At 61.5% G+C, this 115,343-nt stretch carries 95 protein-coding genes and 2 pseudogenes (1 of these 97 running past the window's edge); 46 read left to right on the plus strand and 51 right to left on the minus strand.

The genetic code is table 11. The annotated features are described in order from the left end of the window. The 4 genes and pseudogenes from ACR52_RS29500 to ACR52_RS16105 form a co-directional block, all read left to right on the plus strand. The coding region (locus ACR52_RS29500) for an integrase core domain-containing protein (protein WP_152687634.1) at positions 1 to 138 on the plus strand (138 nt) is incomplete at its 5' end. Positions 139 to 174: 36 nt separating this feature from the next. Further along, positions 175 to 327 (plus strand): annotated as a pseudogene (locus tag ACR52_RS29505) (type VI secretion IcmF C-terminal domain-containing protein); the annotation flags it as partial. Next, the gene (locus ACR52_RS16100) at positions 324 to 1,055 is read left to right on the plus strand and encodes a PP2C family protein-serine/threonine phosphatase (protein WP_048726046.1); all 732 of its coding nucleotides are present in this window, start codon (positions 324 to 326) and stop codon (positions 1,053 to 1,055) included. The pseudogene ACR52_RS29505 and the gene ACR52_RS16100, both read left to right, overlap by 4 nt. Next, positions 1,052 to 1,887 (plus strand): annotated as a pseudogene (locus tag ACR52_RS16105) (serine/threonine-protein kinase). Before ACR52_RS16100 ends, ACR52_RS16105 begins: the two are co-directional and overlap by 4 nt. A gap of 7 nt (positions 1,888 to 1,894) precedes the next feature. On the opposite strand, the gene ACR52_RS16110 reads toward ACR52_RS16105, so the two are convergent. Together ACR52_RS16110 and ACR52_RS16115 are read right to left on the minus strand one after the other, a co-directional pair. Then, positions 1,895 to 2,224, minus strand: a complete 330-nt coding sequence (locus tag ACR52_RS16110) for a DUF6388 family protein (protein ID WP_048726049.1) — start codon at positions 2,222 to 2,224, stop codon at positions 1,895 to 1,897. A gap of 20 nt (positions 2,225 to 2,244) precedes the next feature. Then, complete coding sequence (locus ACR52_RS16115) at positions 2,245 to 2,511, minus strand: hypothetical protein (RefSeq protein WP_048726054.1); 267 nt, start codon at positions 2,509 to 2,511, stop codon at positions 2,245 to 2,247. Positions 2,512 to 2,809: 298 nt separating this feature from the next. Here ACR52_RS16115 and ACR52_RS16120 point away from each other — a divergent pair, with 298 nt between their 5' ends. Next, positions 2,810 to 4,885 carry a PTS sugar transporter subunit IIC/EAL domain-containing protein gene (locus ACR52_RS16120; protein WP_048726056.1) on the plus strand — a complete coding sequence of 692 codons (2,076 nt, stop codon included), beginning with the start codon at positions 2,810 to 2,812 and terminating at the stop codon, positions 4,883 to 4,885. Here the strand turns inward: ACR52_RS16120 and ACR52_RS16125 are convergent. Genes ACR52_RS16125 through ACR52_RS16135 form a run of 3 tightly spaced genes read right to left on the minus strand, consistent with a single transcriptional unit; the run spans position 4,882 to position 8,165 of the window. Beyond that, entirely contained in the window at positions 4,882 to 5,724 is an 843-nt protein-coding gene (locus tag ACR52_RS16125; RefSeq protein WP_048726059.1) for a metal-dependent hydrolase, read from the minus strand. The genes ACR52_RS16120 and ACR52_RS16125 overlap by 4 nt on opposite strands. Before the next feature lie 15 nt (positions 5,725 to 5,739). After that, the gene (locus ACR52_RS16130; protein WP_048726062.1) at positions 5,740 to 6,630 is read right to left on the minus strand and encodes an SDR family NAD(P)-dependent oxidoreductase; all 891 of its coding nucleotides are present in this window, start codon (positions 6,628 to 6,630) and stop codon (positions 5,740 to 5,742) included. Next, positions 6,627 to 8,165 (minus strand): flavin-containing monooxygenase, encoded by a 1,539-nt coding sequence (locus ACR52_RS16135; RefSeq protein WP_048726065.1) that lies wholly within the window; start codon positions 8,163 to 8,165, stop codon positions 6,627 to 6,629. Before ACR52_RS16135 ends, ACR52_RS16130 begins: the two co-directional genes overlap by 4 nt. Before the next feature lie 276 nt (positions 8,166 to 8,441). On the opposite strand from ACR52_RS16135, the gene ACR52_RS16140 reads away from it, so the two are divergent. The 10 genes from ACR52_RS16140 (at position 8,442) to ACR52_RS16185 (ending at position 22,126) form a co-directional block, all read left to right on the plus strand. Then, on the plus strand, positions 8,442 to 9,428 hold the full coding sequence (locus ACR52_RS16140; protein ID WP_048726068.1) for an alpha/beta fold hydrolase: 987 nt from the start codon (positions 8,442 to 8,444) through the stop codon (positions 9,426 to 9,428). 306 nt (positions 9,429 to 9,734) lie between these two features. Further along, positions 9,735 to 11,015, plus strand: a complete 1,281-nt coding sequence (locus tag ACR52_RS16145; RefSeq protein ID WP_048726073.1) for an alkane 1-monooxygenase — start codon at positions 9,735 to 9,737, stop codon at positions 11,013 to 11,015. Between the two features lie 134 nt (positions 11,016 to 11,149). Continuing rightward, entirely contained in the window at positions 11,150 to 11,644 is a 495-nt protein-coding gene (gene praA, locus ACR52_RS16150) for an alkane oxidation protein activator PraA (protein WP_048726076.1), read from the plus strand. Between the two features lie 136 nt (positions 11,645 to 11,780). Next, complete coding sequence (praB, locus tag ACR52_RS29510) at positions 11,781 to 12,293, plus strand: alkane oxidation protein activator PraB (protein ID WP_082143172.1); 513 nt, start codon at positions 11,781 to 11,783, stop codon at positions 12,291 to 12,293. A gap of 125 nt (positions 12,294 to 12,418) precedes the next feature. After that, positions 12,419 to 13,861, plus strand: coding sequence for an outer membrane protein transport protein (locus ACR52_RS16160; protein ID WP_048726080.1), 1,443 nt, complete (start codon positions 12,419 to 12,421; stop codon positions 13,859 to 13,861). Positions 13,862 to 14,158: 297 nt separating this feature from the next. Then, positions 14,159 to 16,687 carry an acyl-CoA dehydrogenase gene (locus ACR52_RS16165; RefSeq protein WP_048726083.1) on the plus strand — a complete coding sequence of 843 codons (2,529 nt, stop codon included), beginning with the start codon at positions 14,159 to 14,161 and terminating at the stop codon, positions 16,685 to 16,687. A gap of 157 nt (positions 16,688 to 16,844) precedes the next feature. Further along, on the plus strand, positions 16,845 to 18,188 hold the full coding sequence (locus ACR52_RS16170) for a 3-oxoacyl-ACP reductase (protein ID WP_048726086.1): 1,344 nt from the start codon (positions 16,845 to 16,847) through the stop codon (positions 18,186 to 18,188). A gap of 3 nt (positions 18,189 to 18,191) precedes the next feature. Beyond that, positions 18,192 to 19,100: a MaoC/PaaZ C-terminal domain-containing protein gene (locus tag ACR52_RS16175; protein WP_048726089.1), complete on the plus strand. Its 909-nt coding sequence runs from the start codon at positions 18,192 to 18,194 to the stop codon at positions 19,098 to 19,100. Further along, positions 19,093 to 20,391: an acetyl-CoA C-acetyltransferase gene (locus ACR52_RS16180; protein WP_048726092.1), complete on the plus strand. Its 1,299-nt coding sequence runs from the start codon at positions 19,093 to 19,095 to the stop codon at positions 20,389 to 20,391. Before ACR52_RS16175 ends, ACR52_RS16180 begins: the two co-directional genes overlap by 8 nt. A 31-nt stretch (positions 20,392 to 20,422) precedes the next feature. Then, the gene (locus ACR52_RS16185; protein ID WP_048726096.1) at positions 20,423 to 22,126 is read left to right on the plus strand and encodes an AMP-binding protein; all 1,704 of its coding nucleotides are present in this window, start codon (positions 20,423 to 20,425) and stop codon (positions 22,124 to 22,126) included. A 169-nt stretch (positions 22,127 to 22,295) separates the two neighbouring features. Here the strand turns inward: ACR52_RS16185 and ACR52_RS16190 are convergent, their stop codons facing one another. Continuing rightward, positions 22,296 to 23,411, minus strand: a complete 1,116-nt coding sequence (locus ACR52_RS16190) for a Gfo/Idh/MocA family protein (RefSeq protein WP_048726098.1) — start codon at positions 23,409 to 23,411, stop codon at positions 22,296 to 22,298. Positions 23,412 to 23,760: 349 nt separating this feature from the next. Here ACR52_RS16190 and ACR52_RS16195 point away from each other — a divergent pair, with 349 nt between their 5' ends. After that, on the plus strand, positions 23,761 to 24,801 hold the full coding sequence (locus ACR52_RS16195; protein WP_082143173.1) for a WD40/YVTN/BNR-like repeat-containing protein: 1,041 nt from the start codon (positions 23,761 to 23,763) through the stop codon (positions 24,799 to 24,801). Positions 24,802 to 24,816: 15 nt separating this feature from the next. After that, entirely contained in the window at positions 24,817 to 27,192 is a 2,376-nt protein-coding gene (locus ACR52_RS16200; protein ID WP_048726104.1) for an efflux RND transporter permease subunit, read from the plus strand. A gap of 39 nt (positions 27,193 to 27,231) precedes the next feature. On the opposite strand, the gene ACR52_RS16205 is transcribed toward ACR52_RS16200, so the two are convergent. Further along, positions 27,232 to 32,139, minus strand: coding sequence for a hypothetical protein (locus ACR52_RS16205; RefSeq protein ID WP_048726107.1), 4,908 nt, complete (start codon positions 32,137 to 32,139; stop codon positions 27,232 to 27,234). A gap of 141 nt (positions 32,140 to 32,280) precedes the next feature. On the opposite strand from ACR52_RS16205, the gene ACR52_RS16210 reads away from it, so the two are divergent. From ACR52_RS16210 to ACR52_RS16220, 3 genes are all read left to right on the plus strand, one after another. After that, positions 32,281 to 32,568, plus strand: a complete 288-nt coding sequence (locus tag ACR52_RS16210) for a DUF5629 family protein (protein WP_048726109.1) — start codon at positions 32,281 to 32,283, stop codon at positions 32,566 to 32,568. Next, positions 32,555 to 33,730 carry a lactonase family protein gene (locus ACR52_RS16215; protein ID WP_048726628.1) on the plus strand — a complete coding sequence of 392 codons (1,176 nt, stop codon included), beginning with the start codon at positions 32,555 to 32,557 and terminating at the stop codon, positions 33,728 to 33,730. The genes ACR52_RS16210 and ACR52_RS16215 overlap by 14 nt, the downstream gene beginning before the upstream one ends. A 156-nt stretch (positions 33,731 to 33,886) precedes the next feature. Then, positions 33,887 to 34,066: a hypothetical protein gene (locus tag ACR52_RS16220; protein ID WP_048726112.1), complete on the plus strand. Its 180-nt coding sequence runs from the start codon at positions 33,887 to 33,889 to the stop codon at positions 34,064 to 34,066. 315 nt (positions 34,067 to 34,381) lie between these two features. Here ACR52_RS16220 and ACR52_RS16225 read toward each other — a convergent pair whose 3' ends face one another. The 10 genes from ACR52_RS16225 to ACR52_RS16270 all read right to left on the minus strand — a co-directional run bounded on the left by ACR52_RS16225 (position 34,382) and on the right by ACR52_RS16270 (position 47,648). Further along, positions 34,382 to 34,978 (minus strand): glutathione S-transferase, encoded by a 597-nt coding sequence (locus ACR52_RS16225; protein WP_048726114.1) that lies wholly within the window; start codon positions 34,976 to 34,978, stop codon positions 34,382 to 34,384. Further along, positions 34,975 to 38,613, minus strand: coding sequence for an SbcC/MukB-like Walker B domain-containing protein (locus ACR52_RS16230; RefSeq protein ID WP_048726118.1), 3,639 nt, complete (start codon positions 38,611 to 38,613; stop codon positions 34,975 to 34,977). The genes ACR52_RS16225 and ACR52_RS16230 overlap by 4 nt, the downstream gene beginning before the upstream one ends. Beyond that, positions 38,610 to 39,851, minus strand: a complete 1,242-nt coding sequence (locus ACR52_RS16235; protein WP_048726121.1) for an exonuclease SbcCD subunit D C-terminal domain-containing protein — start codon at positions 39,849 to 39,851, stop codon at positions 38,610 to 38,612. The genes ACR52_RS16230 and ACR52_RS16235 overlap by 4 nt, the downstream gene beginning before the upstream one ends. A gap of 379 nt (positions 39,852 to 40,230) precedes the next feature. After that, on the minus strand, positions 40,231 to 41,871 hold the full coding sequence (locus tag ACR52_RS16240) for a BatD family protein (RefSeq protein ID WP_048726124.1): 1,641 nt from the start codon (positions 41,869 to 41,871) through the stop codon (positions 40,231 to 40,233). Then, a complete protein-coding gene (locus ACR52_RS16245) occupies positions 41,868 to 43,607 on the minus strand; it encodes a tetratricopeptide repeat protein (protein ID WP_048726126.1) in 1,740 nt (579 codons plus the stop codon). The genes ACR52_RS16240 and ACR52_RS16245 overlap by 4 nt, the downstream gene beginning before the upstream one ends. Then, positions 43,604 to 44,692, minus strand: a complete 1,089-nt coding sequence (locus ACR52_RS16250; protein ID WP_048726129.1) for a vWA domain-containing protein — start codon at positions 44,690 to 44,692, stop codon at positions 43,604 to 43,606. Before ACR52_RS16250 ends, ACR52_RS16245 begins: the two co-directional genes overlap by 4 nt. Beyond that, positions 44,685 to 45,179, minus strand: coding sequence for a DUF4381 domain-containing protein (locus ACR52_RS16255; protein WP_048726132.1), 495 nt, complete (start codon positions 45,177 to 45,179; stop codon positions 44,685 to 44,687). Before ACR52_RS16255 ends, ACR52_RS16250 begins: the two co-directional genes overlap by 8 nt. Then, on the minus strand, positions 45,176 to 46,108 hold the full coding sequence (locus tag ACR52_RS16260; protein ID WP_048726135.1) for a DUF58 domain-containing protein: 933 nt from the start codon (positions 46,106 to 46,108) through the stop codon (positions 45,176 to 45,178). Before ACR52_RS16260 ends, ACR52_RS16255 begins: the two co-directional genes overlap by 4 nt. Positions 46,109 to 46,113: 5 nt before the next feature. Further along, on the minus strand, positions 46,114 to 47,073 hold the full coding sequence (locus ACR52_RS16265; protein ID WP_003218556.1) for an AAA family ATPase: 960 nt from the start codon (positions 47,071 to 47,073) through the stop codon (positions 46,114 to 46,116). Positions 47,074 to 47,294: 221 nt separating this feature from the next. Further along, a complete protein-coding gene (locus ACR52_RS16270) occupies positions 47,295 to 47,648 on the minus strand; it encodes a hypothetical protein (protein WP_048726150.1) in 354 nt (117 codons plus the stop codon). Between the two features lie 479 nt (positions 47,649 to 48,127). Here ACR52_RS16270 and ACR52_RS16275 point away from each other — a divergent pair, with 479 nt between their 5' ends. Then, a complete protein-coding gene (locus ACR52_RS16275) occupies positions 48,128 to 52,996 on the plus strand; it encodes an NAD-glutamate dehydrogenase (RefSeq protein WP_048726151.1) in 4,869 nt (1,622 codons plus the stop codon). 131 nt (positions 52,997 to 53,127) lie between these two features. Here ACR52_RS16275 and ACR52_RS16280 read toward each other — a convergent pair whose 3' ends face one another. The 3 genes from ACR52_RS16280 to ACR52_RS16290 form a co-directional block, all read right to left on the minus strand. Next, on the minus strand, positions 53,128 to 53,823 hold the full coding sequence (locus tag ACR52_RS16280) for a GntR family transcriptional regulator (protein ID WP_048726153.1): 696 nt from the start codon (positions 53,821 to 53,823) through the stop codon (positions 53,128 to 53,130). 17 nt (positions 53,824 to 53,840) lie between these two features. Continuing rightward, complete coding sequence (locus tag ACR52_RS16285; protein ID WP_048726154.1) at positions 53,841 to 54,542, minus strand: FadR/GntR family transcriptional regulator; 702 nt, start codon at positions 54,540 to 54,542, stop codon at positions 53,841 to 53,843. 112 nt (positions 54,543 to 54,654) lie between these two features. Continuing rightward, the gene (locus tag ACR52_RS16290; protein WP_173439267.1) at positions 54,655 to 55,980 is read right to left on the minus strand and encodes a C4-dicarboxylate transporter DctA; all 1,326 of its coding nucleotides are present in this window, start codon (positions 55,978 to 55,980) and stop codon (positions 54,655 to 54,657) included. A gap of 217 nt (positions 55,981 to 56,197) precedes the next feature. Between ACR52_RS16290 and ACR52_RS16295 the strand changes: the two genes are divergently transcribed. Next, positions 56,198 to 56,833: a DNA-3-methyladenine glycosylase I gene (locus ACR52_RS16295; RefSeq protein WP_048726158.1), complete on the plus strand. Its 636-nt coding sequence runs from the start codon at positions 56,198 to 56,200 to the stop codon at positions 56,831 to 56,833. Between the two features lie 82 nt (positions 56,834 to 56,915). Here ACR52_RS16295 and ACR52_RS16300 read toward each other — a convergent pair whose 3' ends face one another. Together ACR52_RS16300 and pdxR are read right to left on the minus strand one after the other, a co-directional pair. Then, positions 56,916 to 57,317: a cupin domain-containing protein gene (locus ACR52_RS16300; protein WP_048726161.1), complete on the minus strand. Its 402-nt coding sequence runs from the start codon at positions 57,315 to 57,317 to the stop codon at positions 56,916 to 56,918. 84 nt (positions 57,318 to 57,401) lie between these two features. Next, positions 57,402 to 58,835, minus strand: coding sequence for a MocR-like pyridoxine biosynthesis transcription factor PdxR (gene pdxR, locus ACR52_RS16305; RefSeq protein WP_048726163.1), 1,434 nt, complete (start codon positions 58,833 to 58,835; stop codon positions 57,402 to 57,404). Positions 58,836 to 58,989: 154 nt separating this feature from the next. Between pdxR and ACR52_RS16310 the strand changes: the two genes are divergently transcribed. Beyond that, positions 58,990 to 59,433, plus strand: a complete 444-nt coding sequence (locus ACR52_RS16310; RefSeq protein ID WP_048726167.1) for a carboxymuconolactone decarboxylase family protein — start codon at positions 58,990 to 58,992, stop codon at positions 59,431 to 59,433. On the opposite strand, the gene ACR52_RS16315 is transcribed toward ACR52_RS16310, so the two are convergent. The 5 genes from ACR52_RS16315 to ACR52_RS16335 all read right to left on the minus strand — a co-directional run bounded on the left by ACR52_RS16315 (position 59,434) and on the right by ACR52_RS16335 (position 63,486). Beyond that, positions 59,434 to 60,201, minus strand: coding sequence for an SDR family oxidoreductase (locus tag ACR52_RS16315; RefSeq protein WP_048726169.1), 768 nt, complete (start codon positions 60,199 to 60,201; stop codon positions 59,434 to 59,436). Between the two features lie 22 nt (positions 60,202 to 60,223). Next, positions 60,224 to 61,291 (minus strand): phosphotransferase family protein, encoded by a 1,068-nt coding sequence (locus tag ACR52_RS16320; protein WP_048726172.1) that lies wholly within the window; start codon positions 61,289 to 61,291, stop codon positions 60,224 to 60,226. A gap of 129 nt (positions 61,292 to 61,420) precedes the next feature. Next, entirely contained in the window at positions 61,421 to 62,374 is a 954-nt protein-coding gene (locus ACR52_RS16325) for a 2-hydroxyacid dehydrogenase (protein ID WP_048726175.1), read from the minus strand. 94 nt (positions 62,375 to 62,468) lie between these two features. After that, on the minus strand, positions 62,469 to 62,915 hold the full coding sequence (locus ACR52_RS16330; protein WP_048726178.1) for a hypothetical protein: 447 nt from the start codon (positions 62,913 to 62,915) through the stop codon (positions 62,469 to 62,471). A 67-nt stretch (positions 62,916 to 62,982) separates the two neighbouring features. Further along, positions 62,983 to 63,486, minus strand: a complete 504-nt coding sequence (locus ACR52_RS16335; protein ID WP_048726180.1) for a DUF4822 domain-containing protein — start codon at positions 63,484 to 63,486, stop codon at positions 62,983 to 62,985. A gap of 592 nt (positions 63,487 to 64,078) precedes the next feature. Between ACR52_RS16335 and ACR52_RS16340 the strand changes: the two genes are divergently transcribed. Further along, a complete protein-coding gene (locus ACR52_RS16340; RefSeq protein ID WP_048726184.1) occupies positions 64,079 to 65,356 on the plus strand; it encodes a serine/threonine transporter in 1,278 nt (425 codons plus the stop codon). 144 nt (positions 65,357 to 65,500) lie between these two features. Continuing rightward, positions 65,501 to 67,153, plus strand: a complete 1,653-nt coding sequence (locus ACR52_RS16345) for a SulP family inorganic anion transporter (protein WP_048726632.1) — start codon at positions 65,501 to 65,503, stop codon at positions 67,151 to 67,153. A 51-nt stretch (positions 67,154 to 67,204) separates the two neighbouring features. Here the strand turns inward: ACR52_RS16345 and acnB are convergent, their stop codons facing one another. After that, entirely contained in the window at positions 67,205 to 69,805 is a 2,601-nt protein-coding gene (gene acnB / locus ACR52_RS16350; protein ID WP_048726186.1) for a bifunctional aconitate hydratase 2/2-methylisocitrate dehydratase, read from the minus strand. Between the two features lie 395 nt (positions 69,806 to 70,200). On the opposite strand from acnB, the gene ACR52_RS16355 reads away from it, so the two are divergent. Further along, positions 70,201 to 70,665 carry a DUF1289 domain-containing protein gene (locus ACR52_RS16355; RefSeq protein WP_048726189.1) on the plus strand — a complete coding sequence of 155 codons (465 nt, stop codon included), beginning with the start codon at positions 70,201 to 70,203 and terminating at the stop codon, positions 70,663 to 70,665. Between the two features lie 90 nt (positions 70,666 to 70,755). Here ACR52_RS16355 and ACR52_RS16360 read toward each other — a convergent pair whose 3' ends face one another. Further along, on the minus strand, positions 70,756 to 71,619 hold the full coding sequence (locus ACR52_RS16360; RefSeq protein ID WP_048726193.1) for a universal stress protein: 864 nt from the start codon (positions 71,617 to 71,619) through the stop codon (positions 70,756 to 70,758). Positions 71,620 to 71,769: 150 nt separating this feature from the next. Here ACR52_RS16360 and miaE point away from each other — a divergent pair, with 150 nt between their 5' ends. After that, positions 71,770 to 72,372 (plus strand): tRNA-(ms[2]io[6]A)-hydroxylase, encoded by a 603-nt coding sequence (gene miaE / locus ACR52_RS16365; protein WP_048726196.1) that lies wholly within the window; start codon positions 71,770 to 71,772, stop codon positions 72,370 to 72,372. Here the strand turns inward: miaE and ACR52_RS16370 are convergent. Further along, complete coding sequence (locus ACR52_RS16370) at positions 72,328 to 73,527, minus strand: MFS transporter (protein ID WP_048726199.1); 1,200 nt, start codon at positions 73,525 to 73,527, stop codon at positions 72,328 to 72,330. The genes miaE and ACR52_RS16370 overlap by 45 nt on opposite strands. A 158-nt stretch (positions 73,528 to 73,685) precedes the next feature. Here ACR52_RS16370 and ACR52_RS16375 point away from each other — a divergent pair, with 158 nt between their 5' ends. Next, positions 73,686 to 74,393, plus strand: a complete 708-nt coding sequence (locus tag ACR52_RS16375) for a winged helix-turn-helix domain-containing protein (RefSeq protein ID WP_048726203.1) — start codon at positions 73,686 to 73,688, stop codon at positions 74,391 to 74,393. Beyond that, positions 74,394 to 75,671 carry an ATP-binding protein gene (locus ACR52_RS16380; protein ID WP_048726206.1) on the plus strand — a complete coding sequence of 426 codons (1,278 nt, stop codon included), beginning with the start codon at positions 74,394 to 74,396 and terminating at the stop codon, positions 75,669 to 75,671. A gap of 42 nt (positions 75,672 to 75,713) precedes the next feature. On the opposite strand, the gene ACR52_RS16385 is transcribed toward ACR52_RS16380, so the two are convergent. From ACR52_RS16385 to ampC, 4 genes are all read right to left on the minus strand, one after another. Next, complete coding sequence (locus ACR52_RS16385; RefSeq protein ID WP_048726635.1) at positions 75,714 to 76,505, minus strand: MipA/OmpV family protein; 792 nt, start codon at positions 76,503 to 76,505, stop codon at positions 75,714 to 75,716. 18 nt (positions 76,506 to 76,523) lie between these two features. After that, on the minus strand, positions 76,524 to 78,347 hold the full coding sequence (locus ACR52_RS16390; RefSeq protein WP_048726210.1) for a serine hydrolase domain-containing protein: 1,824 nt from the start codon (positions 78,345 to 78,347) through the stop codon (positions 76,524 to 76,526). A gap of 110 nt (positions 78,348 to 78,457) precedes the next feature. Next, a complete protein-coding gene (locus ACR52_RS16395; RefSeq protein WP_048726212.1) occupies positions 78,458 to 78,946 on the minus strand; it encodes a GFA family protein in 489 nt (162 codons plus the stop codon). Positions 78,947 to 79,026: 80 nt separating this feature from the next. Beyond that, positions 79,027 to 80,181: a class C beta-lactamase gene (ampC, locus tag ACR52_RS16400; protein ID WP_048726215.1), complete on the minus strand. Its 1,155-nt coding sequence runs from the start codon at positions 80,179 to 80,181 to the stop codon at positions 79,027 to 79,029. A 131-nt stretch (positions 80,182 to 80,312) separates the two neighbouring features. On the opposite strand from ampC, the gene ACR52_RS16405 reads away from it, so the two are divergent. Continuing rightward, positions 80,313 to 81,188, plus strand: a complete 876-nt coding sequence (locus ACR52_RS16405; RefSeq protein WP_048726216.1) for a LysR family transcriptional regulator — start codon at positions 80,313 to 80,315, stop codon at positions 81,186 to 81,188. A 55-nt stretch (positions 81,189 to 81,243) separates the two neighbouring features. On the opposite strand, the gene yghX is transcribed toward ACR52_RS16405, so the two are convergent. Further along, positions 81,244 to 82,131, minus strand: coding sequence for a YghX family hydrolase (yghX, locus tag ACR52_RS16410; protein WP_048726218.1), 888 nt, complete (start codon positions 82,129 to 82,131; stop codon positions 81,244 to 81,246). Between the two features lie 224 nt (positions 82,132 to 82,355). On the opposite strand from yghX, the gene ACR52_RS16415 reads away from it, so the two are divergent. Then, the gene (locus ACR52_RS16415; RefSeq protein WP_048726221.1) at positions 82,356 to 82,910 is read left to right on the plus strand and encodes a YceI family protein; all 555 of its coding nucleotides are present in this window, start codon (positions 82,356 to 82,358) and stop codon (positions 82,908 to 82,910) included. Here ACR52_RS16415 and ACR52_RS16420 read toward each other — a convergent pair. Then, positions 82,907 to 83,797: a DMT family transporter gene (locus ACR52_RS16420; RefSeq protein WP_048726222.1), complete on the minus strand. Its 891-nt coding sequence runs from the start codon at positions 83,795 to 83,797 to the stop codon at positions 82,907 to 82,909. The genes ACR52_RS16415 and ACR52_RS16420 overlap by 4 nt on opposite strands. 90 nt (positions 83,798 to 83,887) lie before the next feature. On the opposite strand from ACR52_RS16420, the gene ACR52_RS16425 reads away from it, so the two are divergent. After that, positions 83,888 to 85,213 (plus strand): aminotransferase-like domain-containing protein, encoded by a 1,326-nt coding sequence (locus tag ACR52_RS16425; RefSeq protein ID WP_048726226.1) that lies wholly within the window; start codon positions 83,888 to 83,890, stop codon positions 85,211 to 85,213. Positions 85,214 to 85,241: 28 nt separating this feature from the next. On the opposite strand, the gene ACR52_RS16430 is transcribed toward ACR52_RS16425, so the two are convergent. Further along, positions 85,242 to 85,673: a nuclear transport factor 2 family protein gene (locus ACR52_RS16430; RefSeq protein ID WP_048726229.1), complete on the minus strand. Its 432-nt coding sequence runs from the start codon at positions 85,671 to 85,673 to the stop codon at positions 85,242 to 85,244. Between the two features lie 221 nt (positions 85,674 to 85,894). On the opposite strand from ACR52_RS16430, the gene ACR52_RS16435 reads away from it, so the two are divergent. The 4 genes from ACR52_RS16435 (at position 85,895) to ACR52_RS16450 (ending at position 88,521) form a co-directional block, all read left to right on the plus strand. After that, positions 85,895 to 86,989 carry an SMP-30/gluconolactonase/LRE family protein gene (locus ACR52_RS16435; RefSeq protein ID WP_048726639.1) on the plus strand — a complete coding sequence of 365 codons (1,095 nt, stop codon included), beginning with the start codon at positions 85,895 to 85,897 and terminating at the stop codon, positions 86,987 to 86,989. 101 nt (positions 86,990 to 87,090) lie between these two features. Continuing rightward, on the plus strand, positions 87,091 to 87,309 hold the full coding sequence (locus ACR52_RS16440; RefSeq protein WP_048726233.1) for a DUF6434 domain-containing protein: 219 nt from the start codon (positions 87,091 to 87,093) through the stop codon (positions 87,307 to 87,309). Continuing rightward, positions 87,306 to 87,776 carry a RidA family protein gene (locus tag ACR52_RS16445; RefSeq protein ID WP_048726235.1) on the plus strand — a complete coding sequence of 157 codons (471 nt, stop codon included), beginning with the start codon at positions 87,306 to 87,308 and terminating at the stop codon, positions 87,774 to 87,776. The genes ACR52_RS16440 and ACR52_RS16445 overlap by 4 nt, the downstream gene beginning before the upstream one ends. 7 nt (positions 87,777 to 87,783) lie before the next feature. After that, positions 87,784 to 88,521 carry a CPBP family intramembrane glutamic endopeptidase gene (locus ACR52_RS16450; RefSeq protein WP_048726238.1) on the plus strand — a complete coding sequence of 246 codons (738 nt, stop codon included), beginning with the start codon at positions 87,784 to 87,786 and terminating at the stop codon, positions 88,519 to 88,521. A 53-nt stretch (positions 88,522 to 88,574) separates the two neighbouring features. Here the strand turns inward: ACR52_RS16450 and ACR52_RS16455 are convergent, their stop codons facing one another. Both ACR52_RS16455 and ACR52_RS16460 read right to left on the minus strand, forming a co-directional pair. Continuing rightward, on the minus strand, positions 88,575 to 90,284 hold the full coding sequence (locus ACR52_RS16455; protein ID WP_161799304.1) for an amidase: 1,710 nt from the start codon (positions 90,282 to 90,284) through the stop codon (positions 88,575 to 88,577). A gap of 53 nt (positions 90,285 to 90,337) precedes the next feature. Next, positions 90,338 to 91,126 (minus strand): helix-turn-helix domain-containing protein, encoded by a 789-nt coding sequence (locus tag ACR52_RS16460; protein WP_048726244.1) that lies wholly within the window; start codon positions 91,124 to 91,126, stop codon positions 90,338 to 90,340. An 83-nt stretch (positions 91,127 to 91,209) separates the two neighbouring features. Here ACR52_RS16460 and ACR52_RS16465 point away from each other — a divergent pair, with 83 nt between their 5' ends. Beyond that, positions 91,210 to 91,515 (plus strand): DUF2834 domain-containing protein, encoded by a 306-nt coding sequence (locus ACR52_RS16465; RefSeq protein WP_048726247.1) that lies wholly within the window; start codon positions 91,210 to 91,212, stop codon positions 91,513 to 91,515. Then, the gene (locus ACR52_RS16470; RefSeq protein ID WP_048726250.1) at positions 91,508 to 91,930 is read left to right on the plus strand and encodes an MAPEG family protein; all 423 of its coding nucleotides are present in this window, start codon (positions 91,508 to 91,510) and stop codon (positions 91,928 to 91,930) included. Before ACR52_RS16465 ends, ACR52_RS16470 begins: the two co-directional genes overlap by 8 nt. Positions 91,931 to 92,134: 204 nt before the next feature. Here ACR52_RS16470 and ACR52_RS16475 read toward each other — a convergent pair whose 3' ends face one another. Next, complete coding sequence (locus tag ACR52_RS16475; RefSeq protein ID WP_048726253.1) at positions 92,135 to 93,346, minus strand: MFS transporter; 1,212 nt, start codon at positions 93,344 to 93,346, stop codon at positions 92,135 to 92,137. 102 nt (positions 93,347 to 93,448) lie between these two features. Here ACR52_RS16475 and ACR52_RS16480 point away from each other — a divergent pair, with 102 nt between their 5' ends. After that, entirely contained in the window at positions 93,449 to 94,270 is an 822-nt protein-coding gene (locus tag ACR52_RS16480; RefSeq protein WP_048726256.1) for an AraC family transcriptional regulator, read from the plus strand. Positions 94,271 to 94,299: 29 nt separating this feature from the next. Here the strand turns inward: ACR52_RS16480 and ACR52_RS16485 are convergent, their stop codons facing one another. The 3 genes from ACR52_RS16485 to proP form a co-directional block, all read right to left on the minus strand. Continuing rightward, complete coding sequence (locus ACR52_RS16485; protein WP_048726259.1) at positions 94,300 to 96,855, minus strand: bifunctional diguanylate cyclase/phosphodiesterase; 2,556 nt, start codon at positions 96,853 to 96,855, stop codon at positions 94,300 to 94,302. A gap of 105 nt (positions 96,856 to 96,960) precedes the next feature. Further along, entirely contained in the window at positions 96,961 to 97,467 is a 507-nt protein-coding gene (locus tag ACR52_RS16490; RefSeq protein ID WP_048726262.1) for a GAF domain-containing protein, read from the minus strand. Between the two features lie 52 nt (positions 97,468 to 97,519). Further along, complete coding sequence (gene proP, locus ACR52_RS16495; RefSeq protein ID WP_048726265.1) at positions 97,520 to 99,022, minus strand: glycine betaine/L-proline transporter ProP; 1,503 nt, start codon at positions 99,020 to 99,022, stop codon at positions 97,520 to 97,522. A gap of 155 nt (positions 99,023 to 99,177) precedes the next feature. On the opposite strand from proP, the gene ACR52_RS16500 reads away from it, so the two are divergent. Continuing rightward, entirely contained in the window at positions 99,178 to 99,708 is a 531-nt protein-coding gene (locus tag ACR52_RS16500) for a GNAT family N-acetyltransferase (protein ID WP_048726270.1), read from the plus strand. A 143-nt stretch (positions 99,709 to 99,851) separates the two neighbouring features. Then, a complete protein-coding gene (locus tag ACR52_RS16505) occupies positions 99,852 to 101,255 on the plus strand; it encodes an MFS transporter (RefSeq protein ID WP_048726273.1) in 1,404 nt (467 codons plus the stop codon). Here ACR52_RS16505 and ACR52_RS16510 read toward each other — a convergent pair. Continuing rightward, positions 101,242 to 102,237 carry a DMT family transporter gene (locus ACR52_RS16510; protein WP_048726276.1) on the minus strand — a complete coding sequence of 332 codons (996 nt, stop codon included), beginning with the start codon at positions 102,235 to 102,237 and terminating at the stop codon, positions 101,242 to 101,244. The two genes, ACR52_RS16505 and ACR52_RS16510, sit on opposite strands and share 14 nt — an antisense overlap. Before the next feature lie 92 nt (positions 102,238 to 102,329). Here ACR52_RS16510 and ACR52_RS16515 point away from each other — a divergent pair, with 92 nt between their 5' ends. After that, complete coding sequence (locus ACR52_RS16515; RefSeq protein ID WP_048726280.1) at positions 102,330 to 103,238, plus strand: LysR substrate-binding domain-containing protein; 909 nt, start codon at positions 102,330 to 102,332, stop codon at positions 103,236 to 103,238. A 9-nt stretch (positions 103,239 to 103,247) separates the two neighbouring features. Here ACR52_RS16515 and ACR52_RS29520 read toward each other — a convergent pair whose 3' ends face one another. After that, positions 103,248 to 103,445 carry an SDR family oxidoreductase gene (locus tag ACR52_RS29520; protein ID WP_269084179.1) on the minus strand — a complete coding sequence of 66 codons (198 nt, stop codon included), beginning with the start codon at positions 103,443 to 103,445 and terminating at the stop codon, positions 103,248 to 103,250. 141 nt (positions 103,446 to 103,586) lie between these two features. On the opposite strand from ACR52_RS29520, the gene ACR52_RS16525 reads away from it, so the two are divergent. The 3 genes from ACR52_RS16525 (at position 103,587) to ACR52_RS16535 (ending at position 105,624) form a co-directional block, all read left to right on the plus strand. Further along, positions 103,587 to 104,105: a sigma-70 family RNA polymerase sigma factor gene (locus ACR52_RS16525; RefSeq protein WP_048726286.1), complete on the plus strand. Its 519-nt coding sequence runs from the start codon at positions 103,587 to 103,589 to the stop codon at positions 104,103 to 104,105. Next, entirely contained in the window at positions 104,102 to 105,022 is a 921-nt protein-coding gene (locus ACR52_RS16530; RefSeq protein WP_048726289.1) for a FecR domain-containing protein, read from the plus strand. Before ACR52_RS16525 ends, ACR52_RS16530 begins: the two co-directional genes overlap by 4 nt. 386 nt (positions 105,023 to 105,408) lie before the next feature. Continuing rightward, a complete protein-coding gene (locus tag ACR52_RS16535; protein ID WP_003173733.1) occupies positions 105,409 to 105,624 on the plus strand; it encodes a TOBE domain-containing protein in 216 nt (71 codons plus the stop codon). Positions 105,625 to 105,786: 162 nt separating this feature from the next. On the opposite strand, the gene ACR52_RS16540 is transcribed toward ACR52_RS16535, so the two are convergent. From ACR52_RS16540 to ACR52_RS16550, 3 genes are all read right to left on the minus strand, one after another. Next, positions 105,787 to 109,548: a dermonecrotic toxin domain-containing protein gene (locus ACR52_RS16540; RefSeq protein ID WP_053221248.1), complete on the minus strand. Its 3,762-nt coding sequence runs from the start codon at positions 109,546 to 109,548 to the stop codon at positions 105,787 to 105,789. Continuing rightward, positions 109,545 to 110,009, minus strand: a complete 465-nt coding sequence (locus ACR52_RS16545; protein ID WP_048726311.1) for a hypothetical protein — start codon at positions 110,007 to 110,009, stop codon at positions 109,545 to 109,547. Before ACR52_RS16545 ends, ACR52_RS16540 begins: the two co-directional genes overlap by 4 nt. A 372-nt stretch (positions 110,010 to 110,381) precedes the next feature. Further along, complete coding sequence (locus ACR52_RS16550) at positions 110,382 to 111,527, minus strand: MalY/PatB family protein (protein WP_048726312.1); 1,146 nt, start codon at positions 111,525 to 111,527, stop codon at positions 110,382 to 110,384. A gap of 301 nt (positions 111,528 to 111,828) precedes the next feature. Between ACR52_RS16550 and ggt the strand changes: the two genes are divergently transcribed. Further along, positions 111,829 to 113,553, plus strand: a complete 1,725-nt coding sequence (gene ggt / locus ACR52_RS16555) for a gamma-glutamyltransferase (RefSeq protein WP_048726313.1) — start codon at positions 111,829 to 111,831, stop codon at positions 113,551 to 113,553. A gap of 30 nt (positions 113,554 to 113,583) precedes the next feature. On the opposite strand, the gene ACR52_RS16560 is transcribed toward ggt, so the two are convergent. The 3 genes from ACR52_RS16560 to ACR52_RS16570 all read right to left on the minus strand — a co-directional run. Next, positions 113,584 to 114,108, minus strand: coding sequence for an AAA family ATPase (locus tag ACR52_RS16560; protein ID WP_048726644.1), 525 nt, complete (start codon positions 114,106 to 114,108; stop codon positions 113,584 to 113,586). Beyond that, positions 114,105 to 114,668: a nicotinamide riboside transporter PnuC gene (gene pnuC, locus ACR52_RS16565; protein WP_048726315.1), complete on the minus strand. Its 564-nt coding sequence runs from the start codon at positions 114,666 to 114,668 to the stop codon at positions 114,105 to 114,107. Before pnuC ends, ACR52_RS16560 begins: the two co-directional genes overlap by 4 nt. Before the next feature lie 168 nt (positions 114,669 to 114,836). After that, positions 114,837 to 115,343, minus strand: partial view of a methyl-accepting chemotaxis protein gene (locus tag ACR52_RS16570; protein ID WP_048726318.1) — the 3' portion only. Its footprint extends 1,128 nt past the window's final position; 507 of the gene's 1,635 nt are visible here — the last part of the coding sequence; the start codon falls outside the window, past its right edge — the gene reads right to left on this strand; its stop codon occupies positions 114,837 to 114,839.

A 115,343-nucleotide genomic window follows, 5' to 3' on the forward strand; every position in this document is an offset into this window, starting at 1 on the left:
GAGTTTCTCTTGCACCGGCCCAAAGATGCGGCTGAAGCCGCGCGAATGGTGGATCAATCGGTGCAGATATATAACAGCGAGCGGCCACATCTATCGCTGAAATACAAAACGCCCGATGCGGTGCATCGGGCGTTTTGAGGCTGAAATGGGTGTAAACCTATTTCAGGACTAGACATGCAGAGCGAGCCAGCCAGCGGTCAGAATGCCCATTTACTCAAATCCGACCTCTCTGGTTTACGCGCCAATTACCTGCTGACCAGCAGGCGCACGCCCAGCCCGTTTCAGATGGCGGCCTGGCGGACTTTCCGGCTGCCGGAGCAACTGTGAGTCGCTCGCAGACCCGTTCGCGCAGTGCCGGACGCACGCAGCGCGGCACGGGCCGGTCGCGCAACGAGGATGCGTTCCTTGACTGCCCTCAGCGCGAGTGCTGGGTGGTGGCGGACGGAATGGGTGGGCATCGGGCCGGGGATGTGGCGAGCCAGTGGGTGATCAGCAGCCTCGCTTCATTGTCGGGGCAGGGCAGCCTCGACCAGCGGTTAGACGCCGTTCGTCGATGCCTGCAATCGCTCAATCAGCAGTTGCATCATCAGGCAAGGCGAGCCGCAGCCGACGTCGAAAGCACGATGGGCAGCACCGTGGTCATGTTGCTGCTGGAAGGCGGCCGTGCGGCCTGTGTGTGGGCAGGCGACAGCCGCTGCTATCTGTGGCGCGGGCAAAGCCTGTATCAACTGTCGCGGGATCACTCCTTGCTTCAGCGATTGATGGACGAGCAGCAGATGAGCCTGGAGTTGGCCCAGGCCCACCCTGATGCCAGGGCCTTGACGCGCGCTGTGGGCGCGCGCGAACCCTTGAACCTTGAAGTGCTGGAGCTCGGCACCCGTGCGGGAGACGTGTTTTTGCTGTGCAGTGATGGCTTGTACCAGGCACTCAGTCATCGTGAGCTGGGGAGTGCCTTGAGCATGGGCACGCCGCAACAGATGCTGGACCGGTTGTTTGCGACGGCCCTGCGCGGCGCGGCCCGGGACGACCTGACGGCCGTGGTGGTCCAGTCATGACGACGGCAGTGGGCGTCCCGGATCTACTCGCGGGGCGCTATCAGCTTGAGCGCGTGCTGGGCTCCGGCGGAATGGGCGTGGTCTACCGCGCCCGCGACCTGTTGCACGAGCAGTTTGGCGAGCCTTGTTCAAGCGTGGCGCTTAAGGTGTTGGGCGAAGGTTTTTCCGGGTGCCCGGATGCTCACGTGTTGCTGTACAGCGAATTTGCCCTCGCCCGCAGCCTGCGGCATGAGCGGGTGGTGCGCATGTTCGGGTTTGAGGTCGATGGCCCTCGCCGGATAGCGTTCTTCACCATGGAGTTGATGCATGGCATGACCCTGGACCGGTTCCTGGTGGAATCCCCTTACGGGATGCCCTGGCAGGCGTTGCAGCCCATGGCAGTGCAACTGCTGAGCGCAGTGGCATATGCCCATCACCAAGGCGTACTGCACGGCGATTTGAAACCGGGCAATGTGATGGTGGGCGAGGAGGGTGTGCGTTTGTTTGATTTTGGCCTGGGCCAGTCGCAGGTCGCCACGGGTTTGCCGAGCTTGAACCGCACCCGTTTCAGTGCCTGGACACCCGCTTATGCCGCGCCGGAGCTGTTGGCCGGTGCGGCGCTGTCGACGGCGGCCGATCTGTATGGGGTGGCGTGCGTGCTTTACGAGATGGCGAACGGAAACGCCTGGACGAGCGCCAACTCACTGAACGCCTCGCTCGGCCTCGGCAATTGCCCAGGCACTGCTGGCCGGCATTACGCACGGCATTGTCACCGGACCCGGAGCGGCGAACCCTTACCGTCAATGAGTTGCGTGAAGTGATGGATGGTTCGCGGCGTCGCTGGTTCTTTTAGCGCAGCCTCAGCCAGCCAAATCGTGCAATTGGCAGTATTCGTCCCAGCTCATCCCCGCCATCTGCGCGACTTCCTTGTGCACCTCGAGGCGCTGGGCTTCGAACGCTTCGGCAGACTCGGTCGTCAGTTTGAGGGTCAACTCCCAGGCAAACAGGCCATGGCGCTCGGCTTCGGCCTCGAAGGCCTCATGCAGGCGTTCAGCGCGGTACTCGGCGAGTGTTTCGCCCTTGGCCTGGGCCGCGAGCGGGTTCAAGGTGTCCAGCTCCTCGGCCAGCGCCTTATGCGCGCTCAAGAACCGGTCCAGAGCCTGTTGGTGGTTATCGCCGGGTTGGGACAAAGGCTTGCTCCTAGTGAGTGTCAGATACCGGTCCCCGTATCGTGGCGAGACTGGCGGCGCCGGGCGCGTTTGCGCAGGCGGCGGCTGATCGCGGCGTGTACCGGTTCAAGTATGAAAAATAGCAGATAGGCAATCAGCACCAGCGTCAGATCAACCCACGTCCCGCCAATCGGCCCTGAAAACTCTTCCACGATATCCTTGATCAGGAAGAGCAGGGTGACACCACACAACCACAACAACGCCTTGAGCAGCAGTGGGGGCATATTACTTGGCCGCTTGTCTTGCATTTCGAGCTTACCTCCTTGGTGCCTCGTTACTTCTCGGGCTGTGTTCCCTTGCCGGTCCAGCCGACAACGCTTCAGAAAGTCGCCGATAATACCTATTGAAGCAGCTTTAGGGACGGATCCTGATCAGAAAGTTCATTTATTTCAGGGAGAACACGTACCTGGGCGCGTGTAAGTCCCTGAAAGTTTGTCGCCGTCGCCGTATAAAGTCTTTCGCACCCGGTATCAGGAAGTGTAGCGTTGGCCGGTGTTTCCGGCCCTGCCTGACAGGGGCTCCGAGCGATGGACAGAGGGATGGGTCATGGCGCAAACGCTGTTCAAACTGTTCTTTACCCAGCGTCTGGCCGCACTCGCGAGTACCGAGTCGCTGCGTGCCATCCGCGAAGGCCTGCTGTGGATCCTGCCCTGCCTGCTGGTGTCGGCCGTCTTTCTGATCCTGTCCGAATGTGCCCGCGTGCTGGGTTTCGATCTGCAGGTGGTGACATTTCTGGCCGGGCTGCACAACCAGATCAGCTCGGTGATCCCACTCTTGGTCGCAGCCTCCATCGGTTACATGCTGGCGATCCAGTACCGGCTGCCGCAGCTACCCGTCGCGTTCCTGTGCCTGGCCCATGTGGTGGTGGCGACCTTTATCCTGCGTGATTACCCGCGCGCGTCGGCCACGTTCGTGCTGTTTATCGCCATTGCGTCGCCGCTGCTCAATGTGCCGGCAATTGCCTGGTTGCACCGTTATCGCTGGACCCGGCTGGTCAACGAAGACCTGGTGGGGCATAACCTCAGGGGCACCATCAATATGGTGGTGCCGGGCGCGATGACCGCATTGGCGCTGGTGGTGGTGCTGTCGCTGCTGTTGCAGATACCTTATGTGGCACAGCTCCAGGGGCCGCAGGTGCTCAGCACGCTGGAGTCGCCATACGGCAGCGGTTTGTTTGTGACCCTGATGAATTCGCTGCTGTGGTTTTTCGGAATCCACGGTGTCTACGCGATGCAGCCGCTGTTTGATGTGCTGGACCAGGCCGTGCTGCTGAACAATGCCGCGCTGGTGGCGGGTGAGCCGATCAAGTACGTGCTCAACAATGGCCTGTTGGGGTGTTTCGCTTTTATCGGCGGCTCGGGCGGCGCGCTGTGCCTGTTGCTGGCGATCCTGCTGTTTTCCCGCAGCCAATCCATGCGCCTGTTGGCGATGGCCAGTTTGCCGCTGTCGTTATTCAATGTCAGTGAAGTGCTGCTGTTTGGCTTGCCGATCATCCTCAACCCGCGCTTGTTTATTCCGTTCCTGCTGGTGCCGGCGTTCAACACCCTGGTGGCGCTGACGGTGGTGCAACTCGGTTGGGTGTCGCCGGCGGTGGTCAGCGTGCCGTTCACCGCGCCGGTGCTGCTCAATGCCTACCTGAGCACCCAGGGTGATATGGCGGCGGTGGTGCTCCAGATCGCGTTGCTGGGGATGGGCACGCTGGTGTACGCGCCGTATGTTCGGGCGATCCACCGCCAGGCCACCGAAGGCGGCACCGTGTACCTCAAGTCGCTGGACATGACCTTTCGCGGCCTCGAAGAAAAAGGCCGCCTGTTGGAGCTGGACCCGGTACTGGCGTCCCACAAGATCCTGGCACGCCAAGCCAACGAATTGAGCCGCATCCAGCAGATCAGCGACTATGAGTTCTACCTCGAATTCCAGCCCCAGGTCTCGACCCGCACCGGCCTGTGCACTGGTTGTGAAGCCTTGATGCGCGCACGCGATGCCCAGGGAGCCGTGCATTCACCCTGGGAGTTCCTGCAATGGCTGGCACAGGCGCGCCTGATGCCGGATGTGGATGTGTGGGTGGCGTCCCAGGCGGTACGCCAATATCAGAAGTGGCAAAAGATTGGTTTTGCCTTGCCGATGACGATCAATATTTCCAGCGCGACGTTGACGGACGCCGCCTACGGCGAACGCCTGGTGGAAATCCTCGCGCAGGCCCATGGCCAGGTGTCGGTGGAAATTACCGAAGACGCGTTGGTGAGCGATATTCAGGTCACGCGCCGGACCATCCAGAAACTGCAGGCGATTGGCGCCAAGGTCTATATCGATGACTTCGGCACCGGGTTTTCCGCATTGAGTTATCTGCACCAGTTTCCGGTGGATTTCATCAAGATCGACCGCAGTTTCGTGGTAGCCCAACACGAGCCCAAGGGTGCCCAGGTGCTGACCGGCATGCTGCGCTTCTGTGAGGCGCTTAACCTGGGTGTAGTGGTCGAAGGCGTGGAGACCGCCGAGCAGCTGGCCTTCCTGAACTCAGGTAATGAGCTGATTATCCAGGGCTGGTATTTCAGCAAGGCGCTGCCGGGCGATCAGTTGCAAGGCTTTGTGCGCGAGCGCGCCAGCCTGGCCGAAATCTAGGCCGATTCGTAGCCGCGCCGGGTCTGTTCGATCTCGTCGACCAACCCATCGATGCCCGCCAGGCGTGCGCGGTTGTCGTGGTCCCAGGGGTGAAAGCCGGGTTTGAAGTAATGCAGCCACGGCCGCAGCATTCGAGGGAACACGCCCCTGGGCCCGTACAGAAACTTGAGCATGCGCCAGAACCCTTTCACGTGGCCGCCAGCCTTGCGGTCGGCAACCAACAGGCGCAGGTGGAAATCCAGCACGACCAGCCAGAAGAACACCGTGGTGGTCAACATGGTCCCGGTGCGCAGCAGGTAGCGCTTGGGCCCCGGCTTGATCACGCTGTTCCACACATCAAACGCCACGGCCTTGTGTTCGGTTTCTTCGAGGGCGTGCCAGTACCACATCTGCTGGTAACCCTTGAGTGAATCGCCAAAACGCGACGGGTCGCTCAACAGGATCTCCGCGAGCATCGCGGTGTAATGCTCAAGGGCAATGGTCACCGCCAGGTTGAACGACGGCGGCAGGTGTTTTTTTTGCAGGTCAAGGATGAATTTCAGCCGGCGGTCCAGGGTGTGCGCTGGCAGCCCGGCCGCTTGCAGCAGGTCGTTGTAGGCCACATGTTCGCGGCTGTGCATGGCTTCCTGGCCGATAAAACCCTGGATCTCTTTCTTCAGTTCAGGGTCGTCGATGCGTGGGCGGTAATGGCGCACGCTGTCCATGAAAAACAGCTCGCCCTGGGGAAACAGCAGCGACAGCGCGTTGAAGAAATGCGTGATGAACGGGCCTTGTTCGTGCCAGTTCTTGATGCGCTCGGCCGGCAAGGCAAAATGGATATCGCGACGGATCGGCAGCATAGTCGATGCTCCTGTTCAGAGACGGGTTTCGTCGTTGGTTTCAAACACCGGCGTGCGGTGTTTGGGCGCCATGCGCTTGCTGGCGAAGACCACCAGCGCTTGATAAGCGGCCGGCAGGCAGCGGGCGAGCAGGTCGAGAAAATACGCATCGCGGCCGATCAGCACGCGGCGCTTGTTCTTGCGCACACCCTGCAGGATCACCTTGGCGGCCTGGTCGGCATCAGTGATGAACAGCTTTTCGAAGTTGGCTCGGGCCTGCTGTTCGCTGTGGATCAGAAAGCCGGTCATGTTCGCGTCGATACGGCTGCTGCGGCAGATATCGGTGCGGATACCACCCGGATGCACGCAGGTGGCGGAGACGCCGCAGCGTTGCAGGTCCAGTTCCTGGCGCAGGGATTCGGTAAACCCGCGCACGGCAAACTTGGTGGCGTTGTAGCCGCTCATGCCAGGCTGGGCGAACAGGCCGAACACGCTCGAGGTGTTGACCACATGCCCGTCGCCGCTGGCCTTGAGGTAGGGCAAGAAGGCCTTGGTGCCATGCACCACGCCCCAGAAGTTGATGCCGACGATCCACTCCAGGTCGGCATAGTCCACGCCCTCGACGGTACTCGACAGCGCCACCCCGGCATTGTTGAACACCAGGTTGACCTGCCCGTGGTCGGCCACACAACGCGCGGCCCAGTCCTCCATGGCCTGGCGGTCGGACACGTCCAGTACCTGGAGGGTGACCATTACAGGGGACAGCGTTGACGACTTGATCAGCGTCTGTGTCTGCTCAAGACCCAGGCTGTTCTTGTCTGCCAGCGCCAGGTGACAACCTTCCCGCGCCAGGGCCAACGCCAGGGCGCGGCCCATGCCGGACGCCGCGCCGGTGATCGCCGCCACGCGGCCGTTAAATGACTTCATGACAGGCTCCCTTCAGCACTGGAGTGGGGCGTTGGCATCGCGCGGGGCGTTGCGTTGACCGGCGCCATGCCGGCCACGTAATCCTTGAGTGCAAACTGCCGCGTGACCTGCTTGAAGCGCCAGGTCGAGCCGGGCCACAGGGTGGTGTTCTTGCCGGTACGCGGGTCGAGGTACCAGCTCTGGCAACCGCCGGTGTTCCAGATGGTGCGCTTGAGTTTGGTTTGAAGTTGCCGGTTGTAGGCCTGCTCCACGGCGGGTTTGACGTCGACTGTAGCGATGCGGTTGCGCTGCATGTGGCGCAGCCCGTCGAGGATGTAAGTGACCTGGGCTTCGATCATCAGAATCATCGAGTTATGCCCCAGGCCGGTGTTGGGCCCGACGATCAGGAACAGGTTCGGATAGCCCGGCACCGTGGTGCCTTTGTAGGCGTGCGCGCCATCGCGCCACGCGTCCATCAGGTCGACGCCATCACGGCCGATGATGCAGTCACGCGGCAATGGATCGGTGGCCTGGAAGCCGGTGCCGAAGATCAGGCAATCCGCCGGGTGCTTGATGCCGTCGGCGGTGATCACGCCGTCGGCTTCGATGCGCAGCACGTTGTCGGTTACCACTTCGACATTGCTGCGCGACAGCGCTGGGTAGTAGTCGTTGGAGATCAGCACGCGCTTGCAGCCGATGGTGTAGTCGGGCGTCAGGGTCTTGCGCAGGGAAGGGCGCGCCACTTGTTTGTGCAGGTGACGCAGGGCGATTTTTTGCACCATTTTCATCAGCCGTGGATGCAGGGCAAAGCCCACTACGCGGCCTTCCAGCGCCCAGTAAAAAGCGCCGCGCACCAGCCGTTGGGTGAAGGGCAGGTGCTTGAACAACCAGCGCTCGACAGGCGAAATCGGCCGGTCGGGCTTTGGCATGATCCACGGCGGGGTGCGTTGGAACAGGTCCAGATGCGCCACCTGCGGCGCGATCTGCGGCACGAACTGAATGGCACTGGCGCCGGTGCCGATCACCGCCACGCGTTTGCCTTTCAATGAGTAGTCGTGGTCCCACTGCTGGGAGTGGAAACGCTTGCCCTTGAAGCTCGCAAGCCCCGGAATGTCCGGCAGCGCCGGGCGCGACAGCCCACCCATACCCGACACCAGCACCCGCGCGCTGACCTGGCGGCCATCACTGAAGCTCAGTCGCCAGCGTTGCTGCTGCTCATCAAACACCGCACGTTGCAGGCCCATGCCGAAACGCAGATAGGGCGCCAGCTCGAAGCGCCGCGCGCAATGTTCCAGATAGGCGCGGATCTCCGCCTGCGGCGCGAACTGCCGTGTCCAGTCAGGGTTGGGTGCAAACGAAAACGAATAGACATGGGACTGCACGTCGCAGGCGCAACCGGGGTAATGGTTGTCGCGCCAGGTGCCGCCCAGGCTGTCGGCCTGCTCAGCAATAAAGAAGTCGGTGAGGCCGGCTTCCTTGAGTTTGATGGCCATGCACAGGCCGGCGAAACCTGAACCGATGATGGCAATGTCGATTGAATCACTGTGGGCATTCATAGGCTGTCCTTCGTGGGCATCGGATGTGCTCCTGTTTTTGTTTTGTCTTTTAGATAGAACACCATTGCAAAGAAAAATTGAATTAATTATTTTAAAAAAGATTTTAAATAATCTACCTGAAAATATCGCCTACGCTAGGACCTTGTTTCTTATGTACGACTTGTCCGACGGACGAGCACGGTATGCATCAAGGATAGGTCCAGGGTGTGGACGGTGGCTGAGGCCTTGATCAATTCCGGTCGGGTCGCCAGCAGCAGGGAAGCAGAGGACCGAGCTATGGCTGTTGAGTGGGTTATTGCTGCGGGTGTGTTTGTTGTTGTCTGTGGGTTGCTGTGGGCCTTCAGTGCCCGAATGACGCGGCGCATCGAGGCGGCTGTTCCAGGCAATGGGCGCTTTGTGGAGGTCGATGGCGAGCGCTTTCATTATGTTGAAGAGGGCAAGGGCCCGCCGCTGGTGATGATTCACGGGCTGATGGGCAGCAGTCGCAACCTGACGTATGCCTTGTCCGGCCAGTTGCGTGAGCACTTTCGGGTGATCACCGTTGACCGTCCGGGGTCGGGCTATTCCACGCGGCAAACAGGCACTGCCGCAGACCTGCCGGCCCAGGCCAGGCAAATCGCCGCTTTTATCAAGACGCTGGACCTGGATAAACCGCTGGTACTCGGGCATTCCCTCGGCGGTGCAATTGCCCTGGCGCTGGCCCTCGATCATCCGCACGCGGTATCCGGGCTGATCCTGGTGGCGCCGTTGACTCACCCCCAACGCGTGTTGCCGCTGGTGTTCCTGTCGTTGGCGGTACGCCCGGCGTGGCTGCGTCGATGGCTGTCACACACCCTGACCATGCCCATCGGCCTGCTGACCAAAGGTTCAGTGGTGAAGGGCGTATTCGCGCCCGATGCCGCTCCGCCGGACTTCGCCACGCGCGGCGGCGGGTTGCTCGGCATGCGCCCCGACAATTTCTACGCCGCCTCTACCGAGATCAACCAGGTTAACGACCACCTGCCGAACATGGTCAAGCGCTACCCGCAACTGACCCTGCCGATCGGGTTGATCTATGGCGCGCGCGACAAGGTGCTGGATTTTCAAAAACACGGCCAGGCCCTGGCCAGCAAGGTGCCGGGGCTAAAGCTGCAGCTGGTTGAGGGGCGCGGCCATATGTTGCCGATCACCGCGACAGAGCGCGTGGTGGCGGTGGTTGAGCAGGTAGCCAAGCGCGTGCGGCCAACGCAAAGCGCCACGCTGTTTGCCCTGGCGAGCAAATAAGAGTGCCATCCGGATCGCGGTTCCACGGCGTTGACGCCTGTCCTAGACACCTGACCAAACGGCTGAGAAAGAGACTGCCCGGTCACGTTAAAAAGGGTTCAAGAATTTAGTTGACGACCTAACGATTCCGCGCTATTTATTTAAAAAAATATTTCAATGTTTGTTTTGAAATGATTTTTGAAATGCCTAAGAGCGAATAAAAATGAAAAATACGCCTTTTATCGCATGGTTGATTTCCCGGAGCATTCAGCGCTCCTCGAACCTGTTTTCCGCTGCCCTGCCAACGCGCTTCGTCCGGAGGCTGCCATGAATCAGACCTTGGCAGCGCCGCACGTCTGGACCGATGCCAAGCGTCACCTGTGGTGGCTCGGCATCATGCCCCTGGCAACCCCGTTGCTCTCCGGCGCCCTGGCCATTACCACCGGCGTACAGCAACTGTGGTGGGTCGGCGTACTGGTGATCTTCGGCCTGATCCCATTGATCGACGGCCTGTTGGGTGAAGACGTCAGCAACCCGCCTGAATCCGCCGTCAGCGACCTCGAATCCCAACGCTACTACCGCTGGATTGTTTACACCGGCGTGCTGTTCGTCATCTCGTCCGTAGTGATTACCGGCTGGCTGGTCGCCGGCGGCATTGACTGGATCATCAATGGCGGCTTGCTCCACGCTACCGCCACGCTGGACCCGTCAAGCTGGCTGGCGAAGACCGCGGCCTTTATCACTGCGCGCACCGAGCTTCACGGCGAGATCAGTTGGTTTACCTACCTGGGCATGGCGATGTCCACCGGCGCTGCCACCGGCATCGCCATCAACACCGCTCATGAGTTGGGCCACAAGCCCAGGCCGCTGGAAGTGTTCCTGGCCAAGGTCACCCTAGCGCCCACGTTCTACGGGCACTTCTACACCGAACACAACCGTGGCCATCACGTACGTGTCGCCACGCCGGAAGACCCGGCCAGCTCGCGCCTGGGTGAGAGTTTCTGGGCGTTCCTGCCGCGCTCGGTGTGGTTCAGCGCACATTCGGCCTGGAACCTGGAGCGCGAACGCCTGTGCAAACTCGGCCTGCCGGCCTGGCACTGGAAGAACGCCGTGCTCAGCGCCTGGATGTACAGCGTGCTGTTGTGGGGGGCGATGATCGCCTGGTTGGGTGCGGCAGTGATTCCGTTCCTGATCATCCAGGGCATCTACGGGTTCTCGTTGCTGGAAGTGGTGAACTACGTCGAGCACTACGGCCTTAAACGCCAGAAGTTGCCCAACGGGCGTTATGAACGTTGCTCGCCGCGGCACTCCTGGAACAGTAATCGGATTGTCACCAATATCTTTCTGTTTCAGTTGCAGCGGCACTCCGATCACCATGCCAACCCCACGCGCAGTTATCAGTCGTTGCGTCACTTTGATGAGTCGCCGCAACTTCCCTACGGTTACGCGAGCATGATTGTCTGGGCATATGTGCCGTACTTGTGGCGACGGCGGATGGACCATCGAGTCCTTAATCATTATGCCGGGGATCTCACCCTGACCAATCTTCAACCGTCACAACGTTTGAAGTATCTGGAAAAGTACAGCCCTACCGCCAAGCCGTTCTAATGTGAAATAAAAATCAGGTTTGCCGACTCGTGGTTTGTCTATCGCGCAGGTTTTTATCGCTCCGAGTTTGCCGATCACGTTGCAAGAAAGTTGTTTGACCCAACAAAAATAATGAGAAGGGAAGGACGTCCACCATGCAAGCACCTGCCAGGTTCACCACGCATATCGTATTGGCCGCACTGGGGCTGATCGCCTATCACCAGGCCCAGGCCGCCCGTATCGAGCCGGCCGGCAGTGCCTTCACTGCCCAGGGCCCCATCAGTTTTTCCAAGGGCGCGCTGATCAGCGCCGACTGCACCATCAGGGTGGCCGGCAAGGTCGCGGCCGATGGCGCGTCGGTGAATGTCGACACCGTTGAGTTCGACGGCGGGCTTAAATGCAGCCGCGTCGAAGCCATCAACTTGCCCTGGATTTTAGTTGCCAAAGATACCAAGAGCGGCTCGATGTCGAAGATCAGCGTGGATGTTCACGCCTTCGGCCTGGGCGGCAAGTGCGGTCCATCTACAGCGGATGGCACTTGGGATAACGCCACCGGCAAGTTGGAAGCCACCAATGTACCGATTGGCGAAGACTGCAAGATCAAGGCGGTGTCGATCAAGATGCCGCCCACCTTCAAAGTGGTTGAATAAGCCCACCCGAATAATGTTGTAGCGGTAGATGAATTGAAATTTGGCTGGAAAGGGAAGTTCTGCAGTTTCACCGTGACCTCTCGTTCATGGCCATTACCCCTGGCGAATGACTCGCCATAACATGTGAGGAAAAACAATGAAAAGCTTGAAAACCCTCTTTTGTGTAACTTCGTTCGCTCTTTGCTTTGGCACTGCCTCGATGGCCAACGCGGCTTCGATTACGCCGAACGGCAGCTTTACCACCAATGCCGGCACGATTGTCGTTACGTCGCCATCCTCCTTTGGGCAGCCCGTGACATGCGGCATCACCTTCGGCGGCACTGTGACAGCGGGCGTGGCAACCATTACTTCGGCCAAACTTACCGGCGGTGGTCTCTGCGGTTTGCCCACCCTGAAGAATATTCCGTCTCCAGGTTGGGTTCTGACCGCCACCAGTTTTAACGCCACTACGGGTTTGGGTGCCGGCACCGTTACCAACGTGGGTTGGACTGTCGCTTTCCCTGCATCCAACTGCGGTGCGGGTTCAATCAACGTGGTTTGGAACCAGGCTACGCACACGCTGAGCACGCCTTCCAGCCAGTCACTCTCGGGCAGCTGCGCGGTTCAGTCGCTGTCGGTTGTGGCACCTTCCCTGAGCTTGGCGCCTTAAGACTACGGGCGGTTAGAACAAAGGGCTGATCACCCGTGAAGGCAGGCGCCTCATCAGAGGCGCCTGTTGAGCTTGGGAAAACAGGTCTATCGACTGCGGTGCATAAGAACAATAAGGAGTGGGGCATGAATAATAAGAAACAGCAGGCGCACGCGTTCCTCGGCCTGGTATTACTGGGAGGGCTGATAGTGACGGCGGGCCCGGTCCAGGCAGGAGGATTCATGACACCGACGACAAACGCCGCGGGTTGGGGGCGAGCGTTCGGTGGCGGTTCGATGTTCAAGAATGACCCGTCATCGGCTTACAACAACCCGGCCGCCATGGCATTTGTCGACAAGACTATTTCGCAGTTCACCGTCAACTACGCCAACATTGATATCAAGTACAAAGGCTCGGCGTATGACTACGCAGGCAACCCTTCATCCGTCACGGTGGCCGACCCCAACACGGGTGCAACGACTTCCACACCGCGTACCGGTGATGGCGGGCAGGGTGGGTTCGAGGCGTGGGTGCCTACCGGGTTCATGGTCATGCCGATTAACGATCGACTCGCTTTTGGTTTGAGCCAAGTGGTGCCTATGGGCGCACGAACCACCTGGGATCAGGACTGGAAGGGGCGTGACTTTGCAGTTGATACGCGGATTGAAACAGTGGGGCTGACGGGTTCGCTGTCGTTCAAGGTCAACGATGAGTTTTCCGTAGGCCTGGGCACCATCCTCCAACACACCAAGGGCTTCGTCAGTCAAAACGTCGATCTCTACGCCGCCGCCGCGCAATCGCCGGACTTTGGCATGATCCCGTTTCCTGCGGGCCAAGGCTCCGCGTTGATGCGTGTCAAAGTCGACAATACGTCCCTGGGCTGGTTTGGCGGCATCGCCTGGAAACCTACACCTCAAGACACACTGGGCCTGAACTACCACGCCAAGATCAAGAACAAGCTGGAGGGCAAATACAACATCTACGCCGACCCGACGTCTGAAGGGTTGATGACCATCCCGGTGGTTGATGGCAAGACCCTTGTCGAGCTGGCCTATCCTGGCCTCAAGCTCTACCCGGGCGGCGCCAATGCGTCCACTCAACTGGACGTTCCGGCCAACGCATCGTTTGACTGGGTACACCAGTTCTCGGACCGCCTGACGCTGGGCGCGAGTGTCACCTGGACCCAATGGTCGTCGTTCAAAGCGCTGACCTTGAAATCCGACGGCAATACCATCGTGTCGATTCCGTACAACTATAAGAATGCCTGGCAGTACTCGTTCGGTGGGGACTACAAGTTGACCGATGACCTGACCTTGCGCACAGGCGTTTCCTTCGACCAGACGCCCACCCGCAACTCTACCCGTGACCCGCGTATTCCGGATGGCGATCGTACATTCGCGTCCCTGGGCTTTGGCTACAACATCCGCGCCATTCCAGGCTTGAGCATCGACGGGGCCTATTCGCGGCAGTTTGTAGAAACCGTCAAGCTGAAGACCAAGAACGTGGACCGTCTGGGTGCGGCTAGCCTTGACGGTAAATCAGAAGCTAAAGGGGAGGTAGTCAGCCTGACGGCGACCTATGCCTTCTGATCCTCCGTGTTTTGTACAGAGCGCAATGCCTGTGAAAGTCCGTAGCTAGCGCATCTTGCTGCGGTGCTTTCGCAAGGCCTGCTTTAACGGGTTGCCCACGCGACCCGTTTAGCCTCCTTAATCATTGCTGATCCCGGCTGACATGCTCAGCCCTGAATGTTTTGTCCAAGCATTAAATAAAAATTTCAAAACAAAATTTGAATTTAGCTTTCCAAGTTTGTAGTGTGGTTTTACGCCGCAGTTCATTTCGACCTGCCCACGCGTTTGCCGTGCCCTGAATCGAGTAGAGGTATCCCCATGGTTATCTGGTTATTGGCGGGTTTCGCAGCAGCGATTGCCCTGGCGTATCGACAAGCCGCTGCTGCCCTGTGGCTGGGCGCTGGCCTGGTCTGGCTGGCAGCGGGTTACCTGTTCAGCGTGGTGGCCGGTTTGGGTGCCACCGTCGCGGCGTTGCTGGTGGTGGCGCCCGCGTTGCTGATGACGATCAAACCGCTGCGTCGCACCTTGTTGACCAGCAAGGCCCTCGGCCTGTTTCGTACGATCATGCCGGCGATGTCCGACACCGAGCGTGCGGCCATCGAGTCTGGCACCGTGTGGTGGGACGCCGAGTTGTTCAGCGGCAAGCCCGACTGGCAGCGCCTGCTGCAAGCCGCACCGGCCAGCCTGAGCGCCGAAGAACAAGCCTTCCTCGACAACGAAGTCGAAACCCTGTGCGACATCGCCAACGACTGGGAAACCACCCAAGTCTGGCAAGACATGTCCCCCGAAGGCTGGCAGTACACCAAGGACGCCGGCTTCCTCGGCATGATCATTCCCAAGCAGTACGGCGGCAAAGGCTTCTCTCACTATGCGCATTCGCAAGTGGTGATGAAGCTGTCGACCCGCTGCTCGGCGGCCGCGATTTCGGTGATGGTGCCCAACTCCCTGGGCCCGGCCGAACTGCTGCTGCACTACGGCACCGATGCCCAGCGCAATTACTACCTGCCGCGCCTGGCCCGTGGCGAAGACATCCCGTGCTTTGCGCTGACCAGCCCGTATGCAGGCTCGGATGCCGGCGCGATCCCCGACCTGGGCATCGTCTGCAAAGGCCTGCACGAAGGCGAGCAAGTGCTGGGCTTCAAAGTCACGTGGGACAAGCGCTACATCACCCTCGGCCCGATTGCCACGGTGCTGGGCCTGGCGTTTCGCGCCGAGGACCCGGACGGCCTGCTCGGCGCGCCCGGTTCGCTGGGCATCACCTGCGCGCTGATCCCCACGTCCCACCCCGGCGTCAACAGCGGCCGTCGCCACTGGCCACTTAATGCCGTGTTCCAGAACGGTCCTACTACCGGCAAGAATGTGTTCATTCCCCTGGAATGGGTGATCGGTGGCCGTGAGCAAGTGGGCAACGGCTGGCGCATGTTGATGGAATGCCTGGCGGCCGGCCGGGCGATTTCCCTGCCTTCGGCCAACGTGGGCCTGGGCAAGGTCGCTGTACGTGGCACTACCGCCTATGCGGCCATGCGCAAACAGTTCGGCCTGCCCATCGGCAAGTTCGAGGGTGTGCAGGCGCCGTTGGCCCGTATGGCCGGGCATTTGTATGCCTGCGATGCGGTGCGCAAGGTCTCGGTGGCGTCGCTGGATGCGGGTGAAAAACCCTCGGTGATCTCAGCCATCGCCAAGTACCACGTCACCGAGCGCGCGCGGATGATCGTCAACGACGGCATGGACATCGTCGCGGGCAAAGGCATCTGCATGGGCCCCAACAACTTCCTGGCCCGCGCCTACCAGCAAAGCCCCATCGCGATCACGGTGGAAGGCGCGAACATCATGACGCGCTGCCTGATCATCTTTGGCCAGGGCCTCATCCGCTGCCATCCCTATGTATTCCGCGAGATGGAAGCGGCGCACAACCCGGACCGGCGCAAAGCGCTGGAGGCCTTCGACAGCGCCATGTTCGGCCACATGAGTTTTGTACTGGCCAATACCGTGCGTGCGGCGGTGCATTCGCTGACAGGCGGGCGCTTGATTTCCGCACCGGCCAAGACCGACCCGGCGCTGGCGCCCTATTACCGACAGGCCAATCGGCTGTCGGTGGTGCTGGCATTGATCTCGGATGTTTCCATGGGCGTGCTGGGCGGTGCCCTCAAGCGCAAGGAAAGTATCACCGGGCGCCTGGGGGATATTCTGTCGCAGCTGTACATCCTGTCCTGCGTGCTCAAGCGCTTCGAGGACGATGGCCGGCCCCAGGCGGATTTGCCGTTGGTGCACTGGTCGGCCCAGGACGCGTTGCTGCGCGCCCATGAAGCGCTTGCCGAAGTGCTCGATAACTATCCCTCCAAAGCCGCTGCGATGGTGGTGCGTGGCCTGAGTTTCCCGTTTGGCATTCCGTTGCGTAAACCGTCGGATCGCCTGCTGGCCCAGGTGGCGGATGTCGTACAGACCCCTGGCGAAACCCGCGACCGCTTGCTGGCTAATTCCTACATCCCACGTCCGGAAATCGACAAGCTGGCCTACGGTGAACTCGGCTTCCGCCTGTTGCCGCAAGTGGAGTTGATCGAGGCCCGGCTCAAGTCCGCCGTCAAGCAAGGCGTGCTCGAACCGATGCCGATCTCCGCCACCGCCTTCACCGGCTGGCGCGTCAAGGCACGGGCGCTGGACCTGATCAGCGACGAAGAAGACACGCTGCTCGCGCGTTATGTGGAGTACGCCGACCACGGCATCCAGGTCGACGACTTCCCGCAGGACTTCGGTTTGCTGGAGGCGTTGCAACAGCGTCAGCAGGCGCTGGCCAAGCCGACTGCAAAGCGCCGCACTGCGCAAGGTGAGAACGCTTCGGTTAATTGAGTGGCACTGAATGAACACGGTCAGTGTGGGAGCTGGCTTGCCTGCGATGCAGACGCCTCGGTAAGTCAGTTAAACCGAGGTGAGGCCATCGCAGGCAAGCCAGCTCCCACATTGATCGGGTTTTCATGCCCAAACGATGTTGTGAGTGGATCTATCTATGAGTGACAGCTACCTTTCGTTCGTTAACTCTCCCTGGGGCCGCCGCCTGGCCCAGGCCGTCGGCTTGCCGCAACCCTTGCCGCTGCAACGCCATCGCAGCGGCCAGCAAGGCCTGGTCAACCCGGTGATCATTGCCGGGGCAGGGCGCCTGGCCGCGCAGGTGCAACGCATTTTCAGCGCCACCGACACCGTTGCCGCCAGCCCAGCGACCCTCAAGGCACCCTCGACGGTCAAGGTGCAAGGCGCGGTGTTTGACGCCAGCGCTGTGGCCGATCTGCAGCAACTGGACGAGCTATACGTGTTCTTCCACGCCAATGCCAAACGCATTGGCCAGCACGGCCGCGTGGTGGTGCTCGGCACGGCGCCCGAACATTGCCAGGACTTGCCCCAGGCCATTGCCCAGCGTGCCCTTGAAGGCCTGGTGCGGTCGCTGGCCAAGGAGCTGCGCCGGGCGATCACCGTGCAATTGCTCTACGTGGCGCCGGGTGCTGAAGACGCGCTGGACAGCAGCCTGCGCTTCTTCCTGTCGCGCCGTTCGGCCTATGTGTCGGGGCAGGTGGTGCGGCTGGAGAAACCGGTGGACGGCCAGGTGGCGGTCAATTGGGATAAACCCTTCGCCGGCCAGCGAGCCCTGGTCACCGGCGCTTCCCGTGGCATCGGCCTGGCGATTGCCCAGGTACTGGCGCGGGACGGTGCGCATGTGGTGTGCGTGGACGTGCCCCAGGCCCAGGAAACGCTGCAGCAAGTGGCAACCAGCGTGGACGGTTCGGCGTTGCCGCTGGACATCACCGCAGCAGACGCCGCCGGACTGTTGCTGGCCCATGTCAGCCAGTACGGCGCCTTTGATGTGGTGGTGCACAACGCCGGTATCACCCGCGACAAGACCATCGCCAAGATGACCGAAGAGGCCTGGCGCAGTGTGCTGGCGGTCAACCTGCAGGCGCCGTTGCAGCTCAGCAGCGCGCTGCTCGACAGCCAGGGTTTGAACCCCGGCGGGCGCATCGTCTGTGTGTCGTCGATTTCCGGCATCGCCGGCAACCTCGGGCAAAGCAACTACGCCACGTCCAAGGCGGGGGTGATTGGCCTCGTGCAAGGTCTGGCCCCGCAGGCGGCGGCGCAGCAGGTCACGGTCAATGCGGTGGCGCCGGGTTTCATCGAAACCCAAATGACCGCGAAGATCCCGCTGATGATCCGCGAAGCGGGGCGACGCATGAATTCCCTGTCGCAAGGTGGCCAGCCGATCGACGTGGCCGAGACCATCGCCTGGCTGGCCCATCCGGCGTCCGGCGGGGTCAACGGACAAGTCGTCCGGGTGTGCGGCCAAAGTCTGCTGGGAGCCTGAACCATGGACTACGTTACGCAGATCATCGACCCGCCACCCTCACGCACCCGGTTGTTGCTGGACGGCGTGCGCGCCTTGCGCAAACCCAAGCTCGACGGCGCGCCGCCGTTGCCCGGCGAACGCCTGGTACGCGCCGCCGTGGAGCTGTCGCCCGGCGGCATCGCCGCTTACGGCCGCGCCTGTGGCTTTCGCCCTGAACAGGGCGTGCCGCTGTCCTATCCCCATGTGCTGGCGTTCCCCTTGCACTTGATGCTGCTGACCCGGCCGAGCTTTCCGTACCCGGCCAGCGGGATGGTGCACCTGGCCAATCGCATTCGTCAGCACCAGCGCTTGCAGGCGGGTCAGGCGCTGCGCCTTGAAGTGTTTTGCGAGCGCTGGGTTGCCCATCCCAAGGGGCAGGCGTTGAGCATCGCCACTCGGGCCTACAGCGCGGGCACGCTGGTGTGGGAAAGCGACAGCCTGTACCTGCGCCGCGATGTAAAAAACCCCGTCGGCGAGCCGTGGAATGACGTGCTGGCGTTGCAGGAAGAAGGTGTGTTGCGCACCCAACGCTGGGTGTTGCCGGTCGATCTGGGCCGCCGGTTCGCCAAGGTCTCGGGGGATTTCAACCCGATTCACACCTCGGTGATCGGCGCCAGGCTGTTTGGCTTTCGCCGCGCTATCGCCCATGGCATGTGGACCCTGGGCCGTGCATTGGCTGCTCAGCAACCGCCCGGTGGCCTGGACCAGGCCGAAGCCCATTGCGACTTCAAACTACCGATCTTCCTGCCCGGTCAGGTTGCCCTGTGGAATCGCCCAGTGACCGGCCCGCGCCGTGAATTTGAAGTGCGCAATTTCGCTGGCGACAAACCCCACATGCGTGGGCTATTGCTTTGGAATGAAAAGCCTGCAAAGAGAGCCTGGAATGAGTGACTACAGCTTCAACCCGGCCCCGACCCGCCGCGTGGCGATTATCGGCGGCAACCGTATTCCGTTTGCCCGCTCCAATACGGTGTACGCCCACGACAGCAACCAGGATTTGCTGGTCGCCGCCTTGCAAGGCCTGGTCGACCGCTACAACCTGCACGGCCAGCGCCTCGGTGAGTTTGCCGCGGGTGCGGTGATCAAGCATTCGCGGGATTTCAACCTGGCGCGCGAATCCCTGTTGTCAACGACCTTGTCCCCGGAGACGCCGGCCTACGACCTGCAACAAGCCTGCGGCACCGGCCTGGAAGCGGCGTTGCTGGTGGCGAATAAAATTGCCCTGGGCCAGATCGAAGTGGGCATTGCCGGCGGTGCCGACACCACCTCCGACGCCCCCATCGGCATCAACGAATCCCTGCGCCATACGTTGCTGGCGGCCAACCGCGCCAAGGGCATGGGCGACAAGCTGAAGACGTTGCTGAAACTGCGGCCCTCGATGTTTTTCAAGCCCCTGCTGCCACGCAATGGCGAACCGCGCACGGGCCTGTCGATGGGCGAACACTGCGAGGAAATGGCCAAACGCTGGCAGATCAAACGCCTGGCCCAGGACGCGTTGACCCTCACCAGCCACCAGCGTCTGGACGCCGCCTATAAGCGTGGCTTCTTCGACGACCTGATCAGCCCCCACCGCGGCCTGGCCCGTGACAACAACCTGCGCGCGGACGCGAGCCTGGAAAAGCTCGCAGGCCTGTCCCCGGCCTACGATCGACAAAACGGCACGCTCACGGCCGGCAACTCCACGCCCCTTACCGATGGCGCTTCGGTGGTGTTGCTCGCCAGTGAGGAATGGGCCACCGCAAACGGCTGGCCGGTGCTGGCTTACCTGCGTACGGGCGAGACGGCGGCGGTGAACTTTGTCGACGGCACCGAAGGCCTGCTGATGGCCCCGGCCTATGCCGTGCCGCGCATGCTCCAGCGTGAAGGCCTGGGTTTTGCCGACTTCGATTTCTTCGAGATCCACGAAGCCTTCGCCGCCCAGGTGCTGTGCACGCTCAAGGCCTGGGAAGACGCCGATTATTGCCGCGAGCGGCTAGGCCTGGACGCACCGCTGGGCACCATCGACCGCGCCAGGATGAACGTCAATGGCGGCTCCCTCGGCTGCGGTCACCCGTTTGCCGCAACGGGTGGCCGGCAACTGGCGGCGCTGGCCAAGGCCATCCATGAAAACGGTGGTGGTCGCGGCTTGATCTCGATCTGCGCGGCGGGCGGGCTGGGCATTACCGCCATCGTCGAAAAGTAGCGCTATCAAAAACAACAATAAGGAGACTGCCATGAACGCTGTAAGCCAGGAACAAACCGAACGGATCTGGTTGAACGCTTACCTGCCCGGCGTCCCGGCGGACATTGATGCCGGCATCGAGGACTACCCGTCGTTGCGCGAAGTGTTCCTGGAACACCTGGAAAAATTCCGCGAGCGGGTAGCCTACGTCAGCATCGGCACCGAAATGACCTACGCCGATTGGCAAGTCCAAGGCGTCGCGTTCGCCGCCTGGCTGCAAGGCCAGGGCGTGAAGAAGGGTGACCGTGTGGCGCTGATGATGCCCAACTGCCTGCAATACCCAATCTGCCTTTTGGGCACGATCCTGGCCGGTGCGGTGGTGGTCAACGTCAACCCGCTGTACACCTCCCATGAACTCAAGCACCTGCTCAAGGACAGCGGCGCCGAAACGGTGGTGATTTTCGAAAACTTCGCCCACACCCTGGAAAAAGTCATCGACGGCAGCAGCGTCAAGCGCGTGGTCATCGCGGCCATCGGCGACCTGCTCGGCACCTTCAAGGGCGCGGCAATGAACTTCATCCTGCGCCGCGTGCAAAAGCAGGTGCCGGCCTTCAAGCTGCGTGGCGCGGTGCGTTTCAACCAGGTGCTGAAACAGGGGCGGGCGCTGAACCACTTGCCGGTGGCCATGCACCTCGACGACCTGGCCTTCCTGCAATACACCGGCGGTACCACGGGTGACGCCAAGGGCGTGATGCTCAGCCACCGCAATATCATCGCCAACCTGCTGCAGGCCAAGGCCTGGGTCGGTGATCAACTGGACCAGCACAAGCAGGAAACCAACGTCACCTTGCTGCCGCTTTACCACATCTTTTCCCTGACGGTGAACTGCCTGATGTTCATGTGCCTGGGTGGGCGCAACATCCTGATCGCCGACCCACGGGACGTGAAACGCGTGCAGATGATCCTGCGTAAGGAGCGCTTCAACGGCATTGCCGGGGTCAACACGCTGTTCAACGGCTTGCTGGAAAACAAGGCGTTCTGCGCGCGGGACTTCTCCGACCTGCGCATGGTGATCGCTGGCGGCATGGCCACGCACACGGCGGTGGCCAAGCGCTGGAAGGACGTCACCGGGCTGCCGATCATCGAAGGTTACGGCCTGACCGAATGCTCGCCGGTGGTGAGCATCAGCCCTATCGATATTTCACGCATGCGCGAGATGGAATTCACCGGCAGCATCGGCGTGCCGTTGCCGTCGACCTGGGTGCGTTTTATTCGCGAAGACGGTGAATTGGCCGATATCGGCGAACAGGGCGAACTGCAAGTGCGCGGTCCGCAAGTGATGCAGGGCTACTGGAAACGCCCCAAGGAAACTGCCGAGGTGCTGGATGTTGAGGGCTGGCTGTCCACGGGTGATATCGGGGTGATGGACGCGCGCGGCTATATCCGCCTGGTGGACCGCAAGAAGGACATGATCCTGGTCTCGGGCTTCAACGTGTACCCCAATGAAATCGAAGACGTGGTGGCGTTGCACCCCGGCGTGGCAGAAGTGGCGGCGATTGGTGTGGAAGATGCGGTGACCGGCGAGAAGGTCAAGATCATCGTGGTGCGCAAGGACCCGAACCTGACCCAGGAACAGCTCCTTGCCCACTGCCGTGAATACCTGACGGGGTACAAGGTGCCGAAGTATGTGGAGTTCCGCACTACCGAGTTGCCCAAGACCACCGTGGGCAAAGTATTGCGCCGGGCGTTGCGCTAAAACGATCGTTCCCGCGCTCTGCGTCGCCAGTGCATGATCGTTCCCACGCTCTGCGTGGGAATGCCGCCTGGGACGCTCCGCGTCCCGCCAGCCACCCTAAATCCGGAGTCCTGCGCACGGGTGACGCGGAGCGTCACGGGATGCATTCCCACGCTGAGCGTGGGAACGATCAGGCCGCGTTTACATTGACCCATCGCTCTTCCCGGGCGGCCTGGCGAATCGCGGTTGCCAGCCGCTCAACTTCCCACGCCGCCTCAAAGTCAGTGCCGTTCGCGCCTTGGCCTGCGACGGCCATGATCAACTCCTGCACCTCCAGCGTCTTCAACTCGTTGTACCCCAGTTGGTGGCCAGCCGCCGGGCTGAACGCGGCATAGCCGGGCAGGGCGGGGCCGGCCAGCAAACGCTGGAAACCGTCCTGGCCGGCACGGCACAGGCGCAGTTCATTCAAACGTTCCTGATCGAACGCCAGCGTGCCTTGGGTCCCGCTGATCTCAAAACTCAGGTGGTTTTTGTAGCCGTGCTTGAGCCAACTGCTGCTCACCGTGCCGCGCGCGCCATTGGCGAAACGCAGCAGCGCATGCACCTGGTCATCCACCGCGATGGATTTCATCGCTTTGCTGCTGTGTACGGCTGGGCGCTGGCCGTGGACGGTCTGCGTGTCGGCACACACGCTGACCACATCGCCGACTAGGTAACGCGCCATCGACAGCAGGTGGCTGCCCAGGTCCGCCAACGCGCCGCCGGCGTGTTCCACTTCACAGCGCCATGACCAGGGTGAAGCCGGGTCGGCCATGAAGTCTTCGCTGAACTCGCCCTGGAAGCTGATGATGTCTCCCAGGTCGCCCTTGGCGATCAACTCGCGCGCGAGGCCGATCATCGGGTTGTGTTGATAGTTGTACCCCACGCGGGTCACTACGCCTGCTGCACTCGCGGCGCGGCGCATGGCGTCGGCCTGTTCCAGGCTGACCGCCAGGGGTTTTTCGCAGTACACCGACTTGCCTGCAGCAATGGCGGCCATGGCCATTGGGTAATGCAGATGGTTGGGTGTGGTGATGGCCACGACATCGACGTTGGGGTCGTTGATCAAGGCCTGCCAGTCGCCATGGGCCTGGGCAAAACCCCAGGCTGTGGCGCAACGCTGGGCGCGCTCGGTGTCTGCATCGGCCAGTGCGGCCAGCTTGAGGCGTACCGGCAGTTCAAATACCGCGCGGGCGTTGTTGAACGCCAGGGCATGGGCGCGCCCCATGAAGCCTGTGCCAATCAAGCCGATTCCGAGTTCACGCATCGCCGTGGTCCTTTGGATTATTGTTTTCAGGATGCCTATTAATGGAATAAAAATTCCCAATATTCAAGATATGGAATAATAAATTCATATTCCGGCGTTGATCGTTCCCACGCAGACATGGGAACGATCAACAGGGAGGGCGCATCATTGCGGTTGATGGGGCTATATTCAGGGCATGGCCAAACGCCGCCAGTTAACAAAAGATAACGTAGCGCCGATTGTCAGGCGATTCGAAAGCCCGATAGGATGGCCCTGCTTCCTTCAGGCGCTCTAGATTGCAGGTTTCAGAGCCCGGGAAGGCGGACCTAACAATAATAAATGGGGAGAAAGGTCTATGAGTGAGCCTGTCATGGGTTGGGTTGTTTGCCGCCCACGCGCCGCACGCAGGGTTGCGTTGCTGGCCACAGCGCTCTCGCTGTTTGGGGCCGTCGTGTTATCGACCGCCGTCCAGGCCGCCAGCGATACCACCGCCCCAGCGGTGTTTGCCATTGAATCGCCCAAGGCCGCCAAAGGCCTGATGATTGACGTCGTCCACGCAGGCAAGCGCCTGGTGGCGGTCGGTGATCGCGGGCACATCCTCTATTCCGATGACCAGGGCAGCACCTGGACCCAAGCCAAGGTGCCTACCCGGCAATTGCTTACGGCGGTGTTTTTCACCGACGACAAGCAGGGCTGGGCGGTCGGGCATGACGCGCAGATTCTCGCCAGCACTGACGGCGGCGCTACCTGGGCCGTGCAATATCAAGACCTCAAGCGCGAAGCGCCGTTGCTCGATATCTGGTTCAAGGACGCCAGCCACGGCTTGGCCGTGGGCGCCTACGGTGCGCTGATTGAAACCACCGACGGCGGCAAAACCTGGGAGGACGTCAGTGACCGCCTCGACAACGAAGACCAATTCCACCTCAACGCTATCGCCCGGATCAAGGACGCCGGCCTGTTTATCGTCGGCGAGCAGGGCAGCATGTTCCGCTCCAGCGACGATGGCCAGACCTGGGAAAAGCTCGAAGGCCCCTACGAGGGCTCGTTGTTTGGCGTGATCAGTACCGCCCAACCGCAAACCCTGCTGGCCTACGGTTTGCGCGGCAACCTCTATCGCTCCACGGATTTCGGCAGCACCTGGGAACAGGTTGAGTTGAATGCCGCGCGCGGCGCACTGGAATTCGGCCTGTCAGGCGCGACCTTGCTTGATGACGGCGCGCTGGTGGTGGTCGGCAACGGCGGCAGCGTGGTGGTCAGCCACGACGATGGCCTGACCTTCAGCGTATTCAATCGCCCGGACCGTATTTCACTGTCGGCAGTCACGGCGGCAGGCAATGGCAACTTGATTCTGGTCGGGCAGGGTGGTGTTCGTGTCGCCAAGCCAACCGGCGCCGAACTCGAAAAACAATAAGAAGGCGGGGAAAGAATGAGCAGTCATCACAACGATAAAGCGACCTTTCTTGAGCGCCTGATCTTTAACAACCGCCCGGCAGTGATCGTCATCTGCCTGCTGGTGAGTATTTTCCTGTTCTGGCAGGCGACGTTGATTCGCCCGTCCACCAGCTTTGAAAAGATGATCCCCCTCAAGCACCCCTTCATCGAAAAGATGATGGAACACCGTAACGATCTGGCGAACCTTGGCAACACGGTGCGTATCTCGGTGGAGGCCAAGGACGGCGACATCTTTACAAAGGAGTACATGGAGACCCTGCGTCAGATCAACGACGAGGTGTTCTACATCTCCGGCGTCGACCGCTCGGGCCTCAAGTCGCTGTGGAGCCCCAGCGTGCGCTGGACCGAAGTGACCGAAGAGGGCTTTGCCGGCGGTGAAGTGATCCCGCAGAGCTACAACGGCTCGCCGCAAAGCCTCGATCAGTTGCGCAACAACGTACTCAAGTCCGGCCAGGTCGGGCGCCTGGTGGCCAACGATTTCAAGTCGAGCATCGTCGACATCCCGCTGCTGGAGGCCTACCCGGACCCGCAGGACCAAGGCAAATTGCTCGCCCTGGATTACCAGAAGTTCTCCCACGAGCTTGAAGACAAGATCCGCACCAAGTTCCAGGAACAGAACCCCAACGTACAGATCCATATCGTCGGTTTTGCCAAGAAAGTCGGTGACCTGATCGATGGCCTGATCATGGTGGTGCTGTTCTTTGGCGTCGCCTTCGTCATCACGCTGGTTCTCTTGCTGTGGTTCACCAACTGCTTGCGCAGCACCATCGCAGTGTTGAGCACGACGCTGGTGGCGGTGGTTTGGCAACTCGGTTTGATGCACTTCTTCGGCTTCGGACTGGATCCGTATTCGATGCTGGTGCCGTTCCTGATCTTCGCCATCGGTATTTCCCACGGCGTGCAGAAAATCAACGGTATCGCCCTGCAATCCAGTGAGGCGGACAACGCTCTGACGGCCGCACGGCGGACCTTCCGGCAATTGTTCCTGCCGGGGATGATCGCGATTCTGGCGGATGCGGTGGGTTTCATCACGCTGCTGATCATTGATATCGGTGTGATCCGCGAACTGGCCATCGGCGCGTCCATCGGCGTGGCGGTGATCGTGTTTACCAACCTGATCCTGCTGCCGGTGGCGATTTCCTATGCCGGCATCAGCGCACGCGCCATCGCCAGGAGCAAGAAAGACGCGAACCGCGAACATCCGTTCTGGCGCCTGCTGTCGAATTTTGCCAGCCCGAAAGTCGCGCCGATCTCCATCGCGCTGGCGCTTGTCGCTTTCGGTGGCGGCCTCTGGTACAGCCAGAACCTCAAGATCGGCGACCTCGACCAAGGCGCGCCGGAATTGCGCCCGGACTCGCGTTACAACAAGGACAACAACTTCATCATCAGCAACTACTCCACCAGCTCCGACGTGCTGGTGGTGATGGTCAAGACCAAGGCCGAAGGCTGCTCGCGTTATGAAGCGATGGCGCCCATCGACCAGTTGATGTGGAAGATGCAGAACACCGAGGGCGTGCAGTCGGCGATCTCGCTGGTGACCGTGTCCAAGCAGATGATCAAGGGCATGAACGAGGGCAACCTGAAATGGGAAACCCTGTCACGCAACCCGGACGTGCTGAACAACTCCATCGCCCGCGCCGATGGCTTGTACAACAACAATTGCTCCCTGGCGCCGGTGCTGGTGTTCCTCAACGACCACAAGGCCGAAACCCTCGACCGCGCGGTGCATGCGGTGCAGGACTTCGCCAGGGAGAACAACAAGGACGGCCTGGAATTCATTCTCGCCGCCGGTAACGCCGGGATCGAGGCCGCCACCAACGAGGTGATCAAGGAGTCGGAGCTGATCATCCTGATCCTGGTCTACCTCTGCGTGGCCACCATGTGCATGATCACCTTCCGCTCCTGGGCCGCGACCTTGTGCATCGTGCTGCCGCTGGTGCTGACTTCAGTGCTGGGCAACGCGCTGATGGCGTTCATGGGCATCGGCGTCAAGGTCGCGACCTTGCCGGTGGTGGCGTTGGGCGTGGGGATTGGCGTGGACTACGGCATCTACATCTACAGCCGCCTGGAAAGCTTTCTGCGTGCCGGCCTGCCGTTGCAAGAGGCGTACTACCAGACCCTGAAATCCACCGGTAAAGCCGTGCTGTTCACCGGCCTGTGCCTGGCAATCGGCGTGTGCACCTGGATCTTCTCGGCGATCAAGTTCCAGGCCGACATGGGCCTGATGCTGACCTTCATGCTCCTGTGGAACATGTTCGGCGCACTTTGGCTGCTGCCGGCGCTGGCACGGTTCCTGATAAAACCCGAGAAACTGGCGGGGCAGAAGGGCAATTCGTTGTTTGCCCACTGAGCCGTGAGGTGAGGGCGTTCCTGCCCTCACCTCCGGGTTTCATTGGTTTGCGCGCGGCGCCCGTGTGATCGCGAGGAAAATCTGATCCACGGGTGGCGTGATCAGTACGTAAAGAATCCGCGTGAGCGGCTCGGCGCCGGGCTCCGTTTGGTTACGCAAGTAGGCCTGGACGTGTTGCTTGAGCAAATCCTTTTGCGTGTATTTGCGTTGTTCAGGCAGTTTCAGGTGCGCTCTGGTGTAGCGCTCGGGCGGTGCGTCGGCGGCGGCGTAATGAAAGTGTGCATACCACAACACCACCGGCGGTTTTTGAGCCTTGTCGTACACGGCGTATTCGGTGAAGTAGTCTCCGCTGAGGGTCGGGCGCTGCGGGTCTGCCAGGCTCGTCAGGTTGATATCAATTTGTTTGTGCTCCCACAGGTAATTGAGGCTTTCCTGCGTCGGCCATTGACGCTTGTACGCATCACTGCAGACGCGCGCGGCCAGCCGGCCGATGTCCCGGGCCTGCGCCAGGTATTCATCGATCAGGTCCTGGGATGCTGCCTTGTCGAGATGATCGCGCTTGATTTCATCGGCCAGTGCCGTGAACTCCTTGGCGTGACGGGTCAGCAATTGGTCCCAGTCATCCGGATTGACCTGTTGGCGGGTCAGCGGCGAGTCGAGCTTTTTCTGGTCGGCCGTTATCACCTGTTCAATGCCTTTGCGCTGCCCGATCAACGCCCGACCGAAACCTCTGAGTGTCGCCAGTGATCGGCCCTGGGGCTCGGGTTGCGGCGGGGTGGCGGGCTCGTGGGCAGTGGTTGCCCAACCATCTTTTTGCTGGGTGAAAGAGGCAATGGTTTCGCCGGTTAACGTATCGGTGATGGTGAAATGTTCTTCGTTGCTCTGTGCATCCGCCGGTTTGAGTTCGCCGATCAGGTATTGCTTTTTACGGGTCTTGAACACGCGTTTGGCCGGGTCCCTGGGCCGTAGCGTTTTTGACAGGGGCAGCTCGACGTCCAGCGCTTCCTGTTTGCGCACCACCGATTCCAGCTCGCCTTGCGCCAGCGCCTGGGCGTAGGCGAGGCCGTCAAGCAGGCGCTCGGCCTCCGGGCGCAGGCGGCCAGGGTTGAGCGCCTTGAGGGCGCGAATGGCCTCCTCATAGAGGCGGTACTGCTTGAGGACCGTCTCATAGACATCACGTTGCTCGGCAAGCGGGTATTCGGCGCCGCTGCGCACTTCAATGTGAGACAGCAGCACTTCGCTCAACTCGGCCTGCTCGAGGCGTTTGATATACAGCTCTTCTTGTGGCGGCAGGGCCGTATCGGGCAGCCTCACGCTGGCGGCGTCGAGATAGTTCAGCGCATTGAGCTTCAGGTTGTCGGAGAAAAAGTGCTGCGGGCGCTGAATTTGCGTCAACAGATCCTGACGGACCAACCGGCCCTCCAACGAGTCCTGTTCCAGTTGTTCAAGGGTGGTTTCCATGGCGACGGACACTTCGGCCATGTGCTGGCGAATGTTCGCCGATTCAATGGCATTGCTGATGTATTCGTTGTAGACCGAAACGTCTCCCAGCACGTTATTGATAAACATCCGGTGCGCCATCTCGGACATCGGTTCGCCCGCGGAGGAAAAGCGCATGGCGTTCAAGCGGTCCAATAAAAAGCTGTGGATGAGCAGTTGCTGATCCCAGATGGTCTTGAGGATTTTTTCCCGGTCACGCACATGCACGCCGGCCTTGCCGACCTTTTCCAGCGCCTGGCCGAGCTGGACCATTTCGAGCCGCGGGCCCAGAGACTCGGCAAATTGAACCTCCAGGGTTTGCAGCAGAATTTGAAACTCGGTGCGCCGTTCCTGATGTTTCTGCGCTTCCCTCAACTGCCGCACCTCCAGGGCCGGTCGTTGTATATCAGTGGCTTGCTGCAGCACATTGCGCACTAGATGTAAGGTTTTTAGCTGGTTTTTCAGGTCCGTGTAGGCGGCTGCCACCCTATCGATGGACGCCATGACCGGCGCCATCAAATAGGTCACTTCTACATTGAGTGCTTGTGCGCGTTCGAGTGCTTGCTGGGCTTTGCGCTGGTTATCTTCGCGCAAGGCCGCCACGCGCTTGGGGCCGCCCCCCAATAGTTTGAGCCCACGGTCCAGTGTCCAATGACCGTTGCCATCGGTTTTAAGCTTAATGCCGGGGTGGTCCGGTTTCTGTGGGTGAATGAGAAATACATCGCCAAAACCCGCAACGATACTGACCCTGAACAGCAGGCTGCCAATCGAGGCGTGCCACAGGTTGTTGATGCGGTATAAGCCTGTGTGGGGCCCGATTTTGATTGGCTCCGGCGCAGGCACAGGCCAGGGGGTGTTGAGCGCCCGCAGTTTCTGCAGGAGCCTTGCCGAGGCGTTGTCGCCGGCGAGGGAGTGATCAAAATCCAGCAGGGTACGGCCACCGCCCGGCGGTTCGGACGGCAGGCCGACAATGCCCCGTTCAACCCTGGCCGTTGGGCTCGCTGCGTGGCCGGGTAGCGGGCGTCTGAAAGGGCTGCGTGTGAGGGCCGATTCATCGCGCGCGGGAATGTTGGCGGGCGCGGTCAGTGATCCCTGGTGCACCAGCAGCATGCCGATATTGAGCAGCAGGTCGACCCACGCCAGCTCCTTCGCCGTGGGGTCGTCGCTCTCCAGCGCCGGCAGGTCCTGCGTGAGGCCTTGGGTCAGTTGAATCAGCCAGCCCGCAGCGGCCAGGGGCCCGCGTACCGCGATCAACAACGTGTTGAACCCCAACTGCATCCCTTCCAGAATCAGCGCCCAACGGCTTTCTGTATTGGAGGTCGATTCGCGCTCGGCCTGGTCAAGCAGTTGGCGGGTTTCACAGCCAAACAGATACTCCATGAGACTGCCATTGTTGAGCGCCTGAAGGACCTCGTCGCTGCTTTCATCGCCGGCCTTTGCCAGCTCGGCAGGTTTGGGCACGTCGGGCAGTATGTCGAACTCCGAACCCATGCCGACACGGACGTAGTGAGGCTGGGTAAAGCCGCCGTTGCTGTAGATCGCCCTGGCCGTGTCCGCCAGCCAGGTCAGCACGCTGTCTTGCAAGGCGCCGGGTTGCACAATCGCCGCCAACAGGCGCTCGCGGCTGGCAAATTCGAGCACCGAGTCGCGATAGGCCGGACGATAAAGCACGTGCGGCCCGCGCTGGGTGTCGAGGGGTTCGATGATGAACATGTTTTGCACCACATCCGCCGTGGCGCCGGGCTTGCGCACAAAAGCCAGCGGGCGGATGACGATCTCGTCGCCGTCGACCCGCCGCTCCAGCGGGGCCGGGGCCAGCAGCGCATTCACGCAACGAAAACCGCGCGGCGTGAAGCCCGCTTCGCCTTTGATCGTGTGCTCCAGCGCCTGGGTTTTGAGGTGGACGGGCCGTTGTTGCTGGAACAGCTGTTGGCGTTTTTGCGCGGCCTCGGTGTCGCTCATCAGTTCCTCGCGCAGGTAGTAGGGGTAGTTTTTGCCGATGTCGACATGCTGGACCAATTGCAGCAGGTAGTCGGGCGTCAACCACGTTTCAATCTCAAGGCCCTGGCGATGGTTCAGTGTCATGCGGCCTTTGGGTCTGCCCGAGAGGTTTTTCAGCGCCAGGTCGACCAAGCTCATGGGGACCGGTTCGACATACCCACCTTCAAGGCTGCCCACCGGGACGTGAAAGGTCAGCACCAAGTCGTCAGCGTTGTAACCGGCCGACAGTGCGGCGGCGTCGCAGGTGCGCTGGCCGCGCAGGGCTGCAGTGCGGTCCAGGCACAGTTGGTGGTTCAAGTGCTGGGTGGCGTAGCTGCGCAGCGTTTCCAGGCCGTCGAAGTCCGCGTCGCCGAGGGTTTGGCGGCGGATACCGGCTTGCTCCAGCAGGCTTTGGCGGTAGGCCATGCGGTCGGCGGCGCCGGCGTGTTGCAGCCAGTCGGGCAGGGCGGCCTGGAGGGGCGACAGGGTTGTAAGGCGCGGGCCGGGCAAGCCGGTGAATGCATTGGCCGGGTTTGTGGTTGCGGCAAACAGCTGCTCCAGTGCCGGGACGCTGGATCTGGCGGGGAGTTGAATGGCGGCGAGGTCATCCAGTTGCTGGTTCAATATGAGCGCGGCCTGTACCTCGAAAATATCGCCATCGGGCTCGTACTGCTGCCAGGTAATCCGGTCGGCGGTGTAACGTTGCTGCATACGCTCGCCCCAGGCCACACCGAAGGCATCGAGGTCAGGGTATGACTCAATCTCGCCGGACAGACGACACAGCACGACCTGCTCGCGGTTGACCACCAGCACGTCGTTGGCTTGCAACGTGAGTCGGCTGCCTGCGCGATCCAGATGTGTCTCCAGGGTGTAAGCATGGACCGCATTTTCGGGCCAGGGGCGTGCGGTGCGCGTTGCTCGATCAGGATAGCGATTGAGTGTGCTGAGGGTTTTCAGCGGCTGGGCGCCGCTGCCGGCCTGGCGAACAGCCGAGTCCAGCTGTGCACCTTGCAGCACCCTGGCCAGCCACTTCCAGCGACTGCCGCCGGCGTCGCTGTCCTGGCCCCAATAGGCTGACAACGCCTCTTGAAAGCCAATAAACAGCAGCAACGGCAATTCCCGGATAACCTCCTCAATGACCTGCAGGTCATAGCCGCGCTGCCCATTGACTGGGTAGCTGAGCCGGGTGCCATCGGCGCTGCTCAGGTAGCACTCCAGGCCGTAGCGTGAGGATAAATCCGGGAAGCTGCCATCGGCCATATGGCTCAGTGCTACCTCCAGCAAGGGAGACAACGCGCGGCCGCCACCTTCACGGGGCCGTGCGAGTCGAAGGTCGTCGAGGGGGGACGTCAGGGGCGGGTATTTTTCGGTGAGGTTGCGGGCCAGCATCTGCGCGGTGACTGAGCGCAACGTCGGGCGGGTCAGGAACTGGGCTTGAACCGCTTGTCGGGTCAGGTGAGCAGGGGGTGTCGTGTTCGGGTCTGGCATGGGTAATCCTTTACGTTGAATAAAGACGTGCTCATCCACGGTAATGCGCTGCGCTGCGGTGATGCGGTAGCCCGTTAGGGTTTTAGGCCCTGGCGGCAAACTGGCCTATGATTAGCGCTTTGAACCTGACGAAAGACTGTGATGACTGATAATTTGCTGACCGTCCTTGAAGCCAGCGACATGCTTGAAATCAATGGGCTGCACACCTTCGACTTCGTGCTCAACGAAGAGAAGCTGCTGATCATCGCCTTGGACGGGCGTGCCGAAAAACGCTGGACGTTCACCTTGGAGCAGGTAGGCGCTGCCGCCTTCGATGAAACCTTGCAAAGCTGGACCCTTACCGGTGATTCGGGCGAGCACCGCCTGGTCTGCATGAGCGGCGTCACCGGCAACAATAACGACGAGGATGAAGCCGATGATGATGCGTAAATTCTGGCCCCTGCTGATGGCCGGCAGTGTCGGTGCGATGTCGGTGCAAGCCGCGCCGGCCGACACTTATGAACTGCTGGTGGGCAGCTACACCGCCGGCAGCAGCGAAGGGATTTACCGCCTTCAGTTCGACAGCCGCACCGGCCAGTTCCAGGGCAAACCGGTATTGGCCGCCAAGACCGCCAACCCCTCGTGGCTGACGGTCTCCAAAGACCAGAAGTACCTGTTTGTGGTCAACGAGAACGGCCCGGGCCAGACAGACTCGGTCGGCCGCGTCAGCAGCTACAGCATCGCCCCGCAGAATCATCAACTGACCCTGATCAACCAGGTGCAGAGCCTGGGCAATGAGCCGACCCATTCCAGCGTCGCCGGTGACGGGCGATACCTGTTCGTCGCCAACTATTCGGTATTGGAAGATCCGGGCGGCAGCCTGGCGATTCTGCCGGTGGATGCCACGGGCAAGCTGTCGGCGCCGGTGCAGTTGAGCGGGCACCCAGCCAGTCGCGTGAACCCTGAGCGCCAGGCTTCCAACCATGTGCACTCGGTGGTGTCGTCGCCGGATGGCAAGTATGTGTTTGTGCAGGACTTGGGGGCGGACAAGATTTTTGCCTACCACTACGACCCCAAGGCCAACCACGAGCTGCCATTGACGCCGGCCACCCCTGCTTCTGTTCAACTGCCGCCGGGCAGTGGCCCGCGTCATTTGTTGTTCAGTGCTGACGGCAAGCATGCCTGGCTGACCACCGAGATGAGCGCCCAGGTCGCGGTGTTCGATTACAACGACGGCAAGCTCAGCCAAACCCAGTTGGTGGAGTACGCCGCTGGCCAACCGGTGTCCGACAAGGCTGGCGCCGCGTTGCATGCTTCAAGCGATGGCAAGTTCCTGTATGTGAGCAATCGTGGCACGGCCAACCAGTTGCTGGTGTTCAGCATCGACCCGGCCACCGCGCACCTCAAGGAACTACAGCGCCGTTCCGTGGAAGGCGACCACCCGCGTGAGTTCAGCCTGGACCCGAGTGGCAAGTTCCTGCTGATTGCCAACCAGAAAAGCAATGAAATCGTGGTGGTTGAACGCGACCCCAAGACCGGCCTGCTGGGTAAAACCGTGCAGAAATTGCCGATCGATGCCCCCAGCGACCTCAAGTTCCTGGTGCGTCAATAAGCCACAGGCCCCGCATGGCGGGGCCTGAGTCTTTGTATTAATTCTATTAATAGCGGCTACTGTTTCAAAGCATTTCTAAGGTTCTACCCTCGGGCGTAAGTTTGGTTCCAAGGCCTTCCCAGGCCACTCAACCAAACGAACACAAGGGTTACCGACATGAACTTCAATCTCTTCTCGATCATCGCCGCTTCCGCTGTCTCCGCCACTGTTGCCTTGCCAGCGGCCGCCAGCGTGGACGTCTCCGGCAAAAAATCCAGCACCAGCGCCTACACCCAGAAATACCTGCAACAAAGTGCCAACTTCTACGCCGCCCTGGATCACAAAATCCAGCAATAAGCGTTGATTGACCCTGCACTCAAGCAAATGCCAAACCCATTTTGGTGAGCGGGCTTGTTGTGGTGAACCGGGCTGTCGTGGCGAGCGGGCTTTCTGTGGCGAGCGGTGCTGTTGTGGCGAGCGGGCTTGCCCCGCGTTGGGCTGCGAAGCAGCCCCAAGACCAGGCGCTGCGGTATGCCAGATAGTTCATGGTTGTTCTTTTTGGGGCTGCTTCGCAGCCCAACGCGGGGCAAGCCCGCTCGCCACAGAAAGCCCGTTCACCACAGAAAGCCTGCTTTCCACAATAAGCGGGCCAGCCACAGGGAAAGCGATTAGCTATGAGGCCTTCGCCATTACGCCGATAAACAGCGGCGATTGCAGAAACGCTTCCAGCCAGCGCTGCAATTCCCGGTAAGGCGTACCGGCAAACCATTCCCGATCGACATGCGCGAACTGCCGCACAAACGGCGCCACGGCCATGTCCGCCAGGCTCGGGTGATCGGCCAGTAAATACGCGCGATCTGCCAGCAACGCCTCCAGCTTCTGCAAAAACGCCTCGCCCTCGGCCCGATAGTGTTCCATCGGTTGTTCGGGGTAGCGTTCGGCATACTTGTATCGATTCAAGTGATACTTGAACCCCAGATCATTCTCGTCAATCAGCGCCAGTACCGCAGGGTCGCCCTGAAGCAACCAGCCATCCGGATCGTGCTGCGCCAACGCCCATTGCATGATTGCCAGGCTTTCATCGATCACCTGGCCGTCCTCCACTAAAACCGGCACCGTGCCCTTTGGCGACAACGCCAGCATCTCGGCCGGCTTGGCCTTGAGGCTGACTTCGACGATGCGCACCGGCACGCCTGAATAACGCAAGGCCAGTCGCGCGCGCATCGCGTACGGGCAGCGCCGGAACGAGTACAGCAATGCCTCGCTCACTTGACCTCCAGCGTGCTCAAACCATTGCCCTGACGCTTGACCTGGATTTGCACCGGGATGCGCTCGTGCATTTCCTGTACGTGGGAGATCACCGCTACCTTGCGGCCCTGGGCCTGCAAACCGTCAAGGGCATCCATTGCCAGTTGCAGCGATTCCGGGTCGAGGCTGCCGAAGCCCTCATCGATAAACAGCGACTCGATCTTCAAGGTGCTGGACGCCATCGACGCCAGGCCCAGCGCCAGTGCGAGGGACACCAGGAAAGTCTCACCGCCGGACAACGAATGCACCGAACGCAGTTCGTCGCCCATTTCGGTGTCCATCACCAACAGCCCGAGCATGCTGCCACCGCGCTTGAGGCGGTAGCGGCGCACCAATTGGCGCAGTTGCACGTTGGCATGGTGCACCAGCAGGTCGAGGTTGTAGGCCTGGGCGATCTTGCGGAAGGTGTCGCCGGTGGCCGAGCCGATCAGCGCGTTCAGGCGTGCCCAGCGCTGCCATTCTTCATAGGCCTTGGCGATCTGTTCGTCCAGGGCGTGGTTCGCATCCTGGCGGCGCTGGTCTTCGGCTTGGCGCGCGCGCAGTTCGGCGCACTGTTTCTCGCCCTCGGCCAATTGCTGATTGAGTGCGGCCAGGGTGCTGTCGAGCTGTTCGGCGTCCAGGTTGCCGTTGTGCAGTGCCTGGTGCTCGGCGAGGCGTTGTTCGCGCTCTTGCAGCAGGACCCTGGCTTGCTCGACGGCTTTTTCACTGTGCTGCAACTGCTGGCGCAGTTGGCTGATGTGGGCGTCGTCGAAGGCCAGCAGGCGGCTGAGCCCGTCGTCGTCCAGTTCAGGGTGCAGAGCGCGCCATTCGTTGATACGCAGGTCGAGCGCTTGCTGTTCGGTGTGCAGCGCCTGTTGGCGTTCCTGTTGCGCCTTGAGGTCGGCGGCCAGTTGGATCAAGGCATTACGGATCTCTTGCGCTTGTTGATTCGCGTCGACCTCGCTCTGGCGTGACTGCGCGACCGCTTGATCGAGGTGCTGCTGCCAGTGCTCGGCGCTGGCGTGATCGCCCAACAGTGCGTCGAGTTTTTCCTGGGCAGCCTGTTGCTGCGTGGCCAGTTCGGTGACGTGCTGGAGCAAGGCGTCGAGCTGTTGCTGGCGATGCTGCTGATGGGTGTGTGCTTTCTCGATGGCCTGCTGGCGTTCCTGCTGCTCGGCCAGTTCATCGCGCTGGTGGCCCAGTTGTTCGAGGCGCTGGCTGACTTGCTGGTCCAGCAGCATGAACGTCGCCGCCGGTTCGCTGCGCAAACCGTCCAGGGTCTCGGCGGGCAGCAGGCTGGCGAAGGCGTTGAGTTCTTCGTCGAGGCGTTCGCGGTCGTTGGACAGCTCGCGTTGCTGGTCCACCAGCAACTGACGGGTTTGCTGGCTGGCGTCCTGGGCGGCTTGCAGTTGTTGCTGCAAGCGCCCGGCGTTCTGTTGCAGGTTGAGCAGCGCGCCCTGGCGGTGTTCGTCCTGGGTGATGTTCTGCGTGAGCTGAGTGAGTTGCTGGGCCAGCCAGGCGCTGCGCTTGGCCGCGTCCTGATTGAACAGCGAGGCCGACAACGGGTGCGCGGCCAGGCTGGGGGCCAGGCCCTGTTGCTGGGTCGCCAGTTGCTCCTGCTGTTGCAGGAACTCCTTTTGCTGGGCGATCAAACCGCCGACTTCGCCACGTAGCTCGGTGAGTTTTTCCTTGAGGGTGTCGACGGCTTTCTGTGCTGTGGCCTCTTCGTTTTCGTCGTGGCGACCGAGGCTTTGCAACAGCGCTTCGGGCTGGTGATACGGGTGCTCGTGGCTGCCGCACACCGGGCAAGGCTGGTCATCCTGCAACTGCTCGCGCAATTCCTCAACGCTGGCGCTGCGGGCCAGGCGCTGGCGCTCCAGCAGTTGTTTGGTCACCGTCAGTGTTTGCTCGGCCACGGTCAGTTCGGCTTTGGTTTGCAGGCCGGTCTGGTTCAGTTGATCGCGTTGCTGCGCGGCGTCTGCGAGTTTTTGCGTCAGCGCGGTGACCTTTTGATCCAGCTGCTGCTGGCTGTCCCACAGGCGCGTGAGGTCTTCGAAGGCGCGCTGTTGCTTGCGGTTTTCCTGCAGCAGGCTGGCCAGCAACTGGATCTGTTCGGCCACTGCATGCGGTTCGGCGCCGGCCTCCTGGTAGAGCAGGTCCAACGCTTCGCGCTGTTGCGCGAATTGCTCGGCGGCGGCGGTGGCACGCTCTTCGAGCTGCGGCAGTTCGGCCTGGCCCTTTTTCAGGCGATTGCCGATCAGCATCAGCTGTTGCAGACGGTCACGGTAGGCGCCCCAGGCGTCGGTCAGCGGCGCGAGGGCGACGCTGCGTTCCAGCTCGGCGGCCAGGCGCTGCAGGCGCTCGGCGACGTGAGTGTGTTTGTCCTGCAAACCTTTGAGCAAGGCCTGGCCTTGGGCGCACGCGGTGTCGTGTTGCTGTTTGTCCTCGGTGCGCTTGGCCAGCGCCTTGGTCAGGTGCGCGAGGGTGTTCTGTTCTTCGAAGGCCTGGCGCAGCAGTGGCACGGCGTCAGTCTGGACTTTCAGGGCTTCGACGAGTGCGGAGTGGGCGGATGTCTGCTGTTGTTGCGCCTGCTCCTGGCGAGTGCTCAACGCCGCTTGTTGCTCGATATGCTGCTGAATCTGCGCGGCCAATGGCGACAGCACGGTGTGGAGTTCAACCTGGCGTGCGAAGTGATGACGCTGCGGCGCCAACTGGTCCAGTCGACTCAAATCCTGGCGTTGCTGGCCTTGGCCTTCCCACTGTTGCTGGTCCCGTTGCAACTGCTCGACGGCACTGAGCTGGCGCTCCTGCCATTCGCGCAGCTCCTTGAGCCAGGTGTGCTGCAACTCCAGCTGTTTGAGCTGGGCTTGTTGCGTCTTGAGCTGTTGCTGGGCTGCCGTCAGCTGTTGATCCAGTTCGGCGCGGGCTTCCGGGGCCAGGGGCACCACGCCGGTGGCCTGGTCTTGCAGGTGTTTGTGGGCGTCCTTGGCGTCCTTGGCCTTGTCGAACGCGCGACGGCCGAGCTGGGTGTAGAGCGCGGTGTCGGTGAGTTTTTCGAGCAGTTCGCTGCGCTCGTTGTCGTTGGCCTTGAGGAAGGCACTGAACTCGCTTTGCGCCAGCAACACGGCGCGGGTGAACTGCTCGAAATTCAGGCCCAGGGCCAGTTCCAACTGGGTCTTGTACTCGGTTTTCTGGCTGGCCAGGAGTTGGTCGCTGTCCAGGTCGATCAGGCTTTGCCGACTGTTCTGCAACTTGCCGCCGGCCTTGTCGCGGGCCCGGTTGGCTTCCCAGCGCGCCCGGTAACGACGCCCGCTGACACCGACGAAATCCACTTCGGCATAACCGCCGCCGGTGCCGCGTCGCAGCAACGTGCGCGGGTCGCCGATGGATATATCACTGTCTGCATCCTGCATCTTGGCCTGGCCGGTATCGCCCAGCCGTGGCACGGCGCCAAACAATGCCAGGCACAGCGCATCGAGCAGGGTACTTTTACCGGCGCCGGTTGGGCCGGTGATCGCGAAGAGCCCGGCGCTGGCCAGGGGCTCGGCGGTAAAGTCGATTTCGAACGGGCCGGCCAGGGAGGCGAGGTTTTTCAGGCGAATGGCGAGGATCTTCATGGCTGTTCATCCTGGTGTTGCACTTCATGGAGCAGCACCGCGAAATCCTTCAAGGTCTGTTCATCCACTTCGCTGCCGTAGCTGTCCTGCCAGGCGCGGCTGAACAGCTCCTGGGGCGTGAGTTGGTCGAGTTCGATCAAGCGTTCTTCGTCACTCGCTTCGCTGCCGCGTTTGCCGGCGTACTCGGCGGCGATGCGCACCAGGCGCACGGCTTTGCCTTGCAGGGCGGTTTCGATTTGCTGGCGCAGGTCGGGTTGCGGTTCGTCGAGGCGCACGCGCACTTCCAGCCACGGCTGGCGCTGGGTTTCGGCGAGCAGGTCGATGTCCGGCAAGTCCGCCAAAGCCTTGAGGATATCGGCCAGGGGCGCGGCCTCCAGGCGTTGCAGGTTGACCGAACGGGGGATCAGCCGCGACTCGACGCTGACCAGGCGTTGACCCTGAAAGGTCACATCGAGAATCTGATGCTTGTAGCCGATCTCGGAAAACGACAAGGGGATTGGCGAGCCACTGTAGCGAATCCTTTCCTCGCCATTCACGCGCTGCGGCTTGTGCAAATGGCCGAGGGCCACATAACTCACGCTGGCATCGAACAAACTGGCGGGCAGCGCCTCGGCATTACCGATGATCAGGCTGCGCTCGGAGTCTTCCGACACCGAGCCACCGGCCATGTGCGCATGGCTGATGGCAATCAGCGCCTGGCCTTTTTTGCGTTTGGCATTGGCGGCGGCGATCAACCACTCATGCACCTGGCCGATACCGCGCAGGTAATCATCGCCCAAGTGTGTGCCGGTGACTTCCGCCGGGCGCAAAAACGGCAGCGCCAGGCACCAGGCGGCGATCTTGCCTTTGGCGTCGGGCAGCGGGATCAGCAAACGCTCGGCATCCAGTTGGCCGTCATCCAGCCACAGCACGCGGCCCAAGGCATGCGTGCGCAAACGGCGCATCAACGGCGCCGGCAATTCGATACGCGAGCCGGAGTCGTGGTTGCCGGCGATCATTACAATCGTGAGTTTCGGGTTTTGTTCGTGGGCGCTGATGATGAAGTCATACAGCCGCTCCTGGGCCTTGAGCGGCGGGTTGACCGTGTCGAAGATATCGCCCGCGATCAGCAGCGCATCCGGCTGCTCGGCGTTTAATTGGCCCAGCAGCCACTCGAGAAAACAGGCGTGTTCGAAATCGCGTTCCTGGCCATGCAGGTTTTGCCCAAGGTGCCAGTCGGAAGTGTGAAACAGACGCAAGGCGAACTCCGTGGAGAAATAGGAGATGAATGGCCGCCGTAAACAGAGAAGGGCGGTGAAAAGGAGGGGAGTTTACCCGTAAATGTGAACACGATGGCCCTGGCGACGAAGGGCAAATCTGCATCACACAGCGCACGATTGTGGCGAACGAGCGTGTTGTGGCGAGCGGGCTTGCCCCGTGTTGGGCTGCGAAGCGGCCCCAGTACGGCAAACGCATTAGCGTGGCTGCAGTTTTAGGGCCGCTTCGCGCCCCAACGCGGGGCAAGCCCGCTCGCCACAAGAAGCCCGCTCGCCACAAGAAGCTCGCTTGCCACAAGAAGCCCGCTTGCCACAACAAGTCCGTTCCCTACAGAAGGCCCGCGGGCCATGGAAAAACGGGTTATTTGGGGTAGAGCGGCGGCAAGCTGGTGGTATCGGTCGCCGGGTCCAGCTCGCGCTCGGCCATCGGGATGGCTTTCACCGCGCGCCACAGTTCTTCACCCAGCCAATACTGGCCGCTTTCGCTGTACAGCGCGCCGTTGAGACCATCCAGCGCATCCGACAGCGGTACAAACCGCGCCGCCATGTCGGCCAGGGTTTCCGGCTGCTGGCGGGCCCAGGCGTCGAGGGCCTGGCGCGTGGCATGGGGGTCGTTGGCCTGGGTGGCGCGTTTGAGGTCATCGAGCAGTGTGCGGGGGCTCGGGCCGGTTTGGGCGGCGCGCAGCACTGCCGGTTGCCAGCGCGCACGCCACCACAGACCGAAGCCCAGCAGGGTGGTGCAGGCCAGGATCAACGTGCTCAGTTGCCACAACCACAGGCGGCTGTCGTCGGGCGCGGTGATGACGGTCGGCGTGGCGGGCGTGTCCACCACCAGGCTCGGGTTGTTCGCCACTTGCAGGGTGCGCGCGGGCAGGGTGGTGCGTTCCAGGTGGTCTTCGTGGGTGTTCCACCACACCACTTCCACCGCTGGCAATTCCAGCGCGCCCATACGGTTGGGCACCAGCGCTTCGCGGTCTTCACGGCTGCCGATCAGGCCGCGGTCATTGTTGTGGTTGCCCAGCACCGGCTGGTCCGGGTAGCGGCGCAGGCCGCTGATGTCGGTGCTGGGCAGGGCCGGCAGTTGCGCGCTGGAGAGGCCCTCGGCCTTGACGATGAGGCTGCGGGTCAGCGAATCGCCGACTTGCACGTGGTCGGGCTCGGGGCTCCATTTTTCGCTCAAGGTCAGGCTGCGCGCCGGCAACCAGGGTGTGTCGGCGGGATACAGTTCGGGCTTGGGTTTGACCGTCAGTTGCAGGGGCGCCGAGCTGACGTGAATCAGTTTGCCCGGCTTGGTGCCCTGCAGTGTGTTCTCCTGCGGCGGGCGCGATTCCACCAGCGTCGCGCTGAAGGTCTGCGCCGTAATTGCCAGGGTGCCGCTGTGCTGCGGGTAGATCGCATAGCGGGTTTCGATCACGCCGTGGCGAATGCTATTGATGACTTTTTCATAGGTGCGCGACTCGCCCAGTTGCTCGACGCGCGCATCGGGGATCTGCAACGGCGTGAGGCTGCTGTCGTCGTACAGCGACACCGAGTGATACACGCGCACGATCAACAGGGCCTGGGCCTGTACGTAAATGCTGTTCTGATCGAGGTTCGCTTCGACAAACACCGGGGCCAGTTCGGCGTTGGTGTTCTGGCGGGTGGTTTCCACCACCTGCAGGGTGATCGGCTGGGTCGTGTATTCCCCCACTTGCAGCGGCGGGATCACGACGTCGCCGTTTTCCTTGGGCAACAGGGTGATGATCCAGCGTGTGGTCGCATGGTTGTCGCCGCCCAGGGTGGTGAGCTGGTTAAGCTGGCGCGTGCCGCTGACTTCGAACTGCGCATCGAGGGGCGACAGATCGGGTTTGCCGAACTGCGTGACGTCGCTGGACTCCACCGTCAGCTCTACCGTTTCCCCGGAATTGAGGCGGTTGCGGTCGACGCTGGCCACCAGGTTTGCCGCCTGGGCGTGGCCTGCCGACAACGCGAGCAGAAGCAGAAGGGTGGTGCGGCGGCTCATCGAGTCTTGTCCTGATGCTGTTGCTGTTCGTACCAGAATTTGCGGCGCAGCAGTTCGCCGGGGTTGTCCGGGATCTCCCGCAGCCATTGTTCCAGGGCCTGGCGATGTTCGCCGTCAAGGCTGGCATCGGCGGGGCGCAAGGGCGGGGTGGTGGTTTGCTCATCCCCCAGCTCGCTGCCTGGCACTTCGTTGCCACCGGCTTTTGGCGTGGCGCCGGTTTGGGTATCGCCGGTGCCGGCTTCGCCCTGGCCTTGAGCGGTCTCCTCGCCACCTGTGGCACTTTGCCCGCTGTCGCCCGGTTGCGCAGTTTGGCCGGGTTGGGTGGTTTCGTCATCCTCGTTTTTTGCAGGCTCGGTCGGCTCGGGTTGCGCCTGTTGTTCCATCAGGCTTTCCACCAGCGCCTTGTTTTTCAGGGCGGGTTGCAAATCGGGCTGGGCCTCCAGGGCCTGCTCGTAGGCATCAATCGCGGCTTCCAACTCGCCGGACCGGGCCAGCGCATTGCCGCGATTGTAGTGGGAATAGGCGTCACTGCCCTCGGCAAAACGCTTGATGGCCTCGGCATAGTTGCCAGCCTCGTACAGCGCCACGCCTTGCCATTGCGAGTCTTCAAAGTGCTCGGCGGCCTCGGCGGGGCGCTTTTTCTTCAACAGGTACTGGCCTTGCTGGTCGGGGCGCAGCCACAGGTCCTGGAGTTCGAAGGCATAGCTGGGTTGCGGCGCGCCCAACAGCAACAGCGGCAGGCAGAACAGCCAGCCACGGCGCCCGGCGCAGGCCGCCAGCAGCAGCAGCGGCAGGAGCAGCCAGTAACCCTGGTCGGCCCAGGTGTCGAGTTGCAGCCGCTGGCCGTCGTTGCGCAGGGCTTGCGGCGGGTCGAGTACACCGAGTTGGCGCAGGTCCTTGTCGTCCAGGCGCGCGGCTCGGTAGCGGCCGCCCATCTCGCTGGCGAAGGCCTTGAGCGTCGGGCTGTCGAGGCGCGGCACCAGGATCGCACCCTGTTCATCCTTGAGGAATTCACCGCTTTCCTGGGTTACCGGCGTGCCGTCGCGGCTGCCGATGCCGAGGATCGACAAGCTCGGCGCCTGGTTACTTTGCAGCAGCAGCCGAATGCCCTGGCGCTCCTGCTTGGACAGCGATGAGCCAATCAGCAGCAGGCGCCCTTGGCCAAGGCCGCCGTGCTGGAGCAGGCTCAGGGCTTTTTCCACGGCCAGGTCCGCGCGATGGCCAGGCTGTGGCATCAGCGAGGGGCGCAGGGCTTCGAGCAGGTTGCGGCTGGTGGCCAGGTCGTCCGACAGCGGCACCAGGGTGTGGGCGCTGCCGGCATACACGACGATGGCAGTCTGCGCATCGGTGCGCGCCTGCAGCAAATCGTAAAGCTTGCGGCGTGCCTGTTCGAGGCGGTTGGGCGGGCTGTCAGTGGCGAGCATTTCCGGGGTGAGTTCCAGCAGCACCACCAGTGGGTCGGAAGGCTTCTGGCTGGTTTGTTCAACCCGTTGCCAGCTGGGGCCGAGCAGCGCCAGCACCGCCAACAGCCAGGCGATCCCGAGGATCACCCACGGCGATTTGCTTTCGCGGCCGTTGCCACCGCTGAGCAGCACGGCATGGAACGCCGGTGGCAGGATCATCTGCCAGCGCCCGGCGCGCTTTTGCCGGTGCCACAGTTGCCACAGCAACCAGCCGAGCAGCGGTAGCAGCAACAGCCACCAGGGACGGAACCAGTGCGGCCACAGGTCGATCATCGACGCCTCCGCAAACGCAGGCGTTTGAGGCGCTGGCGCCATTCAGGGTGCTGTTGCAGAAAACGCCCTCGCGTCGAGAGCTTGTTGAATAGCCGCTGCAGGGCGTTATCCGGCCAGCGCTCCTGAATTACCAGCAATACGCTAAGGATCAGCGCCAACGCCAGGGGCCCGCTGTACAGCGCCTGGGCCGGGCGGGCCTGGGTGGGTTGTTGTTCGACCGGCTCCAGTTGATCGATGGTTTCCTTGATCGCCTGCAATTCTTCGGCGTCCCGTGCACGGAAGTAGCGCCCACCGGTGGTGTCGGCAATTGCCTTGAGCGCGGGCTCATCGAGGTCCAGGCTCGGGTTGACGCCAAGGATGCCCAGCGAACCGGTTTGCTCGGGGTCTGCGCCGATGCCGATCGGGTAGATCTTCACGCCTTCTTCAGCAGCCAGGCGCGCGGCGGTCAGCGGGTCGATCTGGCCGCCATTGTTGGCACCGTCGGTGACCAGGATCAGCACGCGACTCTGCGCCGGGCGCTGGCGCAGGCGTTTCAAGGCAAGGCCGATGGCGTCGCCAATCGCGGTGTTCTTGCCGGCGATGCCGATGCGCGCTTCGTCGAGCCAGGTGCGCACGGTGCGCCGGTCGAAGGTCAGCGGCGCTTGCAGGTAGGCCTGGCTGCCGAACAGGATCAGGCCGACGCGGTCGCCTTCGCGCCCCTCAAGAAAGTCGCCGAGCAGGTGTTTGACCAAGGTCAGGCGGCTGACGTCTTCGTCCTGCCAGTGCATGTCGGGGAAATCCATGGAGCCGGACACGTCTACCGCCACCAGCAAATCGCGGCCACTGGCGGCAATCGGCAGCGGCTCGCCGAGCCATTCCGGGCGGGCGGCGGCGGTCAACAGCAGCCACCACAGCACCACGAACGGCGCTTGCTGACGCCAGCCGGGCAGATTGACCCGTGCGCGACGCCGGGCCAGGCCTTCGAGGTCGCTGAGGTAGCTGACTTTCAATGCCGGCTCGCCGCTGTCGGCGACCGGCAGGATGAGCCGCATCAGCCAGGGCAATGGCAACAGGGTGAAGATCCACGGCCAGGCGAACTCAAACATGTTTGCGAATCCAGGTGTCGACGGCTTGGGTCAGGCCGGCGATGGCCTTGTCGTCGAGTTTGCATTCGGGTTTGTACGCGCCCTCCACCAGTACCATCCAGCGCGTGAGGCCAGCGGCGGGGCAACGGTTATCGAGGAACGCCAGCCATTTGCGACCGTTGAGGGTGTGGCTCTGACTATAAGGGTAGTCGTTGCGGCACAGACGTTTGAGCAAGCCGTTGAGTTGTTGCAGCCAGGCGCCGGCCGGTGCGCCGTCGTAGGGTTTGGGCATCAGCGCGAGCTCCGCCAGGGCGGCGATGCGCAGCGGGTCCAGCGGTTGTTCTGCGCGGGCTATCGGGCGGCGGGTGGGCAGGAAACGGCGCAAGGACCATACGCCCCAACCCAGCAACGGAATCACCAGCAGCAACAGCCACCAGCCCGGCGCGGGTGGCCAGAACCCGATGGCGGGTGGGGCGATCAGCGGTTGCAGTTGGTCGAGGCTGCTCATTGCTTTTTAACCGGGCGTTGCGGGTTGAGGTATTCGCGCAGTTGCTCGACCATTTCGCTTTGGGTGCTCAAGGGCATCAGCAGTACCCGCAGCTTCTGTGCGAGCAGTTCCCAGCGGGCAATGCGCGCTTCGGCCTGGGCCTTGTAGGCCTGGCGCAAATCGAAGTTCAGCGTGTCCAGTTCCAGTTGCGCGCCTCTTTCTGCGAAACGCAGCAGCCCGGCAGCGGGAAGGGCGTGGTCCAACGGATCGGAGATGGGCAGCATCAGCAAGTCGCAATGGCGCGACAGCAGGCTCAGTTGTTGCTCGGCGCCTTCGGTGAGGGCGCGTTCATCACAGATCACAATCACCAGGCTGCCAGGGCGCAAGACTTCGCGAGCACGGCGCAGGGCCATGCCCAGGGCATCGGCTTCGGGTCGGCTTTCGGTGTTCAGGCTCTGGTTGACGCGCACCAGGCGGTTGAGCAGTTGCAGCAGGCTTTGCTTGCTGCGCCGGGGTTTGATTTCGTAGTGCTCGTTGTCGCCGAACACCAGCCCGCCGACCCGGTCGTTATGCCCCAGTGCCGACCAGCCAATCAGGGCAGCTGCCTGCGCGGCCATCACCGACTTGAACATCTGCCCCGAGCCAAAAAACAGCCGGCAGCTTTGCTCCACCATGATGAAAATCGGGCGCTCGCGCTCTTCGTGGAACAGCTTGGTGTGCGGCTCCTGGGTACGGGCGGTGACGCGCCAGTCGATGGTGCGCACATCGTCGCCAGCCTGGTACACGCGCACCTGGTCGAAGTCGACGCCGCGCCCGCGCAGCTTGGAATGGTGCAGGCCGATCAACGGGCTGCGCTGGCTCGGCGTGGAGAACAGCTGAATTTCGCGCACGCGATGGCGCATCTCGATCAGCTCGCTGAGCGTGACGCGGATTCCATCGCTTGCGTTCATCGATTTCAAGCGACGGCAACGACGTCGAGAATGCGTTGCACCACGCGGTCCTGATCAATGCCGGCGGCTTCGGCCTCAAACGACAGAATGATGCGATGGCGCAGCACGTCGAACAGCACCGCCTGGATATCTTCCGGGCTGACAAAATCGCGACCGGCCAGCCAGGCGTGGGCGCGGGCGCAGCGGTCGAGGGCGATGGAGCCGCGCGGGCTGGCGCCGTAGGCAATCCACTCGGCCATCTCCGGATCGAATTTGGCCGGGGTGCGCGTGGCCATGACCAGTTGCACCAGGTATTCCTCCACTGCATCGGCCATGTACAGGCCGAGGATTTCCTTGCGCGCGGCGAAGATCGCCTGCTGGCTGACGCGGCGCTCAGGCTTGGTTTCGCCATTGAGCGCTTCGCCACGCGCCTGTTGCAGGATGCGCCGCTCCACGGCGGCGTCCGGGAAACCGATCTTGACGTGCATCAGGAAGCGGTCGAGCTGGGCTTCAGGCAGCGGGTACGTGCCTTCCTGCTCGATGGGGTTCTGCGTGGCCATCACCAAAAACAGCGGTGACAGCTCGTAAGTACTGCGGCCCACACTGACCTGGCGCTCGGCCATGGCTTCGAGCAGGGCCGATTGCACCTTGGCCGGGGCGCGGTTGATTTCGTCGGCCAGCACCAGGTTGTGGAAGATCGGGCCTTGCTGGAACACGAAGCTGCCGGTTTCCGGACGATAGATTTCGGTGCCGGTGATGTCGGCGGGCAGCAGGTCGGGCGTGAACTGGATGCGATGGAACTGCGCTTCGATGCCCTCGGCCAACTCTTTGATGGCCTTGGTCTTGGCCAGGCCCGGGGCGCCTTCCACCAGCATATGGCCGTCGGCAAGCAGGGCGATGAGCAAGCGCTCGATGAGTTTTTCCTGGCCGAGAATCTGCGTAGAAAGAAAGGTTCGCAGCGCAAGCAGCGCTTCACGATGTTCCATCGATGACGGTTCCTGGAGAGGTGAGACTGAACGTCATGTGACAAACGTCGGCCTGGGGCGCCTACTTTAATGCATGGCAGGGGGTAGCGACTAACGGCGTAACGGGTATTTTTGGCAAAACTTGTAGGAAAACTGTGTTTGTGCCGAGCGCGGGTTGTTGTGGCAAGCCCGCTCGCCACAACCACAAGAAGCCCGCTCGCCATAACAGGTGCGTTCGCCTGCTAGGTTCGAGTAAAAGTGCCCGTGCCCTTGAGAATGTTCTGCAAGGTCTCTTCCACCTCGGCCAGGTCCGACGCGGCGGTGGCGTGGGTGATCTGCAGGTGATCCTTGCCGCCTAATGCATCGGCATCGCCGGCGGCGAGTTCGATCGACAAGGTCGTGGCAGTCAGGGTGACCTTTAATCCGTCCAGCGTCGACGGCTCGTAATCCCAGGTGAGCTCCACCTCATCTTCATCCGGGTAGCGCGACAGCATGAACATCTCGCCGTTTTTGCCGTGACAGCAGAGCATGGCCATGTTGTCTTCTTCTTCGTCGCACGGGGTGACCATCAGCGCGTCGGTTTTCATTTGCAGCATGGGAAAATCCTGTCTGGGGAGGGCGATGCAGGGCAATTGTGCCATTGCGGCGAATTTTGTGCTGCATGCTGTGTCAGACGCTGTGCATGACCTGACAGGCGATATCGGTCATTTCCGGTACTCGATGCGTTAAAAATAGCCGGTTTTTCTGCCGGAAATTGCGGGTTGTCCAAGTCGCAACCCCAACCCTGCGTACCGATGACCGAATATGTCGCAGCGTCGCAAGCAGCCGTCTTCCTACACTCGTTAAGCTGCGCAACGGATGCGCACGTACCAGGCGCCTGACCTGCCCGTCGTACCGTCACCCGGCATGCTGCGCATCTTATGGAAGTTGTATGTGACCTGACTGTCTTGTCCAGCTTCACCCACCTGTCACCCTGATTCGTTTATGGTTGTTGACGAACAGAGCTGACGGTCTCCCCGCAAGGGGATAACACGCGACGCTTCCATCAATAACAAGCCCAAGCGGAGTACCACAGATGGCGTTCTTCACCGCAGCCAGCAAGGCCGACTTCCAGCATCAACTGCAAGCGGCACTGGCGCAGCACATCAGTGAACAGGCACTGCCACAAGTGGCGCTGTTCGCTGAACAATTCTTCGGCATCATTTCCCTGGACGAGCTGACCCAGCGTCGCCTTTCCGACCTGGCCGGTTGCACCCTGTCTGCCTGGCGCCTGCTTGAGCGCTTTGACCACACCCAACCGCAAGTGCGGGTCTACAACCCCGATTACGAACGTCATGGCTGGCAGTCGACCCACACAGCGGTCGAAGTGCTGCACCACGACCTGCCATTCCTGGTCGACTCGGTACGCACCGAGCTGAACCGCCGTGGCTACAGCATCCACACCCTGCAAACCACCGTGCTCAGCGTGCGTCGTGGCAAGAAGGGCGAGCTGCTGGAGATCCTGCCCAAAGGCACCCAGGGCGACGATATTCTGCAAGAATCGTTGATGTACCTGGAAATCGACCGCTGCGCCAACGCCGCCGAACTCAATGTCCTGAGCAAGGAACTTGAGCAAGTGCTGGGCGAAGTGCGCTTTGCGGTCGCCGATTTTGAGCCGATGAAAGCCAAGGTCCAGGAGCTGCTGGCCGGTATCGACGCCAGCCAGTTCGGCATCGACGGCGAAGAAAAAGCCGAGATCAAGAACTTCCTGGAATGGCTGGTGGGCAACCACTTCACCTTCCTCGGCTACGAAGAATTCGTGGTACGTGACGAGGCGGACGGCGGTCATATCGAATATGACGCCAACTCCTTCCTCGGCCTGACCAAGCTGCTGCGCGCCGGCCTCACCGCCGACGACCTGCGCATCGAAGACTACGCCGTGTCCTATCTGCGTGAACCGACCGTGCTGTCGTTCGCCAAGGCTGCGCACCCAAGCCGCGTACACCGCCCGGCCTACCCGGACTACGTGTCGATCCGTGAGATCGACGCCAACGGCAAGGTCATCAAGGAGTGCCGCTTCATGGGCCTCTACACCTCGTCGGTGTATGGCGAAAGCGTGCGGGTGATCCCTTACATCCGTCGCAAGGTCGCGGAGATCGAGCGCCGCTCGGGCTTCCAGGCCAAGGCTCACCTGGGCAAGGAACTGGCCCAGGTGGTCGAAGTGCTGCCCCGTGACGACCTGTTCCAGACGCCGGTCGACGAGCTGTTCAGCACCGTGATGTCGATCGTGCAGATCCAGGAACGCAACAAGATCCGCGTGTTCCTGCGCAAAGACCCGTACGGTCGTTTCTGCTACTGCCTGGCCTATGTGCCACGCGACATTTATTCCACCGAAGTGCGCCAGAAGATCCAGCAAGTGCTGATGGATCGCCTGAAAGCCTCGGACTGCGAGTTCTGGACCTTCTTCTCCGAGTCCGTGCTGGCACGTGTGCAGCTGATTCTGCGGGTCGACCCGAAGAACCGCCTGGACATCGACACGCTGCAACTGGAAAAAGAAGTGGTGCAGGCTTGCCGCAGCTGGCAGGACGACTACTCCAACCTCGTCGTCGAAAGCTTCGGCGAAGCCCACGGCACCAACGTGCTGGCGGACTTCCCGAAAGGCTTCCCGGCCGGCTACCGTGAGCGTTTTGCCGCGCATTCGGCCGTGGTCGACATGCAACACTTGCTCAGCCTCACCGAAGCCAACCCGTTGGTGATGAGCTTCTATCAGCCGCTGGGCCAGGTCTCCGGCCAGCGTGAGCTGCATTGCAAGCTCTACCACGCCGATACTCCGCTGGCGTTGTCCGACGTGCTGCCGATCCTGGAAAACCTCGGCCTGCGCGTGCTGGGCGAGTTCCCGTACCGCCTGCGCCGTGTCAATGGCCGCGAGTTCTGGATCCATGATTTTGCGTTCATCGCCGCCGAAGGCGTGAACCTGGATATCCAGCAGCTCAACGACACCCTGCAGGACGCGTTCGTGCACATCGTCCACGGCGATGCCGAGAACGATGCGTTCAACCGCCTGGTACTCACCGCCGGCCTGCCATGGCGCGACGTTGCATTGCTGCGTGCCTATGCCCGTTACATGAAGCAAATCCGCCTGGGCTTCGACCTGGGCTACATCGCCAGCACCCTGAACAACCACACCGACATCGCTCGCGAATTGACCCGGTTGTTCAAGACTCGCTTTTACCTGGCGCGCAAGCTCACCGCCGACGACCTGGAAGACAAGCAGCAACGTCTGGAACAAGCGATCGTCACTGCCCTGGACGACGTCCAGGTGCTCAACGAAGACCGCATCCTGCGTCGCTACCTGGACCTGATCAAGGCCACCCTGCGCACCAACTTCTACCAGGCCGACGCCAACGGCCAGAACAAGTCGTACTTCAGCTTCAAGTTCGACCCGCGTGCCATTCCCGAACTGCCGAAGCCGGTGCCGAAGTTCGAAATCTTCGTCTACTCGCCGCGCGTCGAAGGCGTGCACCTGCGCTTTGGTAACGTTGCGCGGGGTGGCCTGCGCTGGTCCGACCGTGAAGAAGACTTCCGTACCGAAGTGCTTGGCCTGGTAAAAGCCCAGCAGGTTAAGAACTCGGTGATCGTGCCGGTAGGCGCCAAGGGCGGGTTCCTGCCGCGTCGCCTGCCATTGGGCGGCACCCGGGACGAGATCGCGGCCGAGGGCATCGCCTGCTACCGCATCTTCATTTCCGGCCTGTTGGACATTACCGACAACCTGAAAGACGGCGCCCTGGTGCCACCGGCCAACGTCGTGCGTCATGACGACGATGACCCGTACCTGGTAGTGGCCGCGGACAAGGGCACTGCGACCTTCTCCGACATCGCCAACGGCATCGCCATCGACTACGGCTTCTGGCTGGGCGACGCGTTCGCTTCCGGCGGTTCGGCGGGTTACGACCACAAGAAGATGGGTATCACCGCCAAGGGCGCGTGGGTTGGCGTACAGCGTCACTTCCGCGAGCGCGGCATCAACGTGCAGGAAGACAGCATCACGGTGGTGGGCGTCGGCGATATGGCCGGTGACGTGTTCGGTAACGGCCTGTTGATGTCCGACAAGCTGCAACTGGTCGCGGCCTTCAACCACCTGCATATCTTCATCGATCCAAACCCGAACCCGGCGACCGGCTTCGTCGAGCGCCAGCGCATGTTCGAGCTGCCACGTTCGGCCTGGACCGACTACGACACCAGCATCATGTCCGAAGGCGGCGGTATCTTCTCGCGCAGCGCGAAGAGCATTGCCATCTCGGCACAGATGAAAGAACGCTTCGACATCCAGGCCGACAAGCTGACCCCGACCGAACTGCTGAACGCCTTGCTCAAGGCGCCGGTAGACCTGTTGTGGAACGGCGGTATCGGTACCTATGTCAAGGCCAGCACTGAAAGCCATGCCGATGTGGGCGACAAGGCCAACGACGCGCTGCGCGTCAACGGCAATGAGCTGCGCTGCAAGGTGGTGGGCGAGGGCGGTAACCTCGGCATGACCCAGCTGGGTCGTGTGGAGTTCGGCCTTAATGGCGGCGGTTCCAACACCGACTTCATCGACAACGCCGGTGGTGTGGACTGCTCCGACCACGAAGTGAACATCAAGATCCTGCTCAACGAAGTGGTGCAGGCCGGTGACATGACCGACAAGCAACGCAACCAGTTGCTGGCGAGCATGACCGACGAAGTCGGCAGCCTGGTGTTGGGCAACAACTACAAGCAGACCCAGGCCCTGTCCCTGGCCGCGCGCCGTGCCTACGAGCGTGCTGCCGAGTACAAGCGCCTGATGAGCGACCTGGAAGGCCGTGGCAAGCTGGACCGCGCCATCGAGTACCTGCCGACCGAGGAGCAGCTCACCGAGCGCGCCTCCACCGGCAAGGGCTTGACCCGTCCGGAGCTGTCGGTGTTGATCTCCTACAGCAAGATCGACCTCAAGGAAGCCCTGCTCAAGTCGCAGGTGCCGGATGACGAGTACCTGACCCGTGACATGGAGACCGCGTTCCCGCCGAGCCTGGTCGCCAAGTTCGGCGAGGCCATGCGTCGCCACCGTCTGAAGCGCGAGATCGTCAGCACCCAGATTGCCAACGACCTGGTCAACCACATGGGCATCACCTTCGTTCAACGACTCAAAGAGTCGACCGGCATGAGCCCGGCGAACGTGGCTGGCGCTTATGTGATCGTGCGTGACATCTTCCATCTCCCGCACTGGTTCCGCCAGATCGAAGCCCTGGACCACCAGGTCTCCGCTGACGTGCAACTGCAGCTGATGGACGAGCTAATGCGCCTGGGTCGCCGCGCCACGCGCTGGTTCCTGCGCAGCCGTCGCAACGAGCAGGACGCGGGGCGTGACACTGCGCACTTCGGTCCGCATCTGGCAGCGTTGGGCCTCAAGCTCGACGAACTGCTGGAAGGCCCGACCCGCGAAGGCTGGCAGAACCGTTACCAGGCCTACACCGAAGCCGGCGTACCGGAGTTGTTGGCGCGCATGGTTGCAGGCACGACTCACCTGTACACCTTGCTGCCGATCATCGAAGCCGCCGACGTGACCGGGCATGACGCCGCCGAAGTGGCCAAGGCTTACTTCGCCGTCGGCAGCGCCCTGGACTTGCCGTGGTACCTGCAGCAGATCAGTGATCTGCCGGTTGCCAACAACTGGCAGGCCCAGGCTCGTGAAGCCTTCCGCGACGACGTGGACTGGCAGCAACGGGCGATCACCATCTCGGTACTGCAAATGGCCGACGCGCCAGAAGACATGGAAGCCCGCGTGGCCCTGTGGCTTGAGCAGCACCAGGACATGGCTGATCGCTGGCGCGCAATGATGGTAGAAATTCGTGCTGCGGTGGGCACGGACTACGCCATGTATGCGGTGGCTAACCGTGAGCTGCTGGACCTGGCGTTGAGTGGTCAGTCGGTGCTGCAACCGGTTTGATCAGGCGCTGAAAACAAAATGTGGGAGGGGGCTTGCTCCCGATAGCGGTATGTCAGTCATGTAGATGTTGACTGACACTCCGCTATCGGGAGCAAGCCCCCTCCCACATTGTGATCTCCATTTACTTGAGATCAGTGATGCTTCAGCAGCTTGCTTTCCAGATGATCCAGATGTTGGGTCATCAGCGCTATCGCGACGGTCGAGTTCCTTTGCTCCACCGCATCGACAATCGCCACATGCTCCTGCCACGCGCAATACGTGCAGGCTTGCGCTTCATATTGCGCGATGATCAGCGATGTCAACGGCACCAGGCTGTTTAGGAACTGCGCCAACGGCGCATTACCTGCCATCGCCGCCAGTTGCAGATGAAACTCCCCAGAAAGCCGAATCGCCGGCCCGCGCTGATCGCGCTCAATACAGTCACGTTCGCGTGCAATCAGCTCGCGCAACTGGCGTATCTGCGCGGACGTTGCCTGGGCGCAGGCCAGTTGCACCACGGTCATTTCTGTCATCCGCCGGGCTTCCAGAATCTGCCGCGTCTGCTGCGCGTCCGGCGCAGCGACTTGAGCGCGCTGGTTAGGACGCAGGATGATCACCTGCTGATGGGACAGCTTTGCCAATACGCGGCGAATCACGCTACGGCTCACGCCAAACGTTTCGCCCAGGCTCTCTTCGGTAAAGCGGCTGGCCGGGGCGATGCGCTGTTCGAGGATGGCATCGAACAGCCGTGGGTAGATGTCATCCACTGAGGGCTTTTTGCCTGCCACGAGGCGCATGGCGGGCAGGGCGGTGGTGACGGGTGCGCGTTGCAGGGCTTGGGCGGTCATGGCCGGTCTCCAAAAAATCAGCTGCCCAGATGGTCGTCCGGGATGTTCAAGCGAATGCCCATGCGCAGGCCTTCCTGAAGGATATGCCGACGCATCTCGGCACTGGCCAGGGCGCTGTTTTTGTTGCGGATGGCGCGCACGACGGCGTCGTTCTCCTTGAGGCGTTCGGCCATGTGTTCCGGAGAATTACGCAGCACCTGGGCGCTTTGCTTGAGGGCGTTGCTGGTCTGTTGCACGACGTTCTGGAAGATCGGATTGGAGGTGAGGGCGAACAGTTCTTCGTGGAAGCCGATATAGGCGTTCATGCCCGCTTCGGCGTCACCGGCGTCGAGGGCTTCGCGCATGTCCATCAGGGTCAGGCGCAATTGGCCGACTTCCTTGCTGCTGATCGACTGGGCCACCAGGCCGACGATGAAGGGCTCCAGGGTGTAGCGCAGTTGCAGGATGTCTTCGAGGCTCGCAGCGGCCACGGCGTCGTTGGATTGTGGTTCGCTGATATCGGTTTCCAGCACCACCACGCCTTTGCCGGGCATGGAACGCACCAGGCCAAGGGTTTCGAGCACGATCACGGCTTCGCGCAGGCTGGGGCGGCTGATACCCATCTGTTCGGCCAGTTCACGCTGGCCGGGCAGCATTTCGCCGCGTCGCCACTGGCCACGCGCCAGGGCGGCGCGCAGTTTTTCTACGACTGAATTGACGACGGTTGAGGTGCTGATCACTTCAATGTCTCCTTGATGTTGCAAACACATTAATTGAACCGGCGACGTTTCAATGTGGGAGGGTGCAAGTCGAATCGTCGCACCGCCCCTCCCACATTGGTCTGTATCGCTTTCAGAATTCCTGATGCGCCGGTGATACCGGCTTCTTGGCCTGGAAGGCATAACCTTGCTGGCCGTCGAGCACCTTGTTCGCGCGTTGGATGTCGATGTCTTTTTCCCAGCGGGCGATGGCCACGGTGGCGACGCAGTTGCCGATCAGGTTGGTCAGCGCGCGGCCGATGCCCATGAACCAGTCCACCGCCAACACCAGCACCAGGCCGACCACCGGAATCGCCGGGATGGCCGTCAGTGTCGCCGCCAGAATCACCAGCGCCGACCCCGGAATCCCGTGGGCGCCCTTGGACGTAATCAGCGACACCAGCAGGATGGTCAGCAGGTCGGTCATCGACAGCGGTGTGCCGGTGGCATTGGCGATGAATACGATGGCCAGGGTCAGGTAGATCGAGAAACCGTCGAGGTTGAACGAGTATCCGGTCGGAATCACCAGGCCCACGGTGGAGCTACCGATGCCCAGGTGCTCCAGTTTACGCATGATCTGCGGCAGCACGGCGTCGGAGGAGGCGGTGCCCATCACGATCAGCAATTCTTCACGCAGGTACTTGAGCAGCGGCAGCATGCGCAGGCCCGACAGGCGCATCACCAGGCCGAGGATCAAGGAGACGAAGGCGAAGCAGGTCAGGTAGAACAGGCCCACCAGGCTGCCCAGGTGTTGCAGCGAGTCCAGGCCATAGGTGCTGGTGGTGAAGGCGATCGCACCAAACACACCGATGGGCGCCAGACGCACGATCATGCCCATGATGCGGAAGATCACATGGCTCAGCTCGTTGATCAGCCGCGAGATGCCCGACGCCGCTTCGCCCACCAGGTTTAACGCACTGCCGAACAACACCGAGAACAGCAGTACCTGCAACACGTTGTTGTCGGCAAAGGCGCCAATTACGGAGTTGGGGATCAGTTCCATCAGGAACTGGCTGGTGCCCTTGATGTGCTGGCCCTTGTCGGCCAGTTCATTGAGGCCGGCGGAGGAGAGCTGTTCCAGGTGGATATTGGCGCCGGTGCCGATGCCGGTGCTGAAGGCCATGATCAGGCCGATCACCAGGGCGACGGTGGTCAGCACTTCAAAATAGATCACCGACTTGAGGCCGATGCGTCCGACTTTCTTCAAGTCGCCGGCGCCGGAAATACCGCTGACCACCACGCAGAATACGATCAGGCCAATCAGCATCTTGATCAGCTTGATAAAGCCGTCACCCAGGGGTTTGAGTTGCGAGGAAAATTCGGGAAGGGCCAGGCCGCAGGCGATGCCGAGCATCAGGCCAATCACGACTTGCAGGAAAATCGAACGCGAGCACCATCTGAGCATGGGAGGGATCTCTATTCGGTGCCCTGGTGGTTCCAGGGCTTAATTGTTGTGGTCATACCGGTAAGTCCAGTGCGCGGCCAGTCTACGCTGGGTATTTTTCAATTCACAAGTAAATAATCGCTGGTTTACCGGTCCCGGTCTGACCAGTTGGTCGGCAAGGGCGATGCTTGAGCGGTTGGCGGGGTGGAAAATTTTTCGCTTATCATCCGCGGCTCGGCACATGAGGTGATGGATGGATAAACCAGGACTGACAACGGACCCAGCAGGGGTGACCTATTGCACCTGGCGCAATGCTGCGCCGGAGTACCCGCGTTACCACGACCACGAGTGGGGCGTGCCGGTGGCGGATGATATCCAGCTGTACGAGAAGATTTGCCTGGAGGGATTTCAGGCAGGCATGGCGTGGATCACCATTTTGCGCAAACGCGAGCAGTTTCGGGCGGCGTTTGAGGGGTTTGATTTTCGTCGGGTGGCGCAGTATGGCGAGGCGGATATCGAGCGATTGATGAATGATCCAGGCATTGTGCGCAATCGGGCGAAGATCGTCTCCACGATCAACAATGCGCGCAAGGCGTGCGAGTTGGTGGATGAGATCGGGTCGTTGGGGCAATGGCTATGGGCGTTCGAGCCTGGGCCTGAAGAGCGTCCGTCGGTGGTGGACATGGCTTACTGGACGGCTAATCCCACGTCACCGGCTTCGGTACGGTTGTCGAAGGCCTTGAAGAAACGCGGTTGGACCTATGTCGGCCCGACCACGATGTACGCACTGATGCAGGCAATGGGCATGGTCAATGACCACCTCGAAGGCTGCGCCTGCCGCCAGCAGATTGAAGACCTGCGTCGCCATTTCAAACGCCCCACGGCCTAATGCCGATCCGACAAGCGCCCTCGCCACAGGTTACTTCCCGCTCTTTCTATTTCTTAACTGATCGCAGGCCAGCGGTGTGTGGCTATTGTTTCAGTGGGGTGAGCACTTCGGCCTTGTCATCCAGCACCATCACCACCAGCAACTTGGCCGGCTTGGTCTGGCTGGCATTGCTCGACTCGAAGTGCCGCGAGCCGGCCGGCTCATAGAATGACTGGCCGGCCTTGTAGGTTATCGCCTTTTCATCGTTGACCCGCGAAGTGATCTCACCCTCCAGCACATACGCCACGGCGGTGCCGGTGTGGCTGTGGGGCACGGTGGCTTGGCCCGGCGCGTAATCCACGGTCAGCATGATGGTTTTCTTGCCTGGCACGTTGGACAAGGCGTGCTCTTGCAGCACCTTGATCGACTCCTGGTTGTACACAGGTGTGTGGGCGAAGGCACTGAGCGAGGCGAGCATCAGGGTGGTGGCGAATAGTCGTTTCATGAGGTGATTTCCGCGTGGTTCGAGACCTCTTCACCCTACGCCCGGGGTCGTGATCGACCAATGACCAATCCGCCGGAAAATCCGCTAGCCAATCTGCTGGAGAATATCGCGCACCTTGTCCAGCGCCGGGTCGATGTCCAGCGTCTCGATGGCCCCGAAGCCGATGATCAAGCCCGGACGTACCGGCGTGTCGTGGAAGAACACATCCAAGGGGTACAACCCCACCTCTACCTGGCGCGCCAGCTGTATCAGCAGCGGGATATTCATCGGCACCTTGCACAGCGCCGCCATATGGAACCCGGCCACCGTCGGCACGGCTTCGAACCACGGCGACAAGTCCCCCGCCAGGCGCTGCAGGATGCGCTCGCGGCGCCCGGCGTACACCGTGTGGCAGCGGCGAATATGCTTGAGCAAATAGCCTTCGCTGATGAACTTGGCCAGCGCCCATTGCGCCAGGGTAGAACTGTGCTGGTCGGTCAATTGTTTGGCCTTGAGCACCGCGCCATAGATGGCCGGTGGCAGTACCGCATAGCCCAGGCGCAATTCGGGCAGCAGGGTTTTCGAGAAGGTCCCGACGTAGGTGACCACGCCGCGCGTGTCCATGCTTTGCAGGGAGTCGGTGGGGCGGCCTTCGTAGCGGAATTCGCTGTCGTAGTCGTCTTCGATAATGATCGCCCCCAGCTCGAACGCGCGCGCCAGCAGGGCTTCGCGGCGCGGCATGCTCATGGGCATGCCGAGAGGGAACTGGTGGGATGGTGTCACGTAGATTAGCCGTGTGCCGTCGGGGATGTTATCGACCTGGATGCCGTGCTCGTCGACGGGCACGCTCGCAACGCTGGCGCCCATCGCCACGCACAACTGGCGCGCCGGGCTGTAGCCGGGGTCTTCCATGGCCACGATGCTGCCCGGTTCCAGCACCACGCGGGCGATGAGATCGAGGGCCTGCTGCGCGCCGTTGGTGACGACGATGTCACTGTCGCGGCATTTGACCCCACGGGAGAACGCGATATGCCCGGCGATGGCATTGCGCAGTGCCGGCAGGCCTTCTGGCTGGCTGTAGAAACCACTGTTCTGCGCGATGCGCCGCAGGGCGTCCTGGGTACAGCGCCGCCATTCGTCCTGGGGGAATTGGTGGCGGCTGGTGGCGCCACCGATAAATTCGTAGCGCAGGGTGCTGTCGCGCGTGGGGTGGCGCATCGGCGATGGCAGCGCCTGCCAGGTCGCCAGGTTGGCGGCACACGCCAGGTCGGTGGCGGTTTGCAGGCGTTCGGTCTGCGGTGTACGTGCGTTGACGAAGGTGCCACGGCCGGTCTTGCCGACCAGCAAGCCTTCGTAGGTCAGGGTGGCATAGGTGTCGGACACGGTCTTGCGCGAGACGCCCAGTTGCTCGGCCAGCAGGCGGCTGGGTGGCAGTTGCGCACCGGCGGCCAGGCGCCCGCAGCCAATCGCTTCGCGCAACTGCTGGTACAGCTGTTCGGCCAGATCCTTACGGCCGTTGATCACAACGTGCAGTTCCATGTTTCATCCCGAGGCATTCGATCTGCGCCAAGACTACTCGCTCGTGGCGCGCGCTCAAAATGGTCTCTGCGTAAACCGGCGGATTGGCTATAGGGCTTATGGCCCGTGGGTTTTAGGCTGGATCATGATTACATCCGCCGCCTGAGAGCCGCCCATGGAACCTCGTCTGGATTACTACACCGCGTCACCACAAGCGCTCAAAGGCATGTTGATGCTGGAGGCGACCACCTTTGGCCTGTCCATCGAAAATCCGTTGCTGGAACTGATCAAGATCCGCGTTTCGCAACTCAACCACTGCGGCTTCTGTACCGACATGCATTCGATGGCGGCACGGCAGCGCGGGGAGTCGGAGCGGCGGTTGTTCGCGCTGTGTGTGTGGCGTGATGCGCCATTTTTTACTGCGCGGGAGAAAGCCGCGTTGGCCTGGAGCGAGTCGGTGGCGGCGCTACCGACTTCAACGGTTTCGGATGAGCTTTTCGCGGCAACGCGTGTGGAATTCAGCGAGCAGGAACTGGTGGACCTGACCATGGCGGTCTCCAGCATCAGTGGCTGGAACCGCCTGGCAGTGAGTTTTCGGCAGCAACCGCCGAATGCTTGATCAGGACAGGAAACCACCGTCCACGTTCAGCGACACACCGGTGGTGTAGGTCGACGCATCACTGGCCAAATACAGCACCGCACCGGCCATCTCGCTCGGGTCCGCCACACGCTTGAGCGGAATCTGCGCCAGGGCCATTTTCAGGATCGCATCGTTTTTCACCAGCGCCGAGGCGAACTTGGTGTCGGTCAGGCCCGGCAGCAGGGCGTTGCAGCGGATGCCGAACGCGGCGCACTCCTTGGCGAACACCTTGGTCATGTTGATCACGGCGGCCTTGGTCACCGAGTAGATGCCCTGGAACACGCCCGGCGAGATGCCATTGATCGACGCCACGTTAATGATGCTGCCGCCACCGTTGTCGCGCATCAGCTTGCCGGCTTCCACCGACATGAAGAAGTAGCCGCGAATGTTCACGTCCACGGTCTTCTGGAAAGCGCCGAGGTCGGTGTCCAGTACGTTGCAGAACTGCGGGTTGGTCGCGGCGTTGTTGACCAGGATATCCAGGCGACCAAACTGTTCACGAATGCTGGCAAATACCTGAGTGATCTGCTCCATTTCGCCGATATGGCAGGCAATCGCAGTGGCCTTGCCGCCGTCGGCGATGATCGCGTCCGCTACATGCTGGCAGCCTTCGAGCTTGCGGCTGGAAACGATCACATGGGCGCCTTGCTGGGCCAGCAACTTGGCGATGGCCTCACCGATGCCACGGCTGGCGCCGGAGACAAAAGCGATCTTGCCGTCGAGGTCGAACAGGTTGGTCTTGGACATGGGGATTCCTTGTTGTATGCAATCAGAGCGCGGATTTGCCGATGACATTCAGGCTCATCTGCTCCAGCAGCTTGTTCATGTGGATGAACTGCGCAAAGCGTTTGTCCTGGGTCTGGCCGTGGAAAAAGCGGTAGTAGATCTGCTGCACGATGCCGGCCAGGCGGAACAGGCCGTAGGTGTAGTAGAAGTCGAAATTATCGACCTGGATGCCGGAGCGTTCGGCGTAGTAATCGACGAACTCGCGGCGCGTGAGCATGCCAGGGGCGTTGCTCGGTTGGCGGCGCATCAGTTGCACCGGCGCCGGGTCAGCCGCTTCGATCCAGTAGGCGAGGGTGTTGCCCAGGTCCATCAGCGGGTCGCCGAGGGTGGTGAGTTCCCAGTCCAGCACGCCGATGATCTGCATCGGGTTGTGCGGGTCGAGGATCACGTTGTCGAAGCGGTAGTCGTTGTGCACGATGCTCGACGTCGGGTGGTCGGCGGGCATTTTGTCGTTGAGCCACGCGCGCACTTTTTCCCAGCGGGGTGCGTCCGGGGTCAGGGCTTTTTCATAGCGGTCGCTCCAGCCACGGATCTGGCGCGCCACGTAGCCTTCGGGCTTGCCCAGGTCGGCCAGGCCGCAGGCGGCGTAATCCACCTGGTGTAGCTCAACGAATTTGTCGATAAAGCTTTTGCACAAGGCTTCGGTCTTGGTGGCGTCCAGGCCCAGTTCGGGCGGCAGGTCGGAGCGCAGGATGATGCCGTTGACGCGCTCCATCACATAGAACTCGGCGCCGATCACCGATTCATCGGTGCAGTGCACGTAGGCCTTGGGGCAATACGGGAAGCCGTCTTTGAGCTGGTTGAGAATGCGGAATTCGCGGCCCATGTCATGGGCGGATTTGGCTTTGTGGCCAAAGGGCGGGCGGCGCAGTACGAATTCCTGCTCGGGGTATTCCAGCAGGTAAGTCAGGTTGGACGCGCCGCCGGGGAATTGGCTGATTGTCACAGGGCCGCTCAAACCCGGAATATGGGCCTTGAGGTAGGGATCGATCAGGCTGGCATCAAGTTCTTCGCCTGGGCGAATCTGGGTCGATTGGTCGTTAAGCGCCATGCTTATCCCTTCTGCTTATTCTAAAGGCCTCGGACTATTTCCTAATCTAATGCGCACAACCGCCCAGCGACAAGGTCGGGGCGGCTTAATAGGTTAGCGTGTTGGATGATGATCAGCGTGCCTGATCGGTCATTTTTCGGGCGGGGGCAAGGCGACCGGCGTGAGCACCGGCCGGCCGGCGAAGTACTCCACCAGGTTATCGGCCACCCGTTGCACGGTGTCATGGGCGGCTTCCGGCGACAGGCCGGCCACGTGCGAGGTGAGCACGGTGTTGCTCAGACGCTTGAGGGCATCGGGCACCGCTGGCTCATCGTCGAACACATCCAGCGCCGCGCCGCCGATACGGCGCTGCTCAAGGGCGGCGACCAGGTCGGCGGTTACCACTACGCTGCCACGGCCGATGTTCACCAGGTAACCGTTCGGGCCGAGGGCGTCGAGGGTGTGGCGATCGATCAAGTGACGGGTGCTGGCGCCACCGGGTGTGGCCAGGATCAGGAAGTCGGAGGTGCGCGCCAGTTCAACCGCGGTTGAGCAGTAGGTGTAGTCCACGTCATCGCGCGGCTGGCGGTTGTGGTAACTCACTTGCATGCCGAAGCCCAGGGCGGCGCGCTTGGCGATCTCCAGGCCCACGGCGCCCATCCCGAGAATGCCCAGTTGCTTGCCGCCCAGGGAAGGGCGCATCACCTTGGGCCATTCGCTGCGTCGCACCGCCGCGTCCGTCTGGGGGATGCCGCGGACCAGCGAGAGCAGCAGCGCCATGGCGTGGTCGGCCACTGACGGGGCGTTCACCCCCGCGCCGTTGGTCACCACGATCCCGCGATTGCTCGCCGCCTGCAGGTCGACATGCTCGTAGCCGGCGCCGATCACGCAGATGATTTCCAGCAACGGCAGGGCGGCGATTTCCTCGGCATACAACCCTAGCGGGCCACGGGTCAGCACGGCCTTGATCTGCCCGCCATGGGCCTTGATGGCCTGGGCGCGTTCGTCGGGCGTCGGCGCCAGGATCACATGAAAGTCATTGCTCTCGATGATTTGCAGGTATTCGTTGATGGTTTCAACCAGGACCAGAACGGTGATGGGCATGTGGCTGCTCTTCCTGAGGGATTGATGCCCGGATTATGCGGTATTTCGTATAGCCCAAGCGTCTCGATGTGTTCGAGACGCTGTGCAGCTTGAATTACTGGGCTGTTGCAGCCTGGCGCGCCTTGGTTTGCTCGGCTTTTGCTATGGGCATGAAGTCGTAGGTTGGGAAAAATTCCGTCTGGTAAACACCCCAGGCGGTGTTTTCAATCGCGAGGTTAACTTCTGCGAGGCGTGAGGCTGGCAGGCGCAGGACGATGACCTGCCCGATGCCCATGGTGATATTCCAGCTGACGACTTCCACTCCGGCAGGAGGAAACACTTTATGGAATTCCTGCTTGGCCAGTTGTGCCTTCAACTCACCCAAGGGGCGAGACTGATCGTGTTTGAGGAACACGGTTAACATGACTGCGTTTTCGGGTGTGGCGGCGGTATTTTTCGTGATAGAGGTTGCGTTTGTCTGAGCGATAACTGTGCCTGGTAACAGGGTCGCCGCCAGCAGTGCAGGTATCAACAGTAACTTGAGTGGGTTGCGTAGATTCATCTCGAAGTGCCTTGGTTGTTATTGATTATTTTAGGGAGGCTTGGTAGTTGCACGAATTTATGTTGTTTCACTGGTCCGACATTACAGTTTTCATGGGCCCCTTATACGGTGCGTGCACAACATAAATTCGAACAGGTGGGTTAGTGGTCACCATGTCGCGAGGCACTTCTCTAGAGTAGGTGAATTCGCTGTTGTCCAACTTTTCCAATCTTCTGACAATGGTTCTATTAGGGCCTATGTCGGGTACCAGAATGTGAGTCTTTTTGTCGCCGGTGACCAGGAAATAACCCCCGCCGCCATTTGCATGTTTTGAAAGTCCGGTATCGTTGTAAAAGAATTCATAGCGATTGCGCTTTGGGTCCCACATCGATAGGCCCACCACGCCGGGGTAGTTTGCTTTGACGTCTGTGTCCGGTTCACCCTCGATATAGACCTTGGTGGTCAGCCACTGTGGAGAAGAGGCCAGTGCCTCAACGTCGGGCTCGGTCTTCACTTGTTTCGCGAAACTGTCGGAGGCGTTTAATACGCCCGCAAGAAGCAGGCCGGTAAAAACAATAGTGACTCTTCGCATTGTCGAACTCCTGGGATTTTAAGTAAGAGAGTCGTGTTTTTTTGCAATCGGTACGCAGGGGATATTAGGTTGGGAGTGAGCGGTCGCTCAATGGCTATGTATGTTTTTGTAATACTTTGGCGGGGTTGTAGTGAAAATATAATTTAGATACAGATGGTGTCCGGTTTTATTGTCGGAGCCTTCTGAATGTTTAGTTATATCGAGCAGCGCCGAGGCATTCATCCGATAGGCTGCTGCCTTTAGCCGCACGTGCCGGGGGCAGAGCGACGACCATCATGGCGTAGTGCGCCATGGCTGCCTGGCGATCACCTTTGGGTGTGCCCGCACTCAAGAGCAGCAGTGATGCCTCAAGGCCTTGTATGAAAGTCTGTTGCAATGGGCTGTCGCTGGCCTCGTGACCTAAAGCTCCCGCAGGCCCCGAAAACCGTCGCTTACGGCCATCCCTGTGCGCCTGTGCCGCATAACCGTTCCTCAGCTAAGTCTTTGCTTATTCAAGAGAATCCCGGACAATCGCGCCCCTGTTACCGTCGGGGCGCTGCCTGTCAGGTTTTTCTGACTCGTTCCGGCTGTGAAAATGCGGAGATCCGACCGGATGAATGATCAGGCCAATAGCGTCGACGAACGCTATGCAACGACACCTGCAACCCTCTCAAGCTGGAGCCGCCAGGACACTACCTGGATGCTCGGCCTGTTCGGCACCGCCATTGGCGCCGGTACCTTGTTCTTGCCGATCAACGCGGGCCTGGGCGGCTTCTGGCCACTGGTGATCCTCGCGCTGCTGGCCTTCCCGATGACGTTCTTTGCCCACCGTGGCCTGACCCGTTTCGTACTGTCCGGCCGCGAAGGCTCCGACATCACCGACGTGGTCGAAGAGCACTTCGGTATCAAGGCTGGCGCCTTGATCACCTTGTTGTACTTCTTCGCGATCTTCCCGATCCTGCTGATCTACAGCGTGGCGCTGACCAACACCGTCGGCAGCTTCATGGAGCACCAGCTGCATATCATGCCGCCACCACGGGCGCTCCTGTCGCTGGTGTTGATTCTCGGCCTGTTGGCGGTGGTGCGTTGCGGCGAGCAAGTGATCGTCAAGGCCATGAGCCTGATGGTGTATCCGTTTATCGTCGCCTTGCTGTTCCTCGCGGTGTACCTGATCCCGCACTGGAACGGCGGCATCCTCAGCACCGTCAGCGTAGTCCCGACACCCTCGGCCTTGCTGAGCACCCTGTGGCTGGCGATTCCGGTGATGGTGTTCTCGTTCAATCATTCGCCGATCATCTCGGCCTTTGCGGTGGACCAGAGGCGTCAGTACGGCGCACACGCCGATGAGCGCAGCTCGCAGATCCTGTCCCGCGCGCATCTGTTGATGGTGGTGATGGTGCTGTTCTTCGTGTTCAGCTGCGTGCTGACCCTATCGCCGGCCCAGCTGGCCGAAGCGAAAGCGCAGAACCTGTCGATCCTGTCCTACCTGGCCAACCACTTCGACAACCCGACCATCGCCTTCGCAGCGCCGTTGATTGCGTTCGTGGCGATTGCCAAGTCGTTCCTCGGCCACTACATAGGCGCCAGTGAAGGCCTCAAGGGCCTGGTGCTCAAGACGGGCCGCCGCCCGGCCGCCAAGAACCTGGACCGCATGACCGCAGCCTTCATGCTGGTGGTGTGCTGGATCGTTGCCACGCTCAACCCAAGCATCCTCCGTATGATCGAGACTCTGGGAGGGCCGATCATTGCATCGATCCTGTTCCTGATGCCGATGTACGCGATCCGCAAGGTGCCGGCCATGGCCAAGTACCGTGGGCAGGCGTCCAACGTGTTCGTCACGGCGGTTGGCCTGGTGGCGATTACGGCGTTGATTTACTCGCTGTTGTCCTGACGCCGGGTTGCATCGACCAAGGCCGATTCGCGCACACCGCGAATCGGCTTTTTTTTGCGTGCGCGAAACGTGACGCGGCTCAACCGCCGCAAGGCAATGGGCGCTAAGCTGACGCACGTTATTTGCCAGCATGGGTTGGGCCGATTGAAAACTGAAACCGATACGCCCGTTGCTGCGCCGCCCAATCGTACCCAGGACCTGCTCGCCGGGTTATCCATTGCCGGTCTGCTGCTGCCGGAGGCCGTTGCCTATTCGAGCATTGCCGCGCTCCCGCCCCAGGCCGGGGTGATTGCCTTGTTTGCCGGGCTGGTGTGCTACGGCCTGTTTGGCACCAGCCGCTTTGCGATTGTCTCGGCCACGTCGTCTTCGGCGGCTGTATTGGCGGCGGCAACAGCCAGCCTGGCGGGGGATGACCCGGCGCTGCGGCTGCCCCTGGCGTTCGGGCTGGTGTTGATCACCGGAGTGTTCTTCCTGTTGGCGGGCGTGTTCAAACTCGGCGGCGTCACCTCGTTTATCGCCAAGCCAGTATTGCGCGGATTTGCCTTCGGCCTGGCGCTGACCATTATCCTCAAGCAATTGGCCAGTGTGGTGGGTGTGCACCTGACCGATAGCAACCTGATCCGCTTTTTGCCGCAGCTGCTGGAGCAACTGCCACACTGGAACTGGCCGGCTGCCGTGGTGGCCGGGACCGCATTGCTAGTGTTGTGGCTATGCGCACGCATCCCGCGCCTGCCTGGTGGGCTGGTGGTCGTGGTACTCGGCATTGCTGCCGGCCAGTTCCTGGACCTGCAGGCCCAAGGTGTGGCGCTGATCGGTTTGATCGATCTGCGTCTGGAGCTCGGCCACTTCCCGGTGTTGCCCTTCGCCGACTGGCTGCGCCTGGGGGAATTGGCGTTTGCGCTGGTGATGATCCTGTACGCGGAGTCCTACGGCTCCATCAGTTCGTTCGCCCTCAAACATGGCGACCGGGTCTCCTCCAACCGGGATTTGCTCGCGCTCGGCGCAGCCAACCTGGTATCCGGGCTGTTTCATGGGATGCCGGCAGGGGCCGGGTATTCGGCGACGTCGGCCAACGAGGCGGCCGGCGCTTATTCGCGATTCGCGGGGATCGTCGCGGCGCTGGTGATACTGGTGATTGTGTTGACGGTGCTGCCCTATGTCGCACTCACGCCGGAGCCGGTGCTGGCGGCGGTGGTCATCTATGCGCTGGGGCGGGGTTTGAGCCTGCAGCCGCTGGGGCGTTACTTCCAGTGGCGGCGTGACCGTTTACTGGTGGTGTGTGCGGTGGCAGCTGTACTGGTGCTCGGTGTACTGGATGGCTTGCTGCTGGCGGTCGGGATCAGCGTGGTATTGATGCTGCGCCAGATGTCGTCAGCGGACATCCAGGTGCTTGGGCGCCTGGGTGACAGCCATGACTTCGTGGACCGTCAACACCATGCCGATGCGCAGGCCGTTCCGGGCGTATTGATCGTACGCCCCAGCGAAGCGCTGTTTTTCGCGAATGCCGAGCGCATCCTGGGGGAGGCCCTGCGACTTATGCGCCAGTCACCTGTGCAGGCGGTGGTGCTGAGCATGGAAGAGTCCCCCGACCTCGATGGCACCAGCATCGAAGCACTGGCAGCCTTTTTTGCCCAAGTGCAAGGGGAGGGCAAACAACTGGTGCTGGCCCGGGTGCGACACGAGGCCCATGTGGTCTTGCAGACACTGCCCGAGGCGCAGGCACCGCAGGTGTTGCTCAGCGGCTTGAGTGTCGACGGCGCAGTGCAACTGGCGTTGCAGGCCAATACCCAGGCATAAAAAAACGCCGCGCATCTTGCGATACGCGGCGTTTTCTACATCAACACACCCTTAGGCTTGAAGCACCGGGATGTTGGCGTTTGCAGCGCTTTCACGGAACTCGGCGATCTGGTCAAAACTCAGGTAGCGATACACATCGCTGGCCATGGTGTTGATCTGTGCCGCGTACTGCATGTACTCCTCGACGGTCGGCAGGCGACCCAGGATCGAAGCTACCGACGCCAGCTCGGCCGAAGCCAGGTAGACGTTGGCACCATCGCCCAGACGGTTCGGGAAGTTACGGGTCGACGTCGACACAACGGTCGAGTTCGGCTCTACACGTGCCTGGTTACCCATGCACAGCGAGCAGCCCGGCATTTCCATGCGCGCGCCAGCTTTGCCGTAGATGCCGTAGTAGCCTTCTTCGGTCAGTTGGTGAGCGTCCATCTTGGTCGGCGGCGACAGCCACAGACGGGTTGGCAGCTGACCCTTGACTTGATCCAGCAACTTACCGGCAGCGCGGAAGTGACCGATGTTGGTCATGCACGAACCGATGAACACTTCGTCGATCTTCTCGCCAGCAACGCTGGACAGCAGACGGGCGTCGTCCGGGTCGTTTGGCGCGCAGAGCACAGGCTCTTTGATCTCGGCCAGGTCGATCTCGATGATTTCGGCGTATTCCGCGTCGGCATCGGCCACCATCAGCTCCGGGTTCGCGACCCAGGCTTCCATCGCTTGGGCGCGACGTTCCAGGGTACGAGCATCGCCGTAGCCTTCGCCGATCATCCAGCGCAGCAGGGTGATGTTGGAGTTCAGGTACTCGGTGATGGACTCTTTCGACAGCTTGATGGTGCAACCGGCAGCCGAACGTTCAGCCGAGGCGTCGGACAGCTCGAAGGCTTGTTCGATGCTCAGGTTGTCCAGGCCTTCGATTTCCAGGATGCGGCCGGAGAAGGCGTTCTTCTTGCCTTTCTTCTCTACGGTCAGCAGGCCAGCCTGGATCGCGTAGTAAGGAATGGCGTGAACCAGGTCACGCAGGGTGATGCCCGGTTGCATTTCGCCTTTGAAGCGCACCAGGATCGATTCCGGCATGTCCAGTGGCATAACGCCAGTGGCTGCGGCGAACGCTACCAGGCCAGAACCGGCCGGGAACGAGATGCCCATCGGGAAACGGGTGTGGGAGTCGCCACCGGTGCCGACAGTGTCCGGCAGCAGCATGCGGTTCAGCCAGCTGTGGATGATGCCGTCGCCCGGACGCAGCGAAACGCCGCCACGGGTCATGATGAAGTCAGGCAGGGTGTGGTGGGTGGTCACGTCGATCGGCTTTGGATAGGCCGCGGTGTGGCAGAAGGACTGCATCACCAGATCGGTCGAGAAGCCCAGGCACGCCAGGTCTTTCAGTTCGTCACGGGTCATCGGACCGGTGGTGTCCTGGGAACCCACGGTGGTCATCTTCGGCTCGCAGTACGTACCTGGGCGAACGCCCTCTACGCCGCAGGCCTTGCCGACCATTTTCTGGGCCAGGGTGTAGCCCTTGTCGCTTTCAGCCGGAGCTTCCGGCAGCTTGAACAGGGTCGAAGCAGGCAGGCCCAGCTCTGCGCGCGCCTTCTCGGTCAGGCCGCGGCCAATGATCAGCGGGATACGGCCGCCGGCACGGACTTCGTCCAACAGCACCGGGGTCTTCATTTCGAAGGTGGTCAGGACTTCATCGGTGCCGTGTTTGCAGACTTTGCCAGCATGAGGGTACAGGTCGATCACGTCGCCCATGTTCATGTTGGTCACGTCGAATTCGATCGGCAGTGCGCCAGCATCTTCCATGGTGTTGTAGAAGATCGGAGCGATCTTGCTGCCGAAGCAGAAGCCGCCAGCGCGCTTGTTCGGCACGTTAGGCACGTCGTCGCCGAAGAACCACAGGACCGAGTTGGTAGCGGATTTACGCGACGAACCGGTACCGACCACGTCACCGACGTAGGCGATCGGGAAGCCTTGGCCGCGCATCTCTTCGATCTGTTTCATCGGGCCGGTCTTGCCTTGCTCGTCCGGTACGATGCCTTCGCGTGCCATTTTCAGCATGGCCAGGGCGTGCAGCGGGATGTCAGGGCGGGACCAGGCGTCCGGTGCAGGGGACAGGTCGTCGGTGTTGGTTTCGCCGGTGACCTTGAACACGCGCAGGCTGATCTTGTCGGCCAGGGTAGGGCGGTTCTTGAACCACTCGCCGTCAGCCCAGGACTGGATCACGGCCTTGGCGTGCTCGTTGCCGTTCTTGGCTTTTTCGGCCACGTCGTGGAACGCGTCGAACATCAGCAGGGTGTGCTTGAGTTGGGCGGCCGCGACAGGCGCCAGTGCGGCGTCGTCCAGCAGCTCGACCAAAGTCACGATGTTGTAGCCGCCTTGCATGGTGCCAAGCAGTTCAACAGCGCGTTTCTTGTCGATCAGGGGAGAAGTGGCTTCGCCCTTGGCCAGGGCAGACAGGAAACCAGCCTTGACGTAGGCAGCTTCGTCAACGCCTGGTGGAATGCGGTTGGTGATCAGGTCAACGAGGAATTCTTCTTCGCCAGCCGGAGGATTTTTCAGCAGCTCGACCAGGCCTGCGGTTTGTTCGGCGTTAAGCGGCTGGGGAACAATACCCAGGGCTGCACGCTCTTCGATATGTTTGCGGTAGGCTTCAAGCACAGTTATTACCCTCATCAGTGGTCCCACGGGACGCTCATCCAGAAATGAACGGCACGCATGCGCTCGGGGGCTTTTTGGGCCGCAAAGCCAGCGCTGCCGGCATTCCTCACAGAAGCTGTTTTCAAAGTTTTACGCCTGCAGAACGATGCTGATGAGGGTTAGCGCAGGTTCTGACCTACCGGGTCAAACCCGCGCAAACACCGTTCTGAAGGAACGACTGTGCTCGTGACGCTTTGAAAACAGCTTCCAGCGGATTATTGGCGCCTTACAAGGCCGGGTGATTCTACGGCAAAAAAATTCTAAAGGTAAGTTGCCTAACCAAGTTTGCTGGGTGATCAACCTTAGACAAAGGGCTAACATGGCGCACTGTTTCGCTGATTTGCGTGTTGTTGCCCATGTCCAACCAAACCATCAAAACCCCCTGCGTCGGCCTTTGCTCCACGGTTTACGGCGATCTCGTGTGCCGTGGCTGCAAGCGCTTCCACCACGAAGTAATCCTGTGGAATGGCTACAACGAAGAAGAAAAGCGTGCGGTATGGCTCAGGCTTGAGCAACTGTTGGTGCAGGTCATGGCCGGCAAACTGGAGGTTTTCGACCCCAAGACCCTGCGCGGGCAACTGGAGCAACGCAAGATTCGCTTCGTGCCGCACCAGTCCGAGTACTGCTGGGCCTACCAGTTGATCGCCCGTGGCGCGCGGGTGATCTCCAATCTGGAGGCCTATGGCATGGTGCTGATGCCGGAATTTCGCGACTGGGCGCTGCCGGAACTGCGCGATGCCATCGACCGCGAGTTTTTCATCCTGTCCGAGGCGCATTACCAGCGTTATATCGCGCCCGGTTTCCTGAAGGATGCGCTGTAGGAGCCCGGCTTGCCGGCGATGGGGGCCTTGAACGTAGCGCAATCACACAGGCCGCCATCGCCGGCAAGCCAGGCTCCTGCAGGGTGGGTGTCAGGGCTTGGTGGCCAGTTCTTGCAGGTGATCCATCAATTCCTGCGGCTTGAGCACCAGCACATCACTGTCCACCGCATCCAACACCACTTCCGCGGTATTGCCGATCAAGGCACCGGAAATACCGGTGCGCGCCACGGTGCCGATAATTGTGACCGCCGCTTGCCATTTATGCGCCGCATGGGGGATCAGCACATCCGCCGGGCCTTCTTCGATATGCAGGTGCGTGTCGTCGATATCAAATTCGGCCTGGAATGCCTTGCACTGCTCGCGATAGCGCGCCTCGATGGTTTCCTTGAGTTGAAACACCGGGTCGGCTGACGACAGCATGGGGGATGGGTGCGCACTGATAACGTGCAGTTGCGCCTTGGCCAGGCTGGCGATGTCGAAACCATGGTCGATGATCGAGTTGTGCAGCGCGCGGTGCTCGCTATCGGTATTGCCCACATCAATGGCCGCCAGGATTACCCCGCCAGCCCACGGCTTGGCCGTCTTGACCAGCAACACCGGGGTCGGGCAGTAGCGCATCAGTTTCCAGTCCGCCGGCGTCAGCAGGGCTTTTTTCAGCGGGCTGTCGGGGTAGTGCTGCTTGATCACCAAACCACAGCCCTCGGCCTGCTGCACCGCGATGATGGTTTCATGCAGGCTGTCATTCCACGCCTGCTCGGTGGTGACACTGTAGCCATCTTCCTGCAAACCCGACTTGAGCAGGCTCAGCATCGCCGAATGCTCATGCTTCTTGTCGCAGACCAGCAAATGCAAGTGCGCGCCAGTGACGCCAGCAATTAGCTTGGCGCGCTTGAGGGACAGGCTTTCCGAATGTTCGGGCTCAATGACCACCAGGATGCTGCGAATGGCTTGCATGATCGGGATCTCCAGAAAGGGCGGGCGTGGAACAACTATAGTTGCTGCCCGCCAGACGTCATGTTGATGCACATCAAGGCCGGTGGCTGGTGGTCTGCGGCGCGGTCGGTATAATCGGCGCCCTTTTGTGATCCTTTGCCCGTGAGCCCGATGAACCTGCCCGAAATCCACGAATTCCTCGGCTGCCGCACCCCCGACGCCTGGGTCCAGGCCGCACTGGCCGATCAGGACACTCTGCTGATCGACCACAAGAACTGCGAATTCAAAGCCGCCAGCACCGCCCTGAGCCTGATCGCCAAGTACCACGCCCACGTTGACCTGATCAGCATGATGTCGCGCCTGGCCCGGGAAGAGCTGGTGCACCACGAACAAGTCATGCGCCTGATCAAAAAGCGCAAGGTCGAGCTGCGCCAGCTGCACGCCGGGCGCTATGCGTCGGGTTTGCGCAAGGTGGTGCGCAGCCATGAGCCGGTCAAGCTGGTGGATACACTGGTGGTCGGTGCTTTTATCGAAGCACGCAGTTGTGAACGTTTCGAAGCGCTGGTGCCGCATTTGGACGAAGAACTCGGCAAGTTCTACTTTGGCCTGCTCAAAAGCGAGGCGCGGCACTTCCAGGGTTACTTGAAGCTGGCGTACCAGTACGGTGACGCCAAGGACATCGCCCAGGTGATCGAGCGGGTGAGGGCGGCCGAGCAGGAACTGATCGAATCACCCGACATCGAGTTCCGCTTTCACAGTGGCGTGCCAGCCTGAGGCGACAGCCACGCCGATCAGCGCGGTGATCCCGGCCAACAGCAGGATCACCGTTTGCGTGCCCAACGGCGCGGCAAGCACGGCAATTAACAGGCCCGCCAACGGCTGCGCCAGGTTATTGAGCAACGTGATCACGCCCACCGTCTTGCCGAAATCCTTTACAGGAATCACGCGCTGACGGGTGCTGCGCAGGTACACGTTGAACATCTTGTCGAAACCGGTGACCAGCAGGAAGCCTATGGTGTAGGCCCACAGGCCAGGGCTGATTGCCATGATCAGCGCCCCCAGCGCAATCATCGAATATGACAGCCCGCCCATGACCCTCAGCGGCAGCGTCGCACGCGCCAGATAGAACAGAATCACGATGGTGACCCCTGCACCGGCGGCCTGCAGCACGGCATAGGCATCCTTGCCGGCGGCGAATTGCCCGGTGACCAGCGCCGCTGACGTGGCCAGCGTCACGCCGATGATCAGGTTTACACCGACCGCCAGGGTGATGATTCGCTTCAGTTCCACCAGATTGCCGATATGCCTGAATGCGATACGCAACGGTTGCAGCCAAATATCCCGATGCTGCTCATGACGCTCCAGATTCGCGCTGGTGTTGCGCTGCCAGATCAGCATCGCCAGGTCCGCCAGCACAAACAGCCCGGCAACCCCCAGCACCACCCAATGCCACGGCCAGACCTCCAGCATCAACGCGGCTACCAGCGGGCCCAGCACCAGGCCGCTCTGGTCGGCGATCTGCGAATAGGACAACGTCTTGGCATAGGTGTACTGCTTGAACACATGCGGCATCACCACTTCGCGCGCCATGATGCCCTGGGTGGTCAGCACCCCGCACAGCGCCGAGAGGATGACGATCCAGTAAATCCCGTCGAACATCCCGTAGAACGCCACCGCCGCGACACAAGCGAACGCCCGGTAAACCTGGCTGATATGCAGGATGCGCACCGGCGAAAATTTGTCGCACAATGCGCCGCACACCGGAAACGCCAGGTAGCGCGGCAACGACTCGGCAAAAAAAGCCAGGCCCGCCCAGGCCACGCTGTTGGTGGTCTGGAACACGATCAGCGGCACGATGAACAGCAGAATCTGGTCGGCCAGCCGTGACAGGAACAGTGAAACGAAGAACGCCAGGTAATCCTTGCGCATACAACTCCCTGTGAATGACGTTAAAAATTGCAGGCTATTTGTTAAAAACTCTTAAAAGCATGAAGCTTCGTCGGCCGGTACTGGCCAACCGCTTCTGCCGGGCAGCTTGCCACCTATAATGCCCGCACTTCAATCCGCGCCGCACACACTGAGAACTTATGGAAAACCTGGGTCTGGGCAAGGTCCTGCTCGTTGAGGACGATGAGAAGCTGGCTGGGCTGATTGCGCACTTTCTGGCACAGCATGGTTTTGAGGTGCGGGTGGTGCACCGGGGCGATGAAGCCTTGGCGGCCTTCCTGGACTTCAAGCCCAAGATCGTCGTGCTCGACCTGATGCTGCCGGGCCAGAGCGGGCTGTATGTGTGCCGCGAGATTCGCACTGTGTCCGACACGCCCATCGTGATCCTCACGGCCAAGGAAGACGACCTTGACCATATCCTGGGCCTTGAGTCTGGCGCCGACGACTACGTGATCAAACCCATCAAGCCGCCGGTGCTGCTGGCACGCCTGCGCGCGTTGCAACGTCGCCAGGCGCCGGAGCCGACCGTGCGCGGCGCCATCGAGTTCGGCCGGCTGTCGATTGACCGCAGTTGCCGGGTGGTCAGCCTGGGCGGCGAGAAGATCGACCTCACCACCATGGAATTCGAGCTGCTGTGGTTGCTTGCCAGCAGTGCGGGGAAAATCCTCTCTCGCGACGATATTCTCAACCGTATGCGCGGTATCGCGTTCGATGGGCTGAACCGCAGTGTCGACGTGTACATCAGCAAACTGCGCGGCAAACTCAATGACAACCCCCGTGAGCCGATGTGCATCAAGACCATTTGGGGCAAGGGTTACCTGTTCAATCCGTTCGGATGGGAGGTCTAGATGCTGCGGCTCTTTGCACGGCTGTACATCATCCTGGCGCTCGGCCTGGCGGGGGCGATCTGGCTGGTGAGCTACACCTTCGACGAGTTGCTGCCCGAAGCCAATGAAACCTACAACCGCGAAGCCTTGCGCGGTCCAGCCTATGGCTTGGTGGAGCAACTGCGGCCGTTGTTGGGCGATGCGCGTGAGGCGCGGCTGGCCCAGTTGCAACCGCATTACGGCTTGCGCCTGGAACTGGTGCAGCGCGATGGCTTGGCATTGAGCCCGCGTGAGCAGCAATTGCTCGCCGACGGCCAGTTGGTGGTGCGCGGGGACTTCATGGAGTTCCTCACCAACATCGACGGCGGCCCGCAACTGCTGGAAATCAAGCTGCCCGAAGAGCCGAAGTGGCTGTACCTGTGGGCCTACAGCCTGCTCGGCCTGAGCCTGGCCATCGTCCTGTATTTTTGGGTACGCCCGCATTGGCGCGACCTCGAACATATCCGCCTTGCGGCGCAGCGCTTTGGCGACAACGACCTGGGCTCGCGCATCCTGCTGACCCGGCGCTCCACCGTGCGCGAACTGGCCGGGCACTTCAACCAGATGGCCGAACGCATCGAAAGCCTGATCGCTAACCAGCGTGAGCTGACCAACGCCGTCTCTCACGAATTGCGCACGCCGATTGCGCGCTTGTCGTTCGAGCTCGATCAGCTCAAGCAACAGTCCGATCCCCGCCAGAGCCGCGAGTTGATCGCCGATATGTACGCCGACCTCGGTGAGCTGGAAGAAATGGTCTCCGAACTGCTGACCTACGCCAGCCTGGAGCGCGGCGCGACCCAGGTTACTCGGGAAAATATCGAGGCCCACAGCTGGCTCGACAGCGTGATCGGCAGTGTGGCCCTGGAGGCCGAGGCCGAAGGCGTGCAACTGTCCCTGCGCACCTGTGAAGTGGACGTTATCCAGATCGAGCCGCGTTTTATGGCGCGGGCGGTGATCAACCTGCTGCGCAACGCCATCCGCTACGCCGACCGCCGCGTGGAGGTCTCGCTGGTCAAGTTCGGCAGCGGTTATGAAGTGCGCGTCTGCGATGACGGGCCGGGAGTGCCCGAGGAAGGCCGGGCGAAGATTTTCCAGCCGTTCATGCGCCTGGACGCCAGCCGCGACCGTCGCACTGGCGGCTTCGGCCTGGGCCTGGCGCTGGTGCAGCGGGTGTGCCAATGGCATGGCGGGCAGGTGCAAGTGTTGGATTCGGAGTGGGGCGGGGCGTCGTTCAGGATGACGTGGGCTTACGAGGTGTAGGAGCCGGCTTGCCGGCTCCTACATGGGATTGGGGTTATCAGATCAGAAAGTGTATTCCAATACGCCCACCACCGACGTCTGCAGTCGTCGCTCCACAATCGGGCTCTTGCCTGCTTCATCGGCCAGGTACTGCACGTCCAGCAGGGTCGAGAACTGGGCGTGTTCACTGATCGGCACACTCCACATCAGGTTCAGGCCATTGCTGATATTGCCTGCACCGGCGTTGTATTCCTTGAAGCGACTTTGCGCGGCCTGGCCGGTGGTCACGCCGTACCAGGTCTGCAGGTAGTCACGATCACCAAAGTGGCTGCTGAGGCTGGCATCCACCGAGCCGTAGCGGCCTTCGTACAGGTTGGTGCCGACGCTCAGTTCCAAGTGGGTAAACGCCTTGCCGCTGTCCTTGCGGTCATCTTCCTCGAGGGCATGTTCCAGGGTCGCGCCGACAATCACGCCGCCGAGGTTATAGCGGGCACTTACGCCCAGTTGCGCACGTGACTTGATCTCGCCCATGCCCTTGAGCCGTTTCGAGCCGGCGTGCAGGCTTTCGTTTTTGTCTTTGCGTGAAGTGCTTGCGCCGACGTACGCGCTGAAGCTCAGGGCATTACCTTCGTAAGCCCAGCCGAGGCCCTTGTTTGTGTCGAGGAAAATCCCCCAGGGACTGACAATGGCACCGCCGAACACGGGCGCTGTCATGCGCTCGTCACTGCCACTGTAGCGGGGCGCGTTGGCCACGCCGGCTTTCAAGCTGTATTCCCAATCCTGGGCCAGCACACTGTCGGCACCGGCCAACATGCACAGTGAGGTCACGGACAGACAAAAGTTTTTTGGACTCATCAGGGTTTTCATCCGGGGTCAGAAACTCAAGGGTTTGTGGGGGGACTGCGTGCGTTTGAAGGAGTAGCCCGAGGCGCTGAGGCCGTTGATCTGGCGGCTGACGGTGTGGCCCAGGCCATAGCCGATACCGGCGAGTACGGCGTGGGCGTTGTCCACGGGCAGCAGGATGTAGTCGGTCAGCGGTTCGTCGTACAGTTGGCCGCGGATCACCAGGAAGCCTTCTTCCAGGCGCACGCTGATCCCACTCAACGGCGCGTCCGGCTCATGGGTGTTGAGTACTTGATAGGTGCCTATGGTGTCGGCCCAGGCCAGGGGCAGCGGCGGTGGGTCGATGCGCTCGCCCACGGCAATGCGCTGGCCGTGGCTGCGCGCGGTGAGCATCTGTCGGCCTTGCACGGTGACCACGTCCAGTTGCACGCGGCCCAGTTCGCCGAGGTCCTTGAGCCAGAACCCCAGGACCTTTTTCTGCGCGCGCAGCCAGCCGTCGTCATCGCGCAGCAACTCGAAATCGTAGCCAGCGAGTTCACCGGACAAACGCTGGTCGCCATCCTTGATGCGGAATACGCCCCAGGCCGTGGCATAAAAACCGGCCAGGCGCTTGCGGTCGACGGCGGCCGGTACCTGGCGCAGCTTGAGGCCATGGCTCGGTGCCTGGCAGTCGTCGGCGCACACCGCATGACCGGTTTGCGCCTGGAGCATCAGGCGCAGCGCATCGGTGGACAGCGACACCACCATGTCTTCAGCGTTGCTGTCGTTGGCCATGATGATCACCGCCAGTTGCTGGTCCGGCAGTACGGTCACTTGCGCGGCAAAGTCGTCGCCACCGCCGCTGTGTTGATACGTGCGCACACCGGGGCCGACCGGTTCATCGCCGCAGGGCGCCAGAAACCATCCCAGGCCCATCTGGCAATCGAAATCCAGGGCGTTGCCGGTGTTTTGCTGGGTGAACATTTGCTCGATGGAGGCGTTGCCCAGCACGCGGCTGTCCTTGTAGAGGCCTCGGGCGAAGAGCATCTGTACGTAGTGGCTGAGGTCCTTGGGGCTGGTCCACAATCCGGCAGCGGCGAGGTCGCGCACCTGGGCGTCGGGGCTGAGAGTGCCGTCCTCATAGCCCAGAGCGCGGAAGCCCGCCTGTGCGCCGGTGCCGATAAAGCTCGACTGGTTCATCTGCAGCGGTTTCAGCAGGCCGTTTTGCAGCTGGGTTTCGAAGTCCTTGCCGGTGCTGCGTTCGACAGCGGCACCGACCAGGGCATAGCCGAGGTTCGAGTAGGCCACCTGGGAGCCCGGCGGGCTGCTCAGCCACACGCCAGACACGCGCATCGGCATCTGGCTCATGGCGAAGCTGTTGCGCAGGTCGCGCAGGTGCTCGCTGGGCAAGCCGGACTGATGGCTGAGCAAGCGCCGCAAGGTGATCGCACGGTCAGCGTCGGCCTGGTCGCTGTGAAAGCGCGAGCGCACGTAGAACTCGCGCAGGGTTTGCTGGATCGGCGCGTCAAGGCCCAGCCGTTGCTGTTCCACCAATTGCAGCGCCGCTGTGGCCGTGAAGAGTTTGGAGATGGCACCGGCGCGAAACGCCGTATTCGGCGTCACCGGCAGGCCCTTGGCTTTGTCGGCGATGCCGAAGCCGCGCGCCCAGATCAGCTCCTGGCCGTTGACCAGGGCAATGGACAGGCCGGCTACGTTTTCCCGAGCCATCTCCGGGGGAATGCGGGTTTGCAGGTAGCGAATGATCGCGCTGTAGTCACCCTTTTGAATCGGCGGCGGGGCAGGCGGCTGTCCATGGCAACCGATACTGCCCAGCAGGCAACTCAGCAGCGGAATCCCGCGCAATGTGCGAAACATGAAGAGCACCCGGATGGCTGTTTGGATGCTCGAATGCTAGGGAAGGGCAGTCCAACAATCTTTGCGAGCTTTGTCGGGAAACTGTCAAAGACTGTTAACGCCGCAGGCTCTTATCGAGTCACCCCCAGCCGTTCATGCCATTGCGCGATGGACTCCTCGGGGTACTCATCGAACTGCAGGTCGCCCTTGCGCACGCTGACTTCGACCCAAGGCGCTTTAGAACCGAGCATCAGGTGAGTATGTTCCGGCGGCACCGGCAACGGCGTGTCAATGGCGCAAGCGAACGGATGGATCAGTTCTGGCCACTCCGGGCTGAACAGCCAGAGCGCGGTGCCGCATTGCGAGCAGAAATGCCGCTCGGCGGTGCCGGCGTGGGCGCGGCTGGCGCCCGCCGGTTTGAGCCGGGCGTGGTAGATGGAAATCAGCTTGCGCCCGTGCACCTTCAAACTCTGGGTGTCACCGGCGAGGTTGATCGCATACCCGCCGCCGCCCTGGGTCTTGCGGCAGATCGAGCAGTAGCACCGCTGGTACGGATAGGGATGATGGCTGGTCAGGCTGAATGTGACGGCGCCGCAGTGGCAGGATCCTTCGAGCTGCATGGGGAGTCTCCTCTGGCAAGGTGACTTCCAAGCTTAGGCGCTTTGCGGCATCAAGCCAGCTCCTGCGGTTCGTGGGTTTTTCAGTGGTCGATTGCGCTCAAGATCGCATGGGCCACCTTCACCCGTTCGGCGTTCGGGTAGTTCTTGTTCGCCAGGATCACCACGCCGATGTCCTTGCTCGGTACATACGCCACGTACGCGCCAAATCCGCCGGTCGAGCCGGTTTTGTTGAACAGCACGTTCTTCGGTTGCGTCTGCGCGGGCTTCAGCCAGTTGACCTTGTGCGGCTCCATCGCCATGGGGGTGGAGTTGCCGTCAATCAGCGCTTGCAGCTTGATGGGGTAGGGGTAGAACTCCCAGCCAAGACCCTGGGTCATGCCGTTCACGGTGTAGTAGCCGGTGTGCGTGGTTGCAATCGCTTGTTGCAGCGGCTTCTCTAGGGTTTCAGGGTGCATGTTCACCATCACGTAGCGCGCCAGGTCCTGGGTGCTGGTCTTGAGGCCATAGGCTTCGCTGTCCAGTGCGCCAGGGCCTACGCGAACGGGTTTCTGCTGCTTGTCGTAACCTTGGGCGTACAAGCCGGCCTTGTCGGCAGGTACGCTGATATGGGTGTTCTTGAGGCCCAGCTTGGGCAACAAGGTCTTTTCCATGGCAACGTTGAACGGCTGGCCCAGGCTTTGGGCCGTCAGGTAGCCGAAGAGGCCGATACTCGGGTTGGAGTAGCGGCGTTGTTCGCCCGCCGCATACGTGGGTTTCCAGCGCTGGAAGTAGGTGAGCATGGTCTCGGCGCTGTCGGCGGCGCTCGGAAACTGCAGGGGCAGGCCGCCCGGTGTGTAGGTCGCCAGTTGTAACAGGCTGATGCGGTCAAAGGCGCTGCCCTTCAGTGCGGACAGGTGCTGGCTGGCTTTGTCTTGCAGCTTGAGCTTGCCGGTGGCCTGGGCGTAGCCGCCGAGGGTTGCGGTGAAGGTTTTGCTGAGTGAGCCAATTTCAAACAGGGTGTCTTCAGTGACGGGCTGTTGGCTGTCCGTGGACGCCACGCCGTAGTTAAAGTATTGCGCCTGGCCATTTTTCACCACGGCCACCGACAGGCCGGCGATGCCTTGTTGCTGCATCAGCGGTTCGACGCTACTGTCCACGATCTTGCGCAAATCGCTGGCCGCCATGCAGGGGCCTGCGCCGAGCAATAATGCTGAAATGAAGATGTTTCGTACGTTAAAATTAGATTTTTGGTACATGTCTGGCTTCCATGTGAGGGGTGAACTGTCGAAAAATCGCCTGCGCGGGCGCCGCAAATTTAGGCAGATTTTCGCCTTTCGACAAACGATGATATCTCGCACTAGCCATTAGAAAAATTTGGGGTTTAACCATGCTGCGTTCCCATCTGCCCCTCAATGCCCTGCGTGCCTTCGAGGCCTCGGCCCGGCATTTGAGCTTCACTCGGGCGGCCATCGAGTTGTGCGTGACCCAGGCTGCGGTCAGCCATCAGGTGAAAAGCCTGGAGGTGCAACTCAATGTCACCCTGTTCAAGCGCCTGCCACGCGGGCTGATGCTGACCCGCGAAGGTGAAACCCTGCTGCCGGTGTTGCGCGAGTCCTTCGACCGCATTGCCCATACCTTGGGACAGTTCGAGGGCGGGCATTACCGTGAGGTGCTCACGGTGGGGGCGGTCGGCACGTTTGCAGTGGGTTGGCTGTTGCCACGCTTGGCGGATTTTCAGCACCGTTATCCGTTTATCGACCTGCGCCTGTCCACCCACAACAACCGCGTCGACGTCGCCGCTGAAGGCCTGGATTACGCGATCCGCTTCGGCGCTGGCGCGTGGCACGGCACCGACGCCTGTGAATTGCTCGAAGCGCCGCTGACCGTGCTGTGCGTCCCTGCGCTCGCCGAGCAGTTGCGCACCCCGGCCGACCTGCTCAAACACACCTTGCTGCGCTCCTACCGCGCCGATGAATGGAGCCTGTGGTTCCAGGCCGCCGGGCTGCCCGCCGACACCCTGCTGCCGCGCAGTATTGTGTTCGACTCTTCGCTGGCGATGATGGAAGCGGCGCTGCAAGGCAGCGGCGTGGCATTGGCACCGGCAATGATGTTCTCGCGGCAGTTGGCGGGCGATGTGATCCGCCAGCCGTTCGACGTGGGTATTACCACTGGCAGTTACTGGCTGACGCGTTTGCAATCGCGCACCGAGACCTCGGCGATGAAGGCGTTCAAAACGTGGTTGCAGGAAGCGTCTGACGTTTAGAGGGCGTTCTCAATTAATTTCCCCGCAGCGCCGGGGAATTAATTGAGAACGCCCCCTAAGCCAGGTACTTGCGAAACCACCCCAACGTGCGCTCCCACGCCAGGTTTGCCGCCGCTTCGTCATAACGCGGCGTCGAATCATTGTGAAAACCGTGGTTGGCGCCTTTGTAGATGTACGCTTCATAGGTTGTGCCGGCGGCTTTCAATGCGGTTTCGTACGCCGGCCAACCCTCATTGATCCGCGTATCCAGTTCGCCGAAGTGCAGCATGATCGGCGCCTTGATGCGCGGCACGTCCTTGGCTTGCGGCTGACGCCCGTAAAACGACACCGCCGCCCCCAGTTCCGGGTAGGCCACTGCCGCCGCATTGGTCACGCCGCCGCCATAACAGAAGCCCGTAATCCCGACTTTGCCGGTGCTGGCGTCGTGGTGCATCAGCCATTCGATGGCGGCGAAGAAGTCGTTCATCAGCTTGGTCGGGTCGACGGTCTGCTGCAGCGCCACGCCTTTTTCATCGTTGCCGGGGTAGCCGCCGACTGACGTCAGGCCATCCGGCGCCAGGGCGATAAAGCCGGCCTTGGCCAAGCGCCGGGCGACGTCTTCGATGTAGGGGTTGAGGCCACGGTTTTCATGTACCACCACCACGGCGGGCAGCTTGCCGCTGACTTTGGCCGGGCGCACCAGGTAACCGCGTACGGTGCCGTTGCCCTTGGGTGAGGGGTAGGTGACGTAGTCGGCGACGATGTCCGGGTCGGTGAACTTCACCTGTTCGGCGAGCGCATAGTTGGGGCTCAGTGCCGCGAGCAGCGCCGAGGCGGTCAGGCCGCCAAAGGTGAACAGCGCGGCGCGGTCGAGAAATTCGCGGCGGTTGATCTTGCCGTGGGCGTAGCCGTCGTAGAGCTCCAGCAGTTCGGGGGCAAAGTCTTTCGCGGTGAGACGAGTCATCGGTTCAGTCCTCGATTAGCGGTGACAGTTAATGTAGACCAGGATCAATCCTCGCGACCATGGGCGGTGGTGTCCTGAAGCGAAGGGGTGTGCATGCAAATTCCTTGTTGTTCTGGGGCGACTACTCTGTTTAGCAGCATTGTGTTTAGCAGAGCATGGGTCGGATGGGAATAAATCCGTGGATCGAGGTGTTGACTCAGTACTGTCCTTTTGTGGAGGGTTGCATGAAGCATCGAGTTTACCTGGCCCTCCTTCTGGTTTTTTTCACCAGCGCCCAGGCGGTGGAGTACAAGGACGTCAACCGCGCCGCCAGCCAGATCAGCTTTACCTTTGAGCAAGTGCAGCAACAGATGTACGGCACCTTCAGGGATTTCGAAGGAACGCTGACTTTCGATACGCAAAAGCCCGAAGCGGGGCATGCGTTGCTGAAAATCCAGCTCGCCAGCATCAATGCCGGTAGCGCGGACACAAATGATGAGCTGCAGCGAGCTTCCTGGTTTGATACCTCGACTTACCCCGTCGGCGTGTATGAGTCCACCGGTATCAAGGCCCTGGGCGATAACCGCTTCAAGGTCAGCGGCAACCTGACGATCAAAGGCATTACGCGCCCTGTGGATGTGGACGTGGTACTCAAGGAGGAAAGCGGCATCGGCGTGTTTGACGGTCAGTTCATCCTCAAGCGTGACGACTTCAAGATCGGCGAAGGCGAGTGGGTGGGTAACAGCGTGGTGTCCAACGATATCCACATCAAATTCAAGATGGTCGCGCCACAGCGCTAGCGTGCGAACCGCTTGGCCCCGGCCACGCAGCCGATCACCGCGACCGTCACCAGCACCATGCCCAGGCTGACCTGTTCATGCAGCAGGCCCGCCGCCAGGGCCAGGCCGAAGAAGGGTTGCAGCAACTGCAACTGGCCGACCGCGGCGATGCCGCCCTGGGCCAGCCCGCGGTACCAGAACACAAAGCCGATGAGCATGCTGAACAGCGACACATAACCCAGGCTCAACCACGCGGGCAGGCTGATGCCGGTAAAGGTCGAAGGCGCCAGCATCAAGCTCAGGGGCGCCACTACCGGCAGCGACACCACCAGGGCCCAACAGATCACCTGCCAGCCACCCAGGCTGCGCGACAACGTGGCGCCTTCGGCATACCCCAGGCCACACACCAGCACCGCGAGCAGCATCAACACATCACCGGCGGGCGCGGCGCTCAGGCCCTGGGCGAACGCATAGCCCATCACCAGCGCACTGCCCAGGATTGAAAACAGCCAGAACACCGGCCTCGGGCGCTCACCGCCGCGCAGTACGCCGAATACCGCCGTGGCCAGCGGCAGCAGGCCGATAAACACGATGGAGTGCGCGGACGTCACGTATTGCAGGGCCAGCGCGGTGAGCAAGGGAAAACCGATGACCACGCCGAGGGCGACAATCGCCAGGGGCGCCCATTGATTGCGAGCGGGGCGTTTTTCCTTGAACAGCCACAGCAGGCACAAGCCGAGCACAGCTGCCAGCGTCGCGCGCAGCATCGTGAGGAACACCGGGTTGAATTCCATCACCGCCAGGCGTGTCGCTGGCAATGAGCCGCTGAAAATCACCACGCCGATAAAACCGTTGATCCAGCCCCGGGTGCTGTTGTCCAGGGTGTTGAGCGCTGAAGTGCGTTCCATGAGGATGTGCTCGAAAAGGAAAAGTTGCGTGGGAGCCATCCTAGGATTGAAGATTAAGACAATCAAAAAATTGTCATGGATACATCGCCGATGCCGCGCGCCCGCTACAAGACACTGGTCGACACCTTTGCCGAGGACATCCGTAGCGGCCAACTCCCGCCCGGCACACGCCTGCCGACTCACCGGCAATTGGCGTCCAGCCATGGCCTTGCGTTGGTCACTGCGAGCCGGGTGTACACCGAGCTTGAGGCCATGGGTTTGGTCAGTGGCGAGACCGGTCGCGGCACCTTTGTGCGCGAGATTGCGCTGCCACCGGGGCAGGGCAGTGGGCAGATGAACGTGGCGGCAGGCATGCTGGATTTGAATTTCAACTACCCGTCATTACCCGGCCAGGCGGACCTGCTGCGTACCGCGCTGCGGCAGTTGGCGTTGTCCGGCGACCTGGAAGCGCTGTTGCGTTATCAACCCCATGCCGGCCGGATGCATGAGCGCGCGGTGGTAGCGCGGCATCTGTTGACCCGGGGGCTGAGGGTCGAGGCCGAGCAGGTGCTGGTGGTCAGTGGCGCCCAGCACGGATTGGCGGTGACGATGATGGCGTTGCTCAAGCCCGGCGATGTGATTGCTGTCGACGCGTTGACGTATTCGGGGTTCAAGGTGCTGGCCGAGACCCTGCACCTGGAAATCCTCGCGATACCGGTCACCGCCAGCGGCCCCGACCTGCACGCGCTGCAAAGCCTGTGTCACAAGCGCCCGGTGCGCGCGGTGTACAGCATGCCGACCCTGCATAACCCGCTGGGCTGGGTGATGGATCTGGCGCAACGTGAACAGTTGGTATCCATCGCCCGTCAGCACAACCTGATGATCATTGAGGATGCGGCCTACGCGTTCCTGGCCGAGAACGCGCCACCGCCCCTGGCCACATTGGCGCCAGAGCGCACGGTGTATGTCGGCGGGCTGTCGAAGAGCGTCGCCACCGGCCTGCGTGTGGGGTTTGTCTGTGCGCCTGCGGCGTGGGTAAAGGCATTGGAGCGCACCATCATGGCGACCACCTGGAACGTGCCCGGGGTGATGAGCGCCATTGCGGTGGCTTGGATCGAGGACGGCACCGTGGCGCAGCTGGAAGCGCAAAAACGCCAGGATGCAAAGGCGCGGCAGGCCTTGGCGGCGCAGGTGCTGAAGGGGCTGACGTACATCAGCCATCCCTGTTCGTATTTTTTATGGCTGCCACTGGCGGAGGACGTCCGAGCCGATCAGATCGCCATGAGCCTGCAAAGGGAGAATATTTCCGTGTCCACCGCCGAACCGTTTGCCGTCACGACCCACGTGCCGCACGCGTTGCGCCTGGCCTTGGGGTCGGTGGGCATAGCCCCACTGCGCGAGGCGCTGGTGAAGGTGCGCAAGGTGGTGGAGTGGTGAGCCAGGGTCGCCGGCTCACCGGCAGTCGTCAGTATTTGTACGCCTGACGGCCGATCAGCAGCCACTGGCCTTTCTGTTTCTGCCAGACCTGGAAGTTGTCGATGTCGGTTGGCACTTCGACGCCACTGTTTACGGCCAAGGCGTGAAAGTGATTGCGCACCAGGGCGGTGTCGCCTTGCAGGGTGATGGTCTGTTTCTGCATTTCCAGGGTCTTGAAGGCGCTGGTGTGGGTTTCGATGTCGGCGATGAATTCAGCCTTGTTCTGCACCTTGCCGCTGGAGTGGCCGTAGGTCAGCTTTTCGGCGGTCAAGGCGTGGAGCTGCTTGATGTCCGTGTGCAGCATGGCTTGGGTCAGTTGGTCGACTGCTTGGGCTACATCCTTGTCGGCGGCGGCAGGCGCTGCGGCAACGTAACCGGTGAACAGGCACAGAAAACCGATCAGCACTTTGACTTTTTGCATGGGTGTTTCCTTATTGTTGTTGGGGTAGGGCGGACAAGACGTTACTGAATATGTCGTCGTACAACATTGCAATATTTCACTCGTGCTTGGAAAGCGAAATTTCGAATATTTGCCTATGGTGTCGTATTTACGCTGAATTGATGTCTATTTAAGCTTGTACGATGTCCCATCACAGGATAAAAATGGCGGCCCGTCTAACAATAAAATAACGGTGACACATGATGGATCTATCCCCTTTGCCCGCTCCGAGCGAGCACAGCCGCCGCGTCTTTCTCAAGCGTTCTCTGGCGGTTTCCGCGTCGGTGGCGGTGCTGGGTGAATTGCCTCGGCTGGCCGAAGCAGCCGAGCCGTTGAGCCAGCGTTATCCGGACCCACTGATCAAGGTGCTCGACGACAGCTTTCTGGAACTGCGCCTGTTCAATGCCAGCGTCGAACGGCTCGCCACCGGCCTGCGCTGGGCGGAGGGGCCGGTATGGGTTGGCGACGGTCGCTACCTGCTGCTCAGTGATATCCCCAACAACCGCATCGTGCGCTGGGATGAAGTGACCGACAGCCTGTCGGTGTACCGGGAAAATTCGAATTTCTCCAACGGCATGTGCCGTGATCGTCAGGGCCGCCTGCTGGTGTGCGAAGGGTCAACCACCTCCAGCGAGGGCCGGCGTATCACCCGAACCGAGCACAACGGCAGCATCACTGTGCTGGCGGACAGCTTTGATGGAAAACCTTTTAATTCGCCTAACGATATCGTCTGTAAACGGGATGGTTCGGTGTGGTTCAGCGACCCGCCGTTCCAGACCGGCAACAACTACGAAGGGCACAAGATCACGCCCACCCAACCCCATGGCGTCTATCGCATCAACGGCGACAGCGGCCAAGTCACACGGGTAATCGATGACCTCAACGGGCCGAACGGCTTGTGCTTTTCGCCGGATGAAAAAACCCTGTACGTGGTGGAAGGGCGGGCCAAACCCAATCGCCTGATCTGGGCTATCGAGGTCAATGACGACGGTACCCTCGGCGCACGGCGCAAGCACATCGAGGGCCTGGATTACGCCGCGCTGGACGGCATCAAATGCGACCAGAGCGGCAACCTTTGGTGTGGCTGGGGCGGCAATGGCGACCCCAAGGCCGACCTGGAAAAACTCGATGGCGTGCGCGTGTTCAATCCCCAGGGTAAGGCTATCGGGCATATCTCACTGCCGGAGCGCTGTCCCAACCTGTGCTTTGGTGGACGCGAAGGCAACCGCTTGTTCATGGCCGGCAGCCACTCGATCTACGCCTTGTTCGTTAACACCCGGGACGCCAGTTTCGGTTGACCACACACTGAAAAAACCACTGTGAGCGTCGTTTTAACGACGTTGACAGTGGCATTTTGGCGCTATGCTGCGGGCTCCTGAGGCATCAGAGAGACAAGCAAATGGACTTCGATTGGCACAGCGACCCCATCACCCGCAGCACCCCCGTGACTGCCCACTATAAAAACACCCAGAACGTCCGTCGTTTCATGCTTGAACACTGCGGCGCGGCGTTCAAATTCGACCGGCCCTTCATGGCCTGGATTCGCGATGAGACACCCAAGACCCTGGGCGATGTGGTGGATGAGTGGCAACGTCGAAACGAGAAGGCACGCCCATGACAGCGGATGAAAAATACCAGGCCGCCCAACAGCGCCTCGGCTACACGCTGGACGAGTTCAAAGTCGGTGGCAACTACACGCCGCTGGTGCGCGACGGCAACCACCTGTACATCAGCGGCCAGATCCCCCGCGTAGGCGACGCTATTGTGCTGCCGGGCAAGGTCGGTGAAAGCCTGACGCTGGCTCAGGCGCAAATCGCCGCCGGGATCAGTGCATTGCGCTGCCTGGGTTTGCTCAAGCAGGCGCTGGGCTCGCTGGACCAGATCAAGGCCATTGCGCGCATCACCGTGTACGTACGCAGCGCGGAAGACTTTGATCAGCAGAGTGAAGTGGCCAACGGCGCATCGGACCTTCTGCACGAGATTCTGGGCAGCGCCGGGGTGCATACGCGCACGTCGGTGGGGGTGATGCAGTTGCCCAAATCGGCAGCGGTGGAGATCGACATGATAGCGGTCGCGCACGGTTGAACCGCCCATGATCACCCAAGGCATTGGGGTACTGGTCAACTACACCATCTACCTGGCGCCTGGCTTGTTGCTGTTCGGCGCGTGGTTCGCGCTCACGCCCAAGTCGCTGCCGGCCATGCGCATCCTGACCCTGCTGGCGGCGTTTGTGCTGATGCGCGACGCGATGACGCCGCTGGGTCTGTGGGCGCTCAGTGACGAGGTGCAGATTGCATTCACCCACAATACGTTTGTGCTGGCGGTGCTCGGGGGGCTGTCACTGCTGCTGATTGCAGTGCTTGCCTGGGTGGCGCCAGAGCTGTCGCGGTTGATCGTGTGGTTCAAGGGCCGGCGCGCCCATGGCCTTGCGGTGGGGCTTGCCGTCGGCTGCCTGATCGGTGTGCCGCTGCGGCTCTTTCAAGGGATCGATCCGCAAACGATCCATGGTTATTGGGTGTGGTTGCCGGGCATGGTGGTGTTGGCCTATGGCGCCAATGCGCTGGAAGAAGTGCTGTTTCGCGGCTATTTGCAGGGCTATCTGGAGCAGCAGGTGACGCCGTTGCGGGCGGCGTTGATCAGCGGCGTGGCGTTTGCCGCGTGCCATGCCTTTCTGGCGCTGAGTGTTACCCAGTTGGGCTGGCCGGTGTTGCTGTTTACCCTGATCGAAGGGCTGGCCTGCGCGCTGGTGCGTATGCGGTACGGCGTGTTGGCGGCGACGCTGGCCCATGGCACGGCGATCCTGCTGATTGCCGTGCCCTATATCGCTTGAGTTGAAATGTAGTCAAGCCCGCTCCCACATGTTGAGCGTGTTTATCCGGTTGATTAGCCTTGCTTCAGTGGCGGTGTACGCGGCGGGATCAGGCGCTTGCTGCCGGTGGCTTCATACGCGGACGCGAACCGCAGCAACGCTGAGTCATCATAGGCACGCCCGGCAAATGTCAGCCCGACCGGCATGCCGATATCTGCCATCACGCCCATCGGCACGGTCACGGTTGGCACGCCGAGGTGGCGAATGGCGAGGTTGCCGTTGGCCACCCAGACGCCGTTGCTCCAGGCGATATTGGCGGACGCCTCGTTCACATCGGCATCCGCCGGGCCGACATCGGCCACGGTGGGGAACAGCACCGCGTCGAGCCCCAGCTTGTCCATCCAGTCTTCCAGGTCGATGCGCCGGGTTTGCTCCAGACCGCGCAGGCCATCGGGCACCGTGCTGATCTCATTCCACGGTTTGATACCGCGTTCAGCCATGCGCACGTACTCGTCCATGCCGGCAGCGAGGTCGTCTTCACGGTTGGGCAGGGTGCCCGGGTCGTGGGGGAAGATTTTCGGCCCGTCGACATCCGCCAGGCGGTTCAGCGTCGGGTCGCCATTGGCGCGCAGGAAGTCGTCGAACGCCCACGCAGAAAGCTCCCACAGTTCATCGTGAAGGAATGCCTTGGACACCAGGCCACGGGTAAACACGGTCGGTGCGCCGGGGCGATCGCCTTCGCAGTTGGACACCAGCGGGAAATCCACGTCGATGACTTCCGCGCCTGCAGCTTCGAGCGCTTGGCGGGCGGCTTGCCACAGGTCGATCACCGTGGCACGGGTGTTGATCTTTTGCCCGGTCGGCCCGCCGATACCAGGTTTTTCGCTGGTGCCGGCGTCAGGGTCGGCGTTGATGTACATGCGCGGTACGCCGAAACGCTTGCCGGCGAGCATTTCGCTGTCGACAGCCAATTCGGCGTAGGACGCCGGACGTACCGACGCAACGCTCGGGATCGGCACCCAGGGTTGCAGGCGCCACAGGTCGCCACGGGTGTCGGGGTCTTCGGCGACCACCACGTCGAGCACTTCGAGCAGGTCGGCCATGGTGCGCGCATACGGCACCACCACGTCCATGGTCGGGGTCAGCGGCCAGTTGCCACGCACCGAAATCACGCCACGGGATGGGGTGTAGGCACACAGCCCGTTGTTGGAGGCCGGGCCGCGTCCGCTCGACCAGGTTTCTTCCGCCAGGCCAAACGCAGCAAAGCTTGCAGCCGTCGCGGTACCGGCGCCGTTGGACGAACCAGAGGCAAACGGCGCAGTCAGGTAGTTGGCGTTGTAGGGGCTTTGCGCACGGCCATACACACCGCGTTGCATGCCGCCATTGGCCATCGGCGGCATATTGGTCTTGCCCAGGCAGATGGCGCCACCGGCACGCAGGCGTTCGATGGTGAAGGCGTCTCGATGAGCGGTGAGCTTGGCGAAGGCCGGGCTACCCGACGCAGCGGTCAGCCCCTTGACCAGGTAACTGTCCTTGGCCGTGTAGGGAATGCCATCCAGCGGCCCCAACGTTTCGCCCTTGGCCCTGCGCGCATCGGACGCCTCGGCTTCTTTCAGGGCGTCGGGGTTGCGCACCACGACGGCGTTCAGCGCGGTAGCCGTCTGCGGGCCGTCATAGGCCTCGATCCGCGCCAGGTAAGCGTGGACCAGTTCAACGGCCGTGGTCTGGCCGGATTCAAGCGCCGCGCGCAATTGGGCAATGGAGACTTCAGTCACTTGCATCACGTTTTTTCGCCGCCTTCAGGTGGGAGTATGGCGGCAGTCTACGTACAGATATTTCACAAAACCAGCGCCGAATAATCCGCATAGGCGGTGCGCATGACCTGCCAGGTGGACTCATCGGCAGGAATCAAATGTTCGATACGCAGCGAAGTCAGGGTGATGTCGTGGGGCATGCCGAACGTGGTAAAGGTCGACAGGAAATTCAGCTCGCCTTGGGTCGAGCGGATGCGGGTCAGCATCAGCGGCGGCATTTCCTGGGGGAGATCGGTGCAGGTTGGCACCGGCAAGCCGGACAGCAAAGCAGCCAATGCAGGATTTTCCAGGGCCTCGCGGGTTGCCCGTTGCCAGGCTCGGGTGCGGATCTCTTCGGCGTTGATCAGGTGATCGCCCAGGCCACCGGGTTGCAGCAGGGTGGTCAGCAGGTTCAACCCATTGGCCGCCTCCGGGGGGATACCCACCAGTTCAAACAGCACGACGGTACTGGCATTGGCCGCCAACACTTCCCACTGGCTCCCCAGCATAATCGCGGGCGCGGGGTTGTTGGCGTGCAGCACATGGCTCACCGCGTCACGAATCGCCTCCATCGCCGGTGAGGCAAGCGGGGTGGCGGTATAGCGCGGGGCAAAGCCTGCGGCGAGGAATACGCGGTTGCATTGGTCCAGCGGCGTCTCCAGCGCGGTCAGCAAGTTATGCAAGGTGCCCGGGCTCGGTTTGGCGCGGCCGGTTTCGATGCAACTGAGGTGGCGCTGGGAAACACCGGTGATCAAGGCCAGGTCCAGCTGGCTCAGGCGCGCCTGTCGACGCAACTGGCGCAGGTGTTCACCGGCGGTGGCAGGATTATCCATGGCGTGATCATGACCTCCGAGGTCATTGCGAGGGGCTGAACCTTATCACTATGGTGGGCCTCGATCACTTCAAGGAGGACACCATGCACAGACCTTATATTGCCCTGACCGGTTTGCTTGGGTTTTCGTTGTACACGCTGGCGACGATGTTGACGGCCGAGCAGTCGTTGCTGGCCTTTGGAAAGGCGTTGATGTCACAGCCGGACACGGCGCAGGTGGTGATAGACCTGTACCTGATGGCAGTGCTGGCGTGCGTGTGGATGTACCGGGATGCGCGGGGGCGAGGGCGGTCGGTGGCTTCGGTGGTGCCGTATTTTTTGCTGACGGCGGTGTTCGTGTCGGTCGGGCCGATGCTTTATATCGTTGTGAAGGGGTTCCGGGATGAATAACCTTTTGCCTGTCTACGCGCTGTGCGTGCTGGTGCTGTGCCTGAAGATGTTTGCGATTTCCTGCTATCAGGGTTTTTTCCGGATTCGGGGGCAGGCGTTCACCAATCGCGAGGATGCGGCTTTCTTCAACCGCGCAGCGCTGGAGGAGGACTTGCCGCAGGTAAACCGTGCGACCAAGGCCTGGGGCAATGACCTGGAGAATATTCCGCTGTTTTTTGTGTTGGGTGGATTGTGCGTCGCGTTGGGGACGCACGGTGTTGTCACTGCCTGGTTGTTTGGTGGTTTTACCCTGGCGCGGGTGGGGCATACGGCGATGTACCTGGCGGGATGGCAGCCTTGGCGCTCGATGGCGTACGGAGCGGGCATGGCGTGTCTGTTCGGGTTGGGCGCAATGCTGGTTACGAGGCTGATATGAATGAAGCGGCACCCCACTGTCCCTGTGGCGAGCGAGCGAGCTTGCTCGCGCTGGGCTGCGCAGCGGCCCCAAACCTGACGCCGCGTGCTAACTGAAACACCGCAGCGCCTTTGATGGGGCCGCTGCGCAGCCCAGCGCGAGCAAGCTCGCTCGCCACAATAAACCCGCGGCCTTGACCTGCACAGCCAGCCGATGATCGGCGGTTCAGACGCCTTTGGTCGACGGCAGCAGTATCGTCAGGATGCCCACCAGCGGCAGGAACGAGCACAGCTTGTAGACGTACTCGATACCGTGGTTATCCGCGAGCAAGCCAAGCAGCGCCGCACCGATCCCGCTGAAACCAAACATCAGGCCGAAGAATATCCCGGCGATCATACCGACGTTGCCGGGCACCAGTTCCTGGGCGAATACCACAATCGCGGAGAACGCCGAGGCGAGGATAAAGCCGATCACCACGCTCAGTACGGCGGTCCAGAACAGGTCGACGTAGGGCAGGGCCAGGGTGAACGGCGCGGCGCCGAGGATCGAGAACCAGATGACTTTCTTGCGACCGATCCTGTCGCCAATCGGGCCACCCGCGAAGGTGCCCACGGCCACCGCGCCGAGGAACAGGAACAGGTACATCTGGGAACTCGAGACGGACAGCTGGAATTTTTCAATCAGGTAAAACGTGAAGTAACTGGTCAGGCTGGTCATGTAGAAGTATTTGGAAAACACCAGCATCGCCAATACCACCAGGGCGAACGTCACGCGGCGTTTGGACAGGCCGTGGGTGGCTTTGCCGCCTTGTTTGAGCTTGAACAGGTTGAGGTGGTTGCGGTACCAGCGGCTCAAGCCATACAGCACAAAGATCGCGAACACGGCGAACAGGCTGAACCAGGCGATATTGCCCTGGCCGTAGGGAATGATGATCGCTGCTGCCAGCAACGGGCCAAAGGCGCTGCCGGTGTTGCCGCCGACCTGGAAAGTCGATTGCGCCAGGCCGTAACGTCCGCCGGAGGCCAGGCGCGCCACGCGGGAAGTTTCCGGGTGAAAAGTCGACGAGCCGACGCCGACCAGCGCCGCCGCCAGCAGAATCGCGGGGAAGGTACCGACAAATGCCAGCATCAGGATGCCGATCAACGTGCACACCATGCCCGCCGGCAGCAGCCAGGGCTTGGGGTGGCGGTCGGTGTGGTAGCCAATCCACGGTTGCAGCAGCGAGGCGGTCAGTTGGAAGGTCAGGGTGATCAGGCCAACCTGGGTAAAGGTCAGCCCGTAGTTGGCCTTGAGCATCGGGTAAATCGACGGCAGCACAGCCTGGATCAAGTCATTGATCATGTGCGCCAGGGCGCAGGCGCCGAGGACGCGCATCACCAAGGGGCTTATCTGGTGGGTGTCGGTTGTAGCGGCGGGGGACGCGGTCAGGGTGGTCATGCAGGCATTCCATACAAGGCAGCTAACAGGCAAGGAGGTGGGCCGCGGTGATGTGAACCGCTGCTCCATTTGAACTCGGTGTTTATGCTAGATTTGCGGAAAATGCCTGTCTCGCGTAATTCGGGAGGCAACCATCGCAAAAAGGGCGAAATGATCAAATCACTGGATAAATTTCTGCAGGAGATCGATGAGGGCGAGTGGGCCGTCATCAGTTCGGCCACAGACTACCCGGAAAACTGGGTGATTCCCGATCACAGCCACGAGAAGCACCAGTTGCTCTACGCGACCGAAGGCGTGATGGTGGTGCACTCGGCGCAGAACCAGTGGACGGTGCCGCCCAATCGCGGCTTCTGGATGCCCTGCGGGCACGTGCACTCCCTGCGCTGCGTGGGGCCGCTGAAAATGCGCAGTGTGTTTGTGCGCCCCGACAGTTTCCCGAACCTGCCGACCGAAACCAAGGCCGTGAGTATTTCGCCGCTGCTGAGCGAGCTGATCAAGGCCTCGGTCAGTTTGAAACCGCCGTACGCCGAGGATTCCCGCGACGCGCGGATCATGCACCTGATCCTCGACGAACTGGCCCTGTTGCCGGCTTTGCCGTTATCCCTTCCGCAGGCCGCCGACCCACGCATCAACCGGATTTGCCTGGCGTTGCAGGAGGATCCGGGCGATGCCTCCACGGTGGCGGATTGGAGCGAGCGCCTGGACCTCGACCAGAAAACCATCCAGCGCCTATTCCGCAAGGAAACCGGCATGACCTTCGGCCAATGGCGCCAGCAGGCGCGGCTGCTGCTGGCGCTGGAACGCATCGCGGTGGGGGAGAAGATTATCGATGTCGCCCTTGAACTGGGCTATGACAGCCCGAGTGCGTTTTCCAGCATGTTCAAGAAGCAGTTCGGCAAGACGCCGAGTCATTTTTTTCGATAGTGTCGGGCTCGGCCATTATCACGGCGTGCCTACTTAGCCAGCAGGTTATTGAACGCATGGATGTCCAGCGGCCGACTGAGATAGAAGCCTTGGCCTTCGTCACAATCCACGGCTTTGAGCAGTGCCAAGTGTTCGGCTGACTCAATCCCTTCGGCCGTGACCGTCAGTGCCAATGCGCGCCCCAGGCCAACGATTGCCTGGATGATTGCCTGGTCATCCTCGCTTTCCTCCAGCCGGGTCAGGAAACTGCGGTCGATTTTCAAACCGTCGAACGGAAAGGCGCGCAAATAGCTCAGGGAGGAGTAACCGGTGCCGAAGTCATCCATGGCAATGCGTATACCCAGATGTTTGAGTGCGCCCATCACCTCAAGCGCCCCGGCGGCATCTTCGAGCATCACGCTTTCGGTGATCTCCAGCTCCAGGCGGGTGGGGTTGATCCCCGAAATATTCAACGCCTGCCCAATGCGCTCCAGCAGGTTGCCGCGCTTAAACTCAGTGGGCGACAGATTCACCGACACGAAAAGATTGTCCGGCCATTGGGCGGCGCAAGAGCACGCAGTTTCAAGCACCCAGTCGCTCAGAGACAGGATCAGGCCGGACTCTTCGGCAATCGGAATGAAGGTGTCGGGTGCGATAAGACCGCGCACCGGATGTTGCCAGCGCACCAGTGCTTCGGCGCCCACCATCTGCCCATCGGCGATGCGATAGCGCGGTTGGAAGTGCAGGCGCAGTTCTGAATGCTTGATCGCATACCGCAGATCACTTTCGAGGGCGCGACGCTCGATGATCCGCGCATTCATTTCGCCCGAGTAAAACCGCCACGTATTACGACCCCCCGCCTTGGCCTCGTACAAGGCGATATCGGCGTAGCGCAGCAGCTCGCTGGCTTCGCAGGCGTCATTGGGCGCCATGGCTATGCCGATGCTGGCGCTGACGAATACTTCCTGTTCGTCGATTCTGATGGTGCGCTCGATGGACTCGATCAAGCGCCTGCAGAGCGTTTCGACTTCGTCCTGGGCACCTGCGCCAGTGAGGATCAGCACAAATTCATCACCGCCTACGCGGGCAACCAAATCACCATGGCGCACGCAGTCGGCCAAACGGCTCGACACTTCATTGAGCACCCGATCACCGGCGGCGTGCCCGAGCAAGTCATTGACGGGCTTGAACCTGTCCAGGTCCAGGCTGAGCATGACCAGCGGCTGATCCGAGGTGGCTGGCGCGTTGAGCTTACCGTCCAGAAACGCGCGCAGGCGCATGCGGTTGGGCAGCCCGGTGAGCGCGTCATGTTGGGATAGAAATTCGATGCGTCGGCGTGCCTCGACCTCTTCGGTCACGTCGGTGGCTGTGCCGCGAAATCCGCCGCAGGGCATTTCTCGCGCCGACAGCCGGGTGGCGCGCTCCTGCCCCTGGGCATCGACATAATGACATTGCACGCTGACGTCCGGGCGCCGGCCCGAGGTGCCGAACCACTGTGATAACTGGCCGGCCTCTGCGTTCAGCAATTGGTTCATCGTCGCACCGATCCAGGCTTGCCGGGCGAGCCCCGTGACGTCTTCGAAGCGCTCCGACAGGTAGGTAAATCGCCAGTCTGCGTCCACCTCCCACACCCAGTCTGAACTGGCCTCCACCACATCTCGGAAGCGTTCTTCACTGGTCGCCAATGCTTTCTGGCTATCTTGCAGCGAGGTATGGCTGGTATCCAGGGCGAGCGCGTCCGCCGTGGTTCGGCGCAAGATGAGCCAGGTCATCAGGCACACCAGCAACGCGGCCAGGCCGAGTAGCGGCAGGCCAACTCCGATCAACCGCAAGCCGGGCCGCGACGCCTCCCAGTGCAGGCTACCGGCGGCGCCGCTATCGTCCAGGGCAAACAGCCGGGTCTTGCCCATTTCAGCGGGTGATGCGATATGCAACTGATTGACGCCAAAATCTTCGCCGATTTGGGCGAGCTTGGCACGGGTGAGAATATCCACGAAGAACAGTACAGACGCTGGCCTGTCGTCGGTTACAACGGTGGGGTCAGTACCGGGTGTTATCGCCGCTGCCGCCACCAATGCGGGGCTGCCGCGCACATTGATGAAGGCCGTCACGGGTGTTTCGGTGGTGCCCCCCGCCCGCGCCTGTTCGAGGATGTCGGCGATGGGCTGATCAAGCCAATCGCTGAGTTCAATCGGTTCGAGTTTGCCCTTGATCACCGCGTAAACCGTGTGATTGAGGTCGTTGACGACAAACAAGCCTTGAAAACCGAAATCCTGGAACAACGTGGGCCCAACGTTTTCGCGAACATAAGCCCAATCCGTGTCCACTTGAACATGCAGGTGCTTGTAGGCATCGCCCCAGAAGGCGTAATCCTTGACGGTCAGGCGCAGGGATTTTTCCAGGGACTGCACGGCTTTACGGGTGTAGAACGCGCTTTCGATCTCTTCGGTTCGGTCCAGATCTTGGGCGAGATAAACCAGCGAGTAGGCGGCCGCCGCAAATACGCAGGCCAGTAAGGCCACACATTGGAACAGCGACGTACGTGCCAGTGAGAGGCTGGTTCGGTGGGAAAGCGTGCGGACAAAAGGGGAGCGACTGTTCGGCATTGTTTCCCGCAGTGAGTCACTGCAAGTCAGTAGTATCCCTTGCTATCGGCGGCGTCGGCAAAAAACTGAGCGCGTCTGTCGGCAGGCATCGGTTCACCTGACCGCTCATTTGCCTTGCGTACTCAAGTTGGCGAAAAAAATACAACCGATCAGCCGCGCAAACAGGCTCAGGGTTTCCGGCAGGTTGGGGTCGTCAAACAGCATCGCCCGTGAATCCAGCGCACACAGCGCGCCGAACAGGCGGCCATCCGGCAGAAAGATCGGGGCCCCGGCATAGCTCTCAATGGCGTATTGCTTGACTACCGGGCGCGCGGCGAAGCGGCCGTTTTGACTGATTTGCGGGATGAACAGGGTCTGGGGGTTGATGCAGAACTCGCTGCACAGGGTGGTTTCAAGGTCGAGTACATCGTTGACATGAATCCCCATTTCCATCGGGTCGTAAGCCGAGCAGACGATCCACTCCAGGTCAGTGAATTTGGCGATACCGGCGAAGCGCATGCCGGTCAGGCGGGTGACGAGTTGCAGGATGCTGGTGGTGGCTTCGATTTCGGCGATGGCGGCGCGCTCATCGGCGCTGAGTAACGATTGGGCTGCGGTGACGCTGGGAAGCATGTGTGAACACTCCAATGGCGTGGTGGTTTTGGCCACCACGCACAGTCAGGTCTTAGTTGATGCGCGGATGCTGCTGCACCAGATTCTGGCGCTTGGCTTCCAGCGCGGCAATTTCGGCGTCGAGGTCTTCGATCTTCTGCTCGATATTGTCGTGATGCTCTTGCAGTATTTCCTTGGCTTCTGCCATGTCGGAGGCCGCCGGCGCTGCGCCGCGCAACGGTTTGTTGGCGGTTTCCTTCATGGTCAGGCCGGTGACCAGGCCGACTACCGCAAACACCATCAAGTAGTACGCGGGCATGTACAGGTCGTTGGTAGTTTCTACCAGCCAGGCCACGGCCGTTGGGGTGATACCGGCGACCAGTACCGAGACGTTGAACGCACTGGCCAGGGCGCTGTAGCGCAGGTGAGTGGGGAACATCGCCGGCAGCGTCGAAGCCATCACGCCGATAAAGAAGTTAAGAATGACGGCCAGGATCAGCAAGCCCGCGAAGATCAGGCCGATCTTGCCGCTGGTGATCAGCATGAACGCCGGGATGGACAGAAACAGCAGGCCGATGCTGCCGGCGATGATGAACGGCTTGCGACCGATCTTGTCGCTGATAAAACCAATGAACGGTTGCACAAACAGCATGCCGACCATGATCGCGATGATGATCAGCACGCCGCTGTTTTCTTTGTAGTGCAGGTTATGCGACAGGTAGCTCGGCATGTACGTGAGCAGCATGTAGTACGTCACGTTGGTGGCGGCGACGATACCGATGCAGGTCAGCAGGCTGCGCCAGTGCTGGGTGGCGACTTCCTTGAATGACACTTTGGGGCCGTGGGTCAGGCCCTGGCGGTCGCCTTGTTCAAGCTTGTCCATGTGCTGCTGGAAGGCTGGCGTTTCTTCCAGCGCGTGGCGCAGGTACAGGCCGATGATGCCCAGGGGCAGGGCGAGGAAGAACGGCAGGCGCCAGCCCCATGACTCGAACTCCGCTTCGCCGAGCACACTGGAAATCAGCACCACCACACCGGCGCCGAGCACGAAGCCTGCGATGGAACCGAAGTCCAGCCAGCTGCCAAGGAACCCGCGTTTGCGGTCCGGTGCGTATTCGGCGACGAAGATCGAGGCGCCGGTGTATTCACCGCCCACCGAGAAGCCTTGGGCCATTTTGCACAGTAACAGCAGGATCGGTGCCCAGATGCCAATCGAGGCGTAGCCGGGAATCAGGCCGATGGCGAAAGTGCTCAGGGACATGATCACGATGGTGGCGGCGAGGACTTTCTGCCGCCCGTATTTGTCACCCAATGCGCCGAAAAACAGGCCGCCCAGGGGACGAATCAGGAAGGGTACGGAGAAGGTGCCCAAGGCGGCGATCATCTGGACACTGGGCGAGGCGTCGGGGAAGAACACCTTGCCGAGCACATAGGCGACGAAACCGTAGACGCCAAAGTCAAACCACTCCATGGCGTTGCCCAGTGCGGCGGCGGTGATCGCCTTGCGCACCTTGGCATCGTCGACGATGGTGATGTCTTTCAATCCGATGGGTTTGACGCTTTTCTTACGTAATTTCATGCGGGCCACTCTAAAGCTGAACAGGGGAGGTGCCATCGCCGCGATGGCACCGCTCTGTCAGTTCAGATACAAGCGGACATGAAATAATTCACCGCTATTTGCGTTTTTTTGCAGATTGACTGAACTTTGCCAATCCAGCCGGGGAGCCATTCCGAATGCCTGTCACCGCCGCACGCCTGACCTACCGAAAGCCACATCCCGGCGACGTGCAGCGATTGTTCGCGATCTTCGGCGACCCGCAGACCAACCTGTTCAATCCTGCCGGCCCGATGACGAGCCTGGCCGAGGCCCAGCGCCTGCTCAATCGTTGGCTCGAACAGTGGGCCACCCAGGGCTATGGCTGGTGGGCGATAGCCCGGCGGGAGGCGCCACAACACATCATTGGCTTTGGCGGCATCGCGCCACTTAATTACCTGACCGAACGCCGCGTCAACCTCGGCTATCGCTTTGCCGTCGAAGCCTGGGGGCAGGGCTATGCCACCGAGGTGGGCCGCGATGCGCTGGTGCTGGCGTTCGACACGCTCGGTTTACCGCAAGTCTTCGGGTTGGTGCGGCCAGATCACGCAGCGTCGATACGCGTGCTGGAAAAGATCGGCATGCAGCGCTTTGGCCTGCTCGATGATGTGCCCGGCAAGGCGCCAAGTCTGGTGATGCGGGTTTGTCATCCTACAACTGCCCGCTCCTGACACTTTTTGTAATCACCTAACACCTAGACATACGGCAATCTTTCGGATTGACACCGCGTAAGCAGCCCGATATAAAAGCCACAGTTGTACGACGACATATGACGTTACATATGTCCTACCTAACAAAAATAAAAAGTGATGCCATGAACTTGAACGAGCCCATCAGCGCCCACCGCGTGGGTCAGGCGGTAGGCAACTATCGCTGGACCATCTGCGCGATGTTGTTTTTCGCAACCACCGTCAATTACCTCGACCGCCAGGTGCTCAGCCTCCTGGCGCCGCAGTTGTCGACGCAGTTTGGCTGGAGCAACACCGATTACGCCAACATCGCGGCGGTGTTCCAGTTTGTCTACGCGATTTCCATGCTGTTCGCCGGCCGGCTGGTCGACAAGATCGGCACCAAGACGGCCTACGTCGTGGCGATTGGCATTTGGTCCACCGGCGCCATCATGCATGCGTTCTCGGTGCCGATGGGTGAGGGCATCGCCGCCTTCAGCAGTGCAATTGGCCTGGCGGTGATCCCGGTGTCGATTGCCGGTTTCATGCTGTCGCGCGCCGTGCTGGCAATTGGCGAGGCGGGTAACTTTCCGATCGCGATCAAGGCCACTGCCGAATATTTCCCGAAGAAAGAACGCTCCCTGGCCACCGGTATTTTCAACTCCGGCGCCAACGTCGGCGCGATCCTGGCGCCGATCTGCGTGCCGCTGATTGCGGGCATGTGGGGCTGGGAAGCGGCCTTTATGGTCATCGGCATGCTCGGCTTTGTCTGGGTGGCTGTATGGGCGGCGGTGTATGAAAAGCCCGAGCAGCAGAAACGCCTGTCGGCCGAGGAACTGGCCTATATCCGCAGCGACCAGACCGTGCATCCATTCACACCGCCGGTTGCAGGCGCGGTGGAGAAGAAAGTCTCGTGGTTCAAGCTGCTCACTTATCGCCAGACCTGGGCCTTCGCCTTCGGCAAGTTTATGACCGACGGCGTGTGGTGGTTCTTTCTGTTCTGGCTGCCCACCTACCTGTCGGCGCAATACGGCATGAAAGGCCCCGATATCGTGATACCACTGGCTGTGCTGTACAGCATGACCATGGTCGGCAGCATTGGCGGCGGCTGGTTCCCCAGCTACTTCATGGCACGCGGCGACGCGCCGTATGACGGCCGCATGAAAGCCATGCTGGTGATCGCGCTGTTCCCGCTGGTGGTACTGCTGGCGCAGCCGCTTGGCTACATCAGCTTCTGGGTGCCGGTACTGTTGATCGGCGTGGGCGCCTCGGCGCACCAGGCGTGGTCGTGCAATATCTTCACCACTGTGTCCGACATGTTCCCGCAGAAAACCGTGGCCTCGGTGGTCGGCATTGGCGGCATGGCCGGCGGCTTGGGTGGCGTGGTCATGACCAAGATCGGCGGTTGGGTGTTCGACTACTACAAGTCCGTCAACGATATCCATACCGGCTACATGATCATGTTTGCCATCTGCGCGCTGGCTTACCTGGTGGCCTGGAGCGTGATGAAGACGCTGGTGCCACGCCACAAGGAAATCACCGACCTGTAAAGGGGCCGGGGCTCGAGTTCTCCCGTAAGGAGTGGCACGTTGTGGCGGGCTGTCTGCCCGTGAGGATGATACGAACCGCCATGACCACCCCGATCAGCACTGCGGCCAGGCCGGCCGCTTCCATGGTGGTGGGCCAGCGACCGTGAAACCACAGGCCGAGCAGGGTGGCAAACAGTGATTCAAGGGCGATCAACTGGCCGCTCAGCACCATGGGCAAGCGCCGGGTCGCGGCGTTCCAGGCCCAGGCGCCGATCACGGTAGACATCGATGCGATGGCCAGGGACCAGGCATACAGCGGCCCCGCCTGGGCCAGGCCAAAACCGAGGGTGGGTAGCTTGAGCAGGCCGAAGGCTTGCACCACCGGCACCAGGCACAGTGTGGCAATACCGGTGCCCACCAGCATCAGTGCGGTCCAGGCACCGGTTGCTGTGGCGGGAAGGTCCCGCATGTACTTCTGGTTGATCACGCTGAACCCCACCCACAACACGACCGCGCTGACCGAGAAGAACAACCCCGCCAGCCACGTGCCGTTACCCGATGCAGCCTGATTGAGGCTGCCGAGGTTGGACAGCCACAACCCGACCGTCAAGAAGCCCAGCGGGACAGCCAGTCGGCGCCAAGGCACGGTCTTGTTCCTGGCGTTGCCGAGCAGGGCCAGCAGCACCGGCACCATGCCCACAAAGGCGGGCGTCAGCACCGGCCCACCGAAGACGACGCCCGCGGCAATGCACACGCCGTAGCCCAGGCAGCCCGTGGTGCCGAGGCCGGCAGCGACCAACCACTGGCCGGGCCTTAGGAACCGCAATTGGGCCCGGCACAGGATCATCCCCGCCACGCCCAACGCGCCGGCGATCAGAAACCGTACGGTCATCACGTCATAAAGGCTGTAGTCGCCGGTGATGTAAGGCGTGATGAAGTTCAGCGCCCAGCCCAGGGTTGCGACAACGGCAAGACTCACGCCAATGAAAAGGGAGGTATTCATCAAGTATGTCCATGAAGTAATGCATTCATGGTGCACAGCCAGAGCGGTGTGCTACAAACGAGTTCTCGGCCCTGGATGCATAACCTCAGATTATGAATGCGCTCGGCAAAACCTTACCGCCCCTCGCCAGCTTGCTGCCCTTCGAAGCCGCCGCGCGCCTGGAGAGTTTCTCCAGGGCTGCCGAGGAACTGCACATTACCCAGGCGGCTATCAGCCGGCAGATTCGCGGGCTGGAAGAGAACCTCGGGGTGAAGCTGTTTTGTCGGCGTAATCGGGCGGTATTCCTGACCCAGAAAGGGCGCGAATTCGGGCGCGTGGTGGCTGCCGCGCTGCGAGGCATCAGTGATGGCGCTGCGAATCTGCGGGCGTCACCTCACTGCAACCGTGTGGTGCTGCTGTGCCAGTTGTGCGAAGCGTTTTATTGGCTGATGCCGCGCCTGTCGACGTTTCACCAGCAATACCCGCATATCGAAATACAGGTAGTCACCTCCACCCGGCCGCTGACGGAATTCAATGATCACTTCGACGTGGCGCTGCAAAGTACGCGGCGTGCGAGTGGCTCGCATCCCCTGATGTTCACCGCCTCCGATGAGGTGTTTCCGGTGTGCAGTCCTGCCTACCTGACAGCCGCCCAACCGCTGCCGCTGACCGAGTTGCAGCCCTATACGTTTTTGCATCACAGCTCCGAGCCTGCCCACTTGATGGAGTGGGATGGCTGGTTGCAGGTGTTCGGTGAGGTGTTGGCCAGTGATGCGCGCAGTGCCACGTTCGATAGCTACCCGCTGATGCTGCAGGCGGCTGTGGAGGGGCACGGTATTGCGATGGGGTGGCGGCGTACTGCGAGCCGCTTGATTGAAAGCGGCGCGCTGGTGAGGCCATGTGCGCAGAGTGTGCATTTGCCGCAGGCTATCTCGGTCTACCGGCAACAAGGTGTGGGGAACCGGGCCGAGATCACGGCGCTGTTGGCGTGGCTGGAAGCGCAATTGCAGAGTGAGGGCTGACTGCACAACCTACTGCAAATTCACAAACAACCCCCCATCCACCAGCAACGAAGCCCCCGTCACATACCGCGCCATGTCCGAAGCCAGAAACACAATGGGCCCCGCCACATCATCCGGCTCACCCAATCGGCCCAGCGGTGTACGCGAGGTCATGCCGCTGTGAAGCTCTGCTTCACGCTTGGGGACGCAGAGCGTCCGTGGTTGCATTCCCACGCGGAGCGTGGGAACGATCAGGCGCGCGTCGGAAAGATCAGGGTTAGGTGTAGGAAAAAGATCATGGTGTCCTGGCACGATATTAATTAGAATTAATCTCATTTGAGACTCAATCGCGCCGTGCAGGTTGTCCCCATGAATGATGCTGTTGCCCTTACGCACGCCCCCGAACTGACCTTGTCGAACCTGTATCGCGACCACCGCAGCTGGCTGGAAAACTGGCTGCGCCGACGCCTGGGCAATGCCTGGGATGCGGCGGACCTGAGCCAGGACACCTTTCTGCGGGTGTTGGCGAGTGCCCAGCCGATTGCGCAGATGCAGGAGCCGCGAGCGTACCTGGTGACGGTGGGCAAGCGCTTGCTGGTGAATTTTCATCAGCGGCGCAGCCTTGAGCAGGCGTATCTGAACGCGTTGGCGGACCTGCCGGAAACCTGTGTGCCGTCGCCTGAACAACGCTGGCTGGTGCTGGAAACCCTGCAAGCGCTGGATGAATTACTCGACGGTTTGCCGGTGCTGGTGCGCCGGGCATTTTTGTGGAGCCAGCTGGAAGGCCTCGGCTACCGCGAGATCGCCGAGCGCCTTCAAGTGTCGGAGCGCACGGTGAAGCGGTATATGGCGCAAGCCTACGAACATTGCCTGCTGGTGGACCTGTGAGCCGAGAGGTTGCGCGTGCGGCGGCCCAGTGGCTGGCGCTGCTGGAATCCGGCGCGGCCACTGAACGCGATCATGCCGCCTTGCAGCACTGGCGCGACAGCCATCCCCAGCACGAACAAACCTGGCAAAAAGCCCAATCCCTGCGCCAGCGTTTCAGCGGGTTGCCCAAGGCGCTGGCAATGGCCAGCCTCGACCGCCCGCAACCGGGCCGGCGAGCGTTGCTCAAGCGTGCGTTGGGCGTGGCGGCGTTGGTGCCGACCGCCTGGTTGATCAGCCGCCAATTGCCCATCGAGGTGTGGCGCGCCGATTTGCACACCGTCACCGGCGAGCGCAAACGCCTGCCCCTGGCCGACGGTAGCAGCCTGCAACTGAATACCGCCACGGCAGTGGATGTGGACCTGGCGCAACGGCGCATCACCCTGGTCGACGGCGAACTGGCGCTCAACGTACCCGGCTCGACGGCGATGACGGTGCAGACGCGCTACGGGGAACTGCGGGTCAGCCAAGCCCAGGTGTGTGTGCGGCAACTGGCGGCCGGTTGCCGGGTGTCGGTGCTCAAGGGTGCCGTACAGGTCCGTGATTTGAGCGGGCAACTGGCGATATTGCACGCGGGGCAGCAAGCGCCGCTGAACGCCAGCGGGCTGGGTGCCTGGGTGCCTTTTGATGTGCAGCAACTGGGGTGGCGCGACGGCGTTCTGACTGCGCAGAACCAACTGCTGGGGGATTTCCTGCGCGAGCTGGAGCGTTATCGTCCCGGCGTGTTGCGCTGGGATTCGAGCCTGGAAACGTTGCGGGTGACCGGCAGTTTTCGCCTGGATGACACCGACCGCATCCTCAACCTGCTGGCGTCCACGTTGGGGCTGGAAGTGCAGGCGCGGACGCGGTATTGGGTAACCCTGCGCAAAGCGCTGGCTTGACAAATTTTGTGGCGAGCGAGCTGCCCGCGTTGGGCTGCGAAGCTGCCCTGAAGCCTGTCCTGAAGCCTGCCATGAGGTCTGCCTGCAAAATGAAGGTGCCTGGACGAGGGGCCGCTTCGCGGCCCAACGCGGGCAAGCTCCCTCGCCACAGTGACAGTGCTCACCCTTAACTGAACGGCATTGCGACCAGCCCGCTCGCCACAGACGCGCCTCCTTTAGATCCCATGTGTGCGGTGCAACTCCGTCAAGGCCAGCACCTTAGTTCTGTTATATCAATATCGAATAAATAAATAGTTATATATTCCTTTTAATGTCTTCGCGGATGGCGCATTTTGAGGGCCTGCGCATTCGTGCGGATTGACCCAACAGCCAAAAGGAAAGCCGACATGACCATTAAAGCGATCAACGTGCGCAACCAGTTCAAGGGCGTGATCAAGGAAATTCTGCTGGGGGAAGTGGTGTCCGAAATCGACGTGCAGACCGCGTCCGGCATCGTCACCTCGGTGATCACCACCCGCTCGGTGCGTGACCTGGAATTGAAAGTCGGCAGCGAAGTGATCGCTTTTGTGAAGTCGACCGAAGTGTCCATCGCCAAACTCTAAAGCCTCGCACAAGCCCCCGCAGGAGCCGGCTTGCCGGCGATGGCGATGGCGGCCGCAAGATCAACGTTGACCTTGCGCCGCCGGGACGAAGCCGCAAAAACAGTCATGGCAGGGGGCGTGCCCTTGCTGCGAAATGGTGTGAGTTGTGGGTTGTTCACCGCCTTAATCAATACGGTCGAAGATCTGCTGGACTTCTTTGGCGGGCAACACACCCTTGCCTGTGTCTTCGATCAGCTCGAAAGTCCCATCGGCCTTGATCGTCACCCCCAGGGAGCTGGCAATCGTCACCGAAACGCCAGGCCGCTGCTTGAGCAAGGCGTTTAGCGGTTGCTGCCCCTGGAATTCTTGCCCGATGACCGTGGCCAGTCCTTGCACCGACTGGGTATTCACGCCCCCCACCAATATCACTCGGCCCCCCTTGTCCAGCGAGGCCTGCAGACTGTCCAGCAGTTGCCGGGTATTGCCGCCGCGCAGGCCAAGCTCCAGGTTGCTGCCGGTCAGGTGCATCAGCGTGCGGGTTTGGTAGGTGGTGCCGTTCCAGTCGGTGAGCACCGCCAGCGCGGAACAGTCGGTCAGGCTACGGGTCGAGAGTGTCTCGTTGCCCGTGTTGACTGTCGTCGACTCGCCCATGGCGACGTGCACGGTAGTGGCTGGTTTTATGGGCGGGGGGAGTATTCGCGGGGCCCTCTCATGCGCTACGTGGGACGAGCGGTCGGGCTGCTTCGGCTGCTTCACGAGTGTGTCGAGCCACTCGGGGTCTCGCGGGCTCATATTGGGATTGGCGCCTGTGCGAATCTTCAGGCCGGCCGTGTCCCATTTGACCATGGTGGCCTGCAATTGCTGTGTGTATTCGGCTGCAGGGCAGGCGATATCCGCCCAGGGGTCGACGATCCAGGCATCGGCCCAGGCGGGCCCGGAGAAATCCGTTGTTGCGCCGACGGCACCCGACGGCGCGCCGATCACGGTGAACATGTGGGCATCACCTGCGCGCCATTCCACCGCCGTGCCGCCACTTTTACGGATGATCTCCCTGGACAGCAGGGCCATTTCGCCGCAGTTGCCGGCGCCGGTCTTCATGATCAGGTCGGCGGCATAGGGGGCGCGCAAATCGGCAGTCTGGCGCAGCCATCCAAGCGTCATCGAGGCTGCGTTTGCCCTGGCCAGGTCGCTGGCGGAGCGCACCAGGTTGCCAGGGCCGAGACCGGTGGCCTTGAGGGCTTGTTGCACCTGATCCCTGGTGTTTTTTGCGTAGAACCCGTTCTGGCGTATCGCGGGCCAGGTGGCAAAATCCGCCGGTTTTTCCAGGGGCGAAACCCGCTGCGGCCGCAGTGCGATATTGGGCCGGGTAATGGCTTTTGCCTGCTGCAACTGGTAGACCACTTCGCGCTGCTGTTCTTCGGTCAACGCTTTGCACAGCTGTTTCAATTCATCGACATCGGCTGTTGCGTAGCCCGATTCTTCGAGCTGGCGGTAGGCGCCCTTGAGTTTGGGCAGGGCGACAAAATCCGCATCCAGGGTCTGCGCGCTGTGGTTCAAGTTCAAGAAATCCCGGTAGCCTTGCACCAGGTTCAGCTCGGAGGGGCTGCACTTCTTGAAGGTGATTTCACCTGTCTGCGCCTTGCCCAGCGGCGCGTAATAGAACTCGGCGGTGTCCGCTTCCACAACCAGGTAGGGCTGGGTGCCGCTGTTGACGATAACCGCCCTGAGTTGACGCTGGTCATCGACAGCGTCGCTGATCTTGTTGAGCTTGATCACCCGCGTCTGTTCAGCCAGCGACCCCGGTGCGTTGCCGCCATAGAAGCCAAAGCCCGGGTCGGTGACGATCTTGCCGCGCACCTGGTGTTTATAGGTGATGCGCTTTGCGTTGCTGGCCGGTACCAGTTGTGAGCCGATGTCCGTCTCGATCATTTTGTGCAGGCGTTTTTCATGGATAACCAGACGGTCCTTGCTGAAAAGGCCAGGGCGGGATGGGAACAGCCGCACATGCTCCATTGCCTGAAGCTGTGCGGCGGGCTTGGGAACGTCCGCAATGATTTTGGCGAAACATTCATCGTTGGCACTGCGCCGAACACGGCCACCCGCTGCAGGTGCCGGGCAAATCGCCTCGAAATCGTCCAGGGGGCTGGCGTGCTTCGGCGACTCGAGGTCGGCCAGTTCCCCGGGCCGAGTGTTTCGGTAGCGATAAACCCTGTCGCCGTCTACCACGTCGTAGCCATTGGCTCGGGGCAGGGTGTAGGCCTCCGGGGCCAGGGCGTGATCAATCACCCGGGCGCGCTGACCGTCTGAGAACACCTCGTTGCGCAACGCCAGCAGGGCGGGGCGTTCTTGAGGTATTCCAAACGGGTCCCTGGCCACGCCATCCGTGCCGCCCACTACCGAAAACAACGTGTTGAGCACGCCGTCCAGTGCCGCCGATGCGCCTTGCTTGCGTTCTTCCCGTGTATCGCCGGAAAACGCTTTTTCGGTACCCAATGCAGCTTCTGCAAGGCCGGTGGCTGCGGCGGTGCCCACGACCACCGGTTCCGCAATCACTGCCAGCCTGGCCGCGAGGCCCGCTGCTGCGGTGACATCGTTCAACCAGGTGTCACGGGTGACCTCGCTGTCGGACTTGATCATGACATCCGCATCACTGGCCATCCGTTGCCGGGTGGCGTCTCTCATTACACTGAACACGTCGCCATGAATCTTCACGTTGGCGCTGTCGATGACAGTGCCTTCGAGGCTGTCCCAGTACCCGGTGCCCAGGTACTTCAAGGCGGTGTCTACCCCTTTGTCCGGTTGATCGTGACCGGTGAAGAACTCCTTGAACCCGCTCCACAAGCCGGTGCCGTTGTCTTGTCGATCCCTGAGCGAAAAATGCGACGCCAATGCCTTGCGCTTATCGGCATCATGGCCTTGATCGGCAACCCATTGGCCCATCGCTTCAAGGGAGTGGAATCGAAGAAACGCCGGTTGGTGCCCGGGAATGTAGAGCACTTGCAGGCCGTCGGCGCCGGAAAAGCGCAGGATATCGTTTGATTGAAAACCGTTGATATCAAACACATGGGTAGACACCACGCTCTTTACCGGGGCTTTTGCTTGCAGTTGTTCGACCGTCAAGGCGCGCTTCTCATCCAGCGGCACGTTGGACACTGCCCCCATCACCAGGCGGTAATCATCCGGTGTGAATCGCTGCTCGGCCGGTAATGCCTGGCGTTCAGCTCCCGAGGAGTGTACGTAGGCCCCCAGTTGCTGGCGCGCTTGGGCGACAAACTCTCCCTTCAAGGTTGTGCGGTAGTTATCACCGTGTTCTTGCCAGAAACCCTCGAGTTTGCCGGTGATGCGTTGTTGAAAGTCGGTTTTCCAACTCTCGTGCATCAACTTTGAAGGGGCGAGCTGGAACTGGTTGTGGGCGCCGTAACCGCCTTTTTTGCTTTGCCCGGCACCCGACGTGTATAGGCCGGCGTCCTGATCGAGCACACCCGGCAGCGCGTCATGCTCGCTGAAGTTGCTGAGCAGTGCGTCCGGCAGGGCCTGGGAGCGTACCGGCTCTTCGCCCTGGTGTTCCCAGCCGGTGACCGTGTCAGCCGATTGCGCGCCATTGAAGCGGTTCAAGAACAGGGTGTCGGCCTCTACCGTGAGCCCGGTCAATTTCAAGATGATCTCTTGCGCCCATTTTTTTGCCTCATCGCGCACGTTGGGAAGCGCCTTGTGCGTGGCGTGCATCAATTGCTCATACCGGCCTTTCTCGCGAACGGTGGCGGGGTTTGGCGGGCCTGCGGCCGCAAGATCGCGCACAAGCCGTTTCAACCCATCAGACGTTTTCGGCAGGCGCCTGCCCGACGCCCGTAAGAGTTGCGCGAGGGTCGCGCGTGCGGACTCGCCACCGTAGTGGGCCAGGCTGTAGGAGGAGCCGGGATGCACGTTGATCTTGCTGCTGCTCAAGTCGCGCGCCAATGCCGGCACAGGGTGGCGGGCGGCGCTGGCAAACCGGCGAGCAGGTGCGTCAGGGCGCCCATGAGGTGATGACGGTCATGCATATCGCCAATAACCCGCCGTTGGGTGACCAGGGCCGCTTCGCCACGCCGGGGATCAGTGCTGGCAATCGAGGGGAACGCCTGGTGGCTGGCAGCTTGCGGGTCGGACGGACTGACGCCATAAAACTGCAGCACCTCCTGGGCCGTCGCCACGTCGTAGGGCTTGGACGGGTAGTGCAGCAACGTGCCGCTGGAAGGCGGCCAGAAACCAATCGCTTGCACCGCGTCCATCAATGGCCCGGCAACCGCAGCGAAGCCGGATTTATCGTCCAGGGTGAAGATTTTGCGCTGGCCGTCGACCCTCACCTCCAGGGTGTTCACCCCTGGGTTGAACTGTACGTCGGACGTTGAGAGGTTGTTTGCCTTCATCCATTGCCTGAACTCTGGCGTACGCAGCGCGTTGTCCAGTTGCTGCAGCCACAGCCCCAGGGTGGAATGTCGCGGTATGTTGAACAGCGAGTCAGGCCCTGAGACGGGATGATCAAGGGGGGCGGGGCCAAGGCTTTGCGCCAGTTGGCGGTCACCCTCGTGCCTGTCGCTGCTTGCGGTCGTGTAGGTGGGTTGATTGCGGGGAGCATCCCCTGTGTACGATGCAAAAACGTATGGCGGGGGCGAGGCGTTGGTACGGATTGGTTGCGTCATGGATGACTGGCTCCGCGCAGGTTTCTACAACTCGACTGGCCTTTGAAAGGCATGGCTCGGTATAGGTGTAGAAAATTCGCTGCGGGGTTCCAGCCGATTTCAGCTGTTTTGTAAGCTGCGTTCCATCCGCTGAATGCCTTCTTCGAGTAACGCCCGTGGGCAACCGAAGTTCAGGCGTACGAATTGCTGGCTGTCATCGCCGAATTCGATACCGGCGCTCAAGCCGACCCTGGCCTGTTCGAGGAAAAACTGCTGCGGGTCGTCCAGGCCCAGCGCGCTGCAATCCAGCCAGGCCAGGTAGGTGCCTTGCGGCGCATGCATCACCACGCCGGGCAAGCGGGTGCGTACGGCGTCGAGCAGGTAATCGCGGTTGGCTTGCAGGTACTGCACCAGCGCGTCGAGCCATTCGCTGCATTCGCTATAGGCCGCGCGGGTGGCTTCCAGGCCCAGGGGGCTGACGCTGTCGACCATGCCGCAGCGCGCATTATTAAAGCGCTCGCGAATCTCGGCGTTTTGCACCACGGCAAAACAGGTCTTCAAACCGGCCACGTTGTAGGCCTTGCTCGCTGACATCAGGGTAATGGTGCGCTGGGCAATGTCCGCGCTGAGGCTGGCGGTGGGGATGTGCCGGCGGCCGTCGAAGCACAGCTCGGCGTGGATCTCGTCGCTGATGATCAGCGCACCCTGTTCCAGGCAGGCCGTGGCGATGGCCAGCAACTCTTCGCGGGGGAAGACTTTGCCCATGGGGTTGTGCGGGTTGCTCAGCAGCAGCGCACCGGCGCCGGTCAGGGCCTGGCGCATCGCGGGCAGGGGCGTGAGGTATTCACCGTCGATCAGCTCGAACGGTACTTCGATGCGCGGCAGGTTCCAGTGGCCGGGTGCCAGGCGAATCGGGCGATAGTTGGGGGTTTGCAGCACCACTGGCTGGCCAGGCTGGACAAAGGCGTGCAACGCCATGTTGAAACCGGGCTCGACGCCGGGCAAAAACAGCAGCTCTTCGGGCTGTACGCGCCAGGCGTACTTGGCCCAGAGGTCGGCCACGATGGACTCACGCACGTCCGGGCCGGCCACGCTGTAGCCGAGGATCTGCTGGTCGAGGCGTTGGTGCAGGGCCTTGAGTACCGCAGGTGGCGCGGCGATGTCCATGTCGGCGATCCACATCGGCAAAACGTCCTGCGGGTAGCGGTTCCACTTGGTGCTACCGGTGCCGAGGCGGGGGTGGATCGTGTTGAAGTCAAAGCTCATGGGGGGCTCGAGTCAGGGGGCGGGTGCAAGGATGGCGGTGATTTTAGCGACATTAATTTTATAGGCTAGTGGCGATTGGTTTGGATGTGTGTGGGTCTGGTCGGCCTGTTGCGCGCAAATACCGGTCTTCTTGATCACCCTGTCAAAGCGCCTTGCAAGACCGTCAGGCGGCGGAATATAGCATGGGCTTTTTGGCGTCCGTTCTGTGACCGACAAGTTCTGTAATAAAAACGCCATTGCGCTGGGGATTGGAACGGAGTCGGGCTATTTTGGTGCACCTCAATAACTCGAGTAGCCATGGATGAAATACCAACCCTTCAGCCGTACCTTGATTGCCACTGCACTGGTGTTGACGGTCAGCGGCGTGCAAGCCGCGTCCCAGGCCCCGGTGGCCGGTGAAAATGGCATGGTGGTGACAGCCCAGCATTTGGCCACTCATGTGGGCGTGGATGTACTCAAGGCCGGCGGTAACGCGGTCGACGCGGCCGTGGCAGTCGGCTACGCGCTGGCGGTGGTGTACCCGGCGGCGGGTAACCTCGGCGGCGGCGGCTTCATGACCGTGCAACTGGCGGACGGGCGCAAGACCTTCCTCGACTTCCGCGAAAAAGCCCCGCTGGCGGCCACCGCCGACATGTACCTGGACAAGGCCGGCAACGTCGTCGAAGGCCTGAGTGCCAAGGGTCACCTGGCGGTCGGCGTACCTGGCACCGTCTCCGGCATGGAACTGGCCCTGAGCAAATACGGCACCCTAAAGCGCGCCCAGGTGATTGCCCCGGCGATCAAACTCGCGGAAAACGGCTTTGCCCTGGAGCAGGGGGATATCGACCTGCTGCACACCGCCACCGGCGAGTTCGAAAAAGACAAGGACCTGCGCGGCATCTTCCTGCACAACGGCCAACCGATGCAGGTCGGCCAGAAGCTGGTGCAGAAAGACCTGGCCAAGACCCTGAAAGAAATTTCCGCCAAGGGTACCGACGGTTTCTATAAAGGCTGGGTCGCCAAGGCCTTGGTGGATTCCAGCCAGGCCGGCAAGGGCATCATTACCCAGGCTGACCTGGACAAATACAAGACCCGCGAGCTGGCGCCCATCGAGTGCGACTACCGTGGCTACCACGTGGTCTCGGCACCGCCTCCAAGCTCCGGTGGCGTGGTGATCTGCCAGATCATGAACATCCTCGAAGGCTACCCGATGGCCGACCTCGGCTATCACTCCGCCCAGGGTCTGCACTACCAGATCGAAGCGATGCGCCACGCGTATGTGGACCGTAACAGCTACCTCGGCGACCCGGACTTCGTGACGAACCCAATCGAGCATCTGCTCGACAAAAACTACGCGGCCAAACTGCGTGCCGCCATCGACCCACAAAAGGCCGGTGATTCCCAGGCGATCAAGCCGGGCGTGTCGCCGCACGAAGGCAACAACACCACCCACTATTCGATCGTCGACAAGTGGGGCAACGCGGTCTCGGTCACCTACACCCTCAACGATTGGTTCGGTGCCGGCGTGATGGCGAGCAAGACCGGGGTGATCCTCAACGATGAAATGGACGACTTCACCGTCAAGGTCGGCGTGCCAAACATGTACGGCCTGGTTCAGGGTGAAGCCAATGCCATCGCACCGGGCAAGGCGCCGCTGTCGTCGATGAGCCCGACCATCGTGACCAAGGATGGCAAGGCCGTGATGGTCGTCGGTACGCCGGGTGGCAGCCGCATCATCACCGCCACCTTGCTGACCATCCTCAATGTCATCGACTACAAGATGAACATCCAGGAAGCCGTGGACGCGCCGCGTTTCCACCAGCAGTGGATGCCGGAGACTACCAATCTGGAGACCTTCGCGGTCAGCCCGGACACCCAGAAGATTCTGGAAAGCTGGGGCCATAAGTTCGCCGGCCCGCAGGATGCCAATCACTTGGCCGCGATCCTGGTGGGCGCACCATCCCTGGGTGGCAAGCCGGTAGGCAATAACCATTTTTATGGGGCTAACGACCCGCGTCGCAACACCGGCCTGTCTTTGGGCTACTGAGGTAAGACGGGTGGCTGTTCACCATTGAAATCAATGGTTGAGCAGCCGCTCTACCGCAGCAAACGCCACCCTCCGGCGCGCCTCCCAATCTCCCCTGATCACGACCCTGCTTTGCTGATGCAGTTGCATCCAGTCCAGGCTGCCCTGAAAAAACGCCTGGCGGTCCGCCAGTTCCGGCTGGCAGCGCTGGCCGTCGGCGCTCCATTCCACGTCCTCGGGTGACAGCAGCAGGTGCAGGTCGTAGTGCCGGGCCAGCAACTCGTCGTCGAGCCACGCCGGATAGTCGCCAAACAGGGTCTGGCTCCAGAGTTTATTGGTCAGCAAGTGTGTGTCGAGGATCAGCAGTTCAGGCTGCTCGGCACGGGCGGCGTCTTCCCAGTCCAACTGGCCACGGGCGATAGCGGGGATGTCCGCCAGGGTGGTGTCGCGCTGCTGCTCATCGATGAAATAGCGCACGTATTCACCCACCATCAGCCCGCCAAAGTGCGCCTGCAGCTCGGCCGCCAACCAGCTTTTACCGCTGGACTCTGGACCTGCCAGCACCACCACCTTCATGCGCGCAGCGCCGGGTCGGCGCGCCATTCACGCCAGCCTTGCACGGCGATCACGGTGAACAGCGCGTAGAGCGCGGCGGTGAGGTACAGGCCTTTGTAGAGGAACAATCCGACGAAGATCACATCGACGACGATCCACAACGGCCAGCACTGCACACGTTTTTGCGCCATCCACAGTTGCGCCACCAGGCTGAAACCGGTGAGGGCGGCGTCGAGCCAGGGTTGGGCGGCGTCGGTCCAGTGGGCCATGGCGGCGCCGAGCAACAGGCTGCCAACCGCTCCCACAGCCAGGCTGGCCATGATTGCGGGCCAGCCCAGGCTCGTGACCTGGCGCCCTTGCTTGACCTCGCCGGCGCGGGTCCACTGCCACCAACCGTAAAGTTGCAGGGCGGCGTAGACCACCTGCAGCAGCATGTCGGAATAGAGTTTTACGTCGTAGAACACCCAAGTGTAGAGCACCACCATCACCAGCCCGATGGGCCAGCACCAGGGGTTTTGTTTGACCGTCAGCCACACAGCGATCACCCCCAGCGCGGCGGCGAACAGTTCAAGCCCGGACATGGCGGTTCCTTGGGAGAGTGGGAGAGGGCGGGGATTGTAACCAATCTTCAAAACACGGGAAGGCAAATGTGGGAGGGGGCTTGCCCCCGATAGCAGTGAATCAGTCAGCATATTTGTAGCTGACCCACCGCTATCGGGGGCAAGCCCCCTCCCACATTTTCAGCGGCGTCAGACCTTGAATTGGCGCAACAGGCCGTCGAGTTGCTCGCTCAGCCCGCGCAAATGCGCACTGGCTACGCTGGACTGTTCCGCCGCCAGCGCGGTGCTGTGGGACAGCCCGGCCGCCTGGGTCACGTTCTGGTTGATGTCTTCCACCACATGGGCCTGTTGCAGGGTGGCGCTGGCAATCGAGGCGTTCAGCCCGTTGAGGTTGCGCAGTGCCTGGCCGATGGCGGTGAGGCTGGCACCGGCCTGGCCCGCCTGTTCGATGGTCAATTGCGAGGCGCTGTGGCTGTCACTGATCACCTTGACCGCCGCTTCCGAGTGGCCTTGCAGGCGCTCGATCATCGCCTGGATTTCAGCGGTGGATTTCTGCGTACGTTGAGCGAGCAGGCGTACTTCATCCGCCACCACGGCAAATCCACGCCCTTGCTCGCCGGCCCGCGCGGCTTCGATGGCGGCGTTGAGGGCCAGCAGGTTGGTCTGTTCGGCAATGGAGCGGATGACTTCGAGCAC

The sequence above is a fragment of the Pseudomonas fildesensis genome (assembly GCF_001050345.1).
Taxonomy (GTDB): domain Bacteria; phylum Pseudomonadota; class Gammaproteobacteria; order Pseudomonadales; family Pseudomonadaceae; genus Aquipseudomonas; species Aquipseudomonas fildesensis.

Coding starts and splice junctions, on each gene's coding strand:
- ACR52_RS16115 (WP_048726054.1), bottom strand. CDS start 2,511: ATGCAAGACAAGCGGCCAAGTAATATGCCCCCACTGCTGCTCAAGGCG.
- ACR52_RS16120 (WP_048726056.1), top strand. CDS start 2,810: ATGGCGCAAACGCTGTTCAAACTGTTCTTTACCCAGCGTCTGGCCGCA.
- ACR52_RS16125 (WP_048726059.1), bottom strand. CDS start 5,724: ATGCTGCCGATCCGTCGCGATATCCATTTTGCCTTGCCGGCCGAGCGC.
- ACR52_RS16130 (WP_048726062.1), bottom strand. CDS start 6,630: ATGAAGTCATTTAACGGCCGCGTGGCGGCGATCACCGGCGCGGCGTCC.
- ACR52_RS16135 (WP_048726065.1), bottom strand. CDS start 8,165: ATGAATGCCCACAGTGATTCAATCGACATTGCCATCATCGGTTCAGGT.
- ACR52_RS16140 (WP_048726068.1), top strand. CDS start 8,442: ATGGCTGTTGAGTGGGTTATTGCTGCGGGTGTGTTTGTTGTTGTCTGT.
- ACR52_RS16145 (WP_048726073.1), top strand. CDS start 9,735: ATGAATCAGACCTTGGCAGCGCCGCACGTCTGGACCGATGCCAAGCGT.
- praA (WP_048726076.1), top strand. CDS start 11,150: ATGCAAGCACCTGCCAGGTTCACCACGCATATCGTATTGGCCGCACTG.
- praB (WP_082143172.1), top strand. CDS start 11,781: ATGAAAAGCTTGAAAACCCTCTTTTGTGTAACTTCGTTCGCTCTTTGC.
- ACR52_RS16160 (WP_048726080.1), top strand. CDS start 12,419: ATGAATAATAAGAAACAGCAGGCGCACGCGTTCCTCGGCCTGGTATTA.
- ACR52_RS16165 (WP_048726083.1), top strand. CDS start 14,159: ATGGTTATCTGGTTATTGGCGGGTTTCGCAGCAGCGATTGCCCTGGCG.
- ACR52_RS16170 (WP_048726086.1), top strand. CDS start 16,845: ATGAGTGACAGCTACCTTTCGTTCGTTAACTCTCCCTGGGGCCGCCGC.
- ACR52_RS16175 (WP_048726089.1), top strand. CDS start 18,192: ATGGACTACGTTACGCAGATCATCGACCCGCCACCCTCACGCACCCGG.
- ACR52_RS16180 (WP_048726092.1), top strand. CDS start 19,093: ATGAGTGACTACAGCTTCAACCCGGCCCCGACCCGCCGCGTGGCGATT.
- ACR52_RS16185 (WP_048726096.1), top strand. CDS start 20,423: ATGAACGCTGTAAGCCAGGAACAAACCGAACGGATCTGGTTGAACGCT.
- ACR52_RS16190 (WP_048726098.1), bottom strand. CDS start 23,411: ATGCGTGAACTCGGAATCGGCTTGATTGGCACAGGCTTCATGGGGCGC.
- ACR52_RS16195 (WP_082143173.1), top strand. CDS start 23,761: ATGGGTTGGGTTGTTTGCCGCCCACGCGCCGCACGCAGGGTTGCGTTG.
- ACR52_RS16200 (WP_048726104.1), top strand. CDS start 24,817: ATGAGCAGTCATCACAACGATAAAGCGACCTTTCTTGAGCGCCTGATC.
- ACR52_RS16205 (WP_048726107.1), bottom strand. CDS start 32,139: ATGCCAGACCCGAACACGACACCCCCTGCTCACCTGACCCGACAAGCG.
- ACR52_RS16210 (WP_048726109.1), top strand. CDS start 32,281: ATGACTGATAATTTGCTGACCGTCCTTGAAGCCAGCGACATGCTTGAA.
- ACR52_RS16215 (WP_048726628.1), top strand. CDS start 32,555: ATGATGATGCGTAAATTCTGGCCCCTGCTGATGGCCGGCAGTGTCGGT.
- ACR52_RS16220 (WP_048726112.1), top strand. CDS start 33,887: ATGAACTTCAATCTCTTCTCGATCATCGCCGCTTCCGCTGTCTCCGCC.
- ACR52_RS16230 (WP_048726118.1), bottom strand. CDS start 38,613: ATGAAGATCCTCGCCATTCGCCTGAAAAACCTCGCCTCCCTGGCCGGC.
- ACR52_RS16240 (WP_048726124.1), bottom strand. CDS start 41,871: ATGAGCCGCCGCACCACCCTTCTGCTTCTGCTCGCGTTGTCGGCAGGC.
- ACR52_RS16245 (WP_048726126.1), bottom strand. CDS start 43,607: ATGATCGACCTGTGGCCGCACTGGTTCCGTCCCTGGTGGCTGTTGCTG.
- ACR52_RS16250 (WP_048726129.1), bottom strand. CDS start 44,692: ATGTTTGAGTTCGCCTGGCCGTGGATCTTCACCCTGTTGCCATTGCCC.
- ACR52_RS16255 (WP_048726132.1), bottom strand. CDS start 45,179: ATGAGCAGCCTCGACCAACTGCAACCGCTGATCGCCCCACCCGCCATC.
- ACR52_RS16260 (WP_048726135.1), bottom strand. CDS start 46,108: ATGAACGCAAGCGATGGAATCCGCGTCACGCTCAGCGAGCTGATCGAG.
- ACR52_RS16265 (WP_003218556.1), bottom strand. CDS start 47,073: ATGGAACATCGTGAAGCGCTGCTTGCGCTGCGAACCTTTCTTTCTACG.
- ACR52_RS16270 (WP_048726150.1), bottom strand. CDS start 47,648: ATGCTGCAAATGAAAACCGACGCGCTGATGGTCACCCCGTGCGACGAA.
- ACR52_RS16275 (WP_048726151.1), top strand. CDS start 48,128: ATGGCGTTCTTCACCGCAGCCAGCAAGGCCGACTTCCAGCATCAACTG.
- ACR52_RS16280 (WP_048726153.1), bottom strand. CDS start 53,823: ATGACCGCCCAAGCCCTGCAACGCGCACCCGTCACCACCGCCCTGCCC.
- ACR52_RS16295 (WP_048726158.1), top strand. CDS start 56,198: ATGGATAAACCAGGACTGACAACGGACCCAGCAGGGGTGACCTATTGC.
- ACR52_RS16300 (WP_048726161.1), bottom strand. CDS start 57,317: ATGAAACGACTATTCGCCACCACCCTGATGCTCGCCTCGCTCAGTGCC.
- pdxR (WP_048726163.1), bottom strand. CDS start 58,835: ATGGAACTGCACGTTGTGATCAACGGCCGTAAGGATCTGGCCGAACAG.
- ACR52_RS16310 (WP_048726167.1), top strand. CDS start 58,990: ATGGAACCTCGTCTGGATTACTACACCGCGTCACCACAAGCGCTCAAA.
- ACR52_RS16315 (WP_048726169.1), bottom strand. CDS start 60,201: ATGTCCAAGACCAACCTGTTCGACCTCGACGGCAAGATCGCTTTTGTC.
- ACR52_RS16320 (WP_048726172.1), bottom strand. CDS start 61,291: ATGGCGCTTAACGACCAATCGACCCAGATTCGCCCAGGCGAAGAACTT.
- ACR52_RS16325 (WP_048726175.1), bottom strand. CDS start 62,374: ATGCCCATCACCGTTCTGGTCCTGGTTGAAACCATCAACGAATACCTG.
- ACR52_RS16330 (WP_048726178.1), bottom strand. CDS start 62,915: ATGAATCTACGCAACCCACTCAAGTTACTGTTGATACCTGCACTGCTG.
- ACR52_RS16335 (WP_048726180.1), bottom strand. CDS start 63,486: ATGCGAAGAGTCACTATTGTTTTTACCGGCCTGCTTCTTGCGGGCGTA.
- ACR52_RS16340 (WP_048726184.1), top strand. CDS start 64,079: ATGAATGATCAGGCCAATAGCGTCGACGAACGCTATGCAACGACACCT.
- ACR52_RS16355 (WP_048726189.1), top strand. CDS start 70,201: ATGTCCAACCAAACCATCAAAACCCCCTGCGTCGGCCTTTGCTCCACG.
- ACR52_RS16360 (WP_048726193.1), bottom strand. CDS start 71,619: ATGCAAGCCATTCGCAGCATCCTGGTGGTCATTGAGCCCGAACATTCG.
- miaE (WP_048726196.1), top strand. CDS start 71,770: ATGAACCTGCCCGAAATCCACGAATTCCTCGGCTGCCGCACCCCCGAC.
- ACR52_RS16370 (WP_048726199.1), bottom strand. CDS start 73,527: ATGCGCAAGGATTACCTGGCGTTCTTCGTTTCACTGTTCCTGTCACGG.
- ACR52_RS16375 (WP_048726203.1), top strand. CDS start 73,686: ATGGAAAACCTGGGTCTGGGCAAGGTCCTGCTCGTTGAGGACGATGAG.
- ACR52_RS16380 (WP_048726206.1), top strand. CDS start 74,394: ATGCTGCGGCTCTTTGCACGGCTGTACATCATCCTGGCGCTCGGCCTG.
- ACR52_RS16385 (WP_048726635.1), bottom strand. CDS start 76,505: ATGAGTCCAAAAAACTTTTGTCTGTCCGTGACCTCACTGTGCATGTTG.
- ACR52_RS16390 (WP_048726210.1), bottom strand. CDS start 78,347: ATGTTTCGCACATTGCGCGGGATTCCGCTGCTGAGTTGCCTGCTGGGC.
- ACR52_RS16395 (WP_048726212.1), bottom strand. CDS start 78,946: ATGCAGCTCGAAGGATCCTGCCACTGCGGCGCCGTCACATTCAGCCTG.
- ampC (WP_048726215.1), bottom strand. CDS start 80,181: ATGTACCAAAAATCTAATTTTAACGTACGAAACATCTTCATTTCAGCA.
- ACR52_RS16405 (WP_048726216.1), top strand. CDS start 80,313: ATGCTGCGTTCCCATCTGCCCCTCAATGCCCTGCGTGCCTTCGAGGCC.
- yghX (WP_048726218.1), bottom strand. CDS start 82,131: ATGACTCGTCTCACCGCGAAAGACTTTGCCCCCGAACTGCTGGAGCTC.
- ACR52_RS16415 (WP_048726221.1), top strand. CDS start 82,356: ATGAAGCATCGAGTTTACCTGGCCCTCCTTCTGGTTTTTTTCACCAGC.
- ACR52_RS16420 (WP_048726222.1), bottom strand. CDS start 83,797: ATGGAACGCACTTCAGCGCTCAACACCCTGGACAACAGCACCCGGGGC.
- ACR52_RS16425 (WP_048726226.1), top strand. CDS start 83,888: ATGCCGCGCGCCCGCTACAAGACACTGGTCGACACCTTTGCCGAGGAC.
- ACR52_RS16430 (WP_048726229.1), bottom strand. CDS start 85,673: ATGCAAAAAGTCAAAGTGCTGATCGGTTTTCTGTGCCTGTTCACCGGT.
- ACR52_RS16435 (WP_048726639.1), top strand. CDS start 85,895: ATGGATCTATCCCCTTTGCCCGCTCCGAGCGAGCACAGCCGCCGCGTC.
- ACR52_RS16440 (WP_048726233.1), top strand. CDS start 87,091: ATGGACTTCGATTGGCACAGCGACCCCATCACCCGCAGCACCCCCGTG.
- ACR52_RS16445 (WP_048726235.1), top strand. CDS start 87,306: ATGACAGCGGATGAAAAATACCAGGCCGCCCAACAGCGCCTCGGCTAC.
- ACR52_RS16450 (WP_048726238.1), top strand. CDS start 87,784: ATGATCACCCAAGGCATTGGGGTACTGGTCAACTACACCATCTACCTG.
- ACR52_RS16460 (WP_048726244.1), bottom strand. CDS start 91,126: ATGGATAATCCTGCCACCGCCGGTGAACACCTGCGCCAGTTGCGTCGA.
- ACR52_RS16465 (WP_048726247.1), top strand. CDS start 91,210: ATGCACAGACCTTATATTGCCCTGACCGGTTTGCTTGGGTTTTCGTTG.
- ACR52_RS16470 (WP_048726250.1), top strand. CDS start 91,508: ATGAATAACCTTTTGCCTGTCTACGCGCTGTGCGTGCTGGTGCTGTGC.
- ACR52_RS16475 (WP_048726253.1), bottom strand. CDS start 93,346: ATGACCACCCTGACCGCGTCCCCCGCCGCTACAACCGACACCCACCAG.
- ACR52_RS16480 (WP_048726256.1), top strand. CDS start 93,449: ATGCCTGTCTCGCGTAATTCGGGAGGCAACCATCGCAAAAAGGGCGAA.
- ACR52_RS16485 (WP_048726259.1), bottom strand. CDS start 96,855: ATGCCGAACAGTCGCTCCCCTTTTGTCCGCACGCTTTCCCACCGAACC.
- ACR52_RS16490 (WP_048726262.1), bottom strand. CDS start 97,467: ATGCTTCCCAGCGTCACCGCAGCCCAATCGTTACTCAGCGCCGATGAG.
- proP (WP_048726265.1), bottom strand. CDS start 99,022: ATGAAATTACGTAAGAAAAGCGTCAAACCCATCGGATTGAAAGACATC.
- ACR52_RS16500 (WP_048726270.1), top strand. CDS start 99,178: ATGCCTGTCACCGCCGCACGCCTGACCTACCGAAAGCCACATCCCGGC.
- ACR52_RS16505 (WP_048726273.1), top strand. CDS start 99,852: ATGAACTTGAACGAGCCCATCAGCGCCCACCGCGTGGGTCAGGCGGTA.
- ACR52_RS16510 (WP_048726276.1), bottom strand. CDS start 102,237: ATGAATACCTCCCTTTTCATTGGCGTGAGTCTTGCCGTTGTCGCAACC.
- ACR52_RS16515 (WP_048726280.1), top strand. CDS start 102,330: ATGAATGCGCTCGGCAAAACCTTACCGCCCCTCGCCAGCTTGCTGCCC.
- ACR52_RS29520 (WP_269084179.1), bottom strand. CDS start 103,445: ATGCAACCACGGACGCTCTGCGTCCCCAAGCGTGAAGCAGAGCTTCAC.
- ACR52_RS16525 (WP_048726286.1), top strand. CDS start 103,587: ATGAATGATGCTGTTGCCCTTACGCACGCCCCCGAACTGACCTTGTCG.
- ACR52_RS16535 (WP_003173733.1), top strand. CDS start 105,409: ATGACCATTAAAGCGATCAACGTGCGCAACCAGTTCAAGGGCGTGATC.
- ACR52_RS16545 (WP_048726311.1), bottom strand. CDS start 110,009: ATGAAGGCAAACAACCTCTCAACGTCCGACGTACAGTTCAACCCAGGG.
- ACR52_RS16550 (WP_048726312.1), bottom strand. CDS start 111,527: ATGAGCTTTGACTTCAACACGATCCACCCCCGCCTCGGCACCGGTAGC.
- ggt (WP_048726313.1), top strand. CDS start 111,829: ATGAAATACCAACCCTTCAGCCGTACCTTGATTGCCACTGCACTGGTG.
- ACR52_RS16560 (WP_048726644.1), bottom strand. CDS start 114,108: ATGAAGGTGGTGGTGCTGGCAGGTCCAGAGTCCAGCGGTAAAAGCTGG.
- pnuC (WP_048726315.1), bottom strand. CDS start 114,668: ATGTCCGGGCTTGAACTGTTCGCCGCCGCGCTGGGGGTGATCGCTGTG.